99 protein-coding genes and 1 pseudogene (1 of these 100 running past the window's edge) are annotated in these 114,677 nt (G+C 62.2%); 38 read left to right on the top strand and 62 right to left on the bottom strand.

Annotation, left to right across the window (positions count from 1 at the left end; genetic code table 11):
* A protein-coding gene (locus BLO97_RS18625; RefSeq protein WP_092222450.1) for a LysR substrate-binding domain-containing protein crosses the window boundary here: on the bottom strand, nt 1-675 show its 5' portion. 267 nt of this gene lie to the left of the window's left edge; only the first 675 of its 942 coding nucleotides appear in the window; its start codon is at nt 673-675; its stop codon lies off the left edge, out of view.
* 136 nt (nt 676-811) lie between these two features.
* Here BLO97_RS18625 and BLO97_RS18620 point away from each other — a divergent pair, with 136 nt between their 5' ends.
* The 4 genes from BLO97_RS18620 to BLO97_RS18605 all read left to right on the top strand — a co-directional run bounded on the left by BLO97_RS18620 (nt 812) and on the right by BLO97_RS18605 (nt 4,110).
* Entirely contained in the window at nt 812-1,450 is a 639-nt protein-coding gene (locus BLO97_RS18620; protein WP_092347278.1) for an FMN-dependent NADH-azoreductase, read from the top strand.
* Nucleotides 1,451-1,568: 118 nt separating this feature from the next.
* Entirely contained in the window at nt 1,569-2,459 is an 891-nt protein-coding gene (locus BLO97_RS18615; protein ID WP_092147009.1) for an esterase/lipase family protein, read from the top strand.
* A 137-nt stretch (nt 2,460-2,596) separates the two neighbouring features.
* The gene (locus BLO97_RS18610; protein WP_092147012.1) at nt 2,597-2,878 is read left to right on the top strand and encodes a PsiF family protein; all 282 of its coding nucleotides are present in this window, start codon (nt 2,597-2,599) and stop codon (nt 2,876-2,878) included.
* Between the two features lie 218 nt (nt 2,879-3,096).
* Nucleotides 3,097-4,110, top strand: a complete 1,014-nt coding sequence (locus BLO97_RS18605) for an AI-2E family transporter (protein ID WP_003197331.1) — start codon at nt 3,097-3,099, stop codon at nt 4,108-4,110.
* Nucleotides 4,111-4,192: 82 nt separating this feature from the next.
* Here the strand turns inward: BLO97_RS18605 and BLO97_RS18600 are convergent, their stop codons facing one another.
* The gene (locus tag BLO97_RS18600) at nt 4,193-5,458 is read right to left on the bottom strand and encodes an Hsp70 family protein (RefSeq protein WP_092147014.1); all 1,266 of its coding nucleotides are present in this window, start codon (nt 5,456-5,458) and stop codon (nt 4,193-4,195) included.
* Nucleotides 5,459-5,754: 296 nt separating this feature from the next.
* Here BLO97_RS18600 and BLO97_RS18595 point away from each other — a divergent pair, with 296 nt between their 5' ends.
* Both BLO97_RS18595 and BLO97_RS18590 read left to right on the top strand, forming a co-directional pair.
* A complete protein-coding gene (locus BLO97_RS18595) occupies nt 5,755-6,696 on the top strand; it encodes a DnaJ C-terminal domain-containing protein (protein ID WP_092147016.1) in 942 nt (313 codons plus the stop codon).
* Nucleotides 6,697-6,950: 254 nt separating this feature from the next.
* A complete protein-coding gene (locus BLO97_RS18590) occupies nt 6,951-7,253 on the top strand; it encodes a chaperone modulator CbpM (protein ID WP_092222454.1) in 303 nt (100 codons plus the stop codon).
* Between the two features lie 76 nt (nt 7,254-7,329).
* Here the strand turns inward: BLO97_RS18590 and BLO97_RS18585 are convergent, their stop codons facing one another.
* The 24 genes and pseudogenes from BLO97_RS18585 to cbiE all read right to left on the bottom strand — a co-directional run bounded on the left by BLO97_RS18585 (nt 7,330) and on the right by cbiE (nt 30,855).
* A complete protein-coding gene (locus BLO97_RS18585) occupies nt 7,330-8,193 on the bottom strand; it encodes an RHS repeat-associated core domain-containing protein (RefSeq protein WP_256572061.1) in 864 nt (287 codons plus the stop codon).
* 139 nt (nt 8,194-8,332) lie between these two features.
* Nucleotides 8,333-10,033: an urease subunit alpha gene (gene ureC, locus BLO97_RS18580; protein ID WP_063325175.1), complete on the bottom strand. Its 1,701-nt coding sequence runs from the start codon at nt 10,031-10,033 to the stop codon at nt 8,333-8,335.
* A gap of 141 nt (nt 10,034-10,174) precedes the next feature.
* Nucleotides 10,175-10,483 (bottom strand): urease subunit beta, encoded by a 309-nt coding sequence (locus BLO97_RS18575; RefSeq protein WP_003186307.1) that lies wholly within the window; start codon nt 10,481-10,483, stop codon nt 10,175-10,177.
* Nucleotides 10,480-11,013 (bottom strand): GNAT family N-acetyltransferase, encoded by a 534-nt coding sequence (locus BLO97_RS18570; RefSeq protein WP_072340210.1) that lies wholly within the window; start codon nt 11,011-11,013, stop codon nt 10,480-10,482. Before BLO97_RS18570 ends, BLO97_RS18575 begins: the two co-directional genes overlap by 4 nt.
* A 5-nt stretch (nt 11,014-11,018) precedes the next feature.
* A complete protein-coding gene (locus BLO97_RS18565) occupies nt 11,019-11,552 on the bottom strand; it encodes a GNAT family N-acetyltransferase (protein ID WP_092347272.1) in 534 nt (177 codons plus the stop codon).
* 9 nt (nt 11,553-11,561) lie between these two features.
* Nucleotides 11,562-11,864 (bottom strand): urease subunit gamma, encoded by a 303-nt coding sequence (ureA, locus tag BLO97_RS18560; RefSeq protein WP_003197350.1) that lies wholly within the window; start codon nt 11,862-11,864, stop codon nt 11,562-11,564.
* Nucleotides 11,865-11,953: 89 nt separating this feature from the next.
* Nucleotides 11,954-12,805 (bottom strand): urease accessory protein UreD, encoded by an 852-nt coding sequence (locus BLO97_RS18555; protein ID WP_092347269.1) that lies wholly within the window; start codon nt 12,803-12,805, stop codon nt 11,954-11,956.
* Nucleotides 12,806-12,835: 30 nt separating this feature from the next.
* Complete coding sequence (gene urtE / locus BLO97_RS18550) at nt 12,836-13,534, bottom strand: urea ABC transporter ATP-binding subunit UrtE (protein WP_092347266.1); 699 nt, start codon at nt 13,532-13,534, stop codon at nt 12,836-12,838.
* 133 nt (nt 13,535-13,667) lie between these two features.
* Nucleotides 13,668-14,537, bottom strand: a complete 870-nt coding sequence (gene urtD / locus BLO97_RS18540) for an urea ABC transporter ATP-binding protein UrtD (protein ID WP_092347260.1) — start codon at nt 14,535-14,537, stop codon at nt 13,668-13,670.
* The gene (gene urtC, locus BLO97_RS18535) at nt 14,534-15,613 is read right to left on the bottom strand and encodes an urea ABC transporter permease subunit UrtC (RefSeq protein ID WP_092347257.1); all 1,080 of its coding nucleotides are present in this window, start codon (nt 15,611-15,613) and stop codon (nt 14,534-14,536) included. The genes urtD and urtC overlap by 4 nt, the downstream gene beginning before the upstream one ends.
* Complete coding sequence (gene urtB / locus BLO97_RS18530; protein ID WP_092347254.1) at nt 15,613-17,115, bottom strand: urea ABC transporter permease subunit UrtB; 1,503 nt, start codon at nt 17,113-17,115, stop codon at nt 15,613-15,615. The genes urtC and urtB overlap by 1 nt, the downstream gene beginning before the upstream one ends.
* A gap of 158 nt (nt 17,116-17,273) precedes the next feature.
* Nucleotides 17,274-18,539: an urea ABC transporter substrate-binding protein gene (gene urtA / locus BLO97_RS18525; RefSeq protein WP_063323138.1), complete on the bottom strand. Its 1,266-nt coding sequence runs from the start codon at nt 18,537-18,539 to the stop codon at nt 17,274-17,276.
* A gap of 283 nt (nt 18,540-18,822) precedes the next feature.
* A complete protein-coding gene (locus BLO97_RS18520; RefSeq protein WP_092147030.1) occupies nt 18,823-19,833 on the bottom strand; it encodes a FecCD family ABC transporter permease in 1,011 nt (336 codons plus the stop codon).
* Complete coding sequence (locus tag BLO97_RS18515; protein WP_092222476.1) at nt 19,830-20,777, bottom strand: ABC transporter substrate-binding protein; 948 nt, start codon at nt 20,775-20,777, stop codon at nt 19,830-19,832. The genes BLO97_RS18520 and BLO97_RS18515 overlap by 4 nt, the downstream gene beginning before the upstream one ends.
* Nucleotides 20,774-21,562, bottom strand: coding sequence for an ABC transporter ATP-binding protein (locus BLO97_RS18510; RefSeq protein ID WP_092147034.1), 789 nt, complete (start codon nt 21,560-21,562; stop codon nt 20,774-20,776). The genes BLO97_RS18515 and BLO97_RS18510 overlap by 4 nt, the downstream gene beginning before the upstream one ends.
* A gap of 115 nt (nt 21,563-21,677) precedes the next feature.
* Nucleotides 21,678-23,057, bottom strand: coding sequence for a PepSY-associated TM helix domain-containing protein (locus BLO97_RS18505; RefSeq protein WP_092347251.1), 1,380 nt, complete (start codon nt 23,055-23,057; stop codon nt 21,678-21,680).
* Between the two features lie 203 nt (nt 23,058-23,260).
* Nucleotides 23,261-25,387: a TonB-dependent copper receptor gene (locus tag BLO97_RS18500; protein ID WP_092147038.1), complete on the bottom strand. Its 2,127-nt coding sequence runs from the start codon at nt 25,385-25,387 to the stop codon at nt 23,261-23,263.
* A gap of 162 nt (nt 25,388-25,549) precedes the next feature.
* Nucleotides 25,550-25,999, bottom strand: coding sequence for a DUF2946 domain-containing protein (locus BLO97_RS18495; protein ID WP_256572059.1), 450 nt, complete (start codon nt 25,997-25,999; stop codon nt 25,550-25,552).
* Between the two features lie 12 nt (nt 26,000-26,011).
* Nucleotides 26,012-26,491 carry a copper chaperone PCu(A)C gene (locus BLO97_RS18490; RefSeq protein ID WP_092222486.1) on the bottom strand — a complete coding sequence of 160 codons (480 nt, stop codon included), beginning with the start codon at nt 26,489-26,491 and terminating at the stop codon, nt 26,012-26,014.
* A gap of 47 nt (nt 26,492-26,538) precedes the next feature.
* Complete coding sequence (locus BLO97_RS18485) at nt 26,539-26,937, bottom strand: DUF2946 domain-containing protein (protein ID WP_092222488.1); 399 nt, start codon at nt 26,935-26,937, stop codon at nt 26,539-26,541.
* 311 nt (nt 26,938-27,248) lie between these two features.
* A pseudogene (locus BLO97_RS32375) lies at nt 27,249-27,359 on the bottom strand (transcriptional regulator); the annotation flags it as partial.
* Nucleotides 27,360-27,834: 475 nt separating this feature from the next.
* Entirely contained in the window at nt 27,835-28,557 is a 723-nt protein-coding gene (locus tag BLO97_RS18480; RefSeq protein WP_092347248.1) for a cobalt-precorrin-6A reductase, read from the bottom strand.
* Nucleotides 28,554-29,651 (bottom strand): cobalt-precorrin-5B (C(1))-methyltransferase, encoded by a 1,098-nt coding sequence (locus tag BLO97_RS18475; RefSeq protein WP_092147048.1) that lies wholly within the window; start codon nt 29,649-29,651, stop codon nt 28,554-28,556. The genes BLO97_RS18480 and BLO97_RS18475 overlap by 4 nt, the downstream gene beginning before the upstream one ends.
* Nucleotides 29,644-30,855 (bottom strand): precorrin-6y C5,15-methyltransferase (decarboxylating) subunit CbiE, encoded by a 1,212-nt coding sequence (cbiE, locus tag BLO97_RS18470; protein ID WP_092147050.1) that lies wholly within the window; start codon nt 30,853-30,855, stop codon nt 29,644-29,646. Before cbiE ends, BLO97_RS18475 begins: the two co-directional genes overlap by 8 nt.
* Before the next feature lie 340 nt (nt 30,856-31,195).
* On the opposite strand from cbiE, the gene cobG reads away from it, so the two are divergent.
* From cobG to BLO97_RS18445, 5 genes are all read left to right on the top strand, one after another.
* A complete protein-coding gene (gene cobG / locus BLO97_RS18465) occupies nt 31,196-32,515 on the top strand; it encodes a precorrin-3B synthase (RefSeq protein WP_092347245.1) in 1,320 nt (439 codons plus the stop codon).
* Nucleotides 32,508-33,134 (top strand): precorrin-8X methylmutase, encoded by a 627-nt coding sequence (locus BLO97_RS18460; RefSeq protein WP_092147054.1) that lies wholly within the window; start codon nt 32,508-32,510, stop codon nt 33,132-33,134. The genes cobG and BLO97_RS18460 overlap by 8 nt, the downstream gene beginning before the upstream one ends.
* Nucleotides 33,134-33,865 (top strand): precorrin-2 C(20)-methyltransferase, encoded by a 732-nt coding sequence (locus BLO97_RS18455; protein ID WP_060739361.1) that lies wholly within the window; start codon nt 33,134-33,136, stop codon nt 33,863-33,865. Before BLO97_RS18460 ends, BLO97_RS18455 begins: the two co-directional genes overlap by 1 nt.
* Complete coding sequence (gene cobJ / locus BLO97_RS18450) at nt 33,865-35,553, top strand: precorrin-3B C(17)-methyltransferase (protein ID WP_092347242.1); 1,689 nt, start codon at nt 33,865-33,867, stop codon at nt 35,551-35,553. Before BLO97_RS18455 ends, cobJ begins: the two co-directional genes overlap by 1 nt.
* Nucleotides 35,554-35,974: 421 nt before the next feature.
* Nucleotides 35,975-43,045 carry a TcdA/TcdB pore-forming domain-containing protein gene (locus tag BLO97_RS18445; RefSeq protein ID WP_092347239.1) on the top strand — a complete coding sequence of 2,357 codons (7,071 nt, stop codon included), beginning with the start codon at nt 35,975-35,977 and terminating at the stop codon, nt 43,043-43,045.
* Between the two features lie 132 nt (nt 43,046-43,177).
* Here the strand turns inward: BLO97_RS18445 and BLO97_RS18440 are convergent, their stop codons facing one another.
* On the bottom strand, nt 43,178-43,828 hold the full coding sequence (locus BLO97_RS18440; protein ID WP_092347236.1) for a hypothetical protein: 651 nt from the start codon (nt 43,826-43,828) through the stop codon (nt 43,178-43,180).
* A 217-nt stretch (nt 43,829-44,045) separates the two neighbouring features.
* Between BLO97_RS18440 and BLO97_RS18435 the strand changes: the two genes are divergently transcribed.
* Complete coding sequence (locus BLO97_RS18435) at nt 44,046-44,885, top strand: hypothetical protein (RefSeq protein WP_063323122.1); 840 nt, start codon at nt 44,046-44,048, stop codon at nt 44,883-44,885.
* Between the two features lie 3 nt (nt 44,886-44,888).
* On the opposite strand, the gene BLO97_RS18430 is transcribed toward BLO97_RS18435, so the two are convergent.
* Nucleotides 44,889-45,485 (bottom strand): MarC family protein, encoded by a 597-nt coding sequence (locus tag BLO97_RS18430; RefSeq protein ID WP_014336378.1) that lies wholly within the window; start codon nt 45,483-45,485, stop codon nt 44,889-44,891.
* A 234-nt stretch (nt 45,486-45,719) separates the two neighbouring features.
* Between BLO97_RS18430 and BLO97_RS18425 the strand changes: the two genes are divergently transcribed.
* From BLO97_RS18425 to BLO97_RS18415, 3 genes are all read left to right on the top strand, one after another.
* A complete protein-coding gene (locus tag BLO97_RS18425) occupies nt 45,720-46,529 on the top strand; it encodes a hypothetical protein (protein WP_092147062.1) in 810 nt (269 codons plus the stop codon).
* Nucleotides 46,530-46,593: 64 nt separating this feature from the next.
* The gene (locus tag BLO97_RS18420; RefSeq protein WP_092147064.1) at nt 46,594-47,310 is read left to right on the top strand and encodes a hypothetical protein; all 717 of its coding nucleotides are present in this window, start codon (nt 46,594-46,596) and stop codon (nt 47,308-47,310) included.
* Nucleotides 47,307-47,984 carry a hypothetical protein gene (locus BLO97_RS18415; RefSeq protein ID WP_092347233.1) on the top strand — a complete coding sequence of 226 codons (678 nt, stop codon included), beginning with the start codon at nt 47,307-47,309 and terminating at the stop codon, nt 47,982-47,984. Before BLO97_RS18420 ends, BLO97_RS18415 begins: the two co-directional genes overlap by 4 nt.
* A gap of 15 nt (nt 47,985-47,999) precedes the next feature.
* Here BLO97_RS18415 and BLO97_RS18410 read toward each other — a convergent pair whose 3' ends face one another.
* The 7 genes from BLO97_RS18410 to prmA all read right to left on the bottom strand — a co-directional run bounded on the left by BLO97_RS18410 (nt 48,000) and on the right by prmA (nt 57,661).
* Nucleotides 48,000-50,789 (bottom strand): hybrid sensor histidine kinase/response regulator, encoded by a 2,790-nt coding sequence (locus BLO97_RS18410; protein WP_063323118.1) that lies wholly within the window; start codon nt 50,787-50,789, stop codon nt 48,000-48,002.
* Nucleotides 50,790-50,888: 99 nt separating this feature from the next.
* Nucleotides 50,889-52,184 carry a phosphoribosylamine--glycine ligase gene (gene purD / locus BLO97_RS18405; protein WP_063323117.1) on the bottom strand — a complete coding sequence of 432 codons (1,296 nt, stop codon included), beginning with the start codon at nt 52,182-52,184 and terminating at the stop codon, nt 50,889-50,891.
* A gap of 140 nt (nt 52,185-52,324) precedes the next feature.
* Entirely contained in the window at nt 52,325-53,932 is a 1,608-nt protein-coding gene (gene purH / locus BLO97_RS18400; protein WP_063323116.1) for a bifunctional phosphoribosylaminoimidazolecarboxamide formyltransferase/IMP cyclohydrolase, read from the bottom strand.
* Nucleotides 53,933-54,015: 83 nt separating this feature from the next.
* A complete protein-coding gene (gene fis / locus BLO97_RS18395; RefSeq protein ID WP_003186237.1) occupies nt 54,016-54,336 on the bottom strand; it encodes a DNA-binding transcriptional regulator Fis in 321 nt (106 codons plus the stop codon).
* Complete coding sequence (gene dusB, locus BLO97_RS18390) at nt 54,333-55,340, bottom strand: tRNA dihydrouridine synthase DusB (protein WP_092147068.1); 1,008 nt, start codon at nt 55,338-55,340, stop codon at nt 54,333-54,335. Before dusB ends, fis begins: the two co-directional genes overlap by 4 nt.
* A gap of 185 nt (nt 55,341-55,525) precedes the next feature.
* Nucleotides 55,526-56,752: a DUF3426 domain-containing protein gene (locus BLO97_RS18385; protein WP_092147070.1), complete on the bottom strand. Its 1,227-nt coding sequence runs from the start codon at nt 56,750-56,752 to the stop codon at nt 55,526-55,528.
* Between the two features lie 30 nt (nt 56,753-56,782).
* Nucleotides 56,783-57,661: a 50S ribosomal protein L11 methyltransferase gene (gene prmA, locus BLO97_RS18380; RefSeq protein WP_092147072.1), complete on the bottom strand. Its 879-nt coding sequence runs from the start codon at nt 57,659-57,661 to the stop codon at nt 56,783-56,785.
* Nucleotides 57,662-57,854: 193 nt separating this feature from the next.
* Here prmA and BLO97_RS18375 point away from each other — a divergent pair, with 193 nt between their 5' ends.
* Nucleotides 57,855-61,823 carry a dermonecrotic toxin domain-containing protein gene (locus tag BLO97_RS18375; RefSeq protein ID WP_092347229.1) on the top strand — a complete coding sequence of 1,323 codons (3,969 nt, stop codon included), beginning with the start codon at nt 57,855-57,857 and terminating at the stop codon, nt 61,821-61,823.
* Nucleotides 61,824-61,904: 81 nt separating this feature from the next.
* Here BLO97_RS18375 and accC read toward each other — a convergent pair whose 3' ends face one another.
* The 5 genes from accC to BLO97_RS18350 all read right to left on the bottom strand — a co-directional run bounded on the left by accC (nt 61,905) and on the right by BLO97_RS18350 (nt 68,218).
* Nucleotides 61,905-63,260: an acetyl-CoA carboxylase biotin carboxylase subunit gene (gene accC, locus BLO97_RS18370; RefSeq protein ID WP_003197421.1), complete on the bottom strand. Its 1,356-nt coding sequence runs from the start codon at nt 63,258-63,260 to the stop codon at nt 61,905-61,907.
* Nucleotides 63,261-63,277: 17 nt separating this feature from the next.
* A complete protein-coding gene (gene accB, locus BLO97_RS18365) occupies nt 63,278-63,742 on the bottom strand; it encodes an acetyl-CoA carboxylase biotin carboxyl carrier protein (RefSeq protein WP_003197423.1) in 465 nt (154 codons plus the stop codon).
* 47 nt (nt 63,743-63,789) lie between these two features.
* The gene (aroQ, locus tag BLO97_RS18360; RefSeq protein WP_063323112.1) at nt 63,790-64,242 is read right to left on the bottom strand and encodes a type II 3-dehydroquinate dehydratase; all 453 of its coding nucleotides are present in this window, start codon (nt 64,240-64,242) and stop codon (nt 63,790-63,792) included.
* A gap of 306 nt (nt 64,243-64,548) precedes the next feature.
* Nucleotides 64,549-65,592 (bottom strand): methyl-accepting chemotaxis protein, encoded by a 1,044-nt coding sequence (locus BLO97_RS32370; RefSeq protein ID WP_371914740.1) that lies wholly within the window; start codon nt 65,590-65,592, stop codon nt 64,549-64,551.
* A gap of 955 nt (nt 65,593-66,547) precedes the next feature.
* Entirely contained in the window at nt 66,548-68,218 is a 1,671-nt protein-coding gene (locus BLO97_RS18350) for a GGDEF domain-containing response regulator (RefSeq protein ID WP_092147078.1), read from the bottom strand.
* Between the two features lie 284 nt (nt 68,219-68,502).
* On the opposite strand from BLO97_RS18350, the gene BLO97_RS18345 reads away from it, so the two are divergent.
* From BLO97_RS18345 to BLO97_RS18320, 6 genes are all read left to right on the top strand, one after another.
* Complete coding sequence (locus tag BLO97_RS18345; protein ID WP_003197431.1) at nt 68,503-69,570, top strand: DUF2333 family protein; 1,068 nt, start codon at nt 68,503-68,505, stop codon at nt 69,568-69,570.
* 3 nt (nt 69,571-69,573) lie between these two features.
* Nucleotides 69,574-70,131 (top strand): NUDIX hydrolase, encoded by a 558-nt coding sequence (locus BLO97_RS18340; RefSeq protein ID WP_063323109.1) that lies wholly within the window; start codon nt 69,574-69,576, stop codon nt 70,129-70,131.
* 168 nt (nt 70,132-70,299) lie between these two features.
* Complete coding sequence (locus BLO97_RS18335; protein ID WP_003197435.1) at nt 70,300-70,671, top strand: translation initiation factor Sui1; 372 nt, start codon at nt 70,300-70,302, stop codon at nt 70,669-70,671.
* A 211-nt stretch (nt 70,672-70,882) separates the two neighbouring features.
* Entirely contained in the window at nt 70,883-72,796 is a 1,914-nt protein-coding gene (speA, locus tag BLO97_RS18330) for an arginine decarboxylase (RefSeq protein WP_014336393.1), read from the top strand.
* A 373-nt stretch (nt 72,797-73,169) separates the two neighbouring features.
* Nucleotides 73,170-74,477, top strand: a complete 1,308-nt coding sequence (locus tag BLO97_RS18325) for a type VI secretion system Vgr family protein (protein ID WP_092347222.1) — start codon at nt 73,170-73,172, stop codon at nt 74,475-74,477.
* Nucleotides 74,474-75,271 carry a DUF4123 domain-containing protein gene (locus tag BLO97_RS18320; protein WP_092347219.1) on the top strand — a complete coding sequence of 266 codons (798 nt, stop codon included), beginning with the start codon at nt 74,474-74,476 and terminating at the stop codon, nt 75,269-75,271. The genes BLO97_RS18325 and BLO97_RS18320 overlap by 4 nt, the downstream gene beginning before the upstream one ends.
* A gap of 3 nt (nt 75,272-75,274) precedes the next feature.
* On the opposite strand, the gene BLO97_RS18315 is transcribed toward BLO97_RS18320, so the two are convergent.
* Together BLO97_RS18315 and BLO97_RS18310 are read right to left on the bottom strand one after the other, a co-directional pair.
* The gene (locus BLO97_RS18315; RefSeq protein ID WP_092347216.1) at nt 75,275-76,624 is read right to left on the bottom strand and encodes an MATE family efflux transporter; all 1,350 of its coding nucleotides are present in this window, start codon (nt 76,622-76,624) and stop codon (nt 75,275-75,277) included.
* Nucleotides 76,625-76,901: 277 nt separating this feature from the next.
* Nucleotides 76,902-77,195 carry a hypothetical protein gene (locus tag BLO97_RS18310; protein ID WP_018607618.1) on the bottom strand — a complete coding sequence of 98 codons (294 nt, stop codon included), beginning with the start codon at nt 77,193-77,195 and terminating at the stop codon, nt 76,902-76,904.
* Nucleotides 77,196-77,359: 164 nt separating this feature from the next.
* Between BLO97_RS18310 and BLO97_RS18305 the strand changes: the two genes are divergently transcribed.
* From BLO97_RS18305 to BLO97_RS18290, 4 genes are read left to right on the top strand one after another with little or no spacing between them, the layout of a single operon-like run.
* Entirely contained in the window at nt 77,360-77,665 is a 306-nt protein-coding gene (locus tag BLO97_RS18305) for a MazG-like family protein (RefSeq protein WP_003186192.1), read from the top strand.
* Nucleotides 77,662-78,411 carry a methyltransferase gene (locus BLO97_RS18300; RefSeq protein ID WP_063323105.1) on the top strand — a complete coding sequence of 250 codons (750 nt, stop codon included), beginning with the start codon at nt 77,662-77,664 and terminating at the stop codon, nt 78,409-78,411. Before BLO97_RS18305 ends, BLO97_RS18300 begins: the two co-directional genes overlap by 4 nt.
* Nucleotides 78,412-78,423: 12 nt before the next feature.
* Nucleotides 78,424-79,041, top strand: coding sequence for a DUF4136 domain-containing protein (locus BLO97_RS18295; protein WP_063323104.1), 618 nt, complete (start codon nt 78,424-78,426; stop codon nt 79,039-79,041).
* 20 nt (nt 79,042-79,061) lie between these two features.
* Entirely contained in the window at nt 79,062-79,616 is a 555-nt protein-coding gene (locus BLO97_RS18290) for a DUF4136 domain-containing protein (RefSeq protein ID WP_092147088.1), read from the top strand.
* Between the two features lie 78 nt (nt 79,617-79,694).
* Here the strand turns inward: BLO97_RS18290 and BLO97_RS18285 are convergent, their stop codons facing one another.
* Both BLO97_RS18285 and BLO97_RS18280 read right to left on the bottom strand, forming a co-directional pair.
* Nucleotides 79,695-80,549 (bottom strand): MaoC family dehydratase, encoded by an 855-nt coding sequence (locus BLO97_RS18285; RefSeq protein WP_092347213.1) that lies wholly within the window; start codon nt 80,547-80,549, stop codon nt 79,695-79,697.
* 2 nt (nt 80,550-80,551) lie between these two features.
* On the bottom strand, nt 80,552-81,904 hold the full coding sequence (locus tag BLO97_RS18280) for a 3-oxoacyl-ACP reductase (protein WP_092347210.1): 1,353 nt from the start codon (nt 81,902-81,904) through the stop codon (nt 80,552-80,554).
* A 194-nt stretch (nt 81,905-82,098) separates the two neighbouring features.
* On the opposite strand from BLO97_RS18280, the gene BLO97_RS18275 reads away from it, so the two are divergent.
* Nucleotides 82,099-83,376: an acetyl-CoA C-acetyltransferase gene (locus BLO97_RS18275; protein ID WP_003197458.1), complete on the top strand. Its 1,278-nt coding sequence runs from the start codon at nt 82,099-82,101 to the stop codon at nt 83,374-83,376.
* On the opposite strand, the gene BLO97_RS18270 is transcribed toward BLO97_RS18275, so the two are convergent.
* Nucleotides 83,363-84,391, bottom strand: a complete 1,029-nt coding sequence (locus BLO97_RS18270) for a bile acid:sodium symporter family protein (RefSeq protein ID WP_092347207.1) — start codon at nt 84,389-84,391, stop codon at nt 83,363-83,365. The two genes, BLO97_RS18275 and BLO97_RS18270, sit on opposite strands and share 14 nt — an antisense overlap.
* A gap of 79 nt (nt 84,392-84,470) precedes the next feature.
* Here BLO97_RS18270 and BLO97_RS18265 point away from each other — a divergent pair, with 79 nt between their 5' ends.
* Together BLO97_RS18265 and BLO97_RS18260 are read left to right on the top strand one after the other, a co-directional pair.
* Nucleotides 84,471-85,262 carry an AraC family transcriptional regulator gene (locus tag BLO97_RS18265; RefSeq protein WP_072340309.1) on the top strand — a complete coding sequence of 264 codons (792 nt, stop codon included), beginning with the start codon at nt 84,471-84,473 and terminating at the stop codon, nt 85,260-85,262.
* Between the two features lie 239 nt (nt 85,263-85,501).
* Nucleotides 85,502-86,395, top strand: a complete 894-nt coding sequence (locus BLO97_RS18260; RefSeq protein ID WP_079301706.1) for a PA4780 family RIO1-like protein kinase — start codon at nt 85,502-85,504, stop codon at nt 86,393-86,395.
* 291 nt (nt 86,396-86,686) lie between these two features.
* Here BLO97_RS18260 and cueR read toward each other — a convergent pair whose 3' ends face one another.
* From cueR to BLO97_RS18245, 3 genes are all read right to left on the bottom strand, one after another.
* Nucleotides 86,687-87,100 carry a Cu(I)-responsive transcriptional regulator gene (cueR, locus tag BLO97_RS18255; RefSeq protein WP_092347204.1) on the bottom strand — a complete coding sequence of 138 codons (414 nt, stop codon included), beginning with the start codon at nt 87,098-87,100 and terminating at the stop codon, nt 86,687-86,689.
* Nucleotides 87,097-89,490, bottom strand: coding sequence for a heavy metal translocating P-type ATPase (locus BLO97_RS18250; RefSeq protein WP_092347201.1), 2,394 nt, complete (start codon nt 89,488-89,490; stop codon nt 87,097-87,099). Before BLO97_RS18250 ends, cueR begins: the two co-directional genes overlap by 4 nt.
* A 104-nt stretch (nt 89,491-89,594) precedes the next feature.
* The gene (locus tag BLO97_RS18245; protein WP_072340322.1) at nt 89,595-89,978 is read right to left on the bottom strand and encodes a hypothetical protein; all 384 of its coding nucleotides are present in this window, start codon (nt 89,976-89,978) and stop codon (nt 89,595-89,597) included.
* Nucleotides 89,979-90,126: 148 nt separating this feature from the next.
* Between BLO97_RS18245 and BLO97_RS18240 the strand changes: the two genes are divergently transcribed.
* Both BLO97_RS18240 and BLO97_RS18235 read left to right on the top strand, forming a co-directional pair.
* A complete protein-coding gene (locus BLO97_RS18240) occupies nt 90,127-90,324 on the top strand; it encodes a heavy-metal-associated domain-containing protein (protein ID WP_092222530.1) in 198 nt (65 codons plus the stop codon).
* A 95-nt stretch (nt 90,325-90,419) separates the two neighbouring features.
* Entirely contained in the window at nt 90,420-91,622 is a 1,203-nt protein-coding gene (locus BLO97_RS18235) for a multidrug effflux MFS transporter (RefSeq protein ID WP_063323093.1), read from the top strand.
* Nucleotide 91,623: 1 nt separating this feature from the next.
* Here BLO97_RS18235 and BLO97_RS31670 read toward each other — a convergent pair whose 3' ends face one another.
* On the bottom strand, nt 91,624-91,794 hold the full coding sequence (locus tag BLO97_RS31670; protein ID WP_170845930.1) for a hypothetical protein: 171 nt from the start codon (nt 91,792-91,794) through the stop codon (nt 91,624-91,626).
* Between the two features lie 174 nt (nt 91,795-91,968).
* Nucleotides 91,969-92,982, bottom strand: coding sequence for a zinc-binding alcohol dehydrogenase family protein (locus tag BLO97_RS18230; RefSeq protein ID WP_092347198.1), 1,014 nt, complete (start codon nt 92,980-92,982; stop codon nt 91,969-91,971).
* Nucleotides 92,983-93,095: 113 nt separating this feature from the next.
* Here BLO97_RS18230 and BLO97_RS18225 point away from each other — a divergent pair, with 113 nt between their 5' ends.
* From BLO97_RS18225 to BLO97_RS18215, 3 genes are all read left to right on the top strand, one after another.
* On the top strand, nt 93,096-94,025 hold the full coding sequence (locus tag BLO97_RS18225) for a LysR family transcriptional regulator (RefSeq protein ID WP_092347195.1): 930 nt from the start codon (nt 93,096-93,098) through the stop codon (nt 94,023-94,025).
* Nucleotides 94,026-94,166: 141 nt separating this feature from the next.
* Entirely contained in the window at nt 94,167-94,901 is a 735-nt protein-coding gene (locus tag BLO97_RS18220) for an ArsR/SmtB family transcription factor (RefSeq protein ID WP_063323090.1), read from the top strand.
* Between the two features lie 110 nt (nt 94,902-95,011).
* Nucleotides 95,012-96,388 carry an MFS transporter gene (locus tag BLO97_RS18215; protein WP_092347192.1) on the top strand — a complete coding sequence of 459 codons (1,377 nt, stop codon included), beginning with the start codon at nt 95,012-95,014 and terminating at the stop codon, nt 96,386-96,388.
* A 170-nt stretch (nt 96,389-96,558) separates the two neighbouring features.
* On the opposite strand, the gene BLO97_RS18210 is transcribed toward BLO97_RS18215, so the two are convergent.
* The 3 genes from BLO97_RS18210 to BLO97_RS18200 form a co-directional block, all read right to left on the bottom strand.
* Complete coding sequence (locus tag BLO97_RS18210) at nt 96,559-97,512, bottom strand: adenosine deaminase (RefSeq protein WP_092147117.1); 954 nt, start codon at nt 97,510-97,512, stop codon at nt 96,559-96,561.
* An 83-nt stretch (nt 97,513-97,595) separates the two neighbouring features.
* Nucleotides 97,596-98,561: a 2-oxoglutarate and iron-dependent oxygenase domain-containing protein gene (locus BLO97_RS18205; protein ID WP_092147120.1), complete on the bottom strand. Its 966-nt coding sequence runs from the start codon at nt 98,559-98,561 to the stop codon at nt 97,596-97,598.
* 84 nt (nt 98,562-98,645) lie between these two features.
* Nucleotides 98,646-99,728, bottom strand: a complete 1,083-nt coding sequence (locus BLO97_RS18200; protein WP_063323087.1) for a BMP family ABC transporter substrate-binding protein — start codon at nt 99,726-99,728, stop codon at nt 98,646-98,648.
* A gap of 314 nt (nt 99,729-100,042) precedes the next feature.
* On the opposite strand from BLO97_RS18200, the gene BLO97_RS18195 reads away from it, so the two are divergent.
* Nucleotides 100,043-101,134, top strand: a complete 1,092-nt coding sequence (locus tag BLO97_RS18195; protein ID WP_092347189.1) for a calcium:cation antiporter — start codon at nt 100,043-100,045, stop codon at nt 101,132-101,134.
* Between the two features lie 243 nt (nt 101,135-101,377).
* Here the strand turns inward: BLO97_RS18195 and BLO97_RS18190 are convergent, their stop codons facing one another.
* The 3 genes from BLO97_RS18190 to BLO97_RS18180 form a co-directional block, all read right to left on the bottom strand.
* Nucleotides 101,378-102,736: an 8-oxoguanine deaminase gene (locus tag BLO97_RS18190; RefSeq protein ID WP_092347186.1), complete on the bottom strand. Its 1,359-nt coding sequence runs from the start codon at nt 102,734-102,736 to the stop codon at nt 101,378-101,380.
* Between the two features lie 246 nt (nt 102,737-102,982).
* Nucleotides 102,983-103,669, bottom strand: a complete 687-nt coding sequence (locus tag BLO97_RS18185; protein ID WP_063323084.1) for an SDR family oxidoreductase — start codon at nt 103,667-103,669, stop codon at nt 102,983-102,985.
* 25 nt (nt 103,670-103,694) lie between these two features.
* A complete protein-coding gene (locus BLO97_RS18180; RefSeq protein WP_053118143.1) occupies nt 103,695-104,045 on the bottom strand; it encodes a MerR family transcriptional regulator in 351 nt (116 codons plus the stop codon).
* 81 nt (nt 104,046-104,126) lie between these two features.
* Here BLO97_RS18180 and BLO97_RS18175 point away from each other — a divergent pair, with 81 nt between their 5' ends.
* Complete coding sequence (locus BLO97_RS18175) at nt 104,127-104,564, top strand: hypothetical protein (RefSeq protein ID WP_063323082.1); 438 nt, start codon at nt 104,127-104,129, stop codon at nt 104,562-104,564.
* A gap of 52 nt (nt 104,565-104,616) precedes the next feature.
* Here the strand turns inward: BLO97_RS18175 and BLO97_RS18170 are convergent, their stop codons facing one another.
* From BLO97_RS18170 to BLO97_RS18145, 6 genes are all read right to left on the bottom strand, one after another.
* The gene (locus BLO97_RS18170) at nt 104,617-105,543 is read right to left on the bottom strand and encodes an ABC transporter permease (protein ID WP_013692177.1); all 927 of its coding nucleotides are present in this window, start codon (nt 105,541-105,543) and stop codon (nt 104,617-104,619) included.
* Nucleotides 105,543-106,649, bottom strand: a complete 1,107-nt coding sequence (locus BLO97_RS18165) for an ABC transporter permease (protein WP_063323080.1) — start codon at nt 106,647-106,649, stop codon at nt 105,543-105,545. Before BLO97_RS18165 ends, BLO97_RS18170 begins: the two co-directional genes overlap by 1 nt.
* A gap of 12 nt (nt 106,650-106,661) precedes the next feature.
* Nucleotides 106,662-108,215 (bottom strand): ABC transporter ATP-binding protein, encoded by a 1,554-nt coding sequence (locus BLO97_RS18160; RefSeq protein WP_092347183.1) that lies wholly within the window; start codon nt 108,213-108,215, stop codon nt 106,662-106,664.
* Nucleotides 108,216-108,747: 532 nt separating this feature from the next.
* Complete coding sequence (locus tag BLO97_RS18155) at nt 108,748-109,329, bottom strand: IMPACT family protein (RefSeq protein ID WP_092147136.1); 582 nt, start codon at nt 109,327-109,329, stop codon at nt 108,748-108,750.
* 7 nt (nt 109,330-109,336) lie between these two features.
* Complete coding sequence (locus BLO97_RS18150; protein WP_063323077.1) at nt 109,337-109,987, bottom strand: TetR/AcrR family transcriptional regulator; 651 nt, start codon at nt 109,985-109,987, stop codon at nt 109,337-109,339.
* A gap of 197 nt (nt 109,988-110,184) precedes the next feature.
* A complete protein-coding gene (locus tag BLO97_RS18145; RefSeq protein WP_003197516.1) occupies nt 110,185-111,105 on the bottom strand; it encodes a LysR family transcriptional regulator in 921 nt (306 codons plus the stop codon).
* 122 nt (nt 111,106-111,227) lie between these two features.
* Between BLO97_RS18145 and BLO97_RS18140 the strand changes: the two genes are divergently transcribed.
* Complete coding sequence (locus BLO97_RS18140; protein WP_003197518.1) at nt 111,228-112,577, top strand: omega-aminotransferase AptA; 1,350 nt, start codon at nt 111,228-111,230, stop codon at nt 112,575-112,577.
* A 71-nt stretch (nt 112,578-112,648) separates the two neighbouring features.
* A complete protein-coding gene (locus tag BLO97_RS18135; RefSeq protein ID WP_063323076.1) occupies nt 112,649-114,142 on the top strand; it encodes a CoA-acylating methylmalonate-semialdehyde dehydrogenase in 1,494 nt (497 codons plus the stop codon).
* The last annotated feature ends 535 nt before the right edge of the window (nt 114,143-114,677 follow it).

Here is a 114,677-nt window from a genome sequence, read left to right as displayed (position 1 = left end):
GTAATGCTCCTCGTCGTACGCGCGCATGCACGGCTGCCGGGTAAGCCAGGTTTCCCCGGCCTGGGCGCACCAGGCATCCCAACCGTGGGCGTACAGCTTGGCGTTGTGCCAATGCACGCTGATCAGCGTCGGCACCTGCCGTGCCGCCAGGGCCACCTGTTCAGGCGAGCCATAAACCCCGAAGCTTTCATCGAACAGGCACATGCCGTACAGGTTCGGGTAGGCGTCCAAGCTGTAGCGCACCACCAGGTCGACGCTGGCGTCCTGGTGCAGGTCGATCACTTCGCAGTGGGTGTCCAGGCGCACGTTGATGTTCGGGTGACGCGCATAAAAACGCCCCAGGCGAGGCACCAGCCACAGGGCGGCAAACGCTGCGGTGGTGGACAGTGTCAGGTGGCTGGTGCTGCGTTGCGGGCGCAGGGTGTCGACGCTTTGTGCCACTTCCAGCAACGCCCCGTGCAGGCTGTGGAACAAGCGTTGCCCGCCGTCGGTGAGGCGTACCTGGCGTGGCAGGCGTTCGAACAGCGCCAGCCCCAGCCAGCTCTCCAGGGATCGAATCTGATGGGAGACCGCCGTAGGCGTCACCGACAGCTCCGCCGCAGCCGCCTTGAAACTGAGCAGCCGCGCGGCAGCCTCGAAGGCGCGCAGGGCGTTGAGCGGCAGGTTGGCGAACATCCTGATTCTCCTGAAATGCAATGGATGAAACTAACTCATCCAGATGAACTAACGCTCATTTGTCTGTCAGCGGCAACGAGCCTCAAGCTGCAAGGCATAAGCAGTGTTGATTGTAGCCGCATAAAAGGAGATTCAGATGAGTAATATTCTTGTGGTGCATGGCAGTCCCCGTGGCGAGCGCTCTCATTCCCGGCGCTTGGCCGAGGCTTTTGTTTCGGCGTGGCAGGCCGCCCATCCACAATCGCAATTGACCCGTCGAGAAGTTGGACGGACGGTGATTGCGCCGGTCAACGAAGCGTTCATCGCCGCGGCGTTCTACCCCGAGCCCCAGGCCCGTCCGTTGATCATGCAAGCGGACCTGGCCCTGAGCGATGCCTTGGTCGAGGAGTTGCAAGCCCATGACCGACTGGTGATCTCCGCGCCCATGCACAACTTCAGCGTGCCCGGCGGCGTGAAGGCCTGGATCGACCAGATCGTGCGCATCGGGCTGACGTTCAACCACAGCCTGGATAATGGCGTGTCGCACTACGAGCCGCTGTTGCTGGGCAAGAAGGCGCTGATCGTGACCAGTCGCGGCGATTTCGGTTTCGGGCCTGGCGGCCCGTTGGAGAGCATGAACCACGCCGACACGCTGTTGCGCACCGTCCTGGGGTTTATCGGCATTACCGATGTGACGGTGGTGGCGGCAGAAGGCGAGGAGTCGGCCGAGCGCAGCTTTGCGTTGTCCTGCGCCGAGGCCGAGGAGCGTTTGCTGGCCTTGGCGCGGTCCTTCTGAGAAGGGCTGTTGCGCAGCCCAACGGGAGCAAGCGCCCTCGCCACGGATTCATCTGGATGTCATAGACTGGTCATCATCAGTACCGATGCTGACCCCTCTTGATCACAAGGATGTCGCCATGTCGCAACGCTGCGCCACTCGTTATCCGCTGGTACTGGTCCCGGGCATGCTCGGGTTCATACGCCTGGTGTTGTATTCGTACTGGTATGGGATCGTCTCGGCGCTGCGTCGCGGCGGGGCAGTGGTCGTGGCGGTGAAGGTTTCGCCGCTGCATTCTTCCGAGGTGCGCGGCGAGCAATTGCTGGCGCGGATCGAGGAGATCCTGCGGCAAACCGGTGCGCAGAAAGTCAACCTGATCGGCCACAGCCAGGGCAGCCTTACCGCCCGCTATGCGGCGGCCAAACGGCCGGACCTGGTGGCGTCGGTCACGTCGGTGGCCGGCACCAACCACGGCTCCGAACTGGCGGATTACCTGCAAGCCCACTACCCCGCCGACAGTGCCAAGGGGCGCGTGCTCAGTGCCGTGCTGCGCCTGATCAACACCCTGATGAGCCTGCTGGAAACCGGCTATCGCGGGCCGAAGCTACCGGTGGATATACAGGCGTCCCATGCTTCCCTGACCACCGCCGGGGTGGCGCTGTTCAACCAACGTTATCCACAGGGCTTGCCGCAAACCTGGGGCGGGAATGGACCGGAAGAGGTCAATGGCGTGCGTTACTACTCGTGGTCCGGCACCTTGCAGCCAGGCAAGACCGATAGAGGGCGCAATCTGTTCGACGGCACCAACCGCACTTGCCGTTTATTCGCCCGCACCTTTGTCAGGGAAGCGGGGCAATGCGATGGCATGGTCGGACGCTACAGCTCTCACCTGGGCACGGTCATCGGCGATGACTATCCGCTGGACCATTTCGATATCGTCAATCAATCGCTGGGGTTGGTGGGCAAGGGGGCCGAGCCGATCCGGTTGTTTGTCGAGCATGCCGAGCGGTTGAAGGCTGCCGGGGTGTAGCCTGTTGGACCGCGTTATCGTTCATCGCGAGCAAGCGCTAGATCAGGCCCTGAGGGTCAACCTGGGGAAGGTGTAACAGGCGTTGTCTACACTGCACCTCATCGCCGCACCCTCGTGCGGCAGCCAGGAGAACCACCATGAAGATGCTGCGTGTCCCTCTGTTGATGATCGGTTTGCTACTGTGTTCCCAGGGCTTCGCCGAGACGGCGCAGCAGACCAAGATGACCACCTGCAACGCCGATGCCACCGCCAAGGCGCTCAAGGGTGACGAGCGCAAGGCGTTCATGAGCACCTGCCTCAAGGCTGCACCGAGCACCCCGCAGGAACGCATGAAAACCTGCAATGCCACGGCCACCACCCAGGCATTGAAGGGCGATGCCCGCAAGGCGTTCATGAGTGAGTGCCTGAAGAAAAAATAAGCGTTGAACCCATGAGCCCTATCGCGAGCAAGCGCGCTCCCACGGTGGGGCTGTGTTGCCCGGTCCAGGGTGGGAGCGAGCTTGCTCGCGATGGGGCCGGCACATCCACCGCAAAAAACCCTGAACTGCGACGAAGGTTGGCCGATACAATCCCTAGTGCTGCTAGTGGAAGGCTGGCAGACTGCCGATCCTTTCACGCCGTTTTGTCCTGAGGCTGTATGCCAACGTTTTCTCAGCGTCATGTGTTGTTGGTGATCAGTTGGGTGATCATTTTTGGTGGGCTGTTGCTGGTGCTGCCGCTGCGCCTGTTGCCGAGCCTGCTGGCCGGGCTGCTGGTGTTCGAACTGGTCAACATGCTCACCCCGCAGTTGCAGCGACTGATCGAAGGCCGCCGTGCTCGCTGGTTGGCGGTGGCGTTGCTGGGCACGCTGGTGGTCAGTGTGCTGACGTTGATCTTCGCCGGCGCTTTCAGTTTCCTGTTGCATGAAGCGGAAAACCCGGGCGCGTCCCTGGACAAGTTCATGACCGTGGTCGACCGTGCCCGTGGGCAATTACCGCCGTTCATCGACGCTTACCTGCCGGCCAGCGCCGCCGAGTTCCGGGTGGCGATCGGTGACTGGGTGAGCAAGCACCTGAGCGACCTGCAACTGGTGGGCAAGGACGCGGCCCACATGTTCGTGACGCTGCTGATCGGCATGGTGCTGGGGGCCATCGTTGCCCTGCAGCGCATCCCCGACCTGACCAAGCGCAAGCCTCTGGCCGCGGCGCTGTTCGATCGCCTGAACCTGCTGGTCAAGGCGTTTCGCAACATCGTCTTCGCCCAAATCAAGATTTCCCTGCTCAACACCTTCTTCACCGGGATTTTCCTGGCGGTGGTGCTGCCGTTGTTCGGCATCAAGCTACCGCTGACCAAGACCCTGATCGTGATGACCTTCCTGCTGGGGCTGCTACCGGTCATCGGCAACCTGATGTCCAACACCCTGATCACCATTGTCGGCTTGTCGCTGTCGATCTGGGTGGCGGTGGCGGCGCTGGGTTACCTGATCGTGATTCACAAGCTCGAGTACTTCCTCAACGCCCGCATTGTCGGTGGGCAGATCAGCGCCAAGTCCTGGGAGTTGCTCATGGCGATGCTGGTGTTCGAAGCCGCGTTCGGCCTGCCGGGGGTGGTGGCGGGACCGATTTATTATGCGTATCTCAAGAGTGAGTTGAAGCAGGTGGGGATGGTTTAGGAGCAGCGGCAAGTTTTCAGCGGCAAGCTACAAGTAGAAGCCAACCTGCTTTCACTTGCCGCTTGCCGCTTGAAGCTGCTCCTCACCCATACCGCTTCATCGCCTCGATCGCCAACCCGCTGCCAATGCTGCCGAAGATATTGCCTTCCACATGCCGCGCCTGGGGCAGCATCGCCGAGACGCTGTTGCGCAGCGCCGGGATGCCGCTGGAACCGCCGGTGAAGAACACTGTGTCCACCTGATCGACCCGCACGTTGGCATCGCCCAGCAACTGCGTGACGCTGCCGCGCACTCGCTCCAGCAAGCCGTCGATGGCCGACTCGAACAAGGCCCGGCTCAGGTCCACGCTCAGGCCTGGCTCGATCCGGTCCAGCGGTACGTGGCGCTGGTCGGCGTGGGTCAGCTCGATCTTGGTTTCTTCCACTTCCATCGCCAGCCAGTGCCCGGCGCGCTGTTCGATCAGTTTGAACAACCGGTCGATGCCGCCGGTGTCTTCGATGTCGTAGCGCATGCTGCCCAGGGCGAGGGTGGATTTTTGCGAGTACACCGCGTTGATGGTGTGCCAGGTCGCCAGGTTCATGTGGTGACTGGTGGGCATGTAGGCGCCACTCTTCATGCGGCTGCCGTAGCCGAACAGCGGCATCAGGCCGGCTAGCGAAAGTTGCTTGTCGAAATCGGTCCCGCCGATGTGCACGCCACCGGTGGCAAGGATGTCGGCGTGGCGGTTGTCGTGGGTGCGGCGCTCGGGGGACAGGCGCACCAGGGAGAAGTCCGAGGTACCGCCGCCGATGTCGACGATCAGCACCAGCTCTTCTTTCTCGATGGTCGATTCATAATCGAAGGCCGCGGCGATGGGCTCGTACTGGAATGAAACCTCCTTGAAGCCGATGGCTCGGGCGACGTCCACCAGGGTGTTTTCCGCTTCCTGGTCGGCCATTTCATCGTCGTCGACGAAAAACACCGGGCGACCCAGCACCACTTCTTCGAACTCCCGACCGGCGGTGGCCTCGGCGCGTTTCTTCAACTGGCCGATGAACAGCCCCAGCAGATCCTTGAACGGCATGGCCGTGCCCAACACGCTGGTGTCGTGCTTGATCAGCTTGGAGCCCAGCAGGCTCTTGAGCGAGCGCATCAGCCGGCCTTCGTAGCCTTCCAGGTATTCGTGCAGGGCCAGGCGGCCATACACCGGGCGGCGTTCCTCGAGATTGAAAAAGACCACCGAAGGCAGGGTGATCTTGTCGTCCTCCAGCGCGATCAACGTTTCCATGCCGGGGCGCAGCCAGCCGACAGTGGAGTTGGACGTGCCAAAGTCGATGCCGCAGGCACGGGCCGGGGATGCGTTTTTCATGTCTTTCAGGTTCCAGTTGAAAAAACGGCCGCGCAGTGTATGTCAGTGCGGCCCGGATTCGAAGGCCGGTTATCTGCTAATTCGCAATCGTTGGCCTTGAAAGACGCCCTTGTACCCCCAAACTTGCTGGCATGAGCCTGGCAGCCACAGGGCGGGCACAAGAACCGCCACCGACTGCCGATAAACTTCTGCTGCACCGCCCGGTCACAAACCTTGAGATCGGTCAAACCCCAGGACTTGTATCACGAGCATGCTGCGGGTGGTGGTGCGATTCGATAACGGATGGTGATCCTTCAATGGACTTCAAAGACTATTACAAGATTCTGGGTGTGGAGCCGACGGCCGACGACGCCACGATCAAGGCCGCCTATCGAAAATTGGCGCGCAAGTACCACCCGGATGTCAGTAAGGAAAAAGACGCCGAGACCAAGTTCAAGGACGTCTCCGAAGCCTATGAAGCGCTGAAAAGCGCCGACAAGCGCGCCGAGTACGACGACCTGCGCCGCTACGGCCAGCACGGTCAGCCGTTCCAGGGCCCGCCGGGTTGGCAAAGCCGTGGCGGTTTTGGCGGTGGCCAGGACACCGGCGACTTCTCGGACTTCTTCAGTTCGATCTTCGGCAATCGCGGGTCGGGTTTCGGTGGTGGGCAGTCAGGTCGCAGCGCCGGCCGTCGAGGGCAAGACGTGGAAATGGAATTACCGATCTTCCTGGAAGAGACCCTGTCGAGCGAGTCGAAGAAAGTCAGCTTCCAGGTGCCGCAGTACAACGCGGCCGGCCAGCATGTGAGCAACACGAGCAAAAGCCTGAACGTGAAGATCCCGGCCGGTGTGACGGACGGCGAACGCATCCGCCTCAAGGGCCAGGGCGCGCCGGGTATCGGTGGCGGTGCCAATGGTGACCTGTACCTGACCATTCGCTTCGCGCCGCACCCCAAGTTCGACGTCGAAGGCCAGGACCTGATCATCACCTTGCCGCTGGCCCCGTGGGAATTGGCCCTGGGCACCGAAGTGGCGGTGCCGACCCTCACCGGCAAGATCAACCTCAAGGTCCCGGCCGGCAGCCAGAACGGCCAGCGCATGCGCGCCAAGGGCCATGGCCTGCGCAACAAGGCCGGCGAGCGCGGTTACCTGTTCGTGCAGCTCAAGGCCGTGATGCCCAAGGCCAACGATGAGGCGGTCAAGGCACTGTGGGCAGAACTGGCGAAGAAAGCCGCGTTCGATCCGCGGGAGAATTTCTGATGGTTGCTGGTTGCTGGTTGCTGAGGCATTCATTTGATTGGCCAGGCAAGAAACCGTGGCGAGGGGATTTATCCCCGTTGGGCTGCAAAGCAGCCCCAAAAAGGCTGAGCGCAATCAGCCTGACACACCGAGGCGGTGAGTCTTGGGGCTGCTTTGCAGCCCAGCGGGGATAAATCCCCTCGCCACAGGGTGTTTGTGTCCACAAAGGCAGTCACGGCTAGACTCGACAGTTAACGCATTGGGAGAAGCAGACCATGAACAACCCGATCATTGAACTGACCCTGACGGAGTTCTGCGAGGCCGCCGCGTTGCAGGATGTCCACGTCATCGAAATCGTCGCCCACGGCATCCTCGAACCCCATGGCGCGGCTCCGGCGGATTGGCGTTTCACTGACTACGAACTGGTCCTGGCCCGCCGCGCGGCCAAGTTGCGCCGCGAGCTGGAGCTGGAATGGGAAGGCGTCGCCCTGGCGCTGGACCTGCTGGAGGAAGTGCAACAACTGCGCAGCGAAAACCGCATGCTCAAGCAGCGGTTGGGGCGGTTGGTGATCGACTAGGTGTATCGGCACATCAATCCAGCCCTATGTATCGGCGATGGCGACCATTGGTCGCCGTCATTTAAGCGTTGATAACTTAGCTTGTGTTTCGGATGTTGCTGTTCTGTTCAGGCAGCGGCATCAGGACCTTTAAAGTTCTGGTGATCTGTATAGGGTTACCTGAAGGGTCGTATTTCACGTGATACACATGCTCGGCATTATTTCCCCACGTTCTTGGAGGGGGAACAGGAATACGTCCATCTTTAACGGGTCCGTTGTCCCAGATTAACTCCATTGATCTCTCATCGGGGCTGATGAGACTTACCTGTCCGCCCGAGTCATTAAAGCGGGGCGTTGATTTTAGTGGGCGTGGTGGCGGAGGAATTTCCCTAACACGTTGGGTAACATTGGTGGTTGGTTGAGTCTGTGTGGTTGGGGGAGGGGGAGGGGGCGCGATGATTGTAGGTTCGGTGCGCACTGGCTGAGATCCGGTAGTGTAAACATTAGCAGTGGTACTTCTAGAACTTCGGGTAAGGGAATCTAAGCTAGGTGCAGGGGCTGAGGACCTAGATGGAAGAACAAGCCTTCTGCCCTGCCCGACATGCCCCGTCGGATCCGAAAAATTCACCGGATCTCCCACGCAATACATGTACGCATTCAACCCACCCTTCCCAAATGGGCTCAAACTGTCCGGGCTATGAAAGCGCATCAATACCGGGTTGTAGACGCGATAGCCCTTGCCCAAAAAATACCAACCCAGCCGCGCCTCCCGCAGTTCACCATTAAAGCCTAGCTTCGTCGCAATCATCTGTTGCGTGGACTGCTGTCCGTAAGCGGAATATGCGATAGAACGGGTCTGACTCTCCGAAACTTCAGCGAGGATGGAGTGCTTGTCATCCGCGGCCAGCAGAATGGTTTGGGATTGGCGCGAATGTACATCATCAGGGCGAGAGCGGGTCATGACGGGCCTTCCCTTGTGCTGAGTGCCGACGTTAATCAACGCCTCCCGTTTTACCCGTATTTTGTAACGCTGGTAACTAGCAGAAGTGTTAGTGGCTGCCGCCTTCGGCATAGCAGCCATTTCCTTTGCGAACACCGATTCAAAACAGAAAATACCGCTGCGCCATCGGCAGCACCTCAGCCGGTTCACACCACAGCAACACCCCATCGGCCTTGACCTGGTACGTCTGTGGATCAACGTCGATGCTCGGCAGGTAGTCGTTGTGGATCAAGTCGGTCTTCTGCACATCGCGACAGCCCTTGACCACGGCGATTCTCTTCTTCAAGCCCAATTGCTCCGGTAGCCCCGCCTCGGCGGCGGCCTGGCTGATGAAGGTCAGGCTGGTGGCGTGCCGCGAGCCGCCAAAGCTTGCGAACATCGGTCGGTAGTGCACCGGTTGCGGCGTCGGGATCGAGGCGTTGGCGTCGCCCATCAAGCTGGCGGCGATGGCCCCGCCTTTGAGGATCAGGGTTGGTTTGACGCCGAAGAACGCCGGCCGCCACAGCACCAGGTCGGCCCACTTGCCCACTTCGATGGAGCCCACTTCATGGCTGATGCCGTGGGTGATCGCCGGGTTGATGGTGTACTTGGCGATGTAGCGCTTGATGCGGAAGTTGTCGTTGCCTTCGCCGTCGCCGGGCAGGGCGCCGCGTTGCTTCTTCATCTTGTCGGCGGTCTGCCAGGTGCGCGTGATGACTTCGCCGACGCGGCCCATGGCCTGGCTGTCGGAGCTGATCATCGAGAACGCACCGAGGTCATGGAGGATGTCTTCGGCGGCGATGGTTTCGCGGCGGATGCGGCTTTCGGCGAAGGCCACGTCTTCGGCGATGCTCGGGTCCAGGTGATGGCAGACCATCAGCATGTCCAGGTGTTCGTCGATGGTGTTGCGGGTGAACGGCCGGGTCGGGTTGGTGGAGCTGGGCAATACGTTGGGAAAACCGCAGGCCTTGATGATGTCCGGCGCATGCCCGCCACCGGCACCTTCGGTGTGGTAGGTGTGGATGGTGCGGCCCTTGAACGCGGCGAGGGTGGTCTCGACGAAGCCAGACTCGTTGAGGGTGTCGGTGTGAATCGCCACCTGCACATCGTACTGGTCGGCCACGCTCAGGCAGTTGTCGATGGCCGCGGGCGTGGTGCCCCAGTCTTCGTGGAGCTTCAGGCCGATGGCTCCGGCCTTGACCTGTTCGATCAGCGGCTCCGGCAGGCTGGCGTTGCCCTTGCCGGTGAAACCGATGTTCATCGGGAACGCATCGGCGGCCTGGAGCATGCGCGCCAGGTGCCACGGCCCGGAGGTGCAAGTGGTGGCGTTGGTCCCGGTGGCCGGGCCCGTGCCGCCGCCGATCATGGTGGTCACGCCGCTCATCAGCGCTTCTTCGATCTGCTGGGGGCAGATGAAGTGGATGTGGGTGTCGATACCGCCCGCCGTGAGGATCATGCCTTCGCCAGCGATCACTTCGGTGCTGGCGCCGATGGCAATGGTCACGTCAGGCTGGATGTCCGGATTGCCGGCCTTGCCGATGGCCGCGATGCGCCCGTCCTTGAGGCCGACATCGGCCTTGACGATGCCCCAGTGGTCGATGATCAGCGCGTTGGTGATCAAGGTGTCGACGACCTCGGCGGCCAGCAGCTGGCTCTGGCCCATGCCGTCGCGAATCACCTTGCCGCCGCCGAATTTCACTTCTTCGCCGTAGGTGGTGAAATCCTTTTCCACTTCGATCCACAACTCGGTGTCGGCCAGGCGGACCTTGTCACCGACGGTGGGGCCGAACATGTCGGCGTAGGCTTGTCTCGAAATTTTCATGTGCTTGCCTTGGAATTCAATATTCGAAATTTGCGATCACTGTGGCGAGGGAGCTTGCTCCCGCTGGGCTGCGCAGCAGCCCCCAAAAACAGGGCCGCTGCGCGCCCCAGCGGGAGCAAGCTCCCTCGCCACAAAGGCGTGTCAATCCAGGTCGCCCATCACCCGCCCGGCAAACCCGAACACCCGCCGATGCCCGGCCAGGTCCACCAGCTCCACCTCGCGGCTCTGGCCTGGCTCGAAGCGCACGGCGGTGCCGGCCGGGATGTTCAGGCGCATGCCACGGCTGGCGGCGCGGTCGAAGGTCAGGGCGTCGTTGGTCTCGAAAAAGTGATAGTGCGAGCCGACCTGGATCGGCCGATCGCCGCTGTTGGCGACGTTCAGCGTGAGGGTGCGGCGGCCGACGTTGAGTTCGATGTCGCCGGGCTGGACCTGGTATTGGCCTGGAATCATTGCGGTTGCCCCAAAGTCTTGTAGTAAATGGCGGTCGGTGTGTAGGTCCCGTCCGGGCTCTGGCAGTAGTCGGGCAGCTCGCCGACGCGGGTGTAGCCCATGGCCCGGTAGAACGCCTCGGCCTCGGAACCGGCCTCGGTGTCGAGGTACAGCAGGCCGCGCTTGTGCTGACGGGCGCCGAGTTCCAGGGCATTCATCAATTGCTGGCCGAGGCCCCGGCGGCGCGCCTCGCCGCGGACCAGCAGCTTCTGCACTTCGGCGCGATTGAGGCCGTTGGGCTTCTGGCACAGGGCAAGCTGGACGCTGGCCTGCACCTGTTCATCCTTGACCACCACCCACAGCAGCAAGTGGCCCTGGTTGAGGCTGGCCTGGACCTCGTCGAAATAGGCGCGGGCCTGGACCGCATCGAGGTCGGCCATGAACCCCACGCTGGCGCCATAGCCGACGGCATCGAGCAACAGATCGATCAGGCCCTGGCGATAATGCGCAAAGCTTTCAGCGTGGACTCGACGCAACTGGGCGGGGTTCATAGGCATCACTCCTTGTCAAAGGCAGGCGGTTGCGCCCCGGGATCGAGGACCAACTGCATGAAAGTCAGGTCCAGCCAGCGACCGAACTTGGTACCCACCTGGGGCATTTGCCCGGTGGTGATGAAACCGGCTCGCTCGTGCAAGCGAATCGAGGCGGTGTTGCCGCTTTCAATGGCGGCGACCATGACGTGTTTGCCGCAGGCCCTGGCGCGCTCGACCAGCGTGGTCATCAGGCGTGGACCGAGGCCGTTGCTGCGCTGATCGCTGCGTACGTACACCGAATGCTCCACGGTGTGCCGGAAACCGTCGAAAGGCCGCCAGTCGCCGAATGAAGCGTAGCCGAGCACGTTCTCCTCGGCGTCGACCACCACCAACACCGGGTAGCCTTGGGATTGCCGGGCGCTGAACCAGGCCTGGCGATTGCCCAGGTCCACGGCCTGTTCGTTCCAGATCGCGGTGGTGTTCAGCACCGCGTCGTTGTAGATGTCGCGGATCGCTGGCAGGTCGGTCGGCTGGGCGTCGCGCACGAGATAGGTCATGGCATGGCCTCAGGCGATCGGCTGGTGGACGGTGACCAGTTTGGTGCCGTCGGGAAACGTCGCCTCGACCTGGATCTCGGGGATCATTTCCGGGATGCCTTCCATCACCTGTTCGCGGCTCAGCAGCGTGGTGCCGTAGTGCATCAGCTCGGCCACGGTCTGGCCGTCACGGGCGCCTTCGAGCAGGGCCGCGGAGATATAGGCCATGGCCTCCGGGTAGTTGAGCTTCAGGCCACGGGCCAACCGTCGTTCGGCGACGAGGCCTGCGGTGAAGATCAGCAGCTTGTCTTTTTCGCGTGGGGTCAGGTCCATGTGCAATCCATAAGGGCAGATAAATAGTTTTCGCTGTAAACACATCCCCCTGTGGGAGCGAGCTTGCTCGCGCCCACAGGAAAGCAAATTCACGTGCTCCAGATTCTCGGGGGGACGGCCTCCCGACCGAGCAGCGCCGGGCGCAGGAGCCGCCACAACGCAATCAACCACCCCCGCGCCAGCAACGCCTCGCTCGCCAGGCACCGCGCCACGACCAGGCCGGGCAATTGGGTCAGGTCACCGCGCACGGCATGGCCCAGGGATCGGCACTGCTCCAACAGCTCGTTGTCGATCTCGCCGGTCACCCATAACGTGGCAAACACCGGATCCCCGCCCAGGCCGATGGGCGAGTCGAGCAAGCCATCACCGCCCACAATGCGCTGGCGCTCATGCCACAGCAACTGGCCGTCGCGACGAATGTCCAGCCGCGACTGGAAATGCCCCAGGTCGAACCGCTCGCCGCTGGCCGGTCGGCCGAGGGCAACCATGTCCCAGTAGAACAAACGCCCGTCGCCCTGCAGGTCTATGCAGGTGCTGAGTTCGGCCTGGGCCGCGCTGAAGACGATTGTTTCCTGGGGCAGCCATTCCAGGGTCGCGCCGGGAGCCACGCTCAGGGTCAACTGCTGGTACGCCGGGCCGGCGGCGCGATACCACTTGGCCGCGCCGGGGCTGGTTAACTGCGCCCAGGCGTCCGGGCCGACGTGGGCCGAAATGTCCAAGCGGTCACCGCCGGCTATCCCACCGGGCGGGTGGACGATGATGTGCTGGCACACCTCGGGGCCTTCGGCATACAAGTGCTTCTGCACCCGCAGCGGGCCTTTATGGCGGCGCTGTACCGGGCGTGTGCAGTCGCCAAAACGGGCGTAGCTCAGTTCCAGCTCGGCATGCCAGCTAGGGGTGAACACGCCTGAAGGCGCCAACGAAGAGACAGGTAGATTCATGATTTTCAATGATCGTCAGGACGCTACAGACTAGATCGTAACCAGGCCGCGCACACCCTCGGCTTCCATATTTTCTCCACGCCCTTGCTGCACGATCTCGCCCCGGGACATCACCAGGTATTGATCGGCCAGCTCGGCGGCGAAGTCGTAGAACTGCTCCACCAGCAGAATCGCCATGTCGCCCCGGGCGGCCAGCTTCTTGATGACCGCGCCGATCTCCTTGATCACCGACGGCTGGATGCCTTCGGTGGGCTCGTCGAGAATCAGCAGGCGCGGACGGCTGGCCAGGGCCCGGCCGATGGCGAGTTGCTGCTGCTGGCCGCCGGACAGGTCACCGCCACGACGCTGCTTCATCTGCAGCAGCACCGGGAACAGTTCGTAGATAAACGCCGGCACCTCCTTGGCCTCGGCGCCGGGAAACCGCGACAGGCCCATCAGCAGGTTTTCTTCCACCGTCAGCCGCCCGAAAATCTCCCGGCCCTGGGGCACGTAGGCGATGCCGGCATGCACCCGTTGGTGTGGCTTGAACGTGGTGATGGCCTTGCCTTCCCAATTCACCGCACCTTCCTTGGCCGGCAACAGGCCCATCAGGCATTTGAGCAGGGTGGTCTTGCCCACGCCGTTGCGACCCAGCAGGCAGGTCACTTCGCCGATCTTCACGTCGAACGAGAGGCCCCGAAGGATGTGGCTACCGCCGTAGTACTGGTGCAGCTTGTCGACTTGCAGCATCTTCCAGAATCTCCTCAAGTTCCCTGTGGGAGCGAGCTTGCTCGCGATAGCGGTGGGTCAGCTTGCTTAGGTGCTGAATGTGTCGCCGCCATCGCGAGCAAGCTCGCTCCCACAGGGAACAGCATTTGCCACTCTAGCGACCGAGGTACACCTCGATCACCCGCTCATTGTCCTGCACCTGTTCCAGCGACCCTTCGGCCAGCACGCTGCCCTGGTGCAGCACGGTGACGTGGTCGGCAATCGCGCCGACGAAGCCCATGTCGTGCTCTACCACCATCAGCGAATGCTTGCCCGCCAGGGACTTGAACAGCTCGGCGGTGAACTCTGTCTCGGCGTCGGTCATGCCCGCCACCGGTTCGTCGAGCAGCAGCAATTGCGGGTCTTGTACCAGCAGCATGCCAATCTCCAGGAACTGCTTCTGCCCGTGGGACAGCAACCCGGCAGCGCGGTTGACCGAGTGGGTGAGGCGGATGGTCTCGAGCACTTCGCTGATGCGATCGTGCTGCTCGCCAGTGAGTTTCGCCCGCAGGCTGGCCCACACCGATTTGTCGGTCTTGAGCGCCAGCTCCAGGTTTTCGAACACGCTCAACGCTTCGAACACCGTGGGTTTCTGGAACTTGCGCCCGATGCCCGCCTGGGCGATCTGCACTTCGCTCATGCTGGTCAGGTCCAGGGTTTCGCCGAACCAGGCCTTGCCGTGGCTGGGGCGGGTCTTGCCGGTGATCACGTCCATCAACGTGGTCTTGCCCGCGCCGTTGGGGCCGATGATGCAGCGCAATTCGCCGACGCCGATGTACAGGTTCAAATCGTTCAAGGCCTTGAAGCCGTCGAAGCTGACGCTGATGTCTTCCAGGGTCAGGATGGTGCCGTGGCGGGTGTTCAGGCCAACGCCTGCCGCCTGGCCGAGGCCGATGGCGTCGCGGCTGCTGCCGGCGTCCTGGTTGGGTTCCGGCGGAAAGAAAGCAGGTTCGAGCATGAATTCGGCACTCGCTGTGATTCTCATTGTTCACCTCGTTTCTTCAGCAGTCCGATCACGCCCTTGGGCAAGTACAGGGTCACGACGATGAACAGCGCACCGAGGAAGAACAGCCAGTATTCAGGGAAGGCCACGGTGAACCAGCTCTTCATGCCATTGACCACACCGGCCCCCAGCAGCGGCCCGATCAGCGTGCCGCGCCCGCCAAGAGCGACCCACACGGCGGCTTCGATGGAGTTGGTCGGCGACATTTCGCTGGGGTTGATGATGCCCACCTGCGGCACGTACAACGCCCCGGCCAGGCCGCACAACACTGCGCTCAACACCCAGACGAACAGCTTGAAGCCACGGGGATCGTAACCGCAGAACATCAGGCGGTTTTCCGCATCGCGCAGGGCGGTCAGCACCCGGCCGAACTTGCTGCGGGCCAGGCGCCAGCCGATGAACAGGCTCGTCACCAGCAACAGTACGGTGGCGAGGAACAGCACGGCCCGGGTGCCCGGCTCGGTGATGCCAAAACCCAGGATCGAGCGGAAATTGGTGAAGCCGTTGTTGCCACCGAACCCGGTTTCGTTGCGGAAGAACAGCAGCATCCCGGCGAAGGTCAGGGCCTGGGTCATGATCGAGAAATACACGCCCTTGATCCGCGAACGGAAGGCGAAGAAACCGAACACCAGCGCCAGCAGCCCCGGCGCCAGCACCACCAGGCACAGGGCCCAGAGAAAACTGTCGGTGCCGGCCCAGTACCAGGGCAGTTCGGTCCACGACAGGAACGTCATGAACGCCGGCAAGCCATCACCGGCGGCCTGGCGCATCAGGTACATGCCCATGGCATAGCCGCCCAGGGCGAAGAACAGGCCGTGACCCAGGGACAACAAACCGGCGTAGCCCCAGACCAGGTCCAACGCCAGGGCGACGATGGCGTAGCAGAGGATCTTGCCCACCAGGGTCAAGGTATAGGCTGAAATGTGCAGTGGATGGTCCGCCGCCAACAGCGACAGCAGCGGCAGGCTCAGCAGCACCGCCAGGATTACCGCGCCGACGGCGAGGGTGAGTTTGGGACCGGCCTTTTGCGTGGCCGTGAGCATCAGGGGCTGGTTCATCAGTCGATTACCCGTCCTTTGAGCGCGAAGAGGCCTTGCGGACGCTTCTGGATGAACAGAATGATCAGCGCGAGGATCAGGATCTTGCCGAGTACGGCGCCGATCTGCGGTTCGAGGATCTTGTTGGCGATGCCCAGGCCGAACGCGGCGAACACGCTACCGGCCAACTGGCCGACGCCGCCGAGCACCACCACCAGGAACGAGTCGATGATGTAGCTTTGGCCCAGGTCCGGGCCGACGTTGCCGATCTGGCTCAGGGCCACGCCACCGAGCCCAGCGATGCCCGAGCCGAGGCCGAAGGCGAGCATGTCCACCCGCCCGGTGGGCACACCGCAGCAGGCGGCCATGTTGCGGTTCTGGGTGACGGCGCGCACGTTCAGGCCCAGGCGCGTCTTGTTCAGCAGCAGCCAGGTCAGCACCACCACGAACAGTGCGAAGGCAATGATCACGATGCGGTTGTATGGGAGCACCAGGTTCGGCAATACCTGAATCCCGCCTGAGAGCCAGGCCGGGTTGGCGACTTCGACGTTCTGCGCGCCGAACACCAGGCGCACCAGTTGGATCAGCATCAGGCTGATGCCCCAGGTGGCGAGCAGGGTTTCCAGCGGGCGCCCATAGAGGTGGCGAATCACCGTGCGCTCCAGGGCCATGCCGATGGCGGCGGTCATAAAAAATGCCACCGGCAGGGCGATCAGCGGGTAGAACTCGATGGCGTTCGGGGCGAAGCGCTGGAACAGCATCTGCACCACATACGTGGAATAGGCGCCGAGCATGAGCATTTCGCCGTGGGCCATGTTGATCACCCCCAGCAAGCCAAACGTGATGGCCAGGCCGAGGGCGGCGAGCAACAGGATCGAACCCAGGGACATGCCACTGAAGGCCTGGCCCAGCAGTTCGCCCACCAGGAGTTTGCGTTTGACTTGGGCGAGGCTGGTTTCGGCGGCGGTGCGCACGTTGGCATCGGTTTCGACGCCGGGCTCAAGCAAACCTTCCAGGCGTGTACGGGCCAGCGGATCGCCGGTTTCACCCAGCAGGCGGACGGCGGCCAGGCGCACGTTCGGGTTGGTGTCCACCAGTTGCAGGTTCGCCAGGGCCAGGCTCAGGGCGGCATGCACATCTTCGTCCTGCTCGCCGGCCAGTTGCCGATCGAGAAACGCCAGTTGCGCCGGGCGCGCAGTTTTTTGCAGCTGCTGCGCGGCACCCAGGCGTACGCGGGCATCCACGGCGAGCAGTTGATGGCTGGCGAGGGCGGTTTCGATCAGCCCGCGCAAGCGGTTGTTCAGGCGCAGGGTCTTGGGTTGGCCGTCGACGGTCAACTGGCCCTGTTGCAGGGCATTGATCAGTTCGACGCGCTCAGGCTCCGGCTGCGCGGCCCAGGTTTCCAGGAGCTTGGCTTGCTGGGTCGGGTTGGCGGCGACGAAGTCTTCGGCGTCACCGGCATGGGCCTCCAGTGGCAACAGCAGCACCAGGGCGAGGATGAGGCGGTAGAGGGCGGTGGGCATATGCTAGGCCTTGCGCAGTGCTTTTTGTGGGAGCGAGCTTGCTCGCGATAGCGGTGTGTCAGTCACTGTTCTTCTGGCTGATCCACCGCTATCGCGAGCAAGCTCGCTCCCACAGGGGTTGTGTGTCGGCCCGGGGATTGGGGCCGACACCCATGGGCTCAGTTGCTCTTCACCGCATAGTCAGGCTTCTTGTCGTTGCCGGCGATGAAGGGGCTCCACGGCTGGGCGCGGATCGGGCCTTCGGTCTGCCAGACCACGTTGAACTGACCGTCGGCCTGGATCTCGCCGATCATCACTGGCTTGTGCAGGTGATGGTTGGTCTTGTCCATGGTCAGGGTGTAGCCCGACGGTGCGGCGAAGGTCTGGCCGGCCAGGGCTTCGCGGACTTTGTCGACGTCGGTGGACTTGGCTTTTTCCACGGCTTGCGCCCACATGTGAATGCCGACGTAGGTGGCTTCCATCGGGTCGTTGGTCACCGCTTTGTCGGCGCCTGGCAGGTTCTTGGCTTTGGCGTAGGCTTTCCAGGACTCGACGAATTTCTTGTTCGCCGGGTTATCCACGGACTCGAAGTAGTTCCACGCCGCCAGGTTGCCCACCAGTGGCTTGGTGTCGATGCCGCGCAGTTCTTCCTCGCCCACCGAGAACGCCACGACCGGCACGTCGGTAGCTTTCAGGCCCTGGTTCGCCAGTTCTTTATAGAACGGCACGTTGGAGTCGCCGTTGACTGTGGAAATGACTGCGGTCTTGCCGCCAGCCGAGAACTTCTTGATGTTGGCTACGATGGTCTGGTAGTCGCTGTGGCCGAACGGGGTATAGACCTCTTCGATGTCTTTGTCTGCCACGCCTTTGGAGTGCAGGAACGAACGCAGGATCTTGTTGGTGGTGCGCGGGTAGACGTAGTCGGTGCCCAGCAGGAAGTAGCGCTTGGCACTGCCACCTTCTTCGCTCATCAGGTATTCCACTGCCGGAATCGCCTGTTGATTCGGCGCCGCGCCGGTATAGAACACGTTTGGCGACATCTCTTCGCCTTCGTACTGCACGGGGTAGAACAGCAGGCCGTTGAGTTCTTCGAACACCGGCAATACGGATTTACGCGACACCGACGTCCAGCAGCCGAACACCACCGCGACTTTGTCCTGGGTCAGCAGTTGACGGCCCTTCTCGGCGAACAGCGGCCAATTCGACGCTGGGTCCACGACCACCGCTTCAAGCTTCTTGCCGTTCACACCGCCCTTGGCGTTGATCTCATCGATGGTCATCAGCGCCATGTCCTTGAGGGACGTCTCGGAGATCGCCATGGTGCCGGACAGCGAATGCAGGATGCCGACCTTGATGGTCTCGGCGGCCTGGACGGTCCAGGCCATGCCCATCGCGGCAATGCTTGCCGAGAGTGTAAAAGCCTTGATCAAGCTACGACGCTTCATTGTGCGATCTCCGTGGACTTATGAATTTTTTTTGAGGGCAGATGCAAACGCTGAAAGCGCTTTTGCAAGGGGTGTGCCCGGTCGGAAAAAAGGCCCGGAAACAGGGGGGTGGTGGGGGGAGGGAAAAGCGTGGTGCACCATGAGTGATCGCGTCATGGGGTTTGGTGCGAGGGATGCGCCACATTGGAGCGCGGGGTTGAAGCCTTGCCGAGACTCTGCTTGTGAATACAACCTGTGGCGAGGGAGCAAGCTCCCTCGCCACAGGTTGGAGTCAGTCTCCTTTTTATCGGCGGCGCATCAGGCCGATGAAGAACAACCCGCCGATGGCGGCTGTCGCCACACCGATCGGCAAGTCTTCCGGCGCGATCAAGGTCCGGGCGGCCACATCCACCCACACCAGGAACAGGCTGCCAAGCAGCACACAAACCGGCAGCAACCGACGATGCTCTGCACCCACCAGGCGCCGGGCAATGTGCGGCACCATTAGCCCGACAAAACCAATCGAACCGCTGATGGACACCAGCACACCGGTCATCAGCGAGGCGATCAAGAAGATCCACAAGCGCACCTTCGCCGCGTTCAGGCCCAGGGTCACGGCGGTCTGTTCGCCGGCCATCAGCGCGTTCAGCGGACGGGCCATGCCCAGCAGCAACACCAGCCCCAGCACCACACTGGCCGCCGGCACCGCAAGCAGTTCCCAACGGGCTAGGCCCAGGCCGCCGAGCATCCAGAACATCACCGCCGAACTGGCGCGATGGTCACCGAGGAACAACAACAGGTTGGCCGCCGCCATCATCACGAAGGACACCGCCACGCCGCACAACAACAGGCGATCACTTTCCAGACGACCCTGGCGGGCAGCGATGGTCAGCACCAGCAGCATGCTCAACAGCGCACCGATGAACGCCGCCAGCGGCAGGGTCAGCAGGCCGACAATCTCGCCGACATGCAGCACCACGATGACCGCCCCCAGCGTCGCGCCAGAGGTGACGCCCAGCAGGTGCGGGTCCGCCAGCGGGTTGCGCGTGACTGCTTGCAGCACCGCACCGATCAACGCCAGCCCGGCGCCCACCAGGGCACCGAGCAGCAGGCGCGGCACGCGGATCAGCCACACGATGTGTTCCTGGCCAGGCGACCAATAGGCGCTGCCGACACCGAAGGCCTTGTTCAACAGGATGTCCCAGACCACGGCCACCGGCGCCCGCGCCGGCCCGAAGCCCAGGGACACCACGCACGACACCAGCAGCAGTGCACCGAGGAACATCAGCAGGGCGCCGTAGCGACGACCGTTCATTGGCCGTGAAAACCCTGCGCCAGGGTTTGCACCGCCAGCACGTTATCGATGCCCGGCGTGGCCTGGACGTAGGGGATCACGATGAAGCGCCGATGCTTGATCGCCGCCACCGACTGCAGGGCCGGGTTGTTCAGCAGGAATTGTTGCTTCTGCTCGGCGCTGACTTCGCCGTAGTCGACGATCACGATCACCTCGGGGTTGCGCTCCACTACGTTCTCCCAGTTCACCCGCGTCCAGCTGGTTTCCAGGTCATCGAGAATATTGCGTCCGCCGGCCGCGTCGATCAGCGCCTGGGGCATGCCAAGACGGCCGGAGGTCATGGCGCGGTCTTCGCCGCTGTCGTAGAGGAATACGCGGGGTTGACCGGGCGGCAGGTGCTTGCGCACTTGCGCCACTTGGGCCTGCATCTGGGCGATCAGTGCGTTGGCACGATCCTGCACGTCGAAGATCTTCCCGAGGTTGCGCAGGTCGTTGTAGGTATCCTCCAGTGAGGCCGCTGGACGCTTCATCACGAACGCGCAGGATTCGCTCAGTTCGTAGACATTGATGCCCAGCGGTTGCAGGGTCTGCGGCGTCAGGTCGCCGCCCACGCGCATGCCGTAGTCCCAACCGGCGAAGAAGAAATCCACGTTGGCATCGAGCAGGGTTTCCACCGACGGGTACTTGGCGGCCAGTTCCGGCAGGCCATCAAGGATCTTCGCCATCTCGGGCGTCACCGATTTCCAGCCACTGATGCCGCTGTAGCCGACCATGCGCGGCTTGAGGCCCAGGGCGAGCATCATCTGGGTCATGTTGATGTCATGGCTGACAGCGTGCCGAGGTGCCTCGTTGAACACCACCTGGCGGTTGCAGCTCTGGATTGTCAACGGATAGTGGGTGGCTTCGGCCAAGGCATGGGCGCTGCCCAGCAGCAGGGGCAGCAACAGCAGGGAACGCAAGGTCATGGTTGGGTTATCCAGGTGATTCGTGGGTAGCCGGACAGCGGGTGTTCATCCACCAGGGCTTCGATGCCGAACACCTCGCGCAACAGCTCGACGGTCAGGACGTCCCTGGGCGTGCCGCTGGCGACAATGCGCCCGTGTTCGATCACGTACAGGCGGTCGCAGAAGGCGGCGGCCAGGTTCAGGTCGTGAAGGCTGGCAAGGGTGCCGATGCCCAGGCCCTTGATCAGTTGCAGCAATTGCAATTGATAGTGGGGATCGAGGTGGTTGGTCGGTTCGTCGAGGATCAACAACTGCGGTTGCTGGGCCAGGGCCCGGGCGAGGATCACCCGTTGCTTCTCACCACCCGAGAGGGTCGCGAATGCATGGTCGCCAAAGCCTTCAAGGCCTGCCGATGCCAGGGCTTGGCGCACAAGCCGTCGATCCTCGTGATTGTCGCCGTCGAACAGGCCTTTATGCGGTGTGCGGCCCATGGCGACCACTTCTTCCACCGTCAGGCCGAAGGCGTCGGGAAACTCTTGCAGCACCACGGCGATGCGTTGGGCGCACCAGCGCGAGGACTGTTGCCAGACGTTGTGATGGGCAAGCTTTACCTCGCCCTGTTCCGGCCGGCTGAAGCGATAGGCGCAGCGCAACAGGCTGGTCTTGCCACTGCCGTTGGGGCCGATCAACCCGACAAACTCCCCGGCCGCCACCTGCAACGTCACGTCACGCAGCTGGAACTGGTGATGACAATGGCCATGGCCCAGGGGTGTCCAGGCGACGTGGGAGAGGGTTAGAGAGGTCATGCGTACACTCAATTATTGGGCCTAAACACAATTCCATTGTGGGAGCGGTGTTCACAGCTCGAAAGGCGGGGGCGATTGTAGAGGTTTCGCGCCGCCTTCCGTTAACGCACTGTCTTCAGTTTGAAGATGAGGCAATCTCAGGCTGGCGATTGAGCCGGGTGACGAGCCGATCCAGCAACCACACCACCACCAGCGACGCCCCCACCATCGGAAACACCACCGCCAGGGCCAGCATGATGAACACCCCGGTCTTCCACGTCGGCAAGTCGTGACGCAGCGGCGGTACGCCGAACTTGCCTTCTGGCCGGCGCTTCCACCAGATCACCAGGCCACTCACGGCGCTGAGCAGGATCATCAGGCAAATCAGCAGCACGATGATCTGGTTCAGCGGGCCGAACATTTTGCCTTCGTGCAGCATTACCCCGGTTTCGGTGGCGCGAGCCACGACGCCGTAATGCTCCCAGCGCACATCGGCCAGGACCTTGCCGGTGTATTGGTCCACGTGCAGGGTGGCATCGTTGCGCGGGTCGTCGGCAAACACGGCGACGGTGAACACGCCGGTGGACGTGGTCGGCAGGGTGATGCTGTAGCCGGGCGTGACCTGGCGTTCGGTGGCGATGTCCTGCACCGCTTGCAGGCTGACAGTCGGGGCGGCGGGGCCTTCGTGCATGCCGCCGTGGCCCATGTGCTCGGCATGGTCGCCGGACATCGGCATCGGTGTGTTTTCCACGGCCCACGGCACGGTCTGGCGATGGGCGTTGTTGAGGCTGCCGGCCTCGACGTCGGACTTGGGCACGTCATTCCACATCGCCGCCGGGAAGCGGTTCCAGAGGTTGGCGTATTGCTTGCCCCAGAAACCGGTCCAGGTCATGCCGCTGAGCAGCATCACCAGCAGCAAGGCTGCGCCCCAGAAACCGACGACCACGTGCAGGTCACGCCAGAACAGCCGACCGCGGGCGCTCCAGCGCGGCCACAGCACGCCGGCTGACGATTGCCCACGGGGCCACCACAGGTACAGCCCGGAGACCACTAGCACCACGCCCCAACCGGCGGCCATTTCCACCAGCCGGTCACCGACAGTGCCGATCAGCAGTTCGCCGTGGATGGCCCGGGCCATGGCTTGCAGGTTGTTCTTCGCATCCTGCTCGCCGAGGACATCGCCATGGTACGGGTCGATGAACACGTTCAGTTCCCGGCCTTTGTCGATCACCACGAACTGCGCGCTGCGCTCGGCGTTGGGCGGCGGCAGGTACTGTTTGATCTGGCCTTGGGGGTAGGCCTGGTGGACCTGCTTGAGCAAGTCGTCCGCCGCCAGGGTGTGATGCCCGGCGGGTACATTCAGCAGGCTGCCGTACATCAGGGGATCGAGCTGTGGCTTGAACAAATAAATGATGCCGGTCAGGGACAGCATCACCATGAACGGCGCCACGAACAGCCCGGCATAGAAATGCCAGCGCCAGGCCAGGTTGTAGAAATTGGGTTTCGGTTGGCTCATCAGAAAGCGCTCCGCAGGGCAAATGTGATCGTTATGTTTTTTGCGGTTTGGGCAAAGCCTTGTTTGGACACAAAACCTGTGGCGAGGGAGCTTGCTCCCGCTCGGTTGCGTAGCGACCGCATCAAAGAAGGACTGCTGCGCAGCCCAGCGGGAGCAAGCTCCCTCGCCACAGGGTCAGGTGTCAGGCCTTGCCTGCGATGGTGTTAGAAACTCATGTCCACCTTGGTCCAGAGGGTGCGCCCCGGTTCGTTGATGGCTTGCGGGTCGCTCGCCGGGTAGCCGAACCCGGCGTTACCGGCCAGGTTCAAGTGCTCGGCATAGGCTTTGCCGAACAGGTTGTCGACGCCGCTGCTGACCTTCCAGTGTTTGTTGATGCGGTAGGCACCGTTGAGTGAGAACACGCCGAAGCCCGAACTCTTGCCGTAGTCTTTGCCGACCACGTTGCCTTTGTTCTCGTCGACCCGGTGCTGCGCTGCCACCACACGCCACAGGGCGCCGGCGCTCCAGCGATCTTCGCTGTAGGTCAGGCCCAGGCGTGCGTCCAGCGGCGGCATTTGCGCCAGGGCGCTGCCGTCGCTGCTGTTCTTGCCCCAGGCGTAGGCCAGGGTGGCGTCGGCTTTCCAGCGCTCGCTCAGCTTGTAGGCCGCGCCCAGTTCGCCGCCCATGATCCGCGCATCGATGTTCTCGGCCCGGGAGGTGGTGCCCATCATCCCGGGGGTGTAGTCGAACAGGATGTAGTCGCGCACCTGCCCGACATAAGCCGACGCCCAGGCTTCGAGGGTTTCGGTCTTGTACTGCAGGCCGAAGTCGAGCTGGGTGGTTTTTTCCGGCTTGATCGCGTCGAAGGCATTCAGCGAGCCGCTGGGGCCGACGTTCGCCGAGAACAGCTCCCAGTAGTCCGGGAAGCGTTGTGCGTGACCCACGCCTGCATAGAGGGTAGTGGGGCTGTCGTCCAGGTCGTGTTCGTAGCGGACAAAACCGCTGGGCAGCGTGTCGGCACGGGTGTCATCGGCGGTGGGGTTGGGGCGGGCCGACATACCGGAACCGAGGCTCTGGCGGTAATCCTTGGCCGAGGCGCGGTCGAGCCGGGCGCCGGTGATCACTCGGTCGCGATCGGCGGCGTACCAGGTCAGTTCGCCGAAGGCACCGTAATTGTGGAAGTCGGCGTCCTTGGTGTACGGCAGGTCCTTGTAGGTGTCGACGCCCATGCTGCTGCGCTGGCGATGCTCGTTGGTCTGGGCGTCCAGGCCGCTGATCAACTGCACATCGGCCCAGCGCCAGGTGGCCTTGATACGCGCACCCAGGGTGCGGCGGTCGACGTTGGAGGCCATGGGCCCGGCCATCATCCCGGTGCCGGATGGCGTGCGCAGGGTGTAGTTGTCCATCACATGGTCGGCGTAGTTGTAGTAGACTTGGGCCTCGACCTTGTCCAGCACCTCGCCGATGTTCGAGCGCTCGAAACGCAGCCCGAGGCTTTCGCGCTTGAACTGCGAGCCGTCCATGCCACGCCCGGCGTAGCGCGCTTCACCGTCGCCCTTGCCGGCCGTCAATTCCAGCAGGGTATCGGCGTCCGGGGTCCAGCCGAGGGTGACGTCGCCGTTCCACTTGTCGTAGCGCGACGGCACGCTGTCGTTGTTGCCATCGCGGTAATCGTCCGAGTGGGCGGTGTTGCCGATCACTCGTACATACCCCAGCGGCCCACCGGCGGCGGCATCCACCACTTTGTCGAAACGGCCGTTGGAGCCGGCCAGCACACTGGCGTTGACCCGGGTGCCCAATTCGCCGAACTGTTCCGGCTCGCGCTCGAACAGCACGGTCCCGGCCGATGCGCCGGGGCCCCAGAGCACGGTCTGCGGGCCTTTGATGACGGTGAGTTTGTCGTAGGTTTCCGGCGATATATAGGACGTCGGCGCGTCCATCCGGCCAGGGCAAGCACCCAACAGCATGCTGCCGTTGGTGAGGATGTTCAGCCGCGAGCCGAACATGCCGCGCAACACCGGGTCGCCATTGGTGCCGCCGTTGCGCACCAGGGCGAAGCCGGGGATGGTCTTGAGGTAGTCGCCGCCGTCACTGGCCGGCACCGGTTGACGCGGGTCCTTGGGGTTGGTGACGACAGTCAGGGGGGAACTGGGGGCGATGGCGGTGATGACCGTCGGGCTCAGCTCTTCTACCTGATGGTCGTGATGCTCGTGTTCATCGGCGAGTGCGTAGGGTGTGAGCAGCAGGCCGCACAGTGCGGCAATGGTTTGGCGTAAACGAACCCGTGGTTCGTTCAGGGGGCAGCGAACCTGGGCAGAGCCCAAAGCGGTGCCAGCAGAAAACCTGGACATGATGATTCCATCGAACAGACGTAGACGACACGGTCGGGCAGCCTAGTGGCATGTGTGGCTAGTTTGTTAGCTCAAATTCGGATGCCAGAAGTTGACTAACACAACTAGCTACACATGCCACTGAGGCTGTCTTGTGCGACCGGGTTGGGTAAGTGTCGGGGGTTACGCGTCGAGGGGCGGTGCGCGGGTACGGGCACCCGGGAAAAACGCGGGCCGGGCATGGCCCAGGCGTGGGGAAGGACTGGTGTAGGTGTTGGTGTGGGGTGTGACGAAGACCGCGAACGTGTGACCGCCAGGCAGCGCGGGGCAATTGAACAGCAGGTTGCAATAGCCGCACTTTTCCCACAGTGCGTGGTGTTCGCTCTGGGGCGGGCAGTGTTCGTCGGCTGATGCCTCATGTTCGGCGTGGGCTCCCGCCGGCATGTCCATGCTCATGTCCATCGACATGCTCATGCTCATGCTCACAGGCATGCGCTGATCCATCGGCATCGACTGAGAAATCAGTGGACCGATAAAGATCATCAACATGGCGAACAGGCTGATCCAACTGCCGCGTGCCAGGCTCAAGGGCTGGCGGCGGGGTATGGCGGACCTGTTGCGAGGAAGACCCATGGGCAGGTGCTATCAGTGCATGTGCATTTGGGTTTTGCTGCCGTCGGGGGCTTTTTTCTGCACCGCAACGTCGACCGTGACATCCCCCGCTTTTTCGAAATGCAGGGTCATGGTAAAGCGCTTGCCATCGCTGAGCAGGCTGCGGTCCTTCAGGCCCAACAGCATCACGTGATACGCCATCGGCGCGAAGGTGACGGTCGCACCGGGGGCGATATCCACGACGGGCACCGGTTGCATTTTCATCAGGTCGTTTTGCATCACATGCTCATGGAGCTCGGCCTTGCCAGCAATCGGCGAGTCGACGCTGAGCAGCTTGTCGGCGGTCGTGCCGCCGTTGTGAATCACGAAATACGCGGCCACGGTCGGTGCGTTGGGCGGCAACTCCTGGGACCACGGATGGGCGATCTCAAGCTCGCCCGCCTTGTATTGGTGCGCTTGGGCAAAGCCGACGGGAAGCAGCAGGGCAGCCAGCAGGATAAGTCTGTTCAACATGGGTGATTCTCCAGAACGATTCGAGGCGCAGTCTTGTGCGGAAAGAATCAGGCCAGAGGCGAGGCGCGGGGGTTGAGGCTTGGCCATTGCTGGCGTGGCGTGGGGCTGTCGAGCTTGGAATGGGCAATGCCGCGATGGTGGGGCCGAGCATCCAGATACAACTGCGGGGCATGGCCGGTGAGCGCCACCAGCGACGCGGAGCCGGCGCAGCACCAGCAATGCTGCATCGTCGAGTGAGTGTCCTTCTGCGGCGTGCCCTGCTCGAGCTTGCCCAGGGACACCGCGACCATTTTCGTGCCGCTGGACGAGCAGAAACTGCCCCACAACAGTTGCTCGGCTGGCGAATTGGCAGTCGCGCCACCGCTGTTGGAAAGCGGCATGGCAAGCATGTTGAACAGCACTGCGAAGCAGGCGATCCAGGCAAATGCAAGCCGTTGTCGGGACATGGGCGAATCCGCTCGGTTGGGCGATCAAGTGGCGGTATTTAGCCTGATCGAGGTTGAGAAGTAAAAAAGGCGCATGCGGTATAGGGTCGCAGGGTTTGCACTAACAGTAGCAACAGTTTTTGTAAGTGGATGCTTTCGTGGCGAGGGAGCTTGCTCCCGCTGGGGCGCGAAGCGGCCCTGAATATCAAGTTGCGAGGTGTGTCAGGAGAATGGCGGCGATCCTTTTTGGGGCTGCTGCGCAGCCCAGCGGGAGCAAGCTCCCTCGCCACGGAGAATGTTGTTGATCAGTCGATATTCGATTGTTCCCAATCTGCATCGTAGTCCATCTGTGTCATATCTTTTGCCCGAGCGATATCGTCAAGGGATGCTCGAATCAGTACTCCGTCCCCCGTGTCTTCTTCGAGACAAGCATCTAGATAAGCCTGCGTAGTTTTTGTGGCGAGGGGATTTATCCCCGCTGGGCTGCGAAGCAGTCCAAAAAGCCGGCACCTCGCAGCATCAGCCTAACCCCGTGCTGTCGTTCAGGGGCTGCTATGCAGCCCAACGGGGATAAATCCCCTCGCCACAGGGCGGCGGCTGTACGCAGGTTAGTCGACCGGGGAGTCCAGCATTACCGGCGCGCCCGAGGGCGCCCTGCGCACAACCACCATCAAGTGCAGGAGTGGATACCTGACTGGACGGAGCTTGTGAACCTGCTGAAACCACCGAGCGACTAAACCCGATCACTGAAGGGCAGTGACGGGAATCAAGTTACCGGCGGCCTCCAAGGCGCACAAGCCGGCGGATTCTGGCGAAGTTGTAGGCTGCGGCGCAAGACGATGTAGCCTGCTGTCGTAGTTCCTACGGGACAGGGCTGTAGGGATATGTAGGCCTTCAGCGTTGCAGCAAAAAAGACTGTCAGACCAGATGTCGCAAGCCCTGCAATACCTCATCCACGGTCCCAAACTCCCGATCCACCTCCGCCAACACCGGCCGCTGCAAAATCAACACCGGCACCCCCCGCTCCCGCGCCACCTCCAGCTTCGGCTCAGTCGCCGTGCTGCCGCTGTTCTTGCTGACCAACACATCGATCCGCCGACGCTCGAACAGCTCGCGCTCGCCTTCGATGTGGAACGGCCCGCGGGCGCCGATGACTTCGCAGCGTTCATTGCCGGGATAAATGTCCAGGGCGCGCAGGGTCCAGAATTGCTCTGGCGGAATTTCGTGCAGGTGTTGCAGTGGTTCGCGGCCGAGGGTGAACAACGGGCGGTGGAAGGGTTTCAGGGCTTGGATCAGTTCGGCCCAATCGGCCACTTCGCGCCAGTCATCCCCGGTCTGGGGTTGCCAGGCCGGGCGACGCAGGGCCCAGCAGGGGATGGCGCAGGCGCGGGCGGCGCGGGCGGCGTTGTGGCTGATCTGGGCGGCGTAGGGGTGAGTGGCGTCCAGCAGCAGGTCGATGCCTTCGGCGTGGATGAAGTGCGCCAGCCCTTCGGCGCCGCCGTAGCCGCCGACGCGCACCTGGCAGGTCAGGTCGGTGGGGACGCGGCCGATGCCCGCCAGGCTGTAGATGTGTTGGGGGCCGAGGGGGCGGGCGATGGCCAGGGCTTCGGTGACGCCGCCCAGCAGGAGGATGCGTTTCATCGAAGCTCTCCGGCGTGGCCGACAATCCCGCCCTGGCGATCGATGGCGAAGACTTCGACCTGGACCTGGGCCGGCACCACGCTGCGGGCGAAGGCCAACGCGTGTGCGCACACCGCGTCGCCGAGGGCGATGCCAGCGGCGCTGGCCATTGCCAGGGCTTGCTGGCTGGTGTTGGCCGCGCGGATGCCTTGCTGCAACGCCTCATCGGCACCGATAGCGGCGGCCCACTCGGCCAGTTGTGGCAGGTCGATGCTTGAGTGACGGCTGTGCAGGTCCATGTGGCCGGCGGCGAGTTTGCTGATTTTGCCAAAGCCGCCGCACAGGCTGAGTTTTTCCACCGGGACCTTGCGCACATGCTTGAGCACGGCACCGACGAAGTCGCCCATTTCGATCAGGGCGATTTCCGGCAGGTTGTAGACCCGACGCATGGTGTCTTCGCTGGCGTTGCCGGTGCAGGCGGCGATGTGCAGATAGCCGTTGGTTTTTGCCACGTCGATACCCTGGTGGATCGAGGCAATGTAGGCCGCGCAGGAGAACGGCCGGACGATGCCGCTGGTGCCGAGGATCGACAGGCCGCCAAGAATCCCCAGGCGTGGATTCATGGTTTTCAGCGCCAGGGCTTCGCCGCCCTCGACATTGACCGTGACCTCGAAGCCGCCAGCATATCCGCTGTCTTGCGCCAGACGGGCCAGGTGATCGTTGATCATCTTGCGCGGCACCGGGTTGATCGCCGGCTCACCGACCTCCAGCACCAGGCCGGGGCGCGTCACCGTACCGACGCCACGACCAGCGACGAAACGTACACCGGGCTCGGCGATCAAGCGCACCTGGGAAAACAACAGGGCGCCGTGGGTCACGTCCGGGTCGTCGCCCGCGTCCTTGATCGTCCCGGCTTCGGCACCTTGTTCGGTCAGCCGGCAGAACTCCAGGCGCATCTGCACGTGCTTGCCCTTGGGCAGTACGATTTCCACGGCATCGGCTTCGGTGCCGCGCAGCAGGAGTCGAGCGGCCGCCAGGCTCGTGGCCGTGGCGCAACTGCCGGTGGTCAGGCCGCTGCGCAAGGGGGCGGGTTGTTCGGCGGTTTCGTCACGCATCGAGAGGCTTCGTCAGGTCCAGCAAGGTAATCGGCAAGGCCTGGCGCCAGGTGTCGAACTCCCCCAATGGCTGGGCCTGGGCGATGTGGATCCGGGTCAGTTCACCGCCGTGACGTTCGCGCCAGTGCATCAGGGTCGTTTCGCTTTGCAGAGTCACGGCGTTGGCGACGAGCCGGCCGCCGGGCTTGAGTTGAGCCCAGCAAGCCTCAAGCACTCCTTCACGGGTAACACCGCCGCCGATGAACACCGCGTCCGGCCGCTCCAGGCCTTCCAGCGCCTGTGGGGCTTTGCCGCGAATCAGCTGCAGGCCGGGCACGCCGAGGCTGTCGCGGTTACGTTCGATCAAGGCCTGGCGACCTTCGTCGGCTTCGATGGCCAGGGCCCGGCAACTAGGGTGGGTGCGCATCCATTCGATGCCGATGGAGCCGCTGCCAGCACCGACGTCCCAGAGCAGTTCGCCAGGGGTTGGCGCAAGACGGGCGAGGGTGATGGCGCGCACGTCGCGTTTGGTCAACTGGCCGTCATGTTCGAACGCGCTGTCCGGCAAACCGGCCAGACGAGACAGGCGTAACGTTGAAGGTTCGGCCCGGCATTCGATAGCGATCAGGTTCAGGTCGGCGACGGTGTCATCGGACCATTGCGCGGCGCAACCGTCGATCCGTCGTTCTGCCGCACCGCCCAAATGTTCCAGCACGGTCATGACGCTCGGGCCGAACCCCCGCTCGCGCAGCAACGTCGCCACGGCGGCAGGGCTGTGACGGTCATTGCTCAGCAGCAACAGCCTGACGCCTGTGGATAAATGAGCGCTGAGTGCCGCCAGGGGACGCGCCACCAGCGACAGCGTGACCACCTCCTGCAACGGCCAGCCCAGGCGCGCCGCCGCCAGTGAACAGGAGGATGGCGCCGGTATCACCCGCATCTGGTCGCCAGGCAGCTGTTTCGCCAGGCTCGCGCCCACGCCATAGAACATCGGATCGCCGCTGGCCAGCACACACACCGACTCGCCCTGTCGTGCCAGCAGCGGTTCCAGGGAAAACGGGCTGGGCCACAATTCCCGTTCGCCGCGGATGCACACCGGCAACAACGCCAGTTGCCGATCGCTGCCGACAATGCGTGACGCCCGCAGCAAGGCATGGCGGGCCGTCCGGCCCAGGCCCTTGAAGCCGTCTTCGCCGATGCCCACTACGGTCAGCCAGGGTGTCATCTATGTTCCTCGAATCGATGGGGGTGATCGACAGGCGGGTTGCCGCCGCGAACCGGGCCGCCATCATACCGCGCCCCTTCACTTAAGACTTGTGTGAGTCATTGTGGCGAGGGAGCTTGCTCCCGCTGGGCTGCGCAGCAGCCCTTTTTGTGAGCGCTCGCACTGGAGTGCCAGCCCGGTCAAGCGGGAGCAAGCTTCCTCGCCACGGGCTCATCTACTTTCAGTGAACAACATTGCCTGTCGTCCGCAATCCGACCGGCAAGCTTTTCATGACCCCCGGCAAAGCAGGCATAATGGCGCTCCTTCGCCGTCGTGGCGTGCCTTGTCTAGCGGTTATCCCTTGAACGAACGTCCATCAACCAACGTCATACGCCCCTCGGGTTGTCCGGGTTTGTTGCGTGTCGTCCAGGCATTGGACGGTGGAATCTGTCGGATCAAGCTCGATGGCGGCTCCATCCGGGCGGACCAGGCCGACGCCGTGGCGGCCGCAGCCGAGCGGTTCGCCGGTGGCGTGATCGAGGCGACCAACCGCGGCAACCTGCAAATCCGTGGGATCGGCCCCGGGCATGACGCACTGATCGAGGCATTGCTGGCCGCCGGGCTTGGCCCGCGCAAGCCGGCGGGTGATGACGTGCGCAACCTGATGCTCAGTCCCGCGGCCGGGATCGATCGGCAGATGCTGTTCGACACCCGCCCGTTGGCCGCGCAGATCCTCGTCACCCTGCAAACCCATGAACGCTTCCATGAACTGTCGGCCAAGTTCGCCGTGCAACTGGACGGTGGGGAAGCGTTGGCGATGCTCGAACATCACCACGACTTGTGGCTCTCGGCCCTTGTCCGTAACGGCGAGCCCTGGCTGGCCTTCGGCTTGGCCGGCACCCCGCTGGATAAACCGGCGGGCAAGGTGCCCCTGACCCAGGGGCATGCCTTGGTGGTGGCGGTGCTGGAGTTGTTCCTCGACTTGGCCCGCCCGGACCAGATCCGCATGCGCCACTTGCTGGCTGAAGTCTCTGTGGATGAGTTCATGACCCGGCTGGCCCGTCGTGTGCCCCTGCAAGCGTGCCTGGATTGGCAGCGGGATGCGTCCATCGATGGACTGCACCTCGGTGTTCATCCCCAGCACGACGACCGTGTCTACGTCGGCGCGGCGGCGCCCCTGGGGCGGCTCGATGCGGTCATGCTGCGGGGAGCGGCGCAATTGGCGCGGGAGAAGGGCGACGAAAGCCTTAGTTTCACCCCTTGGCAGAGCCTGCTGCTGCCCAATGTGCGCAGCGAGGACGCCGACCAAGTGCTGGCGCGGCTTGAAGGATTGGGCCTGTTGTGCTCGCTCGATCAAGCCCTGGCGCAGCTCATCGCCTGCACCGGCTCCAGTGGCTGTGGCAAAGCCCTGGCCGACACCAAGGCCGATGCCCGCCAACTGGCCGAGCTGCTGCAACGCCAGGGCCAGACCCTGAAAGTCCATCTGTCGGGCTGCCCGCGTTCCTGCGCGGCAGCCCATGTCGCGCCTGCCACCTTGCTGGCGGTCGCCCCCGGTCGTTATGACCTGTATGTTCGCGATGTCACGCTGCCGGGTTTCGGCGCGTTGCAGGCACACAATCTATCTATTGAAGCGCTCGGCCACTGGCTCGACGCTCGCCCCCGGAGCCCCCTTGATGCTTGATTACATCCGCGACGGTCAGGAGATCTATCGCAACTCCTTCGCGATCATTCGCGCCGAGGCCAACCTGGCGCGTATCCCGGCCGACCTGGAAAAACTCGCAGTACGCGTGATCCACGCCTGCGGCATGGTCGAGGCCGTCGACGGCCTGCAGTTTTCCGAGGGCGCAGGCACGGCCGGGCGCCAGGCGCTGGCCGCCGGTGCGCCGATCCTGTGTGATGCGCGGATGGTCTCCGAAGGCGTGACCCGGGCTCGCCTGCCGGCCAACAATCCGGTGATTTGCACCTTGCGCGACGAAAGCGTGCCGGCCTTGGCCCTGGAGCTGGGCAACACCCGTTCGGCGGCGGCGCTGGAGTTGTGGCGCCCGCACCTGGAAGGTAGCGTCGTGGTCATTGGCAACGCGCCGACCGCGCTGTTTTACTTGCTGGAAATGCTCGATGCCGGCGCGCCGAAACCGGCATTGATCCTCGGTTTCCCGGTGGGTTTCGTCGGGGCTGCCGAGTCCAAGGCGATGCTGGCGGCCGACAGCCGTGGTGTGCCGTTCGTGATCATGCAAGGCCGTCTCGGCGGCAGCGCCATGGCCGCCGCAGCCGTCAATGCCCTCGCCACGGAGATTGAATGATGCAGCAGCCTGGACGTCTGATCGGCCTCGGCGTGGGCCCCGGTGACCCGGAACTGATTACGGTCAAGGCCCTGCGCCTGCTGCGCGAATCGCCCGTGGTGGCGTATTTCGTCGCCAAGGGCAAGAAGGGCAACGCCTTCGGCATCATCGAGGCCCATTTGCAGGACGCGCAGACATTGCTGCCATTGGTCTACCCGGTCACCACCGAGGTGCTGCCTGCGCCGCTGTCCTATGAACAGGTGATCGCCGATTTCTACGACACCGCCGCCGAGCAGCTGGCCGTGCACCTGGATGCCGGTCGCGACGTGGCGGTGATCTGTGAGGGCGACCCGTTCTTCTACGGCTCCTACATGTACCTGCATGATCGCCTGGCCGAGCGCTATGAGGCCCAAGTCATTCCCGGCGTCTGCTCGATGCTCGGCGGCGCTTCGGTGCTCGGCGCGCCGCTGGTCTATCGCAACCAGAGCCTGTCGGTGCTCTCCGGTGTCTTGCCCCACGACGATCTCAAACGCCGCCTGGCCGACGCCGACGCGGCGGTGATCATGAAGCTGGGGCGCAATTTCCCCAAGGTTCGCCAGGTGCTTCAGGAACTGGGCATGGACGGGCGAGCGCTGTACGTCGAGCGAGCGACCATGGCCAACCAGAAAATCGTGCCGTTGGATGAAGTCGAGCCGATGTCTTCGCCGTACTTCTCGTTGATCATCGTGCCGGGCGAACGGTGGCAGGGTTGATGGCCGCCAAGACGCCGGCCATCGTCATCCTCGGCCCCGGTAGCCTGGCAACCGCCCGACGGATTCAGCAGCGTTACCCCGACGCCCTGATCCATGGCCTGGCCGGACGGGTCGAGGGTGATCGGCAATACCTTGAGTTTGGCGCGACGATGCGTGAACTCTACCAACAGGACACGCCGATCATTGCCTTGTGCGCGGCGGGTATTGTCATCCGTACCCTGGCGCCGCTGCTGCTGGAAAAAGGCGCCGAGCCGCCGGTGCTGGCGGTGGCCGAGGACGGCAGTGCCGTGGTGCCGCTGTTGGGCGGCCTGGGCGGGGTCAATGTCATGGCCCGCGAGATTGCGCAGGCGCTGCACGTCGCGCCGGCGATCACCACCAGCGGTGAATTGCGGTTTGGTACTTGCCTGCTCAATCCGCCGAGCGGCTACAGCCTTGGCGATCTGGAGCAGGGCAAGCGTTTCGTCTCCGATCTGCTCGCTGGCGAATCGGTACGCATCGAGGGGGCCGCGCCGTGGCTGGACCAGGCGCAGTTGCCCGAGGATGAACAGGCCCGGCTGGCGATCCGCATCGACAGCGCCGCGGGCACGCCTGCGGCGGATGAGCTGCGTATTTATCCGCGCAATGTCGTCGTGGCGATCAGCGCGGGGGCGTCGCCGGCCATTGGCGAGACTTTGCGTAAGGCCGACCTCGCCGTGCAGTCGCTGGCATGCCTGTTGGCGGCGGACAGCGACATGGCCCGGCCAGAGTTGCATGAAGCCGCATCGGCCTTGAACGTGCCGCTGCGTTTCGCGCCGGTCGCTGGTGACGTCGGCCAGTGGCTGAGCGAAACCCTCGACCAACCGGCGTCAATTCGCATATTGGGCGAGCATGCCGTCGCTGTGACCGAGCAGCCCCTCGACCCTCGACAGGTCGGCCGCCTGCGCGGGCGCCTGGCGGTGATCGGTCTTGGCCCCGGCGCTGCCGAGTTGATGGTGCCGGCGGTACGCGCCGAACTCGACCGCGCCACTGATGTGCTGGGCTACGAAACCTACGTGCGCATGGCTGGGCCGTTCCGGGCCGATCAGGTGCAGCACTGCACCGACAACCGCGAAGAAATGCAGCGCGCCCGCCATGCCTTCGAACTGGCGGCCCAGGGCCGCTCCGTGGTGGTGGTGTCATCCGGTGACCCGGGCGTGTTCGCCATGGCCGCCGCCGTGCTCGAAGCGTTGCACGAATCGACGGATGCCCAATGGCACGCCGTCGACCTGCAAATCCTTCCCGGCGTCTCGGCCTCCCTGGCCACCGCCGCCCAGGCAGGGGCGCCGCTGGGCCATGACTTTTGCGTGATGTCGCTGTCGGACAACCTCAAGCCCTGGTCGATCATCGAAAAACGCCTGGACCTGGCCGCCGAGGCGGATCTGGCCCTGGCGTTCTACAACCCGATCTCGCGCTCTCGACCCTGGCAATTGGGGCGGGCGCTGGAAATCGTCGCGCAGCATCGTACCGCGCAGACGCCGGTGGTGTTGGGACGCGACATCGGACGCCCGGGCCAGACACTGCGCGTCACGACGCTGGGGCAGTTGACCCCGGATCAGGTGGACATGCGCACCATGGTGCTGATCGGTTCTTCCACGACCTGTGTCTTCCCTCGTGCCGAAGGCGGCGACTGGGTGTACACACCGCGCTGGTACGGCAGTAAACCGCTCTGATGAACTCCGGTGGCCTGCCAGGGCCACCGTTTCCTGATTCCCGCCCCTGACTGCACCCGGGTATCGGTCTGCGTGCCTGTATCCGGTTTTTTCGGAATGTAATAAGTCCTGACGTTAGTTGGCTGATTTATTGGCTGCAGGTCGAAAGTTCTAATGTTTCGAATGCCAAGTTGTGAGGAAATAAGATGGAAGTTCGCCGCTGGACATTTATTGAATTCCTTAGTGGTTGAGCGCGGTCTTGATGAGGGTTATGTTCGTTTTGACTTTGCGGGTCGTCATGACCCTGGATAAGGTCAGTTAATTAATCAGACCACTGATTCATGGGTTGTCAGCGCATGGATGCGTGTCGTTCAACTTGTTGATGTTCAGGCGCCTGAGGGCTGTCCTGGCTATTTGCATACAATAAATGGAAGTGTTGTCCATGAGTAAATCTGGAATTTTATCGACGGGCAGCTACGTCGATTTTGTGGGGTTGTTGAGGCTTAAGGATCTTGAACAGGCATTAATAACCCACAAGGGCACCGATGAATATGAAGCGGTGTTGCGTTATTACTTCGGTTGTATCGCCTTGCTCGATTCTCCACAAATGTTGGAGCCATTAGGGTTGCTCAAACAGGCCGTGGGGGCCTTGCGGGGAAACAGCAGGCGGCGGCGTACGCCTGAGTTGCCGGAAGTTGCCGAGGCCGCGGATCTGACGCACGCCTACAACAAGATAGAGGGTTTCGAAACGCGCCTGCGCAATAGCGTCGAACAATTGAAAGTGCCTGCCACCGAGGTGCCCAAAAAACTGCATTTTGTCTGGCTGGGCGGCGGCGTCGGAGCGATCCAGCGTGACTACATCAATGTCTGGAAACAGGTGCTGGGCCCGGAGGGTTATCGCATCAGTCTCTGGTATGACAGCGATGCACTGCTGGCCTATGAAACCAATCGGATCATTGTCGAAGCGGCCAAGGCTGATGCCATGCTCAATGGCGCAGAAAACAGTGTCGATGCCTTGGCGTTGGGCGACCGTTATGAAGAACGCGCGATCGTCCTGAAGCAGCAGATGTACGCCCATATCACCGAGGCGGTGAACAACGGCGGCAGCGCCGATGACGCGAGAATCGATCTGCTGGTTCGGGCTTACGGCCAGGACAAGGCACGACTGGTGGCCCTGAGGCACGATAACCGGCTCAGTCTCGAAGCGTTGGCCGAGGGCAGCCTGGCACTGCGCGATCTGGCCAGCGGTGAATTGCCACTGCATCTGCAGGATGCCTACGAACGCGAGATCAGTCTGCGTGGCATGCTTGCCGGGGGCTCCGATATCGTGCGTTTCGAAGCTTTGTTCGCCGAGGGTGGCAGCTACGCTGATGTCGATGGCCTGCCGCCCTTGGCGGAAAAGCTGGGCGAGGTGGACATCCGGGCGTTCCAGACGGATGCGCGGCTGGGCGTGCTGCAGCTGCTGCTGGATCGAAACCCCGAATGGATGCCCGGCCGCCAGGCCCAGCGCAATAAATACACGGACTACGCCAACGAGATTCCAGCCGAGCATCGCGAAGCGCTCGAGCGTTTCGCTAAAAGCGGACCGGCGTTGAACCGCGTCTTTCGCCCCCCGGCGGAGCGCCTGGCCCGACCGGACGAATTGCGTGCTGTCGTCGAACAGCACGTGGTGGGCAACGCATTCCTGATGGCCCACCCCGGGGCGGCGATGCTCAAGAGCGTGATCGAGCGTTTGCGGCTCAACTATGAAATCGTCGACGCCACCGCGCGCCTGGCCGATGAGCAAAACGTCAGCCTGATCGACGTCGAGGCCATGAGCGATCTGGCGCGCGAGGCCGCGACGCAGGTGTTCGGTGCATTGCATGAGCTGCCCCCGGACATTGAACTGGCCGTGGCTTTTCTGGTGGAGGCGGCGGCCGCCTACTACAGCGATGGCATCCGCCCCCAGAGCGAAGGCACGATCTATCTCACCGGTCCCGCCGCCATGCGCCAGGGGATGGCGGACTACCAACGCACCCACTTCACCCCTCAAACCGCCGAACAGTGGCAGGCGGAGGTGGCGATCAAGGCCGTCGCCACGGTCAACCGGGCGACGGAGGAGGAGTTGGATCACTCCTGGAAAGAGAACGCGCGTGACACCGCGCAATGGCTGATCGACGAAAAAAAACGCTGGCAGGAGGGGCAGTTCAAGGCTCGTTATGCGGGTGATATGGCAGAGCTGCTCAAATACCGCGCCCTCCAGTTCGATGAGGGCTGGCCCGTGATCGAGGGGCGGCATGTACTGTCTACCGAGCTGTTGCAGCATCTGGCCGATGAGCTGGGTGAGCCGTTCATGCAGATGATGAGCCAGCGCCATAACGGTGAGGTGATCTTCGATAAGCCCATCCCGCTGGGTTTTGATGAGCGTCAGTCGATCCGCGATCAAAGCGCCTATGCGTTGCCGCCCGCATCGGTGAGCGATTCGCAAACGCGACAGCTGTCGATCGCTGAATTGCTGGAGCGCCTGGCCAGCGACCGTTTCGAAGTCGCTCGGCTGAGCCCCTTGCAGCGTCTGCTGCTGGGAGGCTTGAGTGGCGCGAAGGCGTTGGATAACCGCAGCTTCGACGCGGCTCGGCCGTCATTGGACAACCTGGCCAACAACCTCGCCACGCACGGAACCGCTGGCCGTTATGCGGCGATCGAACAAGCGTTGCTCCAGCGTCAGGCGCCGGCCTTCCTGGCCGGGCTCGCCAGCGCCACCGATGCTCCACCGAGGCATGGCGAAACCGCCTTGGGCTTGAAGAAAACCGCGTTGGAGCAGCCGTTGACGTTGCGCCAATGGGGCCAGCACGTGGCCCGGATTCGTCAGGTGGCGCAGCTTGAGTATCGCGTCCGGATCATCGAACGCCTCGGTACTGTCCTGAACGGTTTCGAGGCCGCCACGAACAAGCTTGTACCGCAGGATCTGCTGCTCCAGGGTGAGGGTGACAGGGTCGGCGGACGTTGCTATCCCCTGGCCCTCGCCATGGCGGCGGCCGTGTCGCAAGGCAAGGCTGCGGTCAACACCTTGCGTGAGCGTTTCTACCTCGCGGTGCTCGAACCGGGGGCAAGCGATTCGGTGGCCTTCCTCAACAGCGTGGAGGCGTTGCGCGATGTGCAGCTCGGCGATGTGGGCAGTGCATTGGCGCGCTCGGACCTGAATGAGGTCACGGAGATCCTGCAAGCCAGGACGACCACCAGCACGCTGATGCTCAACTCCGATAACCACGCCATGCTGGTGGCCAAGACCGTGGAGGGTGAGCGCAGCACCTATCACTTCTACGATCCGAATTTCGGTGTGTTTGAGTTCGAACATCCGACCTTGTTCAGGCAGGCGCTGGAGCGGTTTTTTCTCCAACAGGACATGGCCAGCCATTACGCGGCGTATGGCGATGCGGCGCGGCCGACTTTCGACCTGGTCGAACTGGAAGGTGCACGGGTGTCGAGGCAGGTATTGCCAGGCGCCATTGAGGTTTCGAAACTGCTGCAACCCGGCGCCTTGCCTGGGCAGTCGCAACGCCCTGTGAGACAGCGGTTGGCCAGCGCCCGTGGACAGTCGCTGCAAAACAATCCTCGACTGGGCAGCTGTCTGCAGGCGCTGGATGGCCATTGGTGGAGCCAGCAGATCGAGCAAGCGACGAGCCGCCTCCAGCAGGAAAACCAGCTGGCGGCGCACCTTGTGCCGTTGTTCGATACGCTGGAGGTCTCGCCGGACGGGGCGTACCGGGTGAGCCTGATCGATCCGGCCAATCCTGAGCAACTGGTACGGGTGGTCACGGATGACCATCGGCTCCTGCGGATAAAAAGCTACCTCTCGGAACAGTTTTCAGCCTTGGCCAACAAACCTTCCGTGCCGAGCGACCCCACCGAAGTAGGGGGCGTCCACACGCTGAACGCCGGCTTCGCCATACAAGCCTTGATGAACGCGTTGCGCGGCCAGGAAGGATCGGGTCGGCCCCTGACCCTGGCGGTGCGCTTGCACGCCTATGTCAACTACGCGCAGTTGGTGCATGGCGTCGTGGCGGATATCGCCGGCCTGGTCGGCCTGGTTCGGCAGGCGCTGGCCGAAGAGAAACTGATTGCCCGTACCGTCGCGCCAGTGGTCAAGGCGGCGCTGGGGTCCAGTGTCAGTGAAGCCACAGGGGGGCTGCTGCAACTGGCCAATGTCGGGTTTGACATCTACCAGTTGGCGACGGCCCACAACGACGTCGAACGCGCTCAGTTCGGCACCCAGCTGGCTTTCGACTCCGCCAGCCTGGTGTTGTCGGTGAGCGCCTATGCGGTTGGCGCCACGACGGCCGGCGCAATGCTGGGCGGCGCCGCGGTGATGCTCGGTGGGTTGGCGGTGGGGGTCGCGGCATTGGCCCGGGGCTTCGCCACCATTGCCGAAGAAGCCAAAGAGGTCGGGTTGTTATTCGATGAAATCGCCAAGGCTCATCTGCAGGCGTACCACTTTGATGCCAGGCAGGGTGCATGGCTGCCGCGCTCGTCGTTGATCGTCCAGGCGCTGGATCTGACTCGGGGCGCATTGATGTTGGACAGCCCCAAGCTCTATCCGCAACGCGATCATTTTGGGGTGCCGACGATAGAACTCGATTACGATCGGGCCATTAACATCCGTCGAGATCTAGGTCTGCCGGGTCAAGTTGCATTCAAGCCACCCGCCGGCCAAGTCATCGTACTGCCCTGCACACCGCAAACCTGTTACCGCTATGAGTACATTGCCCTGCCATTCGCGACATCGCGTCATGACACCGGGTTCGACACGGCACGGCGCCTGGAGAAAAGAAAAGCGGACGGCAGCTGGCAATTTCAGTTTTCCTTTTATTCGTTTCCCAGTGAATACATCGTCCGTCGCATGGTTCCCGATTATCGGCCAACGGTGATCGACGTGTTGCTCGATAGTGCTGACCGTTCACTGGTGGTGCCTCTTATTCCCCCGATTTGGCACAACATGATCGCTTATAAAATCCAGGGGGCCGGCAAACGATGCGCATTGGTCGTTCATCCCGGCGTGAAGCTGAGCCTGGAGTCGACGAGCCTACAGGTGTCCACTTGGTTTATGGACGCCTCTTGGGCCTCGGAGAAAGAGATAAGGATTGAGCGTCACGATCAGTTCTTCATCGACGACATTCAGGTAACGATCGTTGGAGGGTGGCGTCACGAAATTTTACTCCGGCTTGCCGATAATCAAGTATTCAAGGTTGATGTGCTCAACCGCACGCTCGTGCTTTTGGAACTGGACGCACCGCCCGACATGGATCAGCAAACGTTGCAGGATCATTTCAAGGCCCTGGCTCGAGACCACCGTCTAGCGATGGCGTACACACCGATTCACCACCACCTCATTCCGTTTGAGGACCCGGACGAGCCTCGCTACGTCACGGCCTGGTATGACGCGAAGGAGGACCGCTTTCTTTATATTCGCGACGATTTGCTGGGTGTCGAGGACGCGGTGTTGCGGGTGGTGGTCGGCGACTCCTGCTATTTCTACGACCCGCAGAACCTGATTATCTGGCAAGTCGATGCGGTCACTGGGTTGGTGAGCCATCGTTATTGGTTGCGCACTACGAACAACCTGGTAAGCGCCATCAAGAGCGTCGAGGCGGACGCGCAGGGGGTGATTCATGTCGTCCAGCAAAACACCCGCGCGGACCAGAGCGTCGATGTGCTGGTGTATCTGATCCATGACGGGCAACTGCTGCTCAGTTCGATCACACGAGAGCTGGATCTGGCGATGGAACCGGTCTTGAGTGCCAGCGAGACGCTGGCCGACTGGTCGCAGGTACTGGGTGACAGCCTGCCCTTCACACCGAGTACCCATCCTGAGGACTCGTTCGTCACCGTCAATTGGCAACCGGCCCCCTTCGTTTCGATCTGTTGGAAGTTCGATGCACAGTGGCGGGACATGGCCTGGGTTCGCCGCAGTGACCGTTTGATCATTCGTCCTTCGCCGCGACGAAACCAGCCACGTGGATGGCCCGACTCGATCAAGAACATGACCGACCTGACGCTGCTCGCACCGCCGGACGACAGCGATGTGTTTGTCATCTATGACCGGCTCAAACAGGAGCTGTGCGGCAGGCGGCGTACGCTGGTAGAGGGCCGGGGGCATTGGGCCAACCGGTGGGCGCGTGCCCCCGGCCTGGAGGATGTCATCGCCGTTGACGGTGGTTACGTGGCGCTGACCTCGAATGGCGTGTTCTACAACCTGAGTGGCCGAGGCGACCTGGCACTGGGCGGCGTCAGGGAGCAGTGGTTCAAGGACCGGGCACAATGGTGGACGGCCCTGGATGCGCTGGTCCTGCAGCACAGGAACAAAACGCTTGCCCTGATCGGTTTGACCAACTTCAGTGGTGACGAGCGATTGTGCGCCTGGTACGTCGGCAACCGGTTGCTGCTGGCTGACCTGGGCAGCACCAAGGAGCTGCGGTTGCTGGGCGCAACCCCGGACGGCGAGGCCGCCTGGTTGCTCGACGTGGCGAGCGGCGAGGTCTATCGCCAGGCCTTTATCGATCCGCAGAAGCTGGACGCTGCCTTTGGCCAGGGTTTGCAATTGTTGGAGGCTGATGTGCTGCCCCACCCCCAGCGTGAGTGGTCGCCCTGGCAGTTTGTCGAGTTGACGGCCGATGGCGCGGGCCTGCGCGGCGTGACATTCGAAGGCGTGGAGGTCCTGCTGCGTGACCAGGCGCCGGCGCTGGTGACCGGTGTCACTCAGGAATGGGTCGTCACTCAAGGGGGGCGGGGGATCGAGGGGCTCAGGCAATTGACCGCCCGTGCATTCTCCAGCCCACTGCTGTCGGTGGGCGATCCCGATGACCTGAAGTGGTATGTCGCCGGGACTGAACGTGTCATCCGGGTTCCCAAGGCCGCCATCCCTGAATCTTTCGAGGTACTGGGGACCCAACGGCAGACCAACGTCCTGTTGCACGAAAGCAGGAGCGGAACGCTATTGTCCTTGCCAGGCATGGGCCATGGCGGGCCGCTCAGCTATGTCCAGCGTGAAGGCGAGGTGATGGTTGTCGAGGGTCACGAAGCGAAGATCGATGATCTGCTGCCGTTGATGCCGGATGACGTCAAGATCCTGATCCTGCGCATGGGGCAGGGCGCGGTGAGTTACCGGTTGTCAAAAGCCGCCTGGTTGAGAGTCAAGTCGGTGGTCCTCGACTGCCGACATCCCCTGGGCAACGCGGTGACCATCCCCGGCAAGTTGATCTGGGAGCTGGATGAGCCGGACCAGTTATGGCTGAGCAAGGTTCATGAGCACCTGGTGATCATCGATCCGAACAGCGGCCACAGTGTGATTTTTCGTGAGGTGTATGCGGCGGATGTCAATTTGCGTGGCGACGTGTTGCTCAGCTTCGGCGGAGGTCAACACTATGCCGTTTCGACACTGGTGCAGCGCCTGGATGCCCTGCCGGATCTCCAGAATGGTGTCCTGCTGCAAGCGTTGTCGGATGAAGTGTATGCGGTGGAGACCAATACGGTGGGTTGAACCAAGGCCGTTATCCAGGGTTAGGTTTTAAGTAAAAAAAGAGTTGTCGGTGTGTTAGCCGACAACTCTTTTTTGGTTGGCCGTCATTCCGTAAAGACGTTGCGCCACGCCAGGCCTGGAAGTATCAATATTTCACGAGACGTTCCTTCTCAAGGTAAAACGTCTCATCAAGTGTTCATCCAGGACTTTGTTGATAAGTGTCCTTTTGTTGTCGAGTTCGCTTCGGTCCAATTTCAGGAACGCTTTGCGTTGAACGATCCTGGCTGAACGCTCTTCCCAGTTCCAGAACAGGAAGCTGCGCCTCTTTACCTCGACGCTCAGTTCGAGTTTGAACAGGGCGATATGAAGGTTGCCTTGTGAGTCGTAGCGGGCCGGGACGACTTGAAAGGTCTCGCCTTCCTGGGTTTCGTTGTCAAAGGACAGGATGGCCGTGTGATTGGTTTTTAGTGTGTCGAGAGTATCGATCATTGCGTTGGCCTGCTGTGCATCCCTCATGGCGTGGGCGCTCTGCACCAGGAAATCCGCCACGGAGCCCGAGACGAGATGTTGTGTGCGTGTATGGATGGAGTCGCCATACAGCGACCAGCCGAGGAAACTCAAGGTGCGGGCATATTCTTCGAACCAGCCCCTGGGATTTACATAGCGATGATGGCCGAGGTCGGCCGATCGGGTAGCGATATTGTTGCAATCGGCGATGTCATCGTGGTCTTGCAGGGAGGGTGCGCCGATATACGAAAACAGGTTAGGGCCGGTGACCAATCCGGTTAATAATTCATTGCTCATAATATTTTCGCCAAGAGTAAGTGTGTTGTTTGGCTTGTTGGGCGGGCAATGATGAACGTGGGTCTTGATTAAGTCGGCAGTGGAATTGAGTCTGGATATTTGAAGGCATGCGCCGGTTAATATTCTGCAATCAGTCAGTGTTGTTGTTCCTGAAAATAATAAATTAGATTGAAGTCGGTCCGCAGGAGCGGGCTTATATATAACCAAGGAGGTTTTTATGGAACAGTTCGAAAGTGGAGCCAGTGTGGCGCAAAGTGTTGAGTTGATCCAGGCACGTATCAACAAGCGTAAGGCGCTGGCCACTGCGGGTCGACGTGTACGCAGGTCCGTGGTGCAGATGCATGACAATCCGAACAAGGACCTGGATGCGCTCATGTTGGGGGATGCGCTCGTGGGCTATGGCAACAACATGTCGCTCAACAATATGGCGATCATGGAGAACCTGATGACCATGGCGATGATGGAGGCCAACTTTGAAGTTCCTGGCGGCAAAAATACGCGGGCGTGGTACGACGCGTTTATCCAATGCCTGCAAGACCTCGGGTGTTTCGTTGCCGATGACGGTTACACCCGTTACTCCGAGAGTTCCCGGCGGGTGGACATGGACTTCGTGATCAGCGATATCGTCAAGGGCATCATTGATGGCGTGAAGGCCAGCGTTCCGGCGGCGACGGTGCTGGGTACCGTGGTGAGCACCACGATTGACGGTTTGAAGCGGGATGAGGAGACCATGCGTCTGTTCAACAGCCAGGTCAAGGTGGCCGAAGGCGCGCGTTTGTCGGTCATTCCTTGCGAGCAGTTGGCCAACGGAATCCTGATCGCCTCGTCCGCCTCGATCAAACAGTCCGGTACTTCGAGTAACGGCGGTGTGGTTTTCGTGAACTGGCAATCTTCGGCGCGGGAGATCTTCCGCGGGAAATCGTTCGTGACCTTCAACCCCGCGCGTTATGAAGCGTTCAGGCAGGACATCGAGGAATATCTGGGCGTACATCGCCGGGAGGTGCTGAGCAGGAGGTTCAGCCGGCGCAAGCCCAAGGTGCGCTTGAGCATGCCGTGATGGCTACGGTACCAGGTAGCCTCTCACGCCGGTAAAGATGATCTGCGCCGCCAGCGCACAGACAAACAAACCCATCAGCCGGCTGACGATCTGCAAGCCCTGGTCACCCAGGATCCGCTCGATGCGGCTGGACAGGTAAAGCACCACGCCGACGGTGAAACTGGCCAGGGCGATGCTGATGATGGCCATGAGTTTGTCGTCCCAGTGCGGCTGGCTCACGCCCATCACGAGCAGGGCACCGATGGTGCCGGGGCCGACGGTCAACGGTATGGTCAGTGGGACGATGGTCACGTCCTGCTGCACGTTGTCGGTCTGTACGGCCGACTTGCCCTGGGCCATGCCCAGGGCCGAAATGAACAGCACACTGCCAGCGCCGATACGGAAGGCGTCCACGGTGATGCCGAACACGCTGAAAATCACCCGCCCGAACAAATACAGCAACACGCTGGAGACCAGCGTCGCGGTCGCAACCTTCCAGGCCAGGCGGCGTTGTTCCTTGCGCGAATAGCCGCGAGTCAGGCCGATAAAACACGACAGCACGAAGAAGGGGCTATAGAGCACCAGCATCTTCAGGTAAACGCTGAACAGCACATGGAGCATGGTTGAGGCTCGCGACGAATGAATTTGACGTGGAGTCTATCAGGCGTCGGGATGTCTGTCGGCTCGTGGCAAGGGCGAGATGCAAGTCCAGGAAAATGCCACTTCATTACAGGTGATTGTACGCCATTGAATTTGATTATTTACGGTTACAGTTGCGCGCTTGTTGTGATGAGGTGGGTTGCGTAAGTTCAACTCTCGGATCCAAGGATGATCTTGATTAAATAAGGAAATAGTATGAATGTTAAATATGATTCTGTTGTAACCCTGGCTGATCGTCTGGAGCGCTTGAGTGCTTATGATGTTGAGCCGGAGGCGTTTGAGTTGTCGACGCGTGCTTTTATTGTGCGTCCTGGCGAGACGGCTGACTATCCGGAAAAACCGGATCGCGCTTCGATTGTGGGTGACGGTATCCTGGCTTTTGTTTCGGGAATGTCCGAACAGAACCAGGCGGATATCCAGCACTCTTATCTGTTTGCTTCGTTAGTGGCTAATAAGCGCTACCCACGTGATGAGCAGGGTAAGGAGTGGTATCAACTTTTCCTGCAAGTGATGCAGGATTGCGGCTGGACGGTCCTGCAGAAGTACTATGACGCGGTTGCCGCCTCGGGCAAGAGCTTCAAGATGGACCAACTGGTGCTGAAGATCCTGGGGTCGGCGGTGACGGCCGCCGCGGTGCCCGGGCCGGCGTCACTGCTGATGCTCAAGGTCGCCAGCGATGCCATCGCGGCCTTGCAAACCCGTGACAGGCCGCTCCGGGTGTTTGACCAGAACATCCAGGAGTCTGGTGCGGGAGGGTTTGGCGTCGCCGCCTGCCATGAGACGCCGCATGGCGAAGTCATCATGGCACTGGGAGCCGTGCGTTTCATCAAGCGCACGAACCAGACCCAGGTCTTGTTCGTTAATTGGGACAGCAGTTCGGTCGACTTGTATCGCGGTGAAAGCCACATGACCATGGTGCCGTCCGTTATTAACCGTACACGTGCGACCATTATCGAACGACTCGGCGATCGAGCACAGAAGAAAATCGAAGCATACGAACTCTGATCTTGTGAATCCACCTGGCGACTACACCGTAGTCGCCAATCATAAAAATAACTAGGTGATTGCAATGAATGATGGTTATTCGGTTTTTATTAATGCTGGCGCTGTCGTGATAGTGTCTCCGGATATGGCCGGGCAGGAAAAAAGCGATGTGTTGGATTCGGTATTGTTCGCGCAGTTGGTCGCCAACAAGAAGTATCCGGCTTATACCCAGGCACAAATATGGTATGACGAGTACCGTGACGTCTTGAAGAACGGTTGGTTGCAAAAGACTGCAGCATGGGACAACTTCACCCTCGATGAGCAATCCAACTTCAATGCGGCGCACTGGCTAGGGTGTCGACTGGGGGAGTATGTCGATCCTACAGTGGCCGATGAAGTCACTCGCCTGTTGAACCGTGTCGCGCAGTTGCCCGGTACCCTGCCGGCCATCGAGCAACTGCGCGAGCAGACCTGCAAGCGCAAGGAGCCCGTGCCACCGTCAGAGACCGATGAAGCCGTTGGCAGGGTCTGCCTGCAAGTGATTCTGGCCCGGCGAGCCCCCTTGCTGAGCAGCGTTTCCCTGAGCTATGAGACCACGCAACTGGCAATCTCCAACCCCCTCGGTCAGTGCCTGTCCGTCGCCAATGTGGTCGGTAATCTTCAGTCCAGATGCTTTCAGGCCAACTTATCGAAAGAGCTTTACGCTCCCCTGCGCGGTGCGATCGTACGGAAGCTGGGTGATAAGCCAACGAAGCATGTCTTTGATATTTCTGACGACGTTGAACGGGGGGCCGCGCGATGAATAGCGAACGCCTACAGGCCGGCGAGCGCCTGTTTCACAGCAGCGATCCCGCGCCGGCTGCGGTCGTGGGGGCAAGCCTCGTGTCGTTCGGCCAGGGGCTGTCTCCCCAGGATCGCGAAGACATCTGTCTGAGCAACCTGTATGCCCAGTTGGCAACGCGGTCGGCTTATCAGGACGGTTTGTTGGGCAGTTGGTTCAACTACTACAGGAACACGCTCAGGTACCTGGGGTGGGATTCGGCGCGTCCCCTCAGGCCTGGACAGGCGGGCGAGGGGTCAATGGCCGAGAGTGTTGCCCGGCAAATCTCCCAGTCATTCGATGAACGCTTTGCGCGCTCGGCGACTGATTCGATTGGCGCCCTGAAGCGCCACCCCAATGCCCTTGCGGCATTCGAACGGGCAAGCCTGCAGCATGATTCGGCGTTCTTCCAGGTGGTTCCCTGCCTGCCGAAATCGCCTGGGCGAATAGAGGTCGCGCTTTACCACAAGCAATTCAGCATTCGTAAAACGCTCTCGACCTTCCTTTTTTGGCCGATAGAGGAGGTTGTGCAAACCAGCCATGAAGAAATGGCGGTCGTGACGTTCAACACGCTGCATTACTCAATGTTCCGGGAAAAAGTCCTGCGCGCCGTTATCGCCGAGACGACCCGTAATATTCATGCGTTGAAATGTTGAACAGGGCTCCGGGCGTCAGCGGACGCCCTCGGACGAATGCGCGACGGTCTGGTTCTGCTGGTCACGCTGGGCCACCCAATGCTCGATCAGCTCGCGTAGCTGCGACAGCTCCACCGGCTTGGCCATGTGCCCGTCCATCCCGGCTTGGCGGGCGCGTTCCTTGTGCTCGGCCAGGATGTGGGCGGTGAGCGCCACCACGGGAGTGCGGGTCCGCTGGTTGCCCATTTCCCAGGCGCGCAATTGCTGGGTGGCGGAAAACCCGTCGAGGATCGGCATTTCGCAGTCCATCAGGACCAGGTCGTAACGCTGCTCCTTCATGGCCTTGAGGGCTTCTTCGCCGTTGCTGGCGGTGTCGGGTTGCAGGTTGAGCTTGCCGAGCATGCCGCGGATGACCTTGGTGGAGATGCTGTTGTCCTCGGCCACCAGGATGCGGAAATCGCTCGGCACCTTCACCGGGAGGGGAGGGCCGGCGTTCACCTGTACATTCGTCGCCTGGCCCCGGTTGCGCTGGTTCAGCTCGTCCGCCAGGGTGGTCTTGAGGGTATAGCCGGCCACCGGTTTGGCGAGGATGCGCTTGACCCCGCTGTTGCGTGCCACGATCTTGCTCGGTGCATTGCTGATACCGGTGAGCATGATCAACAGGATGTCGTGGTTCAGGCTCGGGTCTTCCTTGATCTTGGCCGCCAGTTGCATGCCGGTCATGCCTGGCATGTTCTGGTCCAGCAACACCACGTCGAAATAATCGCGCAGGTGCGCCTTGGTGCGCAGCAGCGCCAGGGCTTCCTTGCCCGATGGCACGGCACTGACGTTCAGGCCCCAGGCGCTGCACTGTTGCACCAGTACTTTGCGGCAGGTGTCGTTGTCGTCGACGATCAATACCCGCGCCCCTTGCAGCGGGCCATCGAGGTCGGCAGTCGGATGTTCGAGGCGATCCGGGTCCAGCGGCAAGGTCAGCCACAAGGTACTGCCCTGGTTGCTGCCGCTTTTGATACCGAATTCCCCGTGCATCAGGATGATCAACTGACGGGCGATGACCAGGCCCAGGTTGCCCCCCAGGCGTGTGGCCGACAGGAAATTCTTGCTATGCAGCTCGGCGTGCATCAGCGTGTCGCGCTCTTCGGCGTCCATCGGCGTCCCGCTGTCCTGCACGGCGATGCGCAGGCGCGGCTGATTGCTGCGCTCGTCGAGGGCGACGACGATCAGCACTTCGCCCTCGTCGGTTTTCTTCAGGGCGTTTTCCAGCAGGCTCAGCAGCGCCTGGCGCAGTCGCGTCGGGTCACCGCTGATCACTCGCGGCACCTGGGGCTGGATGAAACTGATCAGCTCGACATTCTGCTGTTCGGCCTTGGCGCGGAAGATACTCAGGCAATCCTCGATCAGTGCATTGAGGTCGAACTGCACGTCGTCCAGTTCGATCTGCCCGGATTCGAGCCGGGAGATGTCGAGGATCTCGTTGATCAGGGTCAGCAGCTCATTGCCGGCGCTGTGGATCGTCTGCACGTAGTCGCGTTGCTTGACCGACAACGGCGTGCCCAGCAGCAGTTCGGTCATGCCCAGCACGCCGTTCATCGGGGTGCGGATCTCGTGGCTGATCTTGGCCAGGAACTCGGCCTTGGCATTGATCTCGGCATTGCTCGCCGCCAGGTCGCGGCTGATGCTGAACCGGCTTTCGTTGATCGAGCGCTGGCGCTCGCCCAGGGCGACACTCATCAACAGGCCGCTGATGCAGATGAAGATCAGCAGGGTGATGATCAAGCCCTGGGGAGGAACCTCCGTGAGCCCTTGCAGTGCCGGAAGGATGATCAGCGTGCCCAGGTTGAAGACCACCATGGCCGCGACGAACAGCCGGGCTGGGCGGTAGCCCTTTTGCCAGTGCCAGGCGCTGACGAGCAGCATGCTCAGGCCGGCCAGGGCCACGAGGGCATAGGTCATGATATTGAGCGGCAGCGTATTGACGAACAACAGCAACAGGCTGCACAGCATGACGAGCACGATGTCCCCCAGCAGCAGCCGATTCAACGGGTGCGGCCCCAGGGGCGCGAAGAAACGGTAGGCGAACATCAGGCCGCAGGGCGCCGTCAGCAACAAGGCCAGGTAGGCTCCGGGCGTCTGGACGGCTGGCCAGTCGGGCAGCCAGGCTCCGGCCAGATTCAGCAACAGCGCCAGGCTGAGCATCAGCAGTCCTTCACAGGCTGCCAGCCACAGGCAACTGCGTGAACGGGTGTAGGCGTAGCGGGTAAGGTTGTGCAGCACCAGCATGGCGATGCAGCCGAACAGCAACCCATAGATCAGTGTCTGGTTCTGATCGGCCGCGGCCACGACTGCCGATTGCAAGGTGATGTAGGGGCGCAGTTCATGGCGCGAGGACAGCCGCAGGTAGACGTCCAGCGATTTGTCGCTGCGTGGCAGGGGCAGCATCAAATCGTTGCTGGGGACCGCAGGTTCGGTGTGCGGCGTGGCATTGCCGCTGACTTGCTGGTCAACCAGGGTATCGCCGTCCAGCACGTAGAGGTTCAGGCGCGACAGGTCGGGCGCGAAGATGCGCAGGATCTGTTCATGCCGGTCGGGGGCCAGGCGGAAACGCAACCACAATGCCCCGCCGGGCTCGGCGGCCTGGAGACGGTCCAGGTCGATGGGGCTGAATTGATTGGTGTAGCGGGCAGAACGGATGTCGCTCAGCGTCAGGTCGCCCTGTTCGTCGAGCAATACGGCCCAGCCACTGCCTGGCGCGGCCTGGGCCGGGAGCATGCAGAGCAACGTCAGCAAGGTGACGGTAAGGCCTATGGCAATCCTGAGCCAGCGCACGGCGAAATCCCTTCGTAGGTTGATGCCAGAGTATAACTATGCGCGGCGCCGGAACAGTCAGGCAAGGGCCGAAGACCCTTGCCTGGCTGAATGGCTGGGTTATTCCAGATTTTCGCCACGCTCGCGGGCAATGGCGCGGTAGCCAATGTCCTTGCGGTAGAAGCAACCTTCCCAGTCGATCTCGGCGGCAAGCTTGTAGGCCTGCTGCTGAGCTTCGTCGACACTGGCGCCCATGGCGGTGGCGCAAAGCACGCGACCGCCGGCGGTGACCACTTGCCCGTCCTTCAACGCCGTGCCTGCATGGAAGACCTTGCCTTCCAGGCGGGCTGCGGCATCCAGGCCCTGGATCGCGCTACCCTTGGCGTAGTCGCCGGGGTAACCGCCAGCCGCCAATACGACACCGACGCTTGGGCGCGGGTCCCATTGGGCTTCGACCTTGTCCAGTGCCTGGGCCAGTGCGGCCTCGACCAGCAGGACCAGGCTCGATTGCAGGCGCAGCATCACCGGTTGGGTCTCAGGATCGCCGAAACGGCAGTTGAATTCGATGACTTTTGGGTTACCAGCCTTGTCGATCATCAGGCCGGCATAGAGGAAACCGGTGTAGACGTTCCCTTCCTCGGCCATGCCGCGCACGGTCGGCCAGATCACCTGGTCCATGACGCGCTGGTGTACTTGGGCGGTCACCACCGGGGCCGGGGAGTAGGCACCCATGCCGCCGGTGTTCGGGCCGCTGTCGCCGTCGCCGACACGCTTGTGGTCCTGGCTGGTGGCCATTGGCAGGACGTTCTTGCCATCGACCATGACGATGAAGCTGGCTTCCTCGCCGTCGAGGAACTCTTCGATCACCACGCGGGAACCGGCGTCACCGAAGGCGTTGCCGGCGAGCATGTCGCGCACGGCGTCTTCGGCTTCGGCCAGGGTCATGGCAACGATCACACCTTTACCGGCAGCCAGGCCGTCGGCCTTGATAACGATCGGTGCGCCTTTCTCGCGCAGGTACGCCAGGGCCGGTTCGATTTCGGTGAAGTTCTGGTAGTCGGCGGTCGGGATCTTGTGACGCGCCAGGAAATCCTTGGTGAACGCTTTCGAGCCTTCCAACTGCGCGGCACCGGCGGTCGGGCCGAAGCAGTCCAGGCCACGGGAGCGGAACAGATCGACCACGCCGGCGACCAGCGGCACTTCTGGGCCGACGATGGTCAGCGAGACGTTCTTCTCGGCGAAGTCGGCCAGTTGTTCCAGGGCCAGCACGTCGATGGCGACGTTTTCGCATTTGGCTTCGATGGCGGTGCCGGCATTGCCCGGTGCCACGAAAACCTTCTGCACGCGTGGATCCTGGGCCACTTTCCAGGCCAGGGCGTGTTCGCGGCCACCGCTGCCAATGATCAAAACATTCATTTCAAAAACCTCGGATGACGCTGATGGGGCTGATCGTTCCCACGCTCTGCGTGGGAATGCCTCTACGGACGCTCTGCGTCCAGGGACGCAGAGCGTCCCGGGCTGCGTGCCCACGCAGAGCGTGGGTACGATCAAGCAAATTAGTGACGGAAGTGGCGCATGCCGGTGAATACCATCGCAATCCCTGCCTCATCAGCAGCGGCGATCACTTCGTTGTCACGCATCGAACCACCCGGCTGGATCACGGCGGTGATGCCGACCTTGGCCGCGTTGTCGATGCCGTCGCGGAACGGGAAGAACGCATCGGAGGCCATGACCGCGCCTTGTACCTGCAAGCCGGCGTGCTCAGCCTTGATGGCGGCGATGCGGGCCGAGTTCACGCGGCTCATCTGGCCGGCGCCGACACCGATGGTCTGGCGGTTCTTGGCGTAGACGATGGCGTTGGATTTTACGTACTTGGCGACTTTCCAGGCGAAGATCAGGTCGTTGATTTCCTGCTCGCTCGGGGCGCGCTTGGTCACTACTTTCAGGTCTTCGCTGCCGATCATGCCAATGTCGCGGCTCTGGACCAGCAGGCCGCCATTGACGCGCTTGTAGTCCCAGGCCGGCACACGGTCGGCCGACCATTGGCCGCAGGCCAGCAGGCGAACGTTGGCCTTGGCGGCAACGATGGCGCGGGCTTCTTCAGTGACCGAAGGGGCGATGATCACTTCGACGAACTGGCGCTCGACGATGGCCTTGGCGGTCGCGGCGTCCAGCTCACGGTTGAAGGCGATGATGCCGCCGAAGGCCGATTCGGTGTCGGTGGCGTAGGCCAGTTCGTAGGCCTGGCGGATGCCGCCCTCGGCGTCCGGGCTCACCGCCACGCCGCACGGGTTGGCGTGCTTGACGATCACGCAGGCGGGCTTGACGAAGCTCTTCACGCATTCCAGCGCGGCGTCGGTGTCGGCCACGTTGTTGAACGACAGTTCCTTGCCCTGCAACTGGGTGGCGGTGGCAATGCCGACTTCGGCAGGCTTGGCTTCCACGTAGAACGCCGCGCTCTGGTGCGGGTTCTCGCCGTAGCGCATTTCCTGGGCCTTGACGAACTGGGTGTTGAAGGTGCGCGGGAATTCGCTGCGGCCTTCGGTCGACAGGGTTTCAGCGGCCTGGTTCACGGTGCCCATGTAGTTGGCGATCATGCCGTCGTAGGCGGCGGTGTGTTCGAAGGCCTTGAGCATCAGGTCGAAACGCTGGGCGTAGGTCAGGCCGCCGGCCTTGAGGTTTTCCAGCACGCTGGCGTAGTCGCTGGCGTTGACCACGATGGCCACGTCCTTGTGGTTCTTGGCCGCCGAGCGGACCATGGTCGGGCCGCCGATGTCGATGTTCTCGATGGCAGTTGGCAGGTCGCAGCCGGGCTTGTTGATGGTGGCTTCGAACGGGTAGAGGTTGACCGCTACCAGGTCGATCGGCTTGATGCCGTGTTCGTTCATGATGGCGTCGTCGATGCCGCGACGGCCCAGGATCCCGCCGTGGATTTTCGGGTGCAGGGTCTTGACCCGACCGTCCATCATTTCTGCAAAACCGGTGTAGTCCGCGACTTCCACTGCGGCGACGCCGTTGTCCTGCAGCAGCTTGAAGGTCCCGCCGGTGGAGAGAATCTCGACGCCCAGCTGTTGCAGCTCGCGGGCGAATTCGAGGATCCCGGTCTTGTCGGAGACGCTGATCAAGGCGCGGCGGATCGGCAGGCGGGTGGTCTGGTCGGTCATTTCAATTTCCATCAAAAGCAAGGGAAGTCAGCAAAAAAGGCGACCGTTTTTTACGCGGGCGCCTTTCTGGTTTGATTGAATGCTTACAGCAGATCGTACTGCTTGAGTTTCTTGCGCAGGGTGCCGCGGTTCAGGCCCAGCAGCTCACTGGCTTTGGTCTGGTTGCCCTTGACGTAGTTCATCACGCTTTCGAGCAGAGGCGCCTCGACTTCGGAAAGCACCAGGTTGTACACATCCGTGACGGCAGCGCCCTCAAGGTGGGCGAAATAATTGTGCAGCGCCTTCTCGACACTCCCGCGAAGGGTCTGGCCTTCTTCGCTGGGCGTATTGAGGTGCTGTTTCAAATTCACGTTGTCGCTCACGGGTGTTGTTCCACTCACTAAAGTCTCGGTCATCATCGTCATGCGGCCACCCCTTCGTCCCCTGTCAGGCTCTTGTAACGCTCAGCGAAGAACGCCTGAACGTCGGCGCATTGTGCTTGCGTACCATCCAAACGATTGAAACGGGCGCGAAACTCCCTGGCGCCCGGCAGGGTTGCGAGATACCAGCCCACATGCTTGCGAGCGATGCGTACGCCCATGACTTCTCCGTAGAAGGCATGTAGCGCGGCCAGATGCTCTAGCAGAATACGTTCCACCTCGGACAACTGCGGCGCCGCGAGCTTTTCGCCCGTGCGCAGGAAGTGTTCGATCTCACGAAAAATCCATGGCCGCCCCTGGGCGGCCCGGCCGATCAACAGGCCATCGGCACCGGTCGCGTCGAGCACGTACCGGGCCTTCTCGGGCGAATCGATGTCGCCATTGGCAAACACCGGAATCGACACCGCCTGCTTGATCGCGGCGATGGTGTCGTACTCGGCGTCGCCGGTGTACAGGTCGGCACGGGTGCGGCCGTGGACCGCCAGCGCCGTGATGCCCGCCTGTTCGGCGATCTTCGCCACCACCAGGCCATTCTTGTTCTCCCGGTCCCACCCGGTGCGGATCTTCAGGGTCACCGGCACATCGACCGCGGCGACGACCGCCTGCAGGATCTCGGTGACCAGTGCTTCATCTTTCAACAGTGCCGAGCCTGCGGCCTTGTTGCAGACTTTTTTTGCCGGGCAACCCATGTTGATGTCGATGATCTGCGCCCCCAGCTCGACGTTCGCCCGGGCCGCTTCCGCCAGCATCTGTGCGTCGCCACCGGCGATCTGTACCGAGCGGGGCTCGGGATCACCTTCGTGGATCATGCGCAGACGCGATTTGCGGGTGTTCCACAAACTCATGTCGCTGGTGACCATTTCCGAAACCACCAATCCTGCACCCAGTCGCTTGCACAGCTGACGAAAGGGCTGGTCGGTGACCCCCGCCATAGGGGCGAGAATCAGGCCGTTCTGCAATGTATATGGGCCGATGCGTACCGCCGACATAGGACTTCCCTGAAGTGGGGTCGGATCATGAGACTTCGAAAAAGGGTTGGCATGATACCCGCTCTCGATGACTGGATAAAGATCGAATTGGATAAAATCTGAACAGCTATTTTGTTATCGCCAGCGGTTTGGTCTGGGTAGGGTCAGTCAGAAAGTTGCCGTCAATTGGCCGACCCTGGCCGGCTTCATTCCGGGGAATGGAAGCTCAGACTGTAGTTCACCGCTTTGGGGCCAGGGTCCAGGATATCCAGCGCGATGTGAATGGGCGTCTGGGGCGGCATTTCGCCGCGGTCCTCGAGGTCGCCACCCAGGTACTCGCCGGGCTTGAAGCGACGGCTGGCGATCAGGTGTCCGTTGAGGTCGGCAAAGCGCAGTTCCAGCAACGGAAAAGGTTGGGAGAAGGGCGCACGGTTGTAGATGATCGCGTCCACCACCAGGGCACCGCTGAACTCCGGATGGCTGCGCACCACCAGGTTGCTGCTCTTGATCTTGGCGATGTCGACCTTGGACGGTACTTCGCAGCCGATGGTCGGACAGATTTGCAGGAACCACGGCCGGTACTGGTCCTGGCGGGCCAGTTCTTCGAAATGGTAGGCGATGTACTGGCCGCCCAGGGCCGCGCTGGCGAGCAGTATCAGCAGGCCCCACAACAAGCGTCGGCCCCAGGGCGAGCGGCGTTTGCGCCAGTCCAGTTGCAACGGGTCGTCGTCCAGGTCGTGGAGGGCTTCGGCGCGTATCCCCGGCTCCTGGCGTTCCCGTGACTTGCGCAACGGTGCCAACTGCTCGGGTTCGTCGTCGTGGTCGTCGGTGGCGGACAGGCGCTCGAGGTGTTCGTCGGGCTCGTCGTCCGGCGCCAGGTGGAGAGGGGCGACAGGCTCGTCGTCCGGTTCCAGTGGTTCAAGGGCCAGGGATAGCGACGGCTCGGTGCGCGGTGGCCGGGCCGGTTCGTGGGGTTCGAACGGTTCGATGGTGTCCTGGAGGACGGCTTCGGCGCGCTCGCTGGAAGATTCGCTGTACAGGCTGTCGGGCCAGGCTTGCTGTTCGCTGGAGAGCGAGTCGCGTTGCGCGCTGAGGTTGTCTTCCCGGCGCCGGCCGGTATTTCCTGGCGCGCGATTGTCGCGCCGCTCCAGGCGCGCCAGTTCCTTGTCCAGATCATCCAGATCCAGCTCGGCAGCGCTCCATTGTTTCTGGCTGATCGCCCGGGGCGGGGCTTCGACCGCCGGCTTGGAGGTCGGCACGACGGCAGGCGCCGCTTGTTTGGCAGTGCGTTGTTCCAGCAACTGTCGTGCGGCATTGAACACTTGCAGGCACGAGCCGCAACGAACCACCCCGCGGGCCACGCTCAATTGAGCATGGCTGACGCGAAAACGGGTATGGCAATGCGGGCACTGGGTGACGAAACTGTCAGTCATGCGGCAATCCGGTGGATACAGGCGGTCATTCTAGCGCCGACGTCCGGTGATGCGCACCCAGCCATCGCGATTGGCGATCGGGTCCAGGTCAAAGTCCGCGGCATAAGCGGCGGCGACTTCTTCACCCTGTTCGGCCAAGATGCCTGACAGTGCCAGGCGTCCGCCCGGCTTGACCAGGCTCGACAGTTGCGGCGCCAGGGACACCAGCGGGCCGGCGAGGATGTTGGCCACCAGGACGTCGGCCTGGACCTGTGGCAAGTCCTGCGGCAAGTACAGCGGGAACGATGCTTCGGCAATGTTGTTTCGCCCGGCGTTGTCGCGGGACGCTTCCAGGGCCTGGACGTCGATGTCGGTGCCTACCGCTTCCCTGGCGCCCAACAGCAGCGCGGCAATCGCCAGGATCCCCGAACCGCAGCCGAAGTCGAGTACGTTGCAGCCCTTCAGGTCCTGGCCGTCGAGCCATTCCAGGCACAGTGCGGTGGTCGGGTGGGTGCCGGTGCCGAACGCCAGGCCCGGATCCAGCAGCAGGTTGACTGCGTCCGGCTCTGGCGCGGCGTGCCAGCTCGGGACGATCCACAGGCGCTGGCCGAAACGCATCGGCTGGAAATTGTCCATCCAGCTGCGTTCCCAGTCCTGGTCCTCGATCACTTCGCTGTGATGCTCGGGCAGCGGGCTGCCGGTCAGCAGCTCGAGGTGGGCCAGCACGCTGGCCGCCTCGGTGCCGCCTTCGAACAGGGCCAGCAGGTGGGTGTGGGACCACAGCGGGGTGGTGTTGAGCTCCGGCTCGAAGATCGGCTGGTCTTCGGCGTCCATGAAGGTTACCGATACGGCGCCTACTTCAAGAAACGCGTCTTCGTAGGTTTCGGCTTGTTCCGGGCTGATGGCCAGACGTACTTGCAGCCAAGGCATGGCGGGCACCTTTGGAAAAAATCTACAGGGGGCAGCGCAGGGCTGCAAAGGCGCGCAGTGTACGCCAGGTCGCCGCCAAAGTGGATAAGCGAGTCTCGCGCCATCCGGGTGGGTGTTTCGATATATATATGTATGCCATGGGCGTATCGCCGGGCGGATAAGGTGCCGGTCCACACAGCAGGGAGGAATGTGTATGGACATCACTGCCGAACGGCAAAGCAACATGGCGCGCACGGGGTCGGTCTCTTCCCCGCAGGCGGCGACTGTACAAATGACCCTGGAGAGATTGACGCGTTGGCAGGTGGCTATCGACGCGCGACTGCAAACCCAGATGAGCTTGCTGGAGGTACTGGAGGAGTACCTGCTGGTCGAGCTGCGCACCCATTATCACCAAGGCAACATCGATCCTCACTTCATTGACACCCTGCTCGACACGGTGTTGCAGCGCATGATCGATCAGAAACCACTGGTTAGCGATGAAGAGCAGGATGCGCCCTATCGCTGGCCGGACGGGGCTGACCTGGGTTTCCCGACTGAGCGCCAGGCGGTTATCGTCCAGGCGGTGGAGAGTGTCGCCTCGGGTTTTATTTATCACTACAAAGACTATTTGCGACGTCATTGGCGAATGGCGGAGCGCGACGCCTCGCTTGAAGCGCTGCTCGGGCACAAGCTCGATGAGCACATGGCTGCAGTTGAGCTGCTGTTCCAGCCTGGTCCGCTGGAGGGCCAGGGGGGCGATGAGCTCAGGGAGAAAATCGAAGCGCTCCAGCACCGCTGGCGGCAGATGAGTCAATTGACCGCATTGGCGACGACGCAGGAGCGTCAAGACCTCGAGGCCATCGCGCGTTTGCAGTTGCCTGATTGGTTGCGAGGGCTAGGCGAAGTTGATCGTAAAAAGCTGAAGGCTTTCCAGGACCAGACTACCCAGGCCCAGGCGTTGCTGGATGGGCTGCTCGATGGCCTGGCTTCGCTGCAGGCTTTTGCCCGGCACCTGGCCAAGGACTATGTCCGACGTGAACGGGACATGGAGGTCGAGCCGGACAGCATTCGAGTGCAGTTGCAATGGCGAAGTGTAATGGGGCAGCCGGTGCAAACCCGCAGCCTGAGCGAGCTGCTGGCGGCCGGTCCAGTCAGGCCGGACGCCGTGTCGGTGTTCCTGGTGGAAAACGGCGCCATGCTGCGTAACCAGCCGCTTTCCCCGGCGTTCATCAGCCAAATGCTGGCAGAGCTCGATGCCCCGGCCGGGTACCGGCAGGCATTGGTCGAGCGGTATGGCCGAGGGGATCTGAAAGACGCCATGCTCGATTGGTTCACGGCACGCTTGCAGCAAAGTGCGTTCATTGCCCGCTGTGCGGGTCACTTGACGGTGGCCAACCATGAGGCCTTCAAGGCGCTATGGGAGGGCGAGGCTTCGGCATCGTCCGTCGGCGTTCTACGGGTCAGTTGCCTGGTACTTCCAAACGCGTTGAAGTGTGCCGACTTTCTCCTGTTCCATCGCCAGGACCTGCAAGGCGACCTGCTGCTGTACGCCCCCGACAAGCCGGATGGCCAGGAGTGGATCGAATTGCCCTCGCTTTGGGCCGTGAGTGTGGAGATAGGTGCCTGGACCCGCAGCGAAGCCGGCCGCGAGTACCTGCTGCAACGGATTTCTCCAGCGGACCGAAGCGTGGCCCGGGAGTACTTTACCCGCGTGGCAGACAAGCCGGCGACATGGGATTCAAGCCAGGATCCCAGAGGTGTGGTGGCCGGTTTCAGGGCATGCCTTGAAGACATCGTAGCAAGGGGCCTGGACAACAACCTGGCGCAAGTGGAACTGGACGAATCGCCCCGCTGGTACGCCGCCCTGCCGCTCGATGCGCGGCGAAACATCAGCACCTTGAGTCAGGAGCTGGTGGTCCATCAGCAGGTGTTCAATCAGCAGTTGGTGGGTTACGAAGTCTTCGTGGATTTCGCCAAGCGTATCGTCACGCAGGCGATTGCGCCTTACATGCGCAGCAAGGGCGTGCAGGCGCCGGTCGATCCTGCGACGGTGCTCATCGACTACAATCCGGGCTTGGCAGATGGCAAGACCAAAGTCGCCAGCCTGCTGGAGCTTGCCATCCACGGGTATGACGACAACTCGGGTATCGACAATCCCAGAAAAGGTGTGCGCTCGTCGGTGGGGCAGGACCTGGGGCAGGTCCGCAGTGCGGAGCTTGCGTCCTATATCCGGCGGGCATACCTGGGTGAGCAATATGCGCGACAGGTCCGCCGCAGGTTTCTCGATGCCCGTGCCCCGGAATACGCCCAGCGGCGCAATGCCTACCGCAACCTGCTGTTGACCCGGATGGACCGTGACCTGCGTGTCGCAACGGGCAAATCCCAGTTGGGTGCCAGTGAGTTCTGGTGGCTCACCCGGCAAGTCACCCTTCTGGGTGAGTCGGTGTCGGTGTCCGGTCCGGTGTATTCGGGGAGCGTCGTGCAGCGCGAAGGAGTGATCAGGTTTTCCATCGGCGGCCATATCGTGATGGGCGCCTATGTCTTTGCCTACTTCGACCCGAAGGGCGCCTATTGGCTGTACACGCCCGATGCTCCGGACGGAGTCACGTTTCGCCGGTACCAGGACTTTTCCGGGGCGGTCGCCACGCGCTTGCATGACTATGTGCTGGAACGGGTTGCCCTCGGTGCCCGCGCGGCCGTCAGGCGTTCATTGGCGGCGCTGGCGGCGACGAGCATTGGCGTCGACACATTGCGCGAGTTCAATCGAGTGAACGATATCCAGGCGGAGTTCGATGCCTACATCGAGCGCGCCATCAGCGATGTGGAAGACGTCACCAAGAGTCGCGCCGAGGTGATCAGGCGGCAGGTCATCAAGGGGCTGCTGTTTGCATCGGCTCCCGTGTGCCTGGTTTATCCGCCCTTCGCCTTGCTGCTGGATGTCGCCTTCATTGCCGTCAGCGTCAAACAGGCCGCCGAGGCGCATGGGCAGGGCGACACGGATCGTGCGTTGGGCCACTGGTTGATGGCTTCCTGGGGCCTGTTGTTCGCAGCCTTGGGGGGCGGGACCCTTGCTCCGCTACTGGGGCGGGCAGCCAGGAGCCTGAAGCTTGTCGTGAAGCCTGTGTCACTGTCCGAGCAGCGCTTGAGACGCGTGACGCCGCTGATTGCCAAAGAGACCGGGCCAGTCATCCAGCCCATACATTTCAAGCCGAAACAGGCAGTTGGCAAAGCGCCTGAGAATCTGGAGCTGGTAACCGGGGAGAGCCTCTTTGAGGGCACCTATCGCAGCCCGTCCAGCGCATCGCAGCCACACACTACTTATTACATCCGCAGTAAAGGCAAGTACTACCAGGTGAAGGAAGACCCTTACTTCGGTGGTTTGTGCCTGGTGGATGCCAGTCGCCCCGGTGCCTTGTACAACCTGCCTATCCGCAGGGTGGGGAAGGGCAAGTGGGTACACAACGACGTCGGCTTGAAAGGAGGCAATGATCAAGTGCTTGTCCTCGGCCGAGTGAGCGATCTGCGGGAGGCGTTTCCCGCCCATGTCTTCCCGGACGTATCAAGGGGGGCGTTGCAGGGCGAGGCTGTGGTGGCAAGGTTCAGCGAGGCCGCGGCGGACAACTATCTGTTCTCCCTGAACGCGCAGACGTGCGTGATCGCGTCATTGTATAACCCGGCCACCAAGACAGGGGCAGTGATCCATTTCGATCACAATATCCGCGCGCTGATCGAGCGCAGCCTCCGGGACGTGACGCAACGCCTGGGAGCCAGCGCAAAGGATATTCGTTCGACCCTGGTGGGTGGCGACTGGTTGACGGGGGCGGACATCGGCGGGCGGGTCAGGTCGGCGATGCGGCGCCAGGGGCTGCGGCCCACCTGGGATCATTGGTCGTATTCGTCCTGCTTCGGCAATACCTATGGTGTGTCGCTGGATTTGCGCAATGGCGTGACGTCGGTATTCAAGACGTCCCGCACTCAGGTCGAACGCTACTACATACCGGTGCTGGCGAGGGCGAAACAGGGTTCTGATCCGGTGTCGGTGCGGGCCCGTGGGTTCATGACGCGCGTGCGCAGCGAGCCGCTGGTGGCCAATGCCAGTGGTGCCGTGCTCACCCCGCAGGGGCGGCCGGCGACTGCGGCGCAGATCGAAGCCCACGCGTTCCCTACGGTGGCGCTGAGCTGATCCACTGGATTGTCATCTTGAAGAACAGGCAAAAAAAGACCCCGGCCAATGGACCGGGGTCTTTTCACACCACTTGGAATATCAGTGCTGGTTGCCCAGCTTGTGTTCCAGGTAGTGGATGTTGACGCCGCCTTTGCAGAAGCCTTCGTCGCGTACGAGGTCGCGGTGCAGCGGGATGTTGGTCTTGATCCCGTCGACCACGATTTCGTCCAGCGCATTGCGCATGCGCGCCATGGCTTCGTCACGGGTCGCCCCGTAGGTGATCAGCTTGCCGATCAACGAATCGTAGTTCGGCGGAACGGCATAACCGCTGTACAGGTGCGAATCGACGCGAACGCCATTGCCGCCCGGGGCATGGAAATGCTTGACCGTGCCTGGGCTTGGCATGAAGGTTTTCGGGTCTTCGGCGTTGATCCGGCATTCCAGTGCGTGACCGCGGATGACCACGTCATCCTGGGTAAACGACAGCTTGTTGCCGGCGGCGATGCTGAGCATCTCCTTGACGATGTCGATACCCGTGACCATTTCCGAAACCGGGTGCTCCACCTGAACACGGGTGTTCATTTCGATGAAGTAGAAACGACCGTTCTCGTACAGGAACTCGAAGGTGCCGGCGCCGCGATAGCCGATGTCGATGCAGGCCTTGACGCAACGCGCCAGGACTTCCTCGCGAGCCTGCTCGTCGATGCCCGGTGCCGGCGCTTCTTCGAGGACTTTCTGGTGACGACGTTGCAGCGAGCAATCGCGGTCGCCCAGATGGATCGCATGGCCCTGCCCGTCGGACAGCACCTGGACTTCGACGTGGCGTGGGTTGGTCAGGAATTTTTCCAGGTAGACCATCGGGTTGCCAAACGCTGCGCCCGCTTCGGAGCGGGTCAGTTTCGCCGAGGAAATCAGGTCTTCTTCCTTGTGTACCACGCGCATGCCACGACCACCGCCGCCGCCAGCGGCCTTGATGATCACCGGATAACCAACTTCGCGACCGATGCGCAAAGCGGTTTCTTCGTCTTCAGGCAGCGGGCCGTCGGAACCCGGAACGGTTGGCACGCCCGCAGCGATCATGGCGTGTTTGGCCGAGACCTTGTCGCCCATCAGGCGGATGGTGTCGGCTTTCGGACCAATGAAGGCAAAACCGGAGTTTTCGACCTGTTCGGCGAAGTCGGCGTTTTCCGCCAGGAAACCATAGCCCGGGTGAATGGCGGTGGCGCCGGTCACTTCGGCAGCGGCGATGATCGCCGGGATGTGCAGGTAGGAGTGCGCAGCCGACGCCGGACCGATGCAGACGGATTCGTCCGCCAGGCCCAGGTGCATCAGTTCTTTGTCGGCCTTGGAGTAAACGGCGACGGTCTTGATGCCCATCTCTTTGCAGGCACGCAGAATCCGCAGGGCGATCTCACCGCGGTTAGCGATCAGAACTTTTTCCAACTTCGCAGTCATCAAAGGCTCTCCGCGGTTCAAACGATGGTGAACAGCGGTTGGTCGTACTCAACCGGCTGGCCGTCTTCGACGAGGATGGACTCGATCACACCGCTGGTTTCAGCTTCGATGTGGTTCATCATCTTCATGGCTTCGACGATGCACAGGGTGTCGCCTTTCTTCACGGTCTGGCCGACTTCAACGAAGGACGGCGAGGATGGCGAAGACTTGCGATAGAACGTGCCCACCATTGGCGAACGGGCAACAGTGCCGTTGAGCGCTGGCGCAGCCGGTGCGGCGGGCGCGGCTGCGGCAACCGGCGCTGCTGCTGGAGCAGGCGCGGCGGCTGGAGCATGCATCGGTGCCGGTGCATAGAACTGCTGGGCCGGGGTCTTGCTGTGGCGGCTGATGCGTACGGACTCTTCGCCTTCCTTGATCTCAAGCTCGTCGATGCCGGACTCTTCCAGCAATTCGATCAATTTCTTAACTTTACGGATATCCATGAATCATCAACTCCCAAGGGTCGGTCAGGGGCGTTTAACGCTTGTTTTCAAGCTGTCGCCTGTCTTTCAAGCTGCTCTAGAGCGGCCTCCAGGGCCAGTCGGTAACCGCTGGCGCCAAGGCCGCAGATCACTCCCACCGCTACATCGGAGAAGTAAGAGTGATGGCGGAAAGGTTCGCGTTTGTGCACGTTAGACAAATGCACTTCGATGAATGGGATGCTCACCGCCAGCAGCGCGTCACGTAATGCGACGCTTGTGTGTGTAAAAGCTGCTGGATTGATCAAAATGAAGTCCACGCCTTCGCCACGCGCGGCATGGATACGGTCGATCAATTCATATTCGGCGTTGCTTTGCAGATAGAGCAAATGATGGCCGGCGGCGCGGGCCCGCTGTTCCAGGTCCTGGTTGATCTGGGCCAGTGTCACGGCGCCATAGACGCCCGGTTCACGGGTGCCCAGCAGGTTCAGGTTGGGTCCGTGCAGGACCAATAGGGTCGCCATCTGCTGTTCCTTGTTATCTGTGAGCAGGTATCAGAACCTGGCGACTATGCCGCAAAGCCTTTGTGACTGTCCAGTTCTCTGCAATAGCCAGCACGATGACCGATGTTTGCGCGAAATTTGTGACCATGGTCTCTGATCCGGTCATACGGTTGCAAACCGCACCCCGTGGGGGCATCAATTCCAGGGGCCCCTCGAATCAATGTGAGCGAGCTTGCTCGCGATGGCGGCGGCACATCCAGCATCGAAGCAAGCTGACCCACCGCTATCGCGAGCAAGCCCCCATAGTGCTTCATGCAGTCTGTGGCGCTAAACCCGAAAGGCCTGCACGGCGGTGTGCAAACGTCCGCCCAGCACCAGCAGATTGTCACCCTGTTCCCGCCCCTGTCCGATGCGCAGCAGGTTGTCGCCGCCCAGTTGGTGAATCCGCTCGCTGTGATCGCGGATTTCGCTGACGGCGCCGCTTTGTTGGGCGGTGACGTCGGCGATGCGTACTGCCGTGTCGGAGATGGTCTGGATGGCGCCGACGATCTCATCCAGCGCGCCGTCGGCCGCTTGCGCCTGGTTGGCGGTGGCTTCGGCGTGTTCGACCTGGGCGCGCATGCCGTCCACCGATTGGCGTGCGGCCTGTTGCAGACGGGCGATCAGTGTCTGGATTTCGGCGGTGGCACCGGCCGTGCGTTGGGCCAGGGAGCGGACTTCCTCGGCCACCACCGCGAAACCCCGGCCCATTTCCCCGGCGCGGGCCGCTTCGATGGCGGCGTTGAGGGCCAGCAGGTTGGTCTGGTCGGCAATCGAGCGAATCACCGTCAGCACGCCACCGATGGTGGCCGACTCCTCGGCCAGTTGTTCGATCATCTGCGCGTTGCCTTGCACTTCGCCCACCAGCGCATGCAGACCGGTGAGGCTCAGGCCAATGACCTTCTGCCCTTGTTCCACGGCATGCCCGGCGCTGCGGCTGGCGTCTGCGGCCTGGCTGGCATCGCCGGCCACCTGCTGGATCGTCGCTTCCAGTTCGCTGAGGGAGTCGCGGATCAGCGCCGTGTCGCTGGCCTGATCCTCGGCGCCGCTGTGCAGCTCGCCACTCAACTCGGCCAGGGTACGGCTGCTGCCGGCGACCTGTTCGGCGTTCACCCGAATGGTGCCCACCAGATCCACCAGATAAGCCCGCAGGCGATTGAGCGACGCTTCGATGTCTTGCAGTTCGCGGTTGCTGGCGCCCACGTGGATGTCACGGCTGAAATCCCCTTCGGCCCAGGTCGACAGGGCCGGCGCCAGGTGCGTCAAGGTCCGCGCCAGGCGTCGCTGCAGGGTGTCGATGAGCAGGGCGATCAGCAGGATCAGGCCAATCATTACCCCTTGGATCAAGCGAACCTCTCCCTGAATCTGCCCATGCTGGGCGCGCACCGCTGGTTCCATGGCATCGATCGCCTGTTGTACATCGGCGATTTTCAGGTGCGTGGCGCTGCTCAGTTCGGTGCGTTTCTGGATCAGTTCACGGGTGCGGGCCAATTCTGCCGGGTAACGACCGAGCAGGCTGTTTAGCTCGCGCTTGAGGGCGATGCCCGCATCTTCGGCGGCGGTTTTTTCCTGGATTTGCAAACCCATCAGCGCGGCGAAATCATCGCTGCCTGATTCGCTGCTGGCGGTGACGCCCAACAGTGGCAGGTTGTCGAGGCGTTCGGCCTCCACACGGATGCTCGCCAGTTCCCGCTCGACGTCGGCGGCCAATTCGCTGCGGCCACTGCTGACCAGTTTGTCCCGCGTGAGGGATAGGCGGCCCAGGTGCTGCGACGCGGCAAACAGCGCGGGCAAGTAGGCCGGGGCGCCATTGGCGTATTGGGCCAGTTGATCGAGGCTGGCGCTCAACTCTCGTTCGGCCTGTAGCAGCAAGGCCTGCGGATCACCGGCCAGTTTGCCGGCGGCCAGCAGATCGGTCTTGCTGAAGCTGTCGAGGTTCGCCAGGCTCGGGCGCAGGGTCTTGGCCATTTCCGGGGGAAATTGATCCAGGTCTTTTTGCAGGGTTTCCAGCGCCTGGGTGGCGGTGCTCAAGCGCAGGGCATCGCCGCTGGCCAGATAGTCCTCGATGTTGCGCGCCACTTCGCCCTGGAATTGTTGCGACAGGCCCAGGTAGCGCTCCATCAGCAGATAGGGTCGCTCCAGGGCAATCTGCGACCACCACAGCGTGGCGCCGAGGCCGAGGCACACGGCAACTAAAAGAAGGGTATTGAGATTGGTCAGCAGCTTCAGGCGCATCAAGTGTCTACCAGGGGCAGAATCGTAAGCGCTTGAAGTTATTGCGTTTGCGTTACAGGTTTATGACCGAATCGGTCGATTCCGATGAAAAGGTGGCACTTTGCTTTGATTGGCGGGCGCTCTGTATCCGGTTGCGCCCGGCATGCTTGGCGCGATACAGCGCTTCATCCGCCTGGCTGGCCATCATCAGGCTGTCGGAGTCATCGCTCATCTCCACCACGCCGGCGCTGAAGGTGCACCACAAATCATGGGGCTGGGCTGGATAGTGGATTTCGGCAAAGCGCTGGCGAATTTCATCCAGCACTTTGCAGGCGGCGTCGATGTCGGTGTCGGGCATGACGATGGCGAACTCTTCGCCGCCGTAACGGCCGATGAAGTCGGTCTTGCGCAGGCGTTGCTTGAGAAACAGCGCCAGGCTCTTGATCACCCGGTCGCCCATGGGGTGGCCGTGGCTGTCATTGACCCGTTTGAAATGGTCGATATCGAGCATGGCAAAGCTCAGGGGCTTGCCTTCGCGACGAGCGCGAAAGCTGCAATCCTCGAGCAGTTGCAGGATATGGGTGTGGTTGTACAGGCCGGTGAGGCTGTCGCGCACCATCCGCGCCTTGAGGTTGCGTGCCCGGGCGGCACGGTTGCGCACCGTGGTGATCAGGTGCCGGGGCTTGATCGGTTTGGTCAGGAAGTCGTCGCCACCTTCGCTCATGGCATCGAGTTGCTTGTCCAGGTCGTCTTCGGCGGACAGGTAGATGATCGGCACGCTGACGTAGCGGTCGTTGTGACGTATCACCTTGGCCAGTTCCGTGCCGGTGCAGGCCGGCATGTACATGTCGAGAATGATCAGGTCGGGCTGGAAGTCCGCGAGTTCGGCCATGGCCTGGATCGGCTCGATCAGCGTGCGGGTGATGATGCCGGCGCTATTGAGCAAGCGTTCGGTATGCATGGCCTGGGCACGGGAGTCATCGATGATCAGCACTTTGTACGGATCGTACTGGGCAACGCAGGTCAGCACTTCGATCTTTTCCAGCAGGCTCGAGGCTTCGAGGGTGCCGGTGAGAAACTCCTGCCCACCGGCACGCACCGCGGCCAGGCGTGTCGGCGTGTCGGTTTCCAACAAACTGAAGAACAACAGCGGCAGCGGCTGCTCCAGGCCTTCCTGGGCTTCGGCGGCCAGTTTCAGGCCAGCGCCGGGGCCGCTGAAATCCACATCCATGACAATCGCCGCCGGCAGGCGTTCGACCATGGAGGCGCGGAACCCCGCGACGCTGTCCAGCGCCTGGGCGCCGAGGCCGAAGAACTCCAACTGCTTGGCCAGGCGCTCGGCGCGGTCATGATCTTGCAGCAACACGTAGATGGGTTTGCGCAGCGGCGGCAGGAAGGTTTGTTCGAGTTGGTCGCCATGACGCAGGCCGGTACGCGACAAGCGCTGCATCAAGCGGTTGATTTCGGTGATCAGGTGGCTGCTCAGGCGCCCACGATTGGCGTCCACCGCTTGCAGTGACTGGCTGATGCCTTGGGCCAACTGGGCGTGCTCGGGCTGTTCGAAGCGCTCGGCAAAGCGCAGCAGGCGCAGGTTGGCTTCGCTGAGCTCCGACAGGTCGGTGCTTGACCACTCACTGCGTTGCAGGCGCTGCCAAATCTCCAGGATCTGACGAGCCTGATGAATTACCCGCTGGGCAAAGTGGTGCTTGAGGCGCTCACGGCTGGGGTCTTCTGGCTCGGTCATATCCTGACTACTAGTTAGGGTGCATGCTGAGATCGACTGGTGGCTCTATGCTAGCACCTCTTTTCCTCTGCATGAGTGTCATACGTCAATATTCTGTCCAGTCGCGAAATTCAGTTTGTGACTGACCAGTCTCGTAGGCCGATGGCAACGCTTCCTTTATAGTGCTGTTCGATTGCCCTGTCGCGCCCGGCATGATGGGCGCCGCATTATCGCGTTTCAAATCAGGCACGATGGCGTAGGGTTGTGGTCGAACCGAGAACTCAAGTGATTGAAGGGATATCACCATGCTGGACTGGAAAAACCGCGCGGGCAGCGCGCCTGAACGTGCCGCCGAGCCGAAATCGGACACCCGCAGCTACCTGGGTGGGCTTTTTTTCAGTCGCGCACTGGCGACGCTGATCGGCCTTTACCTGCTGGTGACCATTGCCGTCGGCTGGTATTGGAGCCAGGAGCCCGCGCTGTTCCCTGTGCAGCAGAACGCCCAGGCCGCAGCCGAGAAAGATGGCCGGCAGATGGTGGTGGGCTACACCACGGTCGAGACGCTCAAGACGGTGGCCGGGACCCTGCTGAGCAAGCCGGGTGGCTACATCTCCAACGACCGCTTCCCACCTGGCCTGTGGATGGACAACATGCCGAGCTGGGAATACGGCGTGCTGGTGCAGGTCCGCGACCTGAGCCGTGCCCTGCGCAAGGACTTCGCCCGTTCCCAGTCCCAGTCCGCCGAGGACGCCGACCTGGCCAAGGCCGAACCGCGCTTCAACTTCGACAACCGCAGTTGGGTACTGCCCTCCAGCGAATCTGAATACCAGGAAGGCATCAATTCCCTGAGCCGCTATCAGGCGCGTCTGTCCGACCCAAGCCAGAAAAGCGCACTGTTCTACGCCCGCGCCGACAACCTGAACAACTGGCTCGGGGATGTCGGCACTCGCCTGGGTTCGTTGTCCCAGCGTCTGTCGGCCAGCGTTGGCCGGGTCAAGCTCAACACCTCGCTGAAAACCGAAGTCCCGGCCCCGGGCCAGGTGCCACAGGTGGATGAAGAAGTGGTCGAGACCCCGTGGCTGCAAATCGATAACGTGTTCTATGAGGCCCGTGGCCAGGCATGGGCGTTGTCGCACCTGCTGCGCGCCATCGAAGTGGACTTCGCCGATGTCCTGGCGAAAAAGAACGCCACGGTCAGCGTGCGGCAGATCATCCGTGAACTGGAAGCGTCCCAGGAACCGGTCTGGAGCCCGATGATCCTCAACGGCAGCGGCTTCGGTGTATTGGCGAACCACTCGCTGGTCATGGCCAACTACATTTCCCGGGCCAACGCAGCGGTCATCGACTTGCGGCAACTGCTGAACCAGGGTTGATTCATGAGCGAAAGCCCCCGGGAGGTCGCCCATCGAGTGGCCTCGGATGCCGAGCTGATTGCGTGGGTCGATGAGCAGGACAACCTGCTCGGCAGCCTGGTGCGTTCAGAGCTGCGCGAGCGTGGCCTGATCGGACGCGGCACCTACATCATGCTGTTCAATTCGTCTGGTGAGCTGTGTGTTCATCGGCGCACCCTGAGCAAGGCCATCTACCCGGGTTTCTGGGACGTGGCGGCGGGCGGCATGGTCCAGGCCGACGAGACCTACGCCGAATCGGCTGCCCGTGAACTGGCGGAAGAGCTGGGCGTGAGCGGCGTGGAACTGACCGCACACGACCATTTTTATTTCGAAGACCCTGGCAGTCGCCTGTGGTGCTCGGCGTTCTCGGCGGTGTGGGACGGCCCGCTGGTGCTGCAGCCTGAAGAAGTCCTCGAAGCGCGTTTCCTGCCCCTCGAACAGGTGCTTGATGAAATCCAGCGCAAGCCTTACTGCCCGGACTCTCTGGCGGCGCTTGAACGCTATTTGCGGGTCCATGGCGGCAGCGTCGCAAAGAAGCTATAAATTGGCGCTGATTGGCCCTTAGCAAGTCGGCTTTTTGCCGTTACACTGCGCGACTTTTCAAGCTGAACCGTGTCTGCGGTCCAGTAGCGCTGCCCCTGCCTGAGTGGGGTTTCGCGGTCGAGGCACATTCCCCCTCGACCAGTCTTTGTCCTCCCGAGAGGATTGCCGGTGGCCAAAAAAGCCGCATCCTTCGCCGCCCTGGGCGGCCTGGTATTTTCTACCGACGCCGGTCGTCATTGCCCTGATTGCCGTCAGCCGGTGGATGCCTGCATCTGCAAACAGACCGCCATCCCTGCCGGTGACGGCATAGCGCGCGTGCGCCGTGAAAGCAAAGGTCGCGGCGGCAAGACGGTGACCACGATCACTGGCGTGCCGTTGGCCGAAGACGCGCTCAAGGAGCTGGCCACCACGTTGAAGAAACGCTGTGGCACCGGTGGTGCGTTGAAAGACGGCATCATCGAGATCCAGGGCGATCACGTCGAGCTGCTGCTGGCGGAACTGGTCAAGCACGGCTTCAAGGCAAAGAAATCCGGCGGCTAGCAGCCTCTGTGAAAGCCACCCTCGGCTTGACCCGAATCCAACGTTCGAGGTCGCCCGCATGGTTTTCACAGAGCCTGTTCTGAACGGGTTTCTAAACTCATCGCTGGGAGCAGGGTCTACCTTGCTAACAGGCAATTCGTCATTTTCACTCTCTAGACTGCCCCAGCCTCCGACCGGATGGTGCATTTTGACTTCTTTATAGGGGACTTCGATGTCCGTACGACGCACACGCAAAGACGATGGCAGCCAATGGACAGTTGCGGACAGCCGCAGTGTTTACGGGATTCGCCATTGGGGGGCCGGGTATTTCGCGATCAATGAAGCCGGTCGCGTCGAAGTCCGTCCGAACGGTCCCGACAGCTCGCCCATCGACCTGTTCGAGCAAGTCGACCAGTTGCGCCAGAGCGGCCTATCACTGCCCTTGCTGGTGCGCTTCCCCGACATCCTGCAAGACCGTGTGCGCCAGCTCACCGGCGCCTTCGACAGCAACATCGCGCGCCTGGAATACCAGAGCAAGTACACCGCGCTCTATCCGATCAAGGTCAACCAGCAGGAAGCGGTGATCGAGAACATCATCGCCACCCAGAACGTCTCCATCGGCCTGGAAGCCGGTTCCAAGCCGGAGCTGCTGGCGGTCCTGGCCCTGGCGCCGAAGGGCGGGACCATCGTCTGCAACGGCTACAAGGACCGCGAATTCATCCGTCTGGCGCTGATGGGCCAGAAGCTCGGTCACAACGTCTTCATCGTCATCGAGAAAGAGTCCGAAGTCGGCCTGGTGATCGAAGAGGCCGCGACGCTCAAGGTCAAGCCGCAGGTCGGCTTGCGCGTGCGCCTGTCATCCCTGGCGTCGAGCAAGTGGGCCGATACCGGTGGCGAGAAGTCCAAGTTCGGCTTGTCGGCCGCGCAACTGCTGTCGGTGGTCGAGCGTTTCCGTGCTGCCGGCCTGGACCAGGGCATTCGCCTGCTGCACTTCCACATGGGTTCGCAGATCGCCAACCTGGCGGACTACCAGCATGGCTTCAAGGAAGCGATCCGTTACTACGGTGAGCTGCGCAACCTCGGCCTGCCGGTGGATCACATCGACGTCGGCGGTGGCCTGGGCGTGGACTACGACGGCACGCACTCGCGCAATGCCAGCTCGATCAACTACGACATGGACGATTACGCCGGTGTCGTGGTCGGCATGCTCAAGGAGTTCTGCGATGCCCAGAGCCTGCCGCATCCGAACATCTTCTCCGAAAGCGGCCGCTCGCTGACCGCTCACCACGCCATGCTGGTGGTGCAAGTGACCGACGTCGAGAAACACAACGACGACGTGCCGGTGATCGACAACAAGCAGGAACTGCCGGAAACCGTGCAATGGTTGGTTGACCTGCTGGGCCCGACTGATATCGAGATGGTCACCGAGACTTACTGGCGCGCCACCCACTACATGAGCGACGTGGCGACCCAATATGCCGACGGCAAACTGACCCTGGCCGAAAAAGCCTTGGCCGAGCAATGCTATTTCGCGGTGTGCCGTCGCCTGCACAACTCGTTGAAGGCGCGCCAGCGCTCGCACCGCCAGGTGCTGGATGAGCTCAACGACAAGTTGGCCGACAAATACATCTGCAACTTCTCGGTGTTCCAGAGCCTGCCGGACACCTGGGCCATCGGCCAGGTGTTGCCGATCCTGCCGCTGCATCGCCTGGACGAAGAGCCGCTGCGCCGCGCCGTGCTGCAAGACCTGACCTGCGACTCGGACGGCAAGATCAAGCAGTACGTCGACGAGCAGAGCATCGAGACCAGCCTGCCGGTTCACGCTCTCAAGCCGGATGAAGACTATCTGCTGGGCATCTTCCTGGTGGGTGCCTACCAGGAAATCCTTGGTGACATGCACAACCTGTTCGGTGACACCGACTCGGTGAACATCTACCAGAACGCCGATGGCAGCGTGTACCACGCCGGTATCGAAACCCACGACACCATCGAGGACATGCTGCGCTACGTGCACCTGTCGCCGGAGGAGTTGATGACTCACTACCGCGACAAGTGCGCCAGCGCCCGTATCAGCGCCGCCGAACGTACCCAGTTCCTCGATGCCTTGCGCCTGGGGCTGACGCGTTCCTCCTACCTGTCGTCTTGATCGACTGATGCCGGTTCCGTGCCGGCGGACCTGTGGCGAGGGAGCTTGCTCCCGCTTGAGTGCGAAGCGCTCACAAAAGGGGGCTGCTACGCAGCCCAGCGGGAGCAAGCTCCCTCGCCACAGGGGCGCGTCTGTTCCACCGATTAACACCGCCCTCCAGGGCTGTCAGAAAAATACACCGCATGCTGCGGGTTTTTTCGGACAGTCCTGAAGGGCATTTTTATGTGTGCCGCCGCTGTTTCCGCACATCGGTGCGTTTAACCGGCGATGTCCTTATTTCGTGTAGTCCCTTTCCTAACTTGTACTTGGCCCCTCTACTCGGCCATGGCTCTCGGCGAGAATCCCCGACCGCCCCTCCTGTAGAGAAACGCCGATGTCCGATCCAGCCAGCGAGCCAGCCTTTCGTCTGGAGATAGCCGGTCTGCCCGAGCCTGTTGACGTCGTGGCCTTCACGGGTAGCGAAGCGATCAGCGAACCCTTCGTCTATGAAGCGCAGCTGTCGTTGCGCGACGCGAACCTGGACCTGGCGGGCCTGTTGTACCGCAGCGTCTGGTTGAGTTTCGGGGCCCCGGGCCGAGGTGTTCATGGGCAGCTTCATGAGTTGGTCCAACACAGTCATGGCGCCGGCTGCCAGGTGCGTATCGGGCCGAAGCTGGCCTGTCTGGCGCAGCGATTCAGCCAGCGGGTTTTCAGCGCCCGCTCGGTGCCGCAGATCATTCGCCAGGTGCTCAAGGCCCATGACATCATTGGCCGCAGCCTGTGCCTGGATTTGAGTGGCGATTATCCACCGCAGGATTTCTGTACCCAGTATCGAGAGTCGGACCTGCAGTTCCTGCAGCGCGTATGCGCCCAGGCGGGTATCCACTTTCATTTCGAACACACCCGGGACGGGCATTGCCTGGTGTTCGCTGATAATCCACACAGTTTTCCCCCTGCCGGTAAGGCGGTCTACGCGGACGACGACCCGATTGCCGCGGTGCGCTCGTTCAGCGTGCAAACCGATGTGTCGGAGGAGCAGGTCGCCCAGGGGCGCAGCGACTTGATGAGCCTGCACGGTGGTCAGGTGCTGAAGCTGACGGGCCATCCGTTTGCCGACTGGAACCGGCGCTGGCTGCTGACGAAGGTCGAGCACCGCGCACAGGCGGGGGTGTACGGCAATCATTTCAGGGCCATTCCCCGGGGCGTGCTGTTCGTGCCGGAGGAGGTCCCGGTAAAACCGCGCATGGTGAGCCGGCAACGTGGCTGGGTCGTGGCGGTGGACGAGCCGTCGGAGCTGGGAGCGGGGCGCGTGGCGGTGCAGTTTGACTGGCTCTACCAGGGCGAAGGCGCGAGCCCCAGTCATTGCTGGCTGCCTTTGGCGCCCGAACTGGTCCCGGGCGTGGCGGGCGCCTTGAGTGACGGCACCGAGGTGCTGGTGAGCTTTATCGAAGGCGATCCGGATCGGCCAATGATCAGTGCATTTCTGGATGCGCCTGCCTCAGTAGAGATTGTGGATGAGTCATCCACAGGCGAAACGCGTGGGCCATCGGTTGCCGATCCGTTTCTGTTGTCTGCAATCCGGGAGGCCGAGCCGCTGGTCTTGTTGTGCTTGTTGCCCGAAGGCGGGCCTTTCAGCCCCTGCTCCCAGCCACTGTGCACCTGCCGTATGCTCATGCGGCGTGGCGCGAGTGTCGCTCGATGAACGCCGCGCCCCTGTCTGGATCACCGCCGCAATGGCTGCTGCTCGACGTACCGAGTGCGCCTGGCGCTGCGCGGCTGGTGCGCGCGCAGTTCGCCAAGGCCCGGTGCTTTGCCTTGTTTGAAAACACCGAGCTGCATGGGCTGCGAGAGCACGGTCCGCTGTTGGTGGATCTGCGCCATTCGCCTGCGCTGGCCAGCCTTTGTCACCTGGATCCAGGTTCCTGGCCGGGGCTGTTGTTGGTCAGCCCATCGCCTGCTGCGCAATTGCTGGCGCATCTGCGGCGCATGCTGACGGTGACCCTGGGTCTGCACCACAAAGCTTTGTTGAGCTATTACAACCCGTACATCGCCAGCTATTTCTTCGACGGTTGCGACCCTCAAGAACTCAGTTGCTGGCTGGGCCCGATCAGTTTGTTGCGCTGGTTTGGTGGCACCTGGGCCGACCGGGCGATCGGCAGCCAGGGTTGGCAACAACTGTCCAACCCTGGGCTGCCGGTGGCGGCGCTGGAGAAAGAGCACGGGCTCAGCGACCGGCAGCAGGACCAGTTGCAACGGTGCCTGCTGGAGCGTCACGCCTGGCAATGGTGCCGCTCCACCGGATGTAATTACCAGCGGCTCTGGGGGAATTTGCAGCAGGGCCTGACGCTGGGGTTTACCGAGCGGGCGGTGCTCGATGACTGGTTGTGGCTGCGCCTGCAATACCCCGATGCCCGGCCAGTGCCTGGCCTGGTGGGTGGTTCGCAGCGCGAGCGGTTCGAGCATCTGCGCCGGCGCTGGCAGGGCAGCCAGGATTGAGCGTTAGTGGGCTGATGCGCCGAGCCAGCGATCGTGCCGCTGCAAGTGCCAGGCGAAAGCGCCGAGGGTCAGGCTGCGCAGGGCCATGAACAGCAGGAAGGTTATCCATAACCCATGGTTGCCCAGCCCTTGCAGCGCCCAGGCGATGGGCAACACCAGCAGCAGGGTCAGCAGCATGCCGTTGCGCATTTCCCGGGCACGGGTGGCGCCAATGAACAGCCCGTCGAGCAAGTAACTCCAGACCGCAATCAGCGGCAAGGCGGCCAGGTAGGGCAGGTAGTGATAAGCGGTGGCGCGCACGTCAGGAATGTCGGTCTGCATGTCGATGAACAGGTGGCCGGCGAGCAGGAACAGCAGTGCAAAGCCCAGGCTGGCGATCAACGACCAGCCGCACGCCACCACCAGCGAGCGACGCAGCGCCAGGCGGTCGCGGGCGCCAATGGCATGGCCGCACAGCGCTTCGACGGCATGGGCCAGGCCGTCCAGGGCATGGGCTGTCAGCAACAGGCCGTTGAGCAGCAAGGCATTGGCCGCCACGGTCGCATCCCCCAGGCGTGCGCCTTGCACGGTGATCAGGAAAAACACCGCTTGCAGCACCAGGCTGCGGATGAAAATGTCCCGGTTCACCGCCAGTAGCGGACGCCAGCTCTGCCACACCCCCAGGGCGCCCCAGGCAATCTGTCCAGGCCAGGCGCGCAGTGTGTGACGAGCCAGGGCCAGGCCGACCAGCGCACCGGTCCACTCGGCGATCACCGACGCCCGGGCCGAACCGGTCACGCCCCAGTCCAGGCCGATCACGAACCACAGGTTGAGGGCGATGTTGATCAGGTTGGTCACCAACAGGATTGCCAACGGTGCCCGGGCATTCTGGGCACCGAGGAACCAGCCCACCAGCGCATAACTGGCCAGCGCCGCCGGCAGGCCGAACAGCCGGGTGTGAAAGAAATCCTGGGTCAACTGGTTGAGCTCGGCGGACGGCTGCATGAAGTGCAACGCTACGTCGCTCAATGGCACGCCGACGGCAGCGAGCAGTACCGCCAACCCTATCGCCAACAGCAGCCCTTGCAGCAGCACTTGTCGCAACGCCGCCCCATCACCGCGCCCGGTAGCCTGGGCGGCGAACCCGGTGGTGCCCATGCGCAGGAAACCCATGGCCCACGCCAGCACCGTATACAAACTCGCCCCGACCGCTACCGCGCCCAACTGATGGGCATGGGGCAAATGGCCGATGACGGTACTGTCCACCAAGGCCACCAGCGGTACGGAAATGTTCGAGAGAATCATTGGCGCAGCCAGCGCCCAGACCCGGCGATGGGTAAGGCGGTCGCGCCAGTCGGTGGTCAGGTTGGACATGCGGGCTCCTTGATGGAGCGCGATTGTAGCGGGTTCCTGAATTGATCGTGCCCGGTGCGGAGGGGAACACGCAATTCTCCAAAGTGACTTCGGACTCATTGTGGCGAGGGAGCTTGCTCCCGCTCGGCTGCGAAGCAGTCGTAAAGCCGGCTGGCGCGATGTGTCTGGAAGATTGCGTCAGCCCATTTGGGGCGGCTTCGCCACCCAGCGGGAGCAAGCTCCCTCGCCACAGGTGCTGTGTCCGGCGCGGGCTCTGTGGTGGGGAGCGATCCGAGTGCTAGTGGATAATCCAGCTCAACAACCACAACCCCAGCACCAGCCAGATGATGCCCATGACGATCGAGGCCCGCATGAACGCGCGGATCGCCGAGTAAAGCAACATCAGCCCGAGGATCAGCGCGATGATGCTGATGATCGAGGTGTCCATGCCCAGGGTACGTGACAGCCCATCGACAAAATTGCCGCCGGCATTGGCCAGGGTGTTGAAGAGACCGCTGAGCAGGTCGACGATGAAACGGATCACCGAACCGAGCGCCTGGCCGAGCCATTCGAAAAAGCTTTCTGCCTGCATGTGTGCATCCTGATGGGAGGGGATCTGAGCTGAGCCGTTGGCTCCTGATTGTAGGAGCTGTAGCGGCCGAGTTGGTTCGATTATGGGGCAAACTGTCGCTTCGTACCGAGACTCTTGCCTTCCCAGGTCATCCCCCTGAAGCTATGCGCATTCAGGAGAACCCGATGAACCTTGTTGAACTGACCGAACGCCTGCATGCCATTCGTGACCGTAACGACTGGCGGCAATTCCACAGCCCGAAAAACCTCGCCATGGCCGCCAGTGTGGAAATGGCCGAACTGGTGGAGATTTTCCAGTGGCTGACCGAGGACCAGTCGCGCCAGTTGCCGGCGGACAAACTGGCCCACGCCGGGCAGGAGGTCGGTGACATCGTGTTGTACCTGTTGCTGCTTTGCAGCGAACTGGGCCTGGACATGGACGCCGTGGTGCGCAGCAAACTGGCTGACAGCGAACGGCGGTTCGGCCAATGAGCGACCGTCATTTCGATCAGCTCGCCACGCGTTTTGCCGAAAAAATCTACGGAGGGGCCAAGGGCGCGATCCGCCTGGCGGTGCTTCAGGCCGATCTGCTGGAAGCTTTGCCACAGCGTCCATTGCGCGTGCTGGACATCGGCGCCGGCCTGGGCCACATGTCGTTGTGGCTGGCCGAACGCGGTCACCAGGTGACCCTGGCCGAGCCGGCCGAGCCCATGCTCGAAGGCGCCCGCCAGCGCTTTGCCGAGGCGGGCCAGAGCGCCACGTTCATCCAGGCGCCGTGGCAGGACCTGCTCGGCCAGCTCACTGAACCTTACGACCTGGTGTTGTGTCACGCGGTGCTGGAATGGCTGGCCGAACCTCACGCGATCCTGCCAGTGCTGCATCAACTCACGGTCCCTGGCGGCTGGCTGTCCCTGGCATTCTACAACCGCGACGCGCTGGTCTATCGCAACCTGCTCAAGGGGCATTTTCGCAAGTTGCGCAAAAATGACATGGCCGGCGAAAAACAGAGCCTGACGCCGCAACAACCTCTTGATCCACGAGAGTTGGCGGCGCAACTTGAAGGCCTGTGGCAGGTCGAAAACCAGAGTGGTGTGCGGGTTTTCCATGACTATATGCCGGTAGAGTTCCAGGGCCGCGTGGAGCTTGCGCAGTTGCTGGAAATGGAACTGGCCCACCGTCGCCATCCGGCGTTTGCCGGGTTGGGACGTTATCTGCACTGGATCTGCCGTCCAGTGTGACCGGAGAGCGAAATGAAAGGTCGTTCAGGGTTGTTGATGCTGTGCCTGGGACTGGCGGCCTGCCAGGGCAGCAACCCCTATGTCGCCACGTCCAATCCACTGCCGCCGGCACCGGCCGAGGCCGCCACGGTGTTCGACCGCAGCGCTTACCCTGCGCCGCCCCGTGACTATGGGCGCTATCGCAGTTGGGCCTGGCGTGACGGGCGCCTGCCGTCGGGTTCCGCCTGGGCGGACTCGGCTCAAGTGGCCGAAGCGGTGAGCAATGCCCTGGACCAGCGTGGCCTGCGCCCGCTGCATGACAACCGGCCCGCCGACCTGTTCGTCAGCGCCGACCTGCGTCTGGAAACCCGCGTGCGCCAGGTCCGCGACGACTATGATGCCGGTTACTACGGCGGCTATAACCGTTATGACCGCTATGGCCCGGGTTATGGGATGTACCATCCGGTGCCGATGGTGCGCACGTATCAGGAGCAGGTCGTGGTGGTGCGGGTGGATCTGTTCGATGCCCGCACGGGGCAACCGGTATGGAGCGCCAGCGCCGAGACCGGCCAGCGGGGCAGTCAAAGCGAGCGCACCGATGCCATTCGTGCTGCAGTGGAAAAAGCCATGTCGGCGTATCCTCCAAGTTGATTACGCAACGGAGTAAAACCATGTTTCGCCGTCTTGCTCTACTGGCCTTCACCCTATTGTTGGGCGCTTGTGCCTCTAATCAGGTCAACCATGATTTCGACACCAGCCGCGATTTCGCGGCGTATCGCAGTTGGAGCTGGAAAGACCCGGCGCTGCAATATCGCCCCGATGACCCTCGCATCAAGAGCGACCTGACCGAACAGCGAATCCGCCAGGCGGTTGCCGATCAACTCGACCAGCGCGGCTTGCGTCCGGCGGCTGGCGGGCATGGCGATGTGCTGGTCCAGGCCTATTTGATCGTCGAGGACCGCCAGCAGCAGGTCACCACCCACTACGGCGGCGGGTGGGGCGGCCCTTGGAATGGCTATTGGGGCGGGCCGATGTACAACGAAACCCGCAACATCAGCTACAAGGTCGCCACCGTGCAGATCGACCTGCTCGATGGCAAGGACGGCAAGCTGGTGTGGCGTGGCAGTGACGAACAACTGCTCAGCAATTCCCCCAACCCGGCTGACCGCAACACGGCCGTGCGCGAGACGGTTGGGCGGATCCTGTCCAACTACCCGCCGCGCTGAGCACGGCGAATTCAAGATGGGGGGAGGCTGAGCCACTGCCATCGCGAGCAAGCTCGCTCCCACATTAGGGGGGGCTGCTCAGGTCACCGGCCGCCACTCTCCCACCATATGCTCCAGCGCCCCGGTCCCCACCAGTTGCAGTTGTCCACTGGATCCCGCCGCGCTGGACAGCAGGGTCACTTCGCTGGGCAGGCGTACCGGTTTCTTGAAGGTCACCTCGATCTCGATGTTGGCCTCGGGCAGGTGGTCATCCAGCGCCGCGAGGGTCCTGGCCTTGTTCCACAAGCCGTGGGCGATGGCGGTGGGGAAGCCGAACAGCCTGGCGCTGATACCGCTCAGGTGAATCGGGTTGTAGTCGCCAGACACTTTGGCATATTGCCGCCCGATGTCTGCCGGTGCGGTCCAGTGCGCGACTTCAATCAAGGGCAGGCTGGCCTGCGGTGAGTCCTCCACAAGTGCCCCGTCGAGCTGGACGCCTTTGCAAAGCATCTGGCTCTGGGCCTCCCATAGCGGCCCCAACTGGTCATCGAGGCGGGTCACCAGGTCGAATACCGCGCCCTTGGGGTGGGCTTGAAGATTCTCGACATTGACGCTGGCACGCACTTGGCCAACCCCGCCCATGGGCCGCAATAGACGAATGCGGTTGCTCAAGTGGATCAGCCCCAGCAGTGGAAATGGAAAATTCCGCGCGGTGAGCAATTGCATTTGCAGGGCAAACGCCAAGACGTGGGGATAGGTCGGCGGCAGCAGTCCGTTATCGACGAACCCGCAGACTTTGCGATAGGCCGCCAGGCGTTGCGGGTCGACCTGAAGCATTTGACGCAGCCCTTCCTCGGGCAGGGTCGTTCCGGTGACCTTGCGCCGTGTCGCCGCTTTCGAATAAAGCCCGGACATGGAGGGCGGGCTGCTGACTTCATGCCATTGGATCGTCATGGTCACGCTCCCAGAAGGCTTTGCCCGCATACCCGCAGGGCCTGGCCGGTCACGGCACCCGTGCCCGGTTGCGCCAGCCATGCAACGGCTTCGGCGACATCCTGGGGCAGGCCGCCCTGGCCCAGGGAACTCATGCGCCGCCCGGCTTCGCGTAGCGCGAAGGGAACCTCGGCGGTCATGCGCGTTTCAATGAAACCCGGCGCCACGGCGTTGATGCTGATGCCCCGTGGTTGCAACAACGGTGCCCAGGCCTGGGCCAAGCCGATCAGCCCGGCCTTGCTCGCCGCATAGTTGGTCTGCCCACGGTTGCCGGCAATGCCGCTGATGGAGGCCAGCAGCACGACGCGGCCATTGTCGTGCAGGGTGCCGCTGTCGAGCAGGGCCTTGGTCAATACTTGCGGGGCATTGAGGTTCACGGCCAGCACCGCGTCCCAGAATTCCGGGGTCATGTTGGCGAGGGTCTTGTCCCGGGTGATGCCGGCGTTGTGCACCAGGATATCGACGCCGTCGGGCAGGTGCTCGATCAGCTGTGCCGCGGCATCTTGGGCGCAGATGTCCAGCGTGACGCTGCGCCCGCTCAAGCGAGCCGCCAGGGCGTCGAGGTCGGTCTTGGCCTGCGGCACGTCCAGCAGGATCACGTCGGCGCCATCACGGGCCAGGGTTTCGGCGATGGAAGCGCCGATCCCGCGGGCTGCACCGGTGACCAGTGCCTTGAGCCCAGTCAGTGGTCGGGTCCAGTCCTGGACCTGGGTGTCACAGGCGTTGAGGCGAATGACCTGCCCGGAGATGAAGGCGCTCTTGGGCGACAGGAAAAACCGCAGTGCGCCTTCCAGCTGGGCTTCGGCGCCGTCGCCGACGTACAGCAGTTGCAGCGTCCCACCGTGGCGCAGCTCTTTGGCCAGGGAACGGCTGAAACCCTCCAACGCCCGCTGGGCACTGGCGGCGAATGGGTCGGCAAGACTTTCCGGCGCGCGACCGAGGATGACGACATGGGCGCTGTGGTCGAGGTTTTTCATCAGTGGCTGGAAAAATTCCCGCAACTGCTTGAGCTGGTCGACCTGCAGCAAATGGCTGGCGTCGTACACCACCGCCTTGATTTTCGGGCCATGGCCGGGGATCCACTCGGTGGCCAGGGTCGGCTCGCCGCCATAGATGAAAATGCTGTCGGTCAGGCGCTTGGCAAACGTGCCGATCTGTTCGGTCAACGGCCCGCCGCCCAGTAGCAATGCGCCTTCGATCGGCCGCAGGCGCCCGGCCTGCCAGCGTTCCAGGCGCACCGGCGATGGCAGGCCGAGGGACCCGACCATGCGCCGGCCAATGGGCGAATTGGCGAAGTCGATATAACGGTCAGACATGGAACACACTCCGGCTGATGAGGTTCCAAGTGTGGACCATGATTGGCAATCAGTCGTTCGATTGGCGAGATAAAGCCTAAGCTTGAGCGGGAGCGCTTTTTCCAGGGCACCGAATTCCTGTGGGAGCAAAGCTTGCTCCCACAGGGTTCGGTTGAGTCTTCATAGGGCACTAGACCTACACAGGGGAGTTCTTCATGACACAACTACGCCGCGTCGCGATCATCGGTGGTAACCGCATTCCGTTCGCCCGCTCCAACGGGGCCTATGCCACCGCCAGCAACCAGGCGATGTTGACGGCTGCCCTCGAGGGGCTGATCGAACGCTACAACCTGCATGGCTTGCACATCGGCGAAGTGGCTGCCGGTGCGGTGCTCAAGCACTCCCGGGATATGAACATGACCCGCGAATGCGTGCTCGGCTCGCGGCTGTCACCGATGACGCCGGCCTATGACGTACAGCAGGCCTGTGGCACCGGGCTGGAAACGGTGCTGCTGGTGGCCAACAAGATCGCCCTGGGGCAGATCGACAGCGGTATTGCCGGCGGCGTCGACACCACCTCGGATGCGCCGATCGCGGTCAATGAAGGCCTGCGCAGGATCCTGCTGCAAGCCAATCGCGCCAAGACCACCGCCGACAAGATCAAGACCTTCCTGCAGCTGCGTCCCCAGCACCTCGTCCCCGACCTGCCGCGCATCAACGAACCGCGCACCGGCCTGAACATGGGGGAGCATTGCGAATTGATGGCCCAGACCTGGCAGATCCCCCGGGAGGCGCAAGACCAGTTGGCCCTGGAAAGCCATCAGAAAATGGCCGCGTCCTATGCCGAAGGTTGGCAGAACGACTTGATGACACCGTTTCTTGGCCTGACCCGGGACAACAACCTGCGCCCGGACCTGACCCCGGAAAAACTCGCCTCCCTCAAGCCGGCCTTCGAAAAAAGCGCGAAGGGCACGATGACTGCGGGTAATTCCACGCCACTGACCGATGGCGCTTCGTTGGTGCTGCTGGGCAGCGAAGAGTGGGCCAAGGCCCGAGGCCTGCCGATCCTGGCGTACCTGCGCGACGGCGAAACGGCGGCGGTGGATTTCGTCAATGGCGCCGAAGGACTGTTGATGGCCCCGGTCTACGCCGTGCCGCGGTTGCTGGCGCGCAACGGCTTGACCTTGCAGGACTTTGACTACTACGAGATCCATGAAGCGTTCGCCGCCCAAGTGTTATGCACGCTGAAGGCCTGGGAAGACCCGGACTACTGCAAGACGCGCCTGGGCCTCGACGCGCCACTCGGGTCCATCGACCGCAGCCGGTTGAACGTCAAGGGCAGTTCCCTGGCCGCCGGGCACCCGTTTGCCGCCACGGGCGGGCGCATTGTCGCCAACCTCGCCAAGTTGCTTGATGCCGCCGGGCGAGGTCGCGGCTTGATCTCCATCTGCGCCGCCGCAGGCCAGGGGGTGACGGCGATTATCGAGCGTTGAGGACCGCGCCGTCCTGGCGGGACGCCAGTTCCCGGTGATGGCTGGCGTAGCGCTCGGCGAGGATCGAGCAGACGATCAACTGCAGCGGGTGATAGATCATGATCGGCAGCAGGATCAGCCCCAGGCCGGGATGGTTGCCGAAAATCAACGCCGCCATGGGCACTCCGGCGGCGAGGGATTTCTTGCTGGCACAGAACACCGCGGCAACCTCATCGGCGCTGCTGAAGTGCAGGGCGCGGGCGGTGCGGGTGGTCGCCCACAAGATTATCGCCAACAGTACGGCACTGCCAAGCACTGCGCTCAAGAGCACACCGTGGCCTTGCTGTTGCCAGATGCCGGATACCATCGAGTTGCAGAACGCCGCGTAGACCAGCAGCAGGATCACCAGCTTGTCGATGATGCTGGTGTAGCGTTTATACCGACCGAAAAAGCCGGCCAGCCAACGCCGCAGGAACTGCCCCAGCACCAGTGGCAGCAGCAACATCAGGCACAGGTCGAGCAAGGTTGACCCCAGGTCGATACCTCCGGCGCCGCTGCCGACCACGAAACTGACCAGCAGCGGTGTCAGGAAAATCCCCAGCACGCTGGACAGGCTCGCGTTGAGAATCGCCGCCGGCACGTTACCTTTTGCACTGCCAGTCAGGGCCACCGAGGAAGAAATCGTCGAGGGCAGGGCGCACAGGTAGAAGAACCCCAGCATCAACAGCGCAGGCACATGGCTGCCGACTAGCCAGTGGCTGATCAGCCAGATCAATGGAAACACGCCAAAGGTGAAACCCTGCACCATCACATGCAGGCGGATGTTCTTCAAACCGTGGCGGATCTGTTCGCCGGACAGGTTGACCCCGTGCAGGAAGAACACCACGAAGATGCCGATGTTGACCACCCATTCGGCATGCATGGCACCGCCCGTGGCGCCAAAGGTGGGAAAGAAGTACGCCAGCAGCGTGGCGAGCACCATGCCGCACAGGAACCAGTCGGTCACCATGCGTTTGAGGTGTCTGAGGATATGCATAGGGCACCGCAAGTTGTAAGAAAAGTCGACTTAGCCTAACGTCGTCCTCACTAGTCGTCTTGCGACATAAGGCCAATCAATGCCGCCTAACGGACACCAGCAGCTGGAACGACGTATCCCCGACCTGGCGCAATTGCCGAGGCCGCTGTATGCCCGCGTCGAAAGCTTGAGCGCCGGTTCCTGGACGCAAGCCCATCGTCATGACTGGGTGCAGTTTTCCTACGCCATCAGCGGCGTTCTCGGCGTACACACCGCCGCGGGTAGCTTCTTTGCCCCGCCACAACGGGGCATCTGGATCCCGGCCGACCTGGAACATCAGGTGGTGACCTCCACCCGGGCGGAAATGCGCAGCCTGTATGTCCATCGTCACGCCTGCCCCTGGGCCGATGAACGCTGTCGGGTGCTGGAAGTCACGCCACTGGCCCGTGAGTTGATCAAGGTGTTCTGTCAGCTTCCGGTCGATTACCCGCAAGGCGATACCCAGGAACAACGGTTGGTGCAGGTGTTGCTGGACCAACTGGCGACCCTGCCGGAAGTGGGATTCTCCCTGCCGCTGCCGCGACATGCCCGTCTGCTGGGGCTGTGTAACGAGTTGATCGAACAGCCTGAGCAGAACGTCACCTTGCACGCCTGGGCTGAGCGTCTGGGTACGTCGGAAAAAACCCTGATGCGCCTGTTTCAGCGCGAGACCGGCCTGAGCTTTCGCGCCTGGCGCCAGCGCATGCGCCTGTTGTCGTCCCTGGGGTCGCTGGAGCAGGGCGACAGCGTCACCAGCGCTGCGTTGTCCTGTGGCTATGATTCAACGTCCGCGTTCATTGCCGCGTTCAAGGGGATGTTCGGCTTTACGCCGGGGGAACTGTTCAAGCATTGAGTCCTCGCATCGCTTACAACCGACGGTAGGCACGGCTGTCAGCTCTTGTCGCAAATGCCTTCGCATTCAGTTGCCAACGCCAAGTCCGGTCTCGGCTATGATTCGGCTCGGTCGATTAATCAGGCACATTGTGTGCATCGCAAGTTCATAGGTCGGCAACCCCTCCCCGTGGAGGAAGGATTGCCGTATAACGACTGTCATTCGCGTGTTTGGTAATAAAGGACCCACAATAAAAGCTGATGAAGACTCCAAAACGCATTGAACCCCTGATCGAGGACGGTCTGGTCGACGAGGTGCTGCGCCCACTCATGAGTGGTAAAGAAGCAGCTGTTTATGTGGTGCGCTGCGGCAACGAGCTACGTTGCGCGAAGGTCTACAAGGAGGCGAACAAGCGAAGTTTTCGTCAGGCGGCCGAATATCAGGAGGGCCGCAAGGTCCGCAACAGCCGTCAGGCCCGGGCCATGGCCAAGGGCTCGAAGTTCGGGCGCAAGGAAACCGAGGACGCCTGGCAGAATGCCGAAGTGGCGGCACTGTTCCGCTTGGCCAGCGCGGGTGTGCGCGTGCCCAAGCCGTACGACTTCCTTGAAGGCGTGCTGCTGATGGAACTGGTGGCCGACGAGTACGGCGATGCAGCGCCGCGTCTGAACGACGTGGTGCTGGAGCCGGACCAGGCCCGTGAATATCACGCCTATCTGATTTCCCAGATCGTGCTGATGCTGTGTACCGGTCTGGTGCACGGCGACCTGTCGGAGTTCAACGTCCTGCTCACGCCGACCGGGCCGGTGATCATCGACCTGCCTCAGGCCGTGGATGCGGCGGGTAACAACCATGCTTTCAGCATGTTGGAGCGGGACGTGGGCAACATGGCGTCCTACTTCGGCCGGTTCGCTCCGGAGCTCAAGCGCACCAAGTACGCCAAGGAAATGTGGGCGCTGTATGAAGCCGGCACCTTGCATCCGGCCAGTGTGTTAACCGGCGAGTTCGACGAGCCGGAAGAGCTGGCGGATGTCGGCGGGATCATGCGCGAGATCGAGGCCGCGCGCCTGGACGAGGAACGTCGCCAGGCCGTCCGCGCCGCCGATGATGCCCCGCCGGGCAAAGCTGAAGAGCCGCCTCCGCCTTGGATGCAATGATCGGTTGACCAGAAACCCGGCCAAGGCCGTAATGCTGTTCACTTGAGGCCATCGACAAACCCGTGGCGAGGGAGCTTGCTCCCGCTGGGCCGCGAAGCGGCCCCCTAAACCTGCCAAATGCGCAGCGTCAGACACACCGCTCCCGTCGGTTTACGACTGCTTCGCAGCCGAGCGGGAGCAAGCTCCCTCGCCACAGGTCCCTCATTTTCTTGAATGAATAGCATTAGGCCAAGGCCGGGTTTTTTGTAGGCACTGCAAAATCCTAGACCCACCGCGCTCCCACTGGGAATGTCAGAGGGGGGCGTTTTCCTGGCAGCACCCCGACGCCAGTTCCTTGAGGATCGGGCAATCCGGGCGGTGGTCGCCATGGCAGTGTTCCACCAGGTCCTGGAGGGTGTCGCGCAGTTCGGCCAGTTCGCGGATTTTCTGGTTCAGCTCATCGATGTGTTGCCGGGCCAGGGCCTTGACGTCGGCGCTGGCGCGTTGGCGGTCGTGCCAGAGGGTCAGCAGTTTGCCGACCTCTTCCAGGGAAAACCCCAAGTCGCGGGAGCGCTTGATGAACGCCAGGGTGTGCAGGTCATCGGTGCCGTAGATCCGGTAGCCGCTGTCGGTGCGATGGGCGGCCTTGAGCAGGCCGATGGACTCGTAGTAACGGATCATCTTCGCGCTCAGGCCACTCTGGCGGGCCGCTTGGCCGATGTTCATCGCTTGTCCTCCAACTGCTTGGGTGTCCAGAACTTCAACAGTAACGCATTGCTGACCACGCTGACGCTCGACAGCGCCATGGCCGCGCCGGCCAGCACCGGGTTGAGAAAACCGAACGCCGCCAGGGGGATGCCGATCAAGTTATAGACGAACGCCCAGAACAGGTTCTGGCGGATCTTGGCGTAGGTCTTGCGGCTGATATCCAGCGCCGCCGGCACCAGTCGCGGATCGCCGCGCATGAGGGTGATGCCCGCGGCATGCATCGCCACGTCGGTGCCGCCGCCCATGGCAATGCCGATATCGGCGGCGGCCAGGGCTGGGGCGTCGTTGATGCCGTCGCCGACCATCGCCACTACCGAGCGTGTTTTCAACTGCTGGACGATGGCGGACTTATCCGCCGGCAGCACTTCGGCATGGACCTGGGTGATCCCCAGCGCCTCGGCCACCACCCGGGCGCTACCCCGGTTATCGCCCGTGAGCAAGTGACTGGCGATGTGGCGCTCATTGAGGGCCTGTACGGCAGCGAGGGCGCCGGGCTTGAGGGTATCACCGAAGGCGAACAGGCCCAGCACCCGAGGCGTCGCGCCTTGTTCGATCAGCCAGGACAACGTGCGGCCTTCGGTCTCCCAGGCCTGTGCCGACTCGGCCAGCGAGCCGGGGGCCAGGCCCAGTTCGTCCAGCAGGCGTCGATTGCCCAGGGCCAGGCGGCGTCCGTCGAGGCTGCCGGCGATACCGCGTCCAGCCAGGGACTGGCTGTCGCTGACATCCGGCGCATCCAGGCCGCGCTCGGCGCAGGCATCCAGTACGGCTTTGGCGAGCGGGTGTTCGCTGCCGCGTTGCAGGGCGCCGGCCATTTTCAGCAGCGCGTCTTCATCACCTTCCAGGGCCGTCAAGTGGGCGATGCGCGGTGTGCCGGAGGTCAGGGTGCCGGTCTTGTCGAACACCACGGTGTTGACTTCATGGGCACGCTCCAGCGCCTCGGCGTCCTTGATCAGAATCCCGTGACGCGCGGCCACGCCGGTGCCGGCCATGATCGCCGTGGGCGTTGCCAGGCCCAAGGCGCAGGGGCAGGCGATCACTAGCACGGCGACGGCGTTGATCAGCGCGGTTTCCAGTGGCGCACCGTACAGCCACCAACCGATGAGCGTCGCCAGGGCCAGCACCAGCACCACCGGTACGAAGACCTGGCTGACTTTATCCACCAGTTTCTGAATCGGGGCCTTGGCCGCCTGGGCGTCTTCTACCAGGCGGATGATGCGCGCCAGGACGGTTTCGGTACCCAGGGCCAGCGTGCGTACCAGCAGCCGACCTTCGCCGTTGATGGCGCCGCCGGTGACTTTGTCGCCGGGCTGCTTGGGCACCGGCAGGCTTTCACCGCTGATCAGCGCTTCGTCGGCGTGGCTCTGGCCTTCCAGTACTTCGCCGTCCACCGGGAAGCGTTCGCCGGGCTTGACCAGCACCAGGTCATTCAAGCGCAGGGCACTGATGGCAACACCCCGCTCCTGGCCATCGATCACCTGGATCGCCCGTTCCGGACGCAAGGCTTCGAGGGCGCGGATGGCGCTGGCGGTTTGTCGCTTGGCGCGGCTTTCCAGATATTTGCCGAGCAGTACCAGGGCAATCACTACGGCCGAGGCTTCGAAGTACAGGTGCGGCATGCCGCCAGGGCGGGCGATCACCCATTCATAAAGGCTCAAGCCGTAGCCGGCGCTGGTGCCCAGGGCCACCAGCAGGTCCATGTTCCCGGCACCGGCACGCACGGCCTTGAAGGCGGCGACGTAGAAACGCGCACCGAAGATGAATTGCACCGGCGTCGCCAGGGCGAACTGCACCCAGGCCGGGAGCATCCAATGCACGCCGAACGGCTGCAGCAGCATCGGCAACACCAGCGGCACGGACAGCGTAATCGCCAGCGCCAATATCAGGCGTTCACGGTTCAGGCGGTTGGCCTGCGTGTCAGCGGGCTGTTCGGCCTGCCAGACAGTGGCGTCATAGCCGGCGCGCTTGACCGCATCGATCAGGTTTTGTGGATCCACCTGGCCGAGCAGTTCGAGGTGGGCCCTCTCATTGGCCAGGTTGACGCTGACCTTGTTCACACCGTCGACCTTGCCCAGGGCGCGTTCGACCCGGCCGACACAGGAGGCGCAGGTCATGCCTTCGATGTTCAGTTCCAGGGTGTGCACCGGAACGCTATAGCCTGCCTGTTCGACGGCCTGCTTCAAGGCCGGCAGGCTACCTTCGGGGGCCTGGACACGCGCCAGTTCCGTCGCCAGGTTGACGCTGACGGCGCTGGCACCGGTGACTTTGCTCAAGGCCCGCTCGACCCGTCCGGCGCAGCTGGCGCAGGTCATGCCGGCAATGGGTAGATCGAATGTGGTGGATTCGGACATCGGTCACGCTCCCTGTAGTGAATGACTACAGGATCAACCTTGCCATGTTGGCAAGGTCAAGCGCCAATCCTCTGTGGGAGCGAGCTACAAGTTCAAGTGGCGTGTCAGTAACCGAGCCCCGCCTGCTTGAGGAACATGCCTTGTTCATTCATGGCGATGCGGAACTTCAAAATGTCACCGGCCTTGAGGGTGATGTTCTGCGACCCTGGCGCGAGCATGCCCGGGTTGCACCCCGGTGCCTGGCCTGGCAGCAATTTCAGGCGCAAGGAGAACTGGCCCGGCGGCAGGTTGAACGAGGTGCTTTGCTCCTGGAACAGCCTGGCCGAGAGTTGATCCTGAATGTAGATGCCGATTTCGCAACTGGTCGCCACTTCCAGGCGCTCGCGAGAAATGATCAACACGCCGTAGTCTTCGCCGGCGGCCGATGCCTGGGGCGCCACCGCTGAAAAACCGAGCATGCAAAACAGGCTGAACGCTGACCAGCGCATGGCTGAACCTCCGGTGTTAAATCCTTGATGTGTGCAGCTTGGCTGAGCGCGATGCCGATTGCCAGCCCGGCAGTTTTTGTCAGAACTTGACCTTGCCATGATGGCAAGCTTGAGACTGCTGGCAACCTCAATCCCAAGGAGTTATCTCATGCAAACTTTCAATGTCCAGGGCATGTCCTGCGGTCACTGTGTCAAGGCCATCACCCAGGCGGTCAAGTCCAAGGACCCGGCGGCCGATGTGCAAATCGACCTGGGCGCCAAGACTGTCCAGGTCCAGAGTTCGTTGCCGGCCGATGCCGTGCTCGCGGCCATCAAGGAGGAGGGCTACGAGGCCAGCCCTGCTTGAAGTTTTTTAATCGTTAGCGACCTACCGGAATGTTCAAGAGCGTCCGGCACGGCTAGACTGTCGGGCTGTCGAACGACGCCTGAGCTGGACGCCCGATGAACCTCCGTACCATTCTGATTCTTGGCGCCTTGAGCGCTTTCGGTCCCTTGGCGATCGACTTCTACCTGCCTGCCTTTCCGGCGATGGCCACGGCCTTCGGTACCGATGAAAAACACATCCAGTTGACCCTGGCGGCCTATTTCCTCGGCTTGTCCATCGGGCAACTGGCCTATGGGCCGGTGGCGGACCGGTTCGGGCGGCGCATTCCGCTGCTGACTGGCGTCGGCCTGTTCACTCTGGCCTCCCTGGCCTGCGCCTATGCGCCGAGCCTGGAATGGCTGATCGGCGCCCGTTTCGTCCAGGCCCTGGGTGGATGCGCCGGGATGGTGATCTCGCGGGCGGTGGTCAGCGACAAATGCGATGCGGTGGGTTCGGCCAAGGTGTTTTCGCAGTTGATGCTGGTGATGGGCCTGGCGCCGATTCTCGCGCCGATGCTGGGCGGGTTGCTGGTGAACCTGCATGGCTGGCAGTCAATTTTCATTGCCCTGACCCTGTTCAGTGCATTGGCGTCGACGGCGGTGGCCTTGTGGCTGCCGGAAAGTTTGCCGGACTATGTGCCTCGGCAACCGTTGTCGGGGGCGTTGCGCCAATATGGCCGGTTATTGACCGACGCTGTCTTCCTCGGCCATGCGCTGACGGGGGGTATCGCTATCGCTGGGATGTTTGCCTACATCGCTGGTTCGCCTTTCGTCTTTATCAAGCTCTACGGTGTACCGGCCGAACATTTCGGTTGGCTGTTCGGCACCAACGCGGCGGGCTTCATCCTGGTTGCGCAGGTCAACGCCCGGCTGCTGTCCAAGCGCGGCCCGGCGTTCCTGCTGAGCCGCGCGGTATGGGTCTACCTGGGCGCCGGGCTGAGCCTGCTGGCCGTCAGTTCATTGCAACCTGCGCAGTTGTGGCCGCTGCTGGTTCCACTGTTTATCTGCATCGCCAGCTTGGGTTGCATCCTTCCCAACGCCTCGGCCTGCGCCATGAATGGACAGGGCGCCCGGGCCGGCAGTGCTTCGGCGATGCTGGGATGCCTGCAGTTTTCCGTCGCCGCCGGGGCAGCCTCGTTGGTGGCGGCGCTGCATGACGGCACCGCCGTGCCAATGGCGCTGGTCATCAGCCTGTGCGGGCTGTTGGTGGTGGGCGCAGCGATGCTGACTCGTCGCCTGCAAAATGCCCGGGCATTGGCCCAGGCCAGTCGCGAGGGCTGACTCAGCCGACCGCGCGCTGCTGTTGTTCGGGGAAATGATGGGGTGCGAGGATCCGCGCTTGCAGGGTGCTGGCGAAGGCCTGGGCTTCGGCCTCGGTACGGAAGGTGACGACGTGCTGGTCAAGGCGCACTTGCCACTGGGATTTTGCCACTTCTTTTATCAGGATCTTCATTGCTGACCTCCTCACGAAAAGATTGCGTTGCAAAGGCCTCGAGTGTAGACCCGAATGCGATCGCAATTGTGACAAGGATCAATTCTCGGACTGACGGTGCGGTCCCAAGTTAATGCAACACCTGTGGAGAGGGAGCAAGCTTCCTCTCCACAGGTGAAGTGTTTCGACCTGCCGTCAGAAGCCCTCGAGCACAATCTTGCCCTTGGACTTGCCGCTTTCCAGCAAGGCATGCGCCCGGCGCAGGTTCTCGGCGTTGATGGTGCCGAAATGTTCGCCAACCGTAGTCTTCAGTGTGCCTGCGTCGATCAGGGCGGCCACGCGGTTGAGCAGTTTGTGCTGTTCAAGCATGTCGGCCGTTTCGAACAGCGAGCGGGTGTACATGAATTCCCAATGCAACGACAGGCTCTTGCGCTTGAGCTTGGTTACGTCCAGCGCCTTGGGATCGTCGATCAGCGCCAGTTTGCCCTGGGGCGCGAGGGCTTCAACCAACTGGTCCAGATGCTGGTCGGTCTGGGTCAGGCTGGCGACGTGAGTCACCTGGGGCTGGCCCGCTTCTTTCAACACTTCGCTCAATGGCTGGCTGTGGTCGATCACCAGGTCGGCCCCCAGGCTGCGTACCCAATCCTGGGTCTGCACACGGGACGCGGTGCCAATCACCTTCAGCCCGGTGAGTTGGCTGGCCAGTTGCGTCAGGATCGAACCCACGCCTCCCGCAGCACCGACGATCAACAGGCTCTGGCCCAGGTCGCTTTGGCCTTCCTGGATTTGCAGGCGCTCGAACAACAACTCCCAGGCGGTAATGGCCGTCAGCGGCAGCGCCGCCGCTTCGGCGAAACCGAGGGTCTTGGGCATGTGGCCGACGATGCGCTCATCCACCACGTGCAACTCGCTGTTGCCGCCGGCCCGGGCGATGGAGCCGGCATAGAACACCTGGTCCCCGGCCTTGAACAGCGTAACCTCGCTGCCCACCGCCTTGACCACTCCGGCCACGTCCCAGCCCAGCACCTTGGCTGCTCCGTCTTCAGGCTGGACGTTCTGGCGGACCTTGGTGTCCACCGGGTTGACCGAAATAGCCTTGACCTCCACCAGCAGGTCCCTGGGACCGGCGACCGGTTCTGGCAGCTCGATGTCCTGGAGCGATTGCGGGTCAGTGATAGGCAACGAGTGGTAGTAGGCGATGGCTTTCATGAAGCGGCTCCGTGAGATGAATTCGATGGAAGCCATGTTTAGCTATTTATCGTCGAGATAAAACCGGCTAAAAGAACAGGCTCTTTCAATGATTTTTTGATAATGGAGTCGTCATGCTTCGCTTCGATGACTTGCAGTTGTTTGTCCGGGCGGCGGACCTGGGCAGTCTTTCGGCTGCGGCCAGGGTCATGGACCTGTCGGCGGCGGTGGCCAGTGCCGCGTTGAAACGGATCGAGCAGCACCTCGGCGCGCGGCTGTTGGCCCGTTCCACCCGTAGCCTGCGCCTGACGGCCGAAGGCGAGGGCTTTCTCGAATATGCCCGGGCCGCATTGAGCAGCCTTGACGAGGGCCGGCGGTTGTTGACCAGTGGCCAGGACCAGGTCAGTGGGGTGTTGCAGTTGTCCGCACCGTCGGACCTGGGACGCAACCTGCTGCTGCCCTGGCTGGATGCGTTCCAGCGCGAGCACCCCGGGCTGACGGTGCGGCTGTTGCTGGGCGATCGCATCGCCGATCTGTTCAAGCAGCCGGTGGACATCGCCTTGCGTTATGGCGATCCGGAAGATTCGAGCCTGGTCGCCCTGCCCATTGCCCCGGATAACCGCCGGGTGCTGTGCGCATCGCCGGACTATCTGGCTCGCCACGGTGCACCCCATCAGTTGGAACAACTGGCCCAGCACAACTGCCTGTTGTACATGCTGGGCAGTCGGGTCCATGACCGATGGGGTTTTCATGACGGCAAACGGGAAGTGAGCCTCACCGTCAGTGGCGACCGTTTCAGTGACGACGCCGATGTGGTGCGACGCTGGGCGGTGGCGGGTGCCGGGATTGCCTATAAATCGTGGCTGGATGTGTCCACGGACGTGCTGGCCGGACGCTTGAAAATCCTCTTGCCGCACCTGCAATGCGAACGCGCGCCCCTCAATCTGCTGTGTGCCCACCGGGCGCAATTAAGCAAGCCCATCAACCTTTTGCGGGACATGCTCCAGGCCCGCTGCGGTGAGTTGACGGCTCGTTTTCCAGTCTTGACGGGGGCCGGCCATTAGTCGCGGGCAAATAGAGAATTTTCCCTCAGGAACAATCGCCTCCAAAGGTTTCCGGAGGACAGGAAAGCTCGACCGCCCCGCTTATACTATCGGCCGCCTGCGCCAGAGCAGTAGACGAATGATTCAACAGGGAGTGAATACATGGAACATGCACCTTGCATCAGCCAGATCGCCACGCTGCTGGCTGACCCCAAGCGCAGCGCAATGATGTGGGCCTTGATGGACGGCACGGCCCGCCAGGCCGAGGAGTTGGCATTGCTCGCCGGGTTGTCGCCGTCCTCGGCCAGCGCGCATCTGGGACGCCTGTCCGCTGGAGGCCTGTTGAAAGTCGAAGCCCGGGGCCGCAAGCGGTTTTTCCGCCTGGCAGCCCCTGAAATCGGTGCTGCCGTCGAAGCGCTGGCCAGCGCGACGCTGGTCAGTACGCCGCGCCAGATCCCGGACATCTTCAAGCGCCGGGTCATGCCGACCAAAGCGCCGTCGGCTCCCACGTCGTTGATGCGGGCCAGACTTTGCGACGATCACTTGGGGGGCACCCTGGCGGCGGACCTGTATCAGCAGCTGCTGGATGCCGGGTGGATCGAGCAGTTCGAGCAGCGGGTGATCGTCACCCACAAAGGCGCCAATCAGTTGGCCGAACGTGGCCTGTTCATCCAGGCCCTGGCCCATCGCAACGCCCGCATTGCTTGTGCCTGCCCGGACTGGAGCGAGCGTCGTCCACACCTGGGGGGCGCGCTGGGGGCGGCCCTGCTGCAACTGTTCATGCAGTCGGGTTGGCTGAGCTTGCCGAACGATTCGCGAGCCCTGCAGGTGACGACGCTCGGCCAGCAGGAAATCCAGCGGTTCGCCCGGCAGGACACGGTGGAGATGGCAATCTAGAGAACGCTCGATGCGTCGCTCAGGGCTGTCGGCAGGTCGTATTCAGCAATAGCCACCTGCGAGGTTCGCGCACACTCGGTCCGGGGAATTATCGGATTGGGGGAGGCAGCATGGACACTCACGGCTACAGTGCGGCGGAACGATTGGAACGGTTACCCATCAGCGGTTACCACCGGGTCATTTTCATCATCATCGCCCTGGCGTTTTTCTTTGACTCCATGGACCTGGCGATGATGACGTTCCTGTTGGGATCGATCAAAGCCGAGTTCGGCCTGAGTACCGCCCAGGCCGGTTTGCTCGCCAGCTCCAGCTTCTTCGGCATGGTGGTGGGGGCGTCGCTGTCGGGCATGCTGGCCGATCGTTTCGGGCGCAAGCCGGTGTTCCAGTGGAGCATCGTGCTGTGGGGCATTGCCAGTTACTTGTGCTCCACGGCCCAGGACATCGAGACCTTGACGCTGTTTCGCATCCTGCTGGGCATCGGCATGGGCATGGAATTTCCGATTGCCCAGTCGATGCTTTCGGAGCTGATCCCGGCCAAGCGTCGGGGCCGCTACATCGCCTTGATGGACGGCTTCTGGCCGCTGGGTTTCGTGGCGGCGGGGGTGCTGTCGTATTTCCTGCTGCCGGTGGTCGGCTGGCGCGACATCTTTCTGGTGCTGGCGGTGCCGGCGGTGTTTGTCCTGGCGATTCGTTTCTTCATTCCCGAGTCGCCACGCTGGCTGGAGCAAGCTGGTCGGGGCGATGAAGCGGACGCGGTGCTCAAGCGAATCGAAGATAAGGTCCGGACCTCGCTGGGGCATCAGACCCTGCCGGAGCCGATCCGTTTGCCAAGGGTTGAGAGCACGCCTGGCAATTTCTTTTCGGCCCTGGCGCAGATCTGGTCGCCGCTGTATCGCCAGCGCACGATGATGATCTGGAGCGTCTGGTTCTTTGCCTTGCTCGGTTTCTACGGCCTGACGTCCTGGCTCAGCGCGTTGTTGCAGCAGTCGGGGTTCGCGGTGACCCAGTCGGTGTATTACACGGTGCTGATTTCCCTGGGCGGGATTCCCGGTTTCCTGATGGCGGCCTGGCTGGTGGAGCGCTGGGGGCGCAAACCGGTGTGCGTCATCACGCTGTTGGGCGGTGGGGCGATGGCGTTTCTGTATGGGCAGAGCGCGGTGTTTGGCGGCAACGTCGGCCTGTTGATCGGCACCGGCTTGCTGATGCAGTTTTTCCTGTTCGGCATGTGGGCGGTGCTCTACACCTACACGCCGGAGCTGTACCCCACCTCGGCCCGGGCCACGGGCTCAGGCTTTGCTTCGGCGGTGGGACGCATCGGTTCGCTGCTCGGCCCGCTGGTGACCGGCCTGGTCTTTCCCATCACCGGCCAGGGTGGCGTGTTCGCCCTGGGCGCGTTGTGCTTCGCCGTGGCGGCGGGGGTGGTCTGGTTGTTCGGGATGGAGACCCGGGGCAAGACGTTGGAGGAGTTGAGCGAGGCGATAAGGTGATAGGCATTCCCGTGGCGAGGGAGCTTGCTCCCGCTGGGCTGCGTAGCAGTCCTCTCGTCACATGAACGAAACCCATCGGTTGCGACCGCTTCGCGCTCGAGCGGGAGCAAGCTCCCTCGCCACAGGTTGTTCTTTGTTCCCTGTGGTAAGGGCAGCTCATTTCCACAACGCTAAGGTTTTACCAGCCGCGCATCCAGGCTGTTCTGCGCCAGGCGCTTGGCCTGGTCCTGGGTCATGCCCAGATGGGTATACAGCGCGTGGAAGTTTTCGGTGACGTAGCCGCCGAAGTACGCCGGGTCATCGGAGTTCACCGTCACCTTCACACCGCGTTCGAGCATGTCGAGGATGTTGTGCTGCGACATGTCATCGAACACGCACAGCTTGGTGTTGGACAGCGGGCACACGGTCAGCGGAATCTGCTCGTCGATGATCCGCTGCATCAGTCGCTCGTCTTCAATGGCTCGCACGCCATGGTCGATGCGCTGGATCTTCAGCAGGTCCAGGGCTTCCCAGATGTACTCGGGCGGACCTTCTTCGCCGGCGTGGGCGACAGTCAGGAAGCCTTCGTTGCGTGCGCGGTCGAATACGCGCTGGAACTTGCTCGGTGGATGGCCCATTTCCGAGCTGTCCAGGCCCACGGCCACGAAGGCCTCGCGGAACGGCAGCGCCTGGTCGAGGGTCTTCTCGGCTTGTTCTTCGCTCAGGTGGCGCAGGAAACTCAGGATCAGGCCGCTGGTGATGCCCAGTTGCTGCTCACCGTCCTTGAGGGCGGCGGCGATGCCGTTGAGCACCACTTCGAACGCGATACCACGGTCGGTGTGGGTCTGCGGGTCGAAGAACGGTTCGGTGTGGATCACGTTCTGCGCCTTGCAACGCAACAGGTAGGCCCAGGTCAGGTCATAGAAATCCTGGGAGGTGCGCAGCACATCGGCGCCCTGGTAATACAGGTCGAGGAATTCCTGCAGGTTGTTGAAGGCATAGGCCTTGCGCAGGGTATCGACGTCGCTCCACGGCAGGGCGATCTTGTTGCGTTCGGCCAGGGCGAACAGCAGTTCGGGCTCCAGCGAGCCTTCCAGGTGCAGGTGCAGTTCAGCCTTGGGCAGGGCGTTCAGCCAGTCGTACATGGTCTTTTCTCATCAGCGAATCGATGGCGGGCATTCTACAGGCGCTGGCCGCCCTCTCGGGTAAAACCTGACCGGCTGATCCACTACACGGCGAGCGACTCACGCCGATAAGCATAGGTGTCGGCGAAGCGCGACAGCAGGAATTCGGCGCAGGTCGTCGTTGGGTACTTTGGCGGGTGGGCGTCATCCTGGCAACCGGGCAGGCATTGGATCAGCGTGTCGGGGTGCGGCTCGGCAAAGAACGGCATCGAGTACCGGTCCACCCCCAGCGGGCTGATCACTCGATGCGGCGTCGACAGGTAACGGTCGTTGCTCCAGCGCGCCATCATGTCGCCGAGGTTGACCACGAAGGTGCCGTCGATGGGCGGCGCGTCGATCCATTGGCCGTCGACGTTGCGCACTTGCAGGCCGCCGGCGGCGTCCTGATAGAGCAAGGTGATGCAGCCATAATCGGTATGGGCGCCGGCTCCTTGCTGTTCGGCGCTACTGGCAGTGCGGCGGGGCGGGTAGTGGATCAGGCGCAGTACACTGACCGGCTCGTTGAAGCGCGTGTCGAAAAAGTCCCGTTCGATACCCAGGGCCAGGGTCATGGCCCGCAGCAGTGTTTGTGCAAGTGCCTGCATGTCGCGGTAATGCTGCTCCATCAAGCTTTCCCAGCCAATCAGGTCCGGGTGGCGGTTGGGGCCACGCAGGGGTTTTTCCGCCAGCACGTCGGGATGGTCGGCCGGCAAGTGCAGGCCCATGTCGAAGGTTTCCTTCAGGTCGCTGGGCTTGGTCGGGTCCAGTTGTTCGGTGGCGACGGCGCCGTAGCCGCGGTGGTGGCGGGTCTGGGTGATGTCGATCTTGAGTTTTTCTTCGACGGGCAGGGCGAAGAAGCGTTGGGCACTGCCCAGCACCTCGGCGATACGCGCCGGGCTGATGGGATGACCCTTGATGTAGAAAAAGCCCCATTGGCGGCAGGCTTGGTCGATCTGCTCGGCGACGGTTTGCCAGGCGCTGGGCTCGTCGCCGTAGAGCGGGCTGATGTCGATGATGGGCAGGCTGTTCATGCGGCTTTCCTGGCTTGAAATAGATACCTCATGTGGGAGCGAGCTTGCTCGCTCCCATAATAGGTTTTAGGTTGGTTTTGGGGACTATTTGGGAATCTCAGCCTTCATGCCTTCGACGTAATAATTCATCGACGCCAGTTCCGCGTTGGTGGCGCTCACGCCCGCCGGGATTTTCTCGACGCCGGCCTGGTCCTTGATCGGGCCGGTGAACGGATGGAAGGTCCCGCTCTCGATGTCAGCGATGATCTGTTCGGCTTCGCCCTTGACCGCTGCTGGCACCAGGTCGCTGATCGGCAGTTTCACCGTGCCTTCTTTCAGGCCACCCCAGTAGTCCTGGGATTTCCAGTTGTGGTCGAGCACGCTTTGGGTTGCCTGGATGTAATGCGGGCCCCAGTCATTGACGATGGAGGTCAGCACCGCCTTGGGACCGAAGTGAGCCATGTCCGAAGCGTAGCCCACCGCATAGACGCCGCGTCGCTCGGCGGCCTGGATCGGCGCCGGGCTGTCGGTATGCTGGAACACTACGTCCACGCCCTGATCGATCAGCGCGTTGGCGGCGTCGGCTTCCTTGCCCGGGTCGAACCAGGAGTTGACCCACACCACTTTGATCTCGCTGCCGGGGTTGTACTTGTTCAGGGCCAGTTGGATGGCGTTGATGTCGCGGATGACTTCCGGGATCGGGAAGGAGGCGACGTAGCCGATCTTCTTGGTCTTGGTCATCTTGGCCGCGAGAAAACCACCGACGTAGCGGCCCTCATAGGTGCGAGCCAGGTACGTGCCCAGGTTCTTGTCTTGCTTGTAGCCGGTGGCGTGTTCGAAGATCACCTTGGGAAACTGCTTGGCGACTTTAAGTGTCGGGTTCATGTAGCCGAAGGAGGTGGTGAAGATCAGGTCGTATTTGTCCTTGGCCATGTTGCGGATCACCCGCTCGGCATCGGCACCCTCCGGCACGTTTTCCACGTAGTTGGTGGTGATCTGCTCGCCGAATTTCGCCGCCAGCTCCTTGCGCCCTTGTTCATGCTGATAGGTCCAGCCGTGATCGCCGATCGGGCCGATGTAGACGAAGCCGACCTTCAGCGGGTCGGCGGCACTGGCATTCAGGCCGGCGCCCAGGCCGACGGCGGCGACAACGGCGCAAAGCAACTTCTTCAAGGGGCGTTTGTGCATGAACTCGAACTCCATTTTGTTGTGAGGTTGGCTGTACGGCACCAATGCAAAATGCTGACCAACAAGACAACTAATCGACACGGTCCAATTGTGGCGAGGGCGCTTGCTCCCGCTCGGTCGCGCAGCGGCTGTAAAAGCCGGGGGCCGCTGCGCGCCCCAGCGGGAGCAAGCTCCCTCGCCACAGTAAGATCGTCCGGGCGATAAAGGTGCGCGCCGCCCGCCACTCGCCACCCCCTGGTGCATCACACCGAACGAAACGTTCACCGCCTCCTATAGTCAGTAATTCATGACCCGCCCACGCTGACAGGCCTGCGATGCTCACTTTGCTCAAGCAAGAAAAACTGCTGTTGCTGGCGCTGATCGCCGCGTGTATCGCCTATCCGCTGGAACATTGGCTATTGGGCAACGGGCAACGGGTCGCGTTGATCAGCGGCCTGGTGCTGATCGGCTTCATCGTCGCCGCCTCGATGCGCGTGGCCCATCACGCCGAACTGCTGGCGGAAAAGGTCGGTGATCCCTACGGCACGATGATCCTGACCTTGTCGGCGGTGCTGGTGGAGGTGGTGATCCTGGCGATCATGATGAGCAACGAAGCGTCATCGACACTGGTGCGGGACACGATCTACTCGGCGGTGATGCTCGACATCAACGGCATCCTCGGGCTCGCGGCGCTGATGGGCGGGATCAAGCATGGCGAGCAGGCCTACAACGACGATTCGGCGCGCACCTACAGCGTGATGATTCTTACCGCCATGGGGGTATCGATGGTGGTGCCGGAGTTCATTCCCCGCGAGAGCTGGAAAATGTATTCGGCCTTTACCATTGGCGCGATGATCGTGCTGTACACCTTGTTCCTGCGCATGCAGGTCGGGCCTCACAGTTACTTCTTCAGCTACAGCTACCCGGAAAAACGCCGCAAGAAAGAGCCGCTGGAAAACGAACCGGAACCCATCAGCCTGGCGCTTTCCATCGGTGCGCTGGTGGTTGGCGTGGTGATTATCGGCGCCCTGGCCGAAGTCATGTCCAAGGCCCTCGACCTGGGGTTGGAAGGCTCGGGTGCGCCGCCGGTGGTCACGGCGATCCTGGTGGCCGCCATCTCCGCCGCACCGGAAATCCTCACCGCCCTGCGCGCGGCCCTGGCGAACCGCATGCAGTCGGTGGTGAACATTGCATTGGGCGCTTCGCTGTCCACGGTGATTCTCACCGTGCCCGTGATGGAGGCCATGGCCCTTTATACCGGCCAGCCTTTCCAAATGGCCATGACGCCAGTGCAGACCGTGATGATCTTCATCACCCTGATCGTCAGCGCCATCAACCTCAACGATGGCGAAACCAATGCCATTGAAGGCATGACCCACTTTGTGTTGTTCGCGACGTTTATCATGTTGTCGTTGCTGGGACTCTAGACTCTGCACAAAGCCAAACTGTGGGAGCGGGCTTGCTGTTCACTTAGGGCAATCGACAAACCCGTGGCGAGGGAGCTTGCTCCCGCTGGGCCGCGGAGCGGCCCCAAAACCTGCCAAATGCGGAGCATCGGACACACCGGTTTACGACTGCTTCGCAGCCGTGCGGGAGCAAGCTCCCTCGCCACAGGTCCATCATTTTTCTTAAATGAACCGCATTGGCTCCCACCGGGGATTTTGGCTGGATCAGGCTCCGGCGATCAGTTCCCGCGCCGCCTGGCTGTGATCGGCAATCAGCCCCTTCAAATCCAAGCCCTCGACCTGCCCATCGATCACTCGCCATTGCCCGCCGATCATCACCCAATCCGCCCGATCCGCACCGCACAGCAGCAGCGCCGAGACCGGGTCGTGGCTGCCGGAAAAGCGCAGCTCATCAAGCTTGAACAGCGCCAGGTCGGCCTGCTTGCCCACCGCCAATTCACCGATATCGCCGCGCCCGAGCAGTTGCGCCGAGCCCCGGGTTGCCCAGCCCAGTACGCGTTCCGGCGTGATCGCTTGCGCGCCATAGCGCAGGCGCTGGATGTACAGCGCCTGGCGGGTTTCGAGGATCATGTTCGAGGCATCGTTGGATGCCGAACCGTCTACCCCCAGGCCCACGGGAGCGCCGGCGGCGGTCAGGTCCAGGGTCGGGCAAATGCCCGAGGCCAGGCGCATGTTCGAACTTGGGCAGTGACAGATGCCGGTGCCGGCGGTGCCGAGGCGGACGATTTCATCCGGGTTGAAATGAATCCCATGGGCCAGCCAGGTGCGCGGTCCGAGCCAGCCGACGCTGTCCAGGTAATCGACGGTGCGCAGGCCGAAGCGTTGCAGGCAAAAGTCCTCTTCATCGAGGGTCTCGGCCAGGTGCGTGTGCAGGCGTACGTCGAGTTTTTCCGCCAGCTCGGCGCTGGCCTGCATGATCTCGGGCGTGACCGAAAACGGTGAGCAGGGCGCCAGGGCAATCTGGATCCGGGCGCCGTCACCGCGCTCATGGTACTGGCTGATCAAGCGCTGGCTGTCGTCGAGAATCACCTGGCCCTGCTGCACGGTCTGCTGCGGCGGCAAGCCACCGTCGGCCTCGCCCAGGCTCATGGACCCGCGGGTCAGCATCGCGCGCATGCCCAGTTCACGAACACTCTGCACCTGCACATCGATGGCATTTTCCAGGCCTTCGGGGAACAGGTAGTGGTGGTCGGCCGCCGTGGTGCAGCCTGACAGCAGCAACTCCGCCAAGGCCACTTTGCTGGCCAGGGCAAGTTTTTCCGGGGTCAGCCGCGCCCACACCGGGTAGAGGGTCTTCAACCAGGGAAACAACGGCTGGTTCACCACCGGCGCCCAGGCGCGGGTCAGGGTTTGGTAGAAGTGATGGTGGGTGTTGATCAACCCCGGCAGGATCACATGCTCGCGTGCATCGAAGATGTCGTCACAGGGCTGGGTGGGTTGTTGGCCGGCGCTCAGCAGTTCGACGATCACACCGTCCTGCAGGACGAGGCCGCCACGGGCATCGAGGTCGTTGGCGGTGAAAATGGCGAGGGGATTTTTTAACCAGGTACGGGTCGCAGGCATGGTGGCCGGCTCCTCTGAAAGTGGGTTCAGGTTAGCCAGCTCAGTGATGCCCTGTCTGCTGATCCAGGGTCGCCCGTTGGACAGGGCGAGGTGCGGAGTTTACTCAGGTTGCCGGGCGCAGATCCAGTGTCAGGTCGAGACCCCTGTGGGAGCGAGCTTGCTCGCGATAGCGGTAGATCAGCGACATCAATCTTGGATGTAAGGCCGCCATCGCGAGCAAGCTCGCTCCCACAGAGGAAAGATGGGTTACCAGGGAATCGTTTCGCCCCTGTAGTTGACGAAGTGATGCCCGCCCTTGCCGACGAAGGCATTCACTTGGTCGATCAACCCGCGGGTGCTGGTCTCGACATCGATGTCCGCGCCTTCACCGCCCATGTCGGTCTTGACCCAGCCCGGGTGCAGCGACAGTACGGTCAATGCCTGCTCGCCCAGTTGGCTGACAAAACTGTTGGTCATCGAATTGAGCGCCGCCTTGCTGGCCTTGTACAGCGCCAGTTCCGGGGCGTCGGGCATGGTCACGCTGCCCAGCACCGAGCTCATGAACGCCAGCACGCCGCTGCCGTCGCGGATCTGGCCGACAAAGCGCTGGGCCAGGTTGATCGGGGCCACGGCGTTGGTGAAGAACAACTGGCCGACTTCGGCCAGCGTCGCGCCGCCTGGGCTCTGGTTGTCCGGACCCTTGACGCCGGCGTTGACGAACAGCAGGTCGAAGGTTTCGCCCTTGAGTTGTTGACTCAGGGCGATGACCGCTTGCTGGTCGTCCATGTCGAGTCTTTCGATCCGCACCGGGCCCAGCGCCCTCAAAGCCTCTGCGTTCTGCGGGTTGCGCACGGTGGCGGTCACGTTCCAGCCATCGCTGAGCAGGGTCTTCACCAGACCAAGGCCCAGGCCCCGGGAGGCGCCGATGATCAATGCGTTTCTTGCCGAATTCATGAGAGGCATCCTTGAAAGAAAAAGGTCATGGATTTAATGGACAGCGTTGCCCGAGCCGTTGTTTCAGCTCGTGACGCAACGCGTCGAGTTCGGTCATACGGGTTTCGATCAGGTTCAGTTTGTCTTGCAGCAATTGCGTCACGGCGCAGTCCGGGTCGGGGGCGTTCCACAGGGCGGCGACGCTGGCGCCGATCTCGCCCAGGGTAAAGCCCAGGCGCTGGGCGGTCTTGATATAGAGCACCAGTTGGACCACGTCGGCGGGGTAGTCGCGATAGCCGTTAGCGCTGCGCGTCGCTGCGATCAGGCCCCGCTGCTCGTAGAAGCGCAGCGTGTCTCGACTGACGGCGCAGGCCTGGGCTAATTCACCGATGCGCATTGTGGAACTCCAGAGGACTTGACCTTGGAGCATACCCCAGGCTTTAGCCTTTTCGCTCCCCAATTATCTGGAGCAAAGTGTATGTGGACTTCGATGCAATATCGCCGGGTGGTGCTCGGCAGTGCCTGGTACGACCTGATCGTGTCGGCCGCGCTGGTCACGCCGTGGAGCTTTGCGGCGCTGCATGGTGTGTTGATGAGCTTGGCTCAGCTATTCGACCTGCCTGGAGAACTGCCGCCGTTTGCGCCGGCGCATGTGCTGATGGTGAATCTGCTGGGCTCGATTGTCTGCGTATGGGCGGTGCTGCGGATTCGGGATCCGCAGCCGCTGTATGGGCGTTATGACGCGACGGGGCGGTTTCTGTTTGCCGCCTGGATGCTGTATGCGCTGCTTCATGGGGCCAGTGCGGTGTTGTGGGTTTTCCTGTTTTTCGAGGTGGTGTGGGGCGTCGTGCAGACACTGCCCGTCCGTGGCGAGGGAGCTTGCTCCCGTTCGACTGCACAGCAGTCGCCTTCCTAAGAGGGACGCTGCGCGCCCCAGCGGGAGCAAGCTCCCTCGCCACAGGTGTACTTCAATGCCCCGCCTGCCAAGGTTGCCCCAAGGACACCGGCGCATACAGTCGGGTGCGCACGGCGTCCCGGGACAGCAGCACCAGCACCACAATGGTCGCGGCATACGGCAACATCGCCAGCAAGCTCGATGGAATCGCCAGCCCCAAGCCCTGGGCCACCAGGTGCAGGATGCTGGCGAGGCCGAACAGGTAGGCGCCCAGCAGCAGGCGCCACACCCGCCAACTGGCGAACACCACCAGCGCCAGGGCGATCCAGCCGCGCCCGGCGCTCATGTTCTCGGCCCACATCGGCGTGTAGGCCAACGATAGATAGGCGCCGGCCAGGCCGGCCATGGCGCCGCCGAACAGCACCGCCAGGGTCCGCACCCTTAACACCGGCAGGCCCATGGCACTGGCGGCGTCGGGGTTCTCGCCGACGGCCTGGATGATCAACCCGACGCGACTTTTCACAATCATCCACGCCACCAGGGCAAACAGGGCGAAGGACAGGTAAACCAGCAGATCCTGGGCAAACAGCATCCGCCCGATCAACGGAATGTCACTCAGGTAAGGAATGGCCAGCGGCTCGAACCCCGCCAGCGGCTTGCCGACCCAGGCCGCCCCGACAAAACTCGATAGGCCCACGCCGAAAATCGTCAACGCCAGCCCGGTGGCCACCTGATTGGCGTTGAATACCAGCGCCACCAACGCGAACAGCGCCGACAACAGCATGCCGGCAGCCATCGCTAGCAGCACGCCGAGCCAGAGGTTGCCGCTGTTGAAGGCGACGATAAAACCGATCACCGCACCGAACAGCATCATGCCTTCCTGGCCCAGGTTGAGGACGCCGCTTTTTTCGCAGACCAATTCACCCAAGGCCACCAGCAGTAACGGCGTACCGCAGCGGACCATGGCGTAGAAAATATTGCTCAACAGGTCGATATCCATCACAGCGCTCCTGCCTGTACGGCGGTGGTTCGGGTGCGCCGGGCCCAGCGCAGGTTAAGGCGTGGCCGGTACAGGATCAGCACGTCGCAGGCCAACAGGAAAAACAGCATCATTCCCTGGAACAGTTGGGTGATTGCCTGGGGAAGGTTCAGCGACATCTGCGCGCTCTCGCCGCCGATATACAGCAACGCCATCAACAGGCTGGAAAACAGAATGCCGATGGGATTGAGCCGTCCCAGGAACGCCACGGTAATTGCCGCATAGCCGTAGCCCGGCGACACCTGCGGCACCAGTTGGCCGATCGGCCCGGTCACTTCGCAGACGCCGGCCAGCCCGGCCAGCGCCCCGCTGATCAACAGCGCCAGCCACACCAGCGGCTTCTGGCGAAAACCGGCGAAACCGGCGGCGCGGGCATCGAGGCCCAGCACCTTGATTTGAAAGCCGACGAAGCTTTTCTGCAGCAACACCCACACCGCCACCAGCGCCAGCAGGGCGAAATATAGCCCGGCATGGACCCGACCATCTTCCAGCAGCAACGGCAGGCGACTGGCCTCGCCGAACATCGCCGACTCCGGGAAATTGAAACCCGCTGGGTCTTTCAACGGTCCGTGAACGCAAAACAACAGCAGGTTCAGGGCGATGTAATTGAGCATGATGCTGGTGAGGATTTCGTTGGCATTGAAGCGCGTGCGCAGCCACGCTGTGAGCCCGGCCCAGGCGGCACCGGCCAGGGTGCCGGTCAGCAGGATCAGCACCAGTGCCCAGCGGCTTTGCACGTCGATGATGTTCACCGCCAAGGCACTGCCGGCCAAGGCGCCCAGCAACAGCTGGCCTTCAGCGCCGATGTTCCAGATTCGCGCCTGGTAGGCCACTGCCAGGCCGAGGGCGCACAGTAGGATCGGCAAGGTCTTGACCAGCCATTCGGACACGCCGTACAGATCGCTGATCGGGGCGATCAACAGGGTGTACAGCGTTTGCAGCGGGTCGTGCCCCAGGGCGATAAACAGCAGCGAGCCACAGGCCAGGGTCAACACGGCGGCCAGTAGCGGCGAGCACCAGAGCATCAGGCGCGATTGTTGGCCGCGAGGTTCGAGAGAAAGCAGCATGTAGAACTCCGTTTAAACCGGTGCGGGGGCAGGGGATCGAGGGGCGTCGAACTGGCCGGCCATCCAGCCGCCGACGTCACTGAGACGGGTTTCGACGGTGGGTCTCAAGGCCGACAGACGCCCGCCGCACAAGGCGCCGAGGCGATCGCTGATCTGGAACAGTTCGTCGAGGTCTTCGGAGATCACCAGAATCGCCGCGCCTGCGTCGCGCAGGGCAATCAGGGCGCGATGGATGGTCGCCGCCGCGCCGACGTCCACGCCCCAGGTCGGGTGAGCGGCCACCAGCAGCTTCGGCTGTTGCAGGATTTCCCGGCCAAGAATGAATTTCTGCAGGTTGCCCCCCGAAAGGCTGCGTGCCGGGGTTTTGGTGTCGCGTGTCTTCACGCCAAAGCGACGGATGATCTCCTCGGCCAGGTGTTCGACCTTGCTGCGGCGAATCAGTCCGTGGCTGACCAGGCCCTGTTGGAAAGCGCTGAGCAAGGCGTTATCCGCCAGGCTCAATTGCGGCACGGCGCCATGGCCCAGGCGCTCGGCGGGGACAAATGCCAGCCCGAGCCGGCGACGGGCGTCGGGGCGTAGATGAGCCACGGGTTGCCCGTCGAATCGGATCGTTTCGCCTTGCGGGCGGGCAAGCGGAGTCTCTCCGCTGAGCAACGCCAGCCATTCGTCCTGGCCATTGCCCGCCACCCCGGCGATGCCGACGATTTCGCCGCTGCGCACCTCCAGGTCGATTTCCCGCAACGAGCAGCCGAACGGGTCCGGGTTGTGCCAGGACAGCTTGTTGATCTGCAGGAAGGCTTTGTCGGCGCAGACCTTGGGATAATCCGTGATCAGCCCGGCCGCTTCGCCGACCATCAGTTGCGCCAACTCCCGGTCCGAGCAATGCGCCGGGGTGCAATGCCCCGACACCCGTCCTGCGCGCAGCACCGTGGCGCTGTGGCACAACGCTCGCACTTCCCCAAGCTTGTGGCTGATAAACAAGATGCTGCAGCCCTCGCTCGCCAGGCGGCGCAGGGTCACGAACAGCTCTTCGGCTTCAACGGGCGTGAGCACCGAGGTTGGTTCGTCGAGAATCAGCAGACGAATGTCCTGCATCAGGCAGCGAATGATTTCCACCCGTTGCCGCTCGCCAATCGACAGGCTGTGGACCAGCCGCTGCGGCTCCAGCGCCATGCCGTAGCGCCGGGAAACCTCGCGGATCCGGGGTTCCAGCTGCGCCGGCGTACCGGCTGCCGCGCCCATTGCCAAGGCAATGTTTTGCGCAACGGTGAGCGTTTCGAACAACGAGAAATGCTGGAACACCATGCCGATTCCCAGGCTGCGGGCCTGGGCCGGGTTGCGCAGGTTGACGCGCTGGCCTTGCCAGATCACCTCGCCCGAATCGGCAGGGGTGACGCCGTAGATAATCTTCATCAGGGTGCTTTTACCCGCACCGTTTTCCCCGAGCAGGGCGTGGATCTCGCCGGGTTGGATGCTCAGGTCGATGGCGTCGTTGGCCAGGCAACCGGGGTAGCGTTTGCTGATGTTGCGCAATTGCAGGCGCGCGATGGAGTCGAGGTTGGACATGACAGGCTCGGTCCGATGGACAGGAATGCCTGTGGATAAAGCAATTTCCTGGCCATCAGGTCAGGAAATCGCCTCGGCCCGCGCCGCCAAGGCTCTTTGCAGGTAGCCTGGGCATCTGCCATAGGAAAATTCTGCACCGGTTTGGAGCGCGCAAGTTTTGCGCTGGCATCGGTTTGCCCTGAAATGGGTGGTTAAAAATTGAGCAAGCGGCTGCGAGCCATGCCCTCCTTGGGGTAGCAGGAGCCATGAACGGGTTATCCACAGGTTGCTCCACAGTTATTGTGTGCAAGCCGGAAACTCGGGCATAAGCACTGCGGGGCTTTCTTCTAAAGGTGATAAACCGCCGCAAGCGTTTGTTTTATGGATGGATTTGTCGGTTCGACGGGACTTTGGCTGAAAAATGAGCAACTCTCTGAAACCCGCATGACAGAAGGGTTACAGAGGGATTTGCTCAGGTTATCCACAGTCGGGCCCACAGTGGATGTGGGCAAGTTGAACGATTGCGGGCGCCCTGAAAGGTCGCAGGATGATCTCAACGTGCCAGCAGAATCCGGCCGCGACTCAGGTCGGCCAGGTGCGTTTGTAATGTTTCGATCTGCGCTTCACCCACGGCCAGTTGAAGGTCGACGCCATTGGCCGTAAAGCGTTCTTCATTGACCAACCCGTCGCATTCGGCGACGCGCAGTTTCACCAGGGCCAGTTCGGCGAAGCCGCAGGAACAGCGCAACGCTACGCGACTGATCAATTCGATTTTCTCGGCGTTTTGCAGGCATTTGTTCGCGCCGCCGCCATAAGCCCGGGCCAGCCCGCCCGTGCCCAGTTGAATCCCGCCGTACCAGCGGATCACCAGCACCGCGACCTGATCGCAGGCTTGTGCTTCGATCGCGGCCAGGATCGGCCGCCCGGCGGTGCCTCCCGGCTCGCCATCGTCGTTGCTGCGGTATTGGTCGCCGAGTTTCCAGGCCCAGCAATTGTGCGAGGCATTCAGGTCGCTGTGCTGGTCGATAAAGGCCTGGGCGTCGGCGGGGCTGCTGATGGGCGCGGCGAACGTGATGAAGCGGCTTTTGCGAATTTCTTCGCGGTATTCGCAAAAGCCGGCAAGGGTAAAGGGCATGGCGATCTTAGAGGGCAGGTGTCAGGCCGCAGCCCTTGAGAATGATGCGGATCAGGTTATCGCCAGCCTCGACCATGTCCTGCTTGGTCAACTTGCTGCGACCGGTCACGCGACAGATCTGGGTGGCGAAGTCAGCGTAATGCTGGGTACTGCCCCACAACAGGAAAATGAGGTGAACCGGGTCGATCGGGTCCATCTTGCCGGCATCGATCCAGGCTTGGAATACGGCCGCCCGACCATTGAACCAGGTGCGATAATCCTGGTTGAAATACTCGCTCAGGCATTCGCCACCGCTGATCACTTCCATGGCAAACAACCGCGACGCCTGGGGTTGGCGACGAGAGAACTCCATCTTGGCGCGGATATAGCGGGTCAAGGCTTCGGCCGGATCATCCTCGGCGGTGAGGGTGTTGAAGGTGCTGTCCCACAATTCGATGATGTTGCTCAGCACCGCCACGTACAACCCGAGTTTATTGGTGAAGTAATAATGCAGGTTCGCCTTGGGCAGCCCGGCCTTCAGGGCGATGGCATTCATGCTGGTGCCTTTGAACCCGTGACGGGCGAATTCATCTTCGGCAGCCTTGAGGATCGTCTCTTCGTTCTTTTGACGAATGCGACTGGTGGGCTTGCCACCGTGGGCAGGGACTTCAAAGGTCATGAGCGTTTCCGAGCAGGGTCTGTGGGCAAGCAAATGCGTTGATAGCGCACCGGCATCAATCCGACAAGTGCCATCACACTAAAAGCCCGACTAAACACCTGTGGGAGCGAGCTTGCTCGCGATAGCAGTGGATCTGTCACATCTTTATTGACTGAATCACCGCTATCGCGAGCAAGCTCCCACAAAGAGCAAAAGGGTTAACGGGTGGCCGCCAGGCTTTCAAGAAAACTCTCCAGCACCAGATGAGGCCGACGCCCCTTGCGGGTGACCGACGCCAGGCTCAGGTCATAGAAACGTGCCGAGGGCTTCAAGGCCCGCAGCCGACCTTGCTGGACCCAGAGGCTGGCGTAGTGATCGGGCAAGTAACCGATGTAGCGTCCGGTGAGGATCAGGAACGCCATGCCTTCGCGGTCCGATGCGCTCGCGGTGCAATTGAGCGCCTGGTAATGGGCCTGTATTTCGGCTGGCAGGCGGAAGGTCGGCGCGATGGCGTCCTGGCTGTTGAGGCGAGCGTCCTCAAGTTGCTGGTCATCGACATAAAACAGCGGATGCCCGACCGCGCAGTACAGCAGCGATCGTTCACTGTACAGCGGTTGATATTCCAGCCCGGACAGGGCACTGGCCTGGGGAACTACGCCGACATGCAAACGCCCGTCGAGCACGCCTTGCTCGACTTCGTTGGGGGCGATCATGCGAATCTGGATCTGCACGTCGGGCCCGCGTTCCTTCAACTGTGCCAAAGCGTGGGTGATGCGCATGTGGGGCAGGGTGACCAGGTTGTCGGTCAGGCCGATGGTCAGTTCGCCGCGCAGATGCTGGTGCAAGCCGTTAACCTCGGTGCGAAAGCTTTCCAGCGCGCTCAATAGCTGCAACGCCGATTGATACACCTCGCGACCTTCCTCGGTCAGGGAAAACCCCGCGCGCCCGCGTTGGCACAGGCGCAGGCCGAGACGTTGTTCGAGGTCGCTCATCTGCTGGCTGATGGCCGACCGGCCGATGCCAAGCACGGTTTCCGCTGCGGAGAAACCACCACATTCCACCACGCTGCGGAAAATGCGCAGCAGGCGAATATCAAAGTCGCTGACCTGGGCCAGTGGATCGGGACGACGAGCGCTCATAGTTTAGTGATCCGCCGACTGAAGGTTACAAAAGTTGGATTTCACCGACTTTATCGTCGTGGCAACTTAGCTGCAAGAACGCTTTCGATCCCCTGTCGCTTATGACCTGCGAGGTTTTGTCGATGAACATGCCCGAACACGCTGCCGGTTCCCTGGCCAGCCAGCTCAAGCTGGATGCCCACTGGATGCCTTACACCGCCAACCGCAATTTCCAGCGCGATCCGCGCCTGATCGTCGCTGCCGAAGGCAGTTGGCTAGTGGATGACAAGGGGCGCAAGGTGTACGACTCGTTGTCGGGCCTGTGGACATGCGGCGCCGGGCACACCCGCAAGGAAATCCAGGAAGCGGTCGCCAAGCAGCTGGGCACCCTCGATTACTCGCCGGGGTTCCAGTACGGCCATCCGCTGTCGTTCCAACTGGCGGAAAAAATCACCAGCCTGACCCCGGGCAATCTCAATCATGTGTTCTTTACCGACTCCGGCTCCGAGTGCGCCGATACCGCGGTGAAGATGGTCCGCGCCTACTGGCGTCTCAAGGGGCAGGCGACCAAGACCAAGATGATTGGTCGTGCTCGTGGCTATCACGGCGTGAACATCGCGGGCACCAGCCTCGGCGGTGTCAACGGCAACCGCAAACTGTTCGGCCAGGCCATGATGGACGTCGACCACTTGCCGCACACCTTGCTGGCCAGCAATGCCTATTCCCGTGGCATGCCAAAAGAGGGTGGCATCGCCTTGGCTGATGAGCTGTTGAAGCTGATCGAGCTGCACGATGCTTCCAACATCGCGGCGGTGTTCGTCGAACCGATGGCCGGGTCGGCTGGCGTGCTGGTTCCGCCAGAGGGTTATCTCAAGCGTCTGCGGGAAATCTGCGACCAGCACAGCATCCTGCTGGTGTTCGACGAAGTGATCACCGGTTTCGGCCGCACCGGTTCGATGTTCGGTGCCGACAGCTTTGGTGTGACCCCCGACCTGATGTGCATCGCCAAGCAAGTCACCAATGGCGCGATCCCCATGGGCGCAGTGATTGCCAGCTCCGAGATCTACCAGACGTTCATGAACCAGCCGACGCCTGAGTACGCGGTGGAGTTTCCCCACGGCTACACCTACTCGGCTCACCCGGTGGCCTGCGCGGCGGGCCTGGCGGCGCTGGACCTGCTGCAGAAGGAAAACCTGGTACAGAGCGTGGCCGAAATTGCCCCGCATTTCGAGAACGCGTTGCACGGTTTGAAGGGCGCGAAGAACGTCATCGACATTCGTAACTATGGCCTGGCCGGCGCGATCCAGATCGCCGGGCGCGACGGCGATGCCATCGTGCGTCCATTCGAGGCCGGCATGGCGTTGTGGAAAGCCGGGTTCTATGTGCGGTTCGGCGGCGACACCCTGCAGTTCGGGCCGACGTTCAACAGCAAGCCGCAGGACCTGGATCGCCTGTTCGACGCGGTCGGTGAAGTGCTGAACAAGCTCGACTGATCCGTTCTTCCATATAGCTTTCAATAACAGGCGTCCGTTCACGGGCGCCTGTGGATAATTCTGGAGTCCCCATGAGCCTCATCCCGCATTTGATCAATGGCGAATTGCTGAGCGACAGCGCTCGCACCGCCGATGTGTTCAACCCTTCCACTGGCCAGGCCATCCATAAAGTACCGTTGGCTGATCGCGCGACCATCCAGCAGGCCATCGACGCCGCGAAGGCGGCTTTCCCGGCTTGGCGCAATACACCTGCGGCCAAGCGTGCACAGGTGATGTTTCGTTTCAAGCAATTGCTGGAGCAAAACGAGTCGCGTATCGCCCAGTTGATCAGTGAAGAACACGGCAAGACACTGGAAGACGCGGCCGGTGAGCTCAAGCGTGGCATCGAGAACGTCGAATTCGCCTGCGCAGCGCCGGAAATCCTGAAGGGCGAATACAGCCGTAACGTAGGACCGAACATCGACGCCTGGTCAGACTTCCAGCCTCTGGGCGTGGTGGCGGGCATCACGCCGTTCAACTTTCCGGCGATGGTGCCGCTGTGGATGTATCCGCTGGCGATCGTTTGCGGTAACTGCTTCATCCTCAAACCATCCGAGCGTGACCCAAGTTCGACATTGCTGATCGCCCAGTTGCTGTTGGAAGCCGGTTTGCCCAAAGGTGTGTTGAGCGTTGTGCATGGCGACAAGGCCGCCGTGGACGCACTGATCGAAGCGCCGGAAGTGAAGGCATTGAGTTTTGTCGGTTCGACACCGATTGCCGAATACATCTATGCCGAGGGCACGCGGCGTGGCAAACGCGTCCAGGCACTGGGCGGGGCGAAGAACCATGCGGTGCTGATGCCGGATGCCGACCTGGACAATGCCGTCAGCGCACTGATGGGCGCGGCGTACGGTTCGTGCGGTGAACGCTGCATGGCGATTTCGGTGGCGGTGTGTGTCGGCGACCAGGTGGCGGATGCGCTGGTGTCCAAGTTGGTGCCGCAGATCAAGGCGCTGAAGATTGGCGCCGGTACATCCTGTGGGCTGGACATGGGGCCGTTGGTGACGGGGCAGCACCGGGACAAGGTCAGTGGCTATATAGAAGAGGGTGTGGCGGCGGGTGCCTCGCTGATTGTCGATGGTCGCGGCTTGAGTGTGACGGGGCATGAGGAGGGCTTCTTCCTCGGTGGCTGCCTGTTCGATCGTGTGACCCCCGAGATGCGCATCTACAAGGAAGAGATCTTTGGGCCGGTGCTGTGCATCGTCCGGGTCAACAGCCTGGAAGAGGCGATGCAGTTGATCAACGATCATGAGTATGGCAACGGCACCTGCATCTTTACGCGCGATGGCGAGGCGGCGCGGTTGTTCTGCGATGAGATCGAAGTCGGCATGGTGGGCGTCAACGTTCCATTACCGGTGCCGGTTGCCTATCACAGCTTTGGCGGCTGGAAGCGCTCACTGTTCGGCGACCTGCACGCCTACGGCCCGGACGGCGTGCGTTTCTATACCCGTCGCAAAGCGATTACCCAGCGTTGGCCGCAGCGTGCCAGCCATGAGGCTTCGCAGTTTGCGTTCCCCAGCTTGTAACCGGTAAGTGAAGAGGCCGGCGCCCTTGGGCGCCGGCCTCTGTGTTTGCGGGGCTTTTTGACTGATGTGACAAAATTGTGAAAATAGGTGTTGACGGCAGATTCTGGAAGTCTATAATTCGCCCCACTTCCGGCGCAGTCGAAACGGAAAACTCCTTGAGATTCAGTGAGTTAAGTAGGTTTCGAGGGTGCAGGGCTTCAGTTTATCGAAGCCCGGAAGGAGCAGGTGGAGCGGTGTTGTTTGGCTCTATCGGCGGTTCGATCTTCTCGGTCGAAAGCGGTGAAAAAGAGGTGTTGACAGCAGCGAGTAACGCTGTAGAATTCGCCTCCCGCTAACGAGAGATCGAAAGCGCAAGTGGTTGAAGTTGAAAAGGAAACTTTGAAAACTTCTGAAAATAACCGCTTGACAGATACACGGGGCGCTGTAGAATGCGCGCCTCGGTTGAGACGAAAGACTCAGCCAGCCGCTCTTTAACAACTGAATCAAGCAATTCGTGTGGGTGCTTGTGGAGTCAGACTGCTAGTCAACAGATTAT

Source organism: Pseudomonas sp. NFACC05-1, from assembly GCF_900100135.1.
GTDB classification, from domain to species: Bacteria; Pseudomonadota; Gammaproteobacteria; order Pseudomonadales; family Pseudomonadaceae; genus Aquipseudomonas; species Aquipseudomonas fluorescens_Q.
The sequence above is the reverse complement of the archived record's forward strand: the minus strand, read 5'-3'. Positions and strand labels throughout refer to the sequence as shown.

Coding starts and splice junctions, on each gene's coding strand:
- prmA (WP_092147072.1), bottom strand. CDS start 57,661: ATGCCTTGGCTGCAAGTACGTCTGGCCATCAGCCCGGAACAAGCCGAA.
- BLO97_RS18180 (WP_053118143.1), bottom strand. CDS start 104,045: ATGCGCATCGGTGAATTAGCCCAGGCCTGCGCCGTCAGTCGAGACACG.
- BLO97_RS18520 (WP_092147030.1), bottom strand. CDS start 19,833: ATGAACGGTCGTCGCTACGGCGCCCTGCTGATGTTCCTCGGTGCACTG.
- BLO97_RS18310 (WP_018607618.1), bottom strand. CDS start 77,195: ATGCAGGCAGAAAGCTTTTTCGAATGGCTCGGCCAGGCGCTCGGTTCG.
- BLO97_RS18150 (WP_063323077.1), bottom strand. CDS start 109,987: ATGACCTTTGAAGTCCCTGCCCACGGTGGCAAGCCCACCAGTCGCATT.
- BLO97_RS18345 (WP_003197431.1), top strand. CDS start 68,503: ATGCTGGACTGGAAAAACCGCGCGGGCAGCGCGCCTGAACGTGCCGCC.
- BLO97_RS18440 (WP_092347236.1), bottom strand. CDS start 43,828: ATGAGCAATGAATTATTAACCGGATTGGTCACCGGCCCTAACCTGTTT.
- BLO97_RS18555 (WP_092347269.1), bottom strand. CDS start 12,805: ATGAATCTACCTGTCTCTTCGTTGGCGCCTTCAGGCGTGTTCACCCCT.
- BLO97_RS18590 (WP_092222454.1), top strand. CDS start 6,951: ATGAACAACCCGATCATTGAACTGACCCTGACGGAGTTCTGCGAGGCC.
- urtB (WP_092347254.1), bottom strand. CDS start 17,115: ATGCCCACCGCCCTCTACCGCCTCATCCTCGCCCTGGTGCTGCTGTTG.
- BLO97_RS18595 (WP_092147016.1), top strand. CDS start 5,755: ATGGACTTCAAAGACTATTACAAGATTCTGGGTGTGGAGCCGACGGCC.
- BLO97_RS18250 (WP_092347201.1), bottom strand. CDS start 89,490: ATGTCCGAATCCACCACATTCGATCTACCCATTGCCGGCATGACCTGC.
- BLO97_RS18265 (WP_072340309.1), top strand. CDS start 84,471: ATGCCGCCTAACGGACACCAGCAGCTGGAACGACGTATCCCCGACCTG.
- BLO97_RS18340 (WP_063323109.1), top strand. CDS start 69,574: ATGAGCGAAAGCCCCCGGGAGGTCGCCCATCGAGTGGCCTCGGATGCC.
- BLO97_RS18235 (WP_063323093.1), top strand. CDS start 90,420: ATGAACCTCCGTACCATTCTGATTCTTGGCGCCTTGAGCGCTTTCGGT.
- BLO97_RS18270 (WP_092347207.1), bottom strand. CDS start 84,391: ATGCATATCCTCAGACACCTCAAACGCATGGTGACCGACTGGTTCCTG.
- aroQ (WP_063323112.1), bottom strand. CDS start 64,242: ATGGCGACCCTATTGGTCCTGCACGGACCCAACCTGAACCTGCTGGGC.
- purD (WP_063323117.1), bottom strand. CDS start 52,184: ATGAATGTTTTGATCATTGGCAGCGGTGGCCGCGAACACGCCCTGGCC.
- BLO97_RS18350 (WP_092147078.1), bottom strand. CDS start 68,218: ATGACCGAGCCAGAAGACCCCAGCCGTGAGCGCCTCAAGCACCACTTT.
- BLO97_RS18585 (WP_256572061.1), bottom strand. CDS start 8,193: ATGACCCGCTCTCGCCCTGATGATGTACATTCGCGCCAATCCCAAACC.
- BLO97_RS18490 (WP_092222486.1), bottom strand. CDS start 26,491: ATGTTGAACAGACTTATCCTGCTGGCTGCCCTGCTGCTTCCCGTCGGC.
- BLO97_RS18240 (WP_092222530.1), top strand. CDS start 90,127: ATGCAAACTTTCAATGTCCAGGGCATGTCCTGCGGTCACTGTGTCAAG.
- BLO97_RS18185 (WP_063323084.1), bottom strand. CDS start 103,669: ATGAATTCGGCAAGAAACGCATTGATCATCGGCGCCTCCCGGGGCCTG.
- BLO97_RS18275 (WP_003197458.1), top strand. CDS start 82,099: ATGACACAACTACGCCGCGTCGCGATCATCGGTGGTAACCGCATTCCG.
- BLO97_RS18480 (WP_092347248.1), bottom strand. CDS start 28,557: ATGAAACGCATCCTCCTGCTGGGCGGCGTCACCGAAGCCCTGGCCATC.
- BLO97_RS18215 (WP_092347192.1), top strand. CDS start 95,012: ATGGACACTCACGGCTACAGTGCGGCGGAACGATTGGAACGGTTACCC.
- BLO97_RS18435 (WP_063323122.1), top strand. CDS start 44,046: ATGGAACAGTTCGAAAGTGGAGCCAGTGTGGCGCAAAGTGTTGAGTTG.
- BLO97_RS18260 (WP_079301706.1), top strand. CDS start 85,502: ATGAAGACTCCAAAACGCATTGAACCCCTGATCGAGGACGGTCTGGTC.
- purH (WP_063323116.1), bottom strand. CDS start 53,932: ATGACCGACCAGACCACCCGCCTGCCGATCCGCCGCGCCTTGATCAGC.
- BLO97_RS31670 (WP_170845930.1), bottom strand. CDS start 91,794: ATGAAGATCCTGATAAAAGAAGTGGCAAAATCCCAGTGGCAAGTGCGC.
- BLO97_RS18225 (WP_092347195.1), top strand. CDS start 93,096: ATGCTTCGCTTCGATGACTTGCAGTTGTTTGTCCGGGCGGCGGACCTG.
- BLO97_RS18190 (WP_092347186.1), bottom strand. CDS start 102,736: ATGCCTGCGACCCGTACCTGGTTAAAAAATCCCCTCGCCATTTTCACC.
- BLO97_RS18500 (WP_092147038.1), bottom strand. CDS start 25,387: ATGTCCAGGTTTTCTGCTGGCACCGCTTTGGGCTCTGCCCAGGTTCGC.
- BLO97_RS18385 (WP_092147070.1), bottom strand. CDS start 56,752: ATGACTGACAGTTTCGTCACCCAGTGCCCGCATTGCCATACCCGTTTT.
- BLO97_RS18505 (WP_092347251.1), bottom strand. CDS start 23,057: ATGAGCCAACCGAAACCCAATTTCTACAACCTGGCCTGGCGCTGGCAT.
- BLO97_RS18290 (WP_092147088.1), top strand. CDS start 79,062: ATGTTTCGCCGTCTTGCTCTACTGGCCTTCACCCTATTGTTGGGCGCT.
- BLO97_RS18575 (WP_003186307.1), bottom strand. CDS start 10,483: ATGATTCCAGGCCAATACCAGGTCCAGCCCGGCGACATCGAACTCAAC.
- fis (WP_003186237.1), bottom strand. CDS start 54,336: ATGACGATGATGACCGAGACTTTAGTGAGTGGAACAACACCCGTGAGC.
- BLO97_RS18160 (WP_092347183.1), bottom strand. CDS start 108,215: ATGTCCAACCTCGACTCCATCGCGCGCCTGCAATTGCGCAACATCAGC.
- BLO97_RS18135 (WP_063323076.1), top strand. CDS start 112,649: ATGAGCCTCATCCCGCATTTGATCAATGGCGAATTGCTGAGCGACAGC.
- BLO97_RS18325 (WP_092347222.1), top strand. CDS start 73,170: ATGTCCGATCCAGCCAGCGAGCCAGCCTTTCGTCTGGAGATAGCCGGT.
- BLO97_RS18175 (WP_063323082.1), top strand. CDS start 104,127: ATGTGGACTTCGATGCAATATCGCCGGGTGGTGCTCGGCAGTGCCTGG.
- BLO97_RS32370 (WP_371914740.1), bottom strand. CDS start 65,592: ATGATTGGCCTGATCCTGCTGATCGCCCTGCTCATCGACACCCTGCAG.
- urtA (WP_063323138.1), bottom strand. CDS start 18,539: ATGAAGCGTCGTAGCTTGATCAAGGCTTTTACACTCTCGGCAAGCATT.
- BLO97_RS18140 (WP_003197518.1), top strand. CDS start 111,228: ATGAACATGCCCGAACACGCTGCCGGTTCCCTGGCCAGCCAGCTCAAG.
- BLO97_RS18425 (WP_092147062.1), top strand. CDS start 45,720: ATGAATGTTAAATATGATTCTGTTGTAACCCTGGCTGATCGTCTGGAG.
- BLO97_RS18280 (WP_092347210.1), bottom strand. CDS start 81,904: ATGTCTGACCGTTATATCGACTTCGCCAATTCGCCCATTGGCCGGCGC.
- BLO97_RS18375 (WP_092347229.1), top strand. CDS start 57,855: ATGGACATCACTGCCGAACGGCAAAGCAACATGGCGCGCACGGGGTCG.
- BLO97_RS18475 (WP_092147048.1), bottom strand. CDS start 29,651: ATGCGTGACGAAACCGCCGAACAACCCGCCCCCTTGCGCAGCGGCCTG.
- ureC (WP_063325175.1), bottom strand. CDS start 10,033: ATGAAAATTTCGAGACAAGCCTACGCCGACATGTTCGGCCCCACCGTC.
- BLO97_RS18205 (WP_092147120.1), bottom strand. CDS start 98,561: ATGAACAGCCTGCCCATCATCGACATCAGCCCGCTCTACGGCGACGAG.
- BLO97_RS18445 (WP_092347239.1), top strand. CDS start 35,975: ATGAGTAAATCTGGAATTTTATCGACGGGCAGCTACGTCGATTTTGTG.
- ureA (WP_003197350.1), bottom strand. CDS start 11,864: ATGGACCTGACCCCACGCGAAAAAGACAAGCTGCTGATCTTCACCGCA.
- BLO97_RS18210 (WP_092147117.1), bottom strand. CDS start 97,512: ATGTACGACTGGCTGAACGCCCTGCCCAAGGCTGAACTGCACCTGCAC.
- BLO97_RS18430 (WP_014336378.1), bottom strand. CDS start 45,485: ATGCTCCATGTGCTGTTCAGCGTTTACCTGAAGATGCTGGTGCTCTAT.
- BLO97_RS18510 (WP_092147034.1), bottom strand. CDS start 21,562: ATGACCTCTCTAACCCTCTCCCACGTCGCCTGGACACCCCTGGGCCAT.
- BLO97_RS18420 (WP_092147064.1), top strand. CDS start 46,594: ATGAATGATGGTTATTCGGTTTTTATTAATGCTGGCGCTGTCGTGATA.
- accB (WP_003197423.1), bottom strand. CDS start 63,742: ATGGATATCCGTAAAGTTAAGAAATTGATCGAATTGCTGGAAGAGTCC.
- cueR (WP_092347204.1), bottom strand. CDS start 87,100: ATGAACATCGGCCAAGCGGCCCGCCAGAGTGGCCTGAGCGCGAAGATG.
- BLO97_RS18145 (WP_003197516.1), bottom strand. CDS start 111,105: ATGAGCGCTCGTCGTCCCGATCCACTGGCCCAGGTCAGCGACTTTGAT.
- BLO97_RS18455 (WP_060739361.1), top strand. CDS start 33,134: ATGCAGCAGCCTGGACGTCTGATCGGCCTCGGCGTGGGCCCCGGTGAC.
- BLO97_RS18570 (WP_072340210.1), bottom strand. CDS start 11,013: ATGAACCCCGCCCAGTTGCGTCGAGTCCACGCTGAAAGCTTTGCGCAT.
- BLO97_RS18220 (WP_063323090.1), top strand. CDS start 94,167: ATGGAACATGCACCTTGCATCAGCCAGATCGCCACGCTGCTGGCTGAC.
- BLO97_RS18485 (WP_092222488.1), bottom strand. CDS start 26,937: ATGTCCCGACAACGGCTTGCATTTGCCTGGATCGCCTGCTTCGCAGTG.
- cbiE (WP_092147050.1), bottom strand. CDS start 30,855: ATGACACCCTGGCTGACCGTAGTGGGCATCGGCGAAGACGGCTTCAAG.
- cobJ (WP_092347242.1), top strand. CDS start 33,865: ATGGCCGCCAAGACGCCGGCCATCGTCATCCTCGGCCCCGGTAGCCTG.
- BLO97_RS18615 (WP_092147009.1), top strand. CDS start 1,569: ATGTCGCAACGCTGCGCCACTCGTTATCCGCTGGTACTGGTCCCGGGC.
- BLO97_RS18170 (WP_013692177.1), bottom strand. CDS start 105,543: ATGGATATCGACCTGTTGAGCAATATTTTCTACGCCATGGTCCGCTGC.
- BLO97_RS18245 (WP_072340322.1), bottom strand. CDS start 89,978: ATGCGCTGGTCAGCGTTCAGCCTGTTTTGCATGCTCGGTTTTTCAGCG.
- BLO97_RS18295 (WP_063323104.1), top strand. CDS start 78,424: ATGAAAGGTCGTTCAGGGTTGTTGATGCTGTGCCTGGGACTGGCGGCC.
- BLO97_RS18495 (WP_256572059.1), bottom strand. CDS start 25,999: ATGGGTCTTCCTCGCAACAGGTCCGCCATACCCCGCCGCCAGCCCTTG.
- BLO97_RS18600 (WP_092147014.1), bottom strand. CDS start 5,458: ATGAAAAACGCATCCCCGGCCCGTGCCTGCGGCATCGACTTTGGCACG.
- BLO97_RS18565 (WP_092347272.1), bottom strand. CDS start 11,552: ATGACCTATCTCGTGCGCGACGCCCAGCCGACCGACCTGCCAGCGATC.
- accC (WP_003197421.1), bottom strand. CDS start 63,260: ATGACTGCGAAGTTGGAAAAAGTTCTGATCGCTAACCGCGGTGAGATC.
- BLO97_RS18155 (WP_092147136.1), bottom strand. CDS start 109,329: ATGCCCTTTACCCTTGCCGGCTTTTGCGAATACCGCGAAGAAATTCGC.
- speA (WP_014336393.1), top strand. CDS start 70,883: ATGTCCGTACGACGCACACGCAAAGACGATGGCAGCCAATGGACAGTT.
- BLO97_RS18415 (WP_092347233.1), top strand. CDS start 47,307: ATGAATAGCGAACGCCTACAGGCCGGCGAGCGCCTGTTTCACAGCAGC.
- BLO97_RS18315 (WP_092347216.1), bottom strand. CDS start 76,624: ATGTCCAACCTGACCACCGACTGGCGCGACCGCCTTACCCATCGCCGG.
- urtE (WP_092347266.1), bottom strand. CDS start 13,534: ATGCTGCAAGTCGACAAGCTGCACCAGTACTACGGCGGTAGCCACATC.
- BLO97_RS18515 (WP_092222476.1), bottom strand. CDS start 20,777: ATGACCTTGCGTTCCCTGCTGTTGCTGCCCCTGCTGCTGGGCAGCGCC.
- dusB (WP_092147068.1), bottom strand. CDS start 55,340: ATGTCGGCGGTACGCATCGGCCCATATACATTGCAGAACGGCCTGATT.
- urtD (WP_092347260.1), bottom strand. CDS start 14,537: ATGAGAATCACAGCGAGTGCCGAATTCATGCTCGAACCTGCTTTCTTT.
- BLO97_RS18285 (WP_092347213.1), bottom strand. CDS start 80,549: ATGACGATCCAATGGCATGAAGTCAGCAGCCCGCCCTCCATGTCCGGG.
- BLO97_RS18460 (WP_092147054.1), top strand. CDS start 32,508: ATGCTTGATTACATCCGCGACGGTCAGGAGATCTATCGCAACTCCTTC.
- BLO97_RS18200 (WP_063323087.1), bottom strand. CDS start 99,728: ATGCACAAACGCCCCTTGAAGAAGTTGCTTTGCGCCGTTGTCGCCGCC.
- BLO97_RS18605 (WP_003197331.1), top strand. CDS start 3,097: ATGCCAACGTTTTCTCAGCGTCATGTGTTGTTGGTGATCAGTTGGGTG.
- BLO97_RS18230 (WP_092347198.1), bottom strand. CDS start 92,982: ATGAAAGCCATCGCCTACTACCACTCGTTGCCTATCACTGACCCGCAA.
- BLO97_RS18165 (WP_063323080.1), bottom strand. CDS start 106,649: ATGCTGCTTTCTCTCGAACCTCGCGGCCAACAATCGCGCCTGATGCTC.
- BLO97_RS18610 (WP_092147012.1), top strand. CDS start 2,597: ATGAAGATGCTGCGTGTCCCTCTGTTGATGATCGGTTTGCTACTGTGT.
- BLO97_RS18195 (WP_092347189.1), top strand. CDS start 100,043: ATGCTCACTTTGCTCAAGCAAGAAAAACTGCTGTTGCTGGCGCTGATC.
- BLO97_RS18305 (WP_003186192.1), top strand. CDS start 77,360: ATGAACCTTGTTGAACTGACCGAACGCCTGCATGCCATTCGTGACCGT.
- BLO97_RS18620 (WP_092347278.1), top strand. CDS start 812: ATGAGTAATATTCTTGTGGTGCATGGCAGTCCCCGTGGCGAGCGCTCT.
- BLO97_RS18320 (WP_092347219.1), top strand. CDS start 74,474: ATGAACGCCGCGCCCCTGTCTGGATCACCGCCGCAATGGCTGCTGCTC.
- BLO97_RS18300 (WP_063323105.1), top strand. CDS start 77,662: ATGAGCGACCGTCATTTCGATCAGCTCGCCACGCGTTTTGCCGAAAAA.
- urtC (WP_092347257.1), bottom strand. CDS start 15,613: ATGAACCAGCCCCTGATGCTCACGGCCACGCAAAAGGCCGGTCCCAAA.